At 36.0% G+C, this 115,343-nt stretch carries 107 protein-coding genes, 1 tRNA gene, 1 other RNA gene and 2 pseudogenes (2 of these 111 running past the window's edge); 25 read left to right on the forward strand and 86 right to left on the reverse strand.

Annotation, left to right across the window (positions count from 1 at the left end; translation table 11 throughout):
* Positions 1–677 carry the beginning of an ATP-dependent RecD-like DNA helicase gene (locus tag ACKVQX_RS09310; protein ID WP_409136240.1) on the reverse strand. Its footprint begins 2,020 nt before the window's first position, so 677 of the gene's 2,697 nt are visible here — the first part of the coding sequence; its start codon is at positions 675–677; its stop codon lies off the left edge, out of view.
* Between the two features lie 1,313 nt (positions 678–1,990).
* Positions 1,991–2,179, reverse strand: a pseudogene (locus ACKVQX_RS09315) (transposase); the annotation flags it as partial.
* Between the two features lie 121 nt (positions 2,180–2,300).
* On the opposite strand from ACKVQX_RS09315, the gene ACKVQX_RS09320 reads away from it, so the two are divergent.
* A complete protein-coding gene (locus ACKVQX_RS09320; RefSeq protein WP_409136241.1) occupies positions 2,301–3,410 on the forward strand; it encodes a DUF262 domain-containing protein in 1,110 nt (369 codons plus the stop codon).
* Positions 3,407–4,114, forward strand: a complete 708-nt coding sequence (locus tag ACKVQX_RS09325) for an MAE_28990/MAE_18760 family HEPN-like nuclease (RefSeq protein WP_409136242.1) — start codon at positions 3,407–3,409, stop codon at positions 4,112–4,114. Before ACKVQX_RS09320 ends, ACKVQX_RS09325 begins: the two co-directional genes overlap by 4 nt.
* Before the next feature lie 55 nt (positions 4,115–4,169).
* On the opposite strand, the gene ACKVQX_RS09330 is transcribed toward ACKVQX_RS09325, so the two are convergent.
* The 3 genes from ACKVQX_RS09330 to ACKVQX_RS09340 all read right to left on the reverse strand — a co-directional run bounded on the left by ACKVQX_RS09330 (position 4,170) and on the right by ACKVQX_RS09340 (position 9,691).
* Positions 4,170–7,214 carry an Eco57I restriction-modification methylase domain-containing protein gene (locus tag ACKVQX_RS09330; RefSeq protein WP_409136243.1) on the reverse strand — a complete coding sequence of 1,015 codons (3,045 nt, stop codon included), beginning with the start codon at positions 7,212–7,214 and terminating at the stop codon, positions 4,170–4,172.
* 120 nt (positions 7,215–7,334) lie between these two features.
* The gene (locus tag ACKVQX_RS09335; RefSeq protein WP_409136244.1) at positions 7,335–8,987 is read right to left on the reverse strand and encodes an Eco57I restriction-modification methylase domain-containing protein; all 1,653 of its coding nucleotides are present in this window, start codon (positions 8,985–8,987) and stop codon (positions 7,335–7,337) included.
* 149 nt (positions 8,988–9,136) lie between these two features.
* A complete protein-coding gene (locus ACKVQX_RS09340; protein WP_409136245.1) occupies positions 9,137–9,691 on the reverse strand; it encodes a recombinase family protein in 555 nt (184 codons plus the stop codon).
* Positions 9,692–9,845: 154 nt separating this feature from the next.
* Here ACKVQX_RS09340 and ACKVQX_RS09345 point away from each other — a divergent pair.
* From ACKVQX_RS09345 to istB, 4 genes are all read left to right on the forward strand, one after another.
* A protein-coding gene (locus ACKVQX_RS09345) for an IS3 family transposase (protein WP_409136246.1) occupies positions 9,846–11,203 on the forward strand; the annotation gives its coding sequence in 2 pieces (ribosomal slippage) (positions 9,846–10,323 and positions 10,323–11,203; 1,359 coding nt in all).
* A 393-nt stretch (positions 11,204–11,596) separates the two neighbouring features.
* A complete protein-coding gene (locus ACKVQX_RS09350; RefSeq protein WP_409136247.1) occupies positions 11,597–13,381 on the forward strand; it encodes a hypothetical protein in 1,785 nt (594 codons plus the stop codon).
* Positions 13,382–14,084: 703 nt separating this feature from the next.
* Complete coding sequence (gene istA, locus ACKVQX_RS09355) at positions 14,085–15,605, forward strand: IS21 family transposase (RefSeq protein ID WP_405027609.1); 1,521 nt, start codon at positions 14,085–14,087, stop codon at positions 15,603–15,605.
* A 1-nt stretch (position 15,606) separates the two neighbouring features.
* Positions 15,607–16,359, forward strand: a complete 753-nt coding sequence (gene istB / locus ACKVQX_RS09360; protein WP_074036667.1) for an IS21-like element helper ATPase IstB — start codon at positions 15,607–15,609, stop codon at positions 16,357–16,359.
* On the opposite strand, the gene ACKVQX_RS09365 is transcribed toward istB, so the two are convergent.
* The 6 genes from ACKVQX_RS09365 to ACKVQX_RS09390 all read right to left on the reverse strand — a co-directional run bounded on the left by ACKVQX_RS09365 (position 16,327) and on the right by ACKVQX_RS09390 (position 20,812).
* Positions 16,327–16,884, reverse strand: coding sequence for a hypothetical protein (locus ACKVQX_RS09365; RefSeq protein ID WP_409136273.1), 558 nt, complete (start codon positions 16,882–16,884; stop codon positions 16,327–16,329). The genes istB and ACKVQX_RS09365 overlap by 33 nt on opposite strands.
* Positions 16,885–16,949: 65 nt before the next feature.
* Positions 16,950–17,306 (reverse strand): hypothetical protein, encoded by a 357-nt coding sequence (locus ACKVQX_RS09370; protein ID WP_409136248.1) that lies wholly within the window; start codon positions 17,304–17,306, stop codon positions 16,950–16,952.
* The gene (locus tag ACKVQX_RS09375; protein ID WP_409136249.1) at positions 17,303–17,986 is read right to left on the reverse strand and encodes a hypothetical protein; all 684 of its coding nucleotides are present in this window, start codon (positions 17,984–17,986) and stop codon (positions 17,303–17,305) included. The genes ACKVQX_RS09370 and ACKVQX_RS09375 overlap by 4 nt, the downstream gene beginning before the upstream one ends.
* 526 nt (positions 17,987–18,512) lie before the next feature.
* A complete protein-coding gene (locus tag ACKVQX_RS09380) occupies positions 18,513–18,854 on the reverse strand; it encodes a hypothetical protein (RefSeq protein ID WP_409136250.1) in 342 nt (113 codons plus the stop codon).
* 295 nt (positions 18,855–19,149) lie between these two features.
* Positions 19,150–19,431, reverse strand: a complete 282-nt coding sequence (locus ACKVQX_RS09385; RefSeq protein ID WP_409136251.1) for a hypothetical protein — start codon at positions 19,429–19,431, stop codon at positions 19,150–19,152.
* A gap of 445 nt (positions 19,432–19,876) precedes the next feature.
* Complete coding sequence (locus ACKVQX_RS09390) at positions 19,877–20,812, reverse strand: DUF3987 domain-containing protein (RefSeq protein WP_409136252.1); 936 nt, start codon at positions 20,810–20,812, stop codon at positions 19,877–19,879.
* A 183-nt stretch (positions 20,813–20,995) separates the two neighbouring features.
* Here ACKVQX_RS09390 and ACKVQX_RS09395 point away from each other — a divergent pair, with 183 nt between their 5' ends.
* From ACKVQX_RS09395 to ACKVQX_RS09405, 3 genes and pseudogenes are all read left to right on the forward strand, one after another.
* Entirely contained in the window at positions 20,996–21,601 is a 606-nt protein-coding gene (locus ACKVQX_RS09395) for a helix-turn-helix domain-containing protein (RefSeq protein WP_409136253.1), read from the forward strand.
* A gap of 60 nt (positions 21,602–21,661) precedes the next feature.
* Positions 21,662–22,498, forward strand: a complete 837-nt coding sequence (locus tag ACKVQX_RS09400) for a site-specific integrase (protein ID WP_409136254.1) — start codon at positions 21,662–21,664, stop codon at positions 22,496–22,498.
* Positions 22,499–22,560: 62 nt separating this feature from the next.
* Positions 22,561–22,698 (forward strand): annotated as a pseudogene (locus tag ACKVQX_RS09405) (tyrosine-type recombinase/integrase); the annotation flags it as partial.
* A 225-nt stretch (positions 22,699–22,923) separates the two neighbouring features.
* Here the strand turns inward: ACKVQX_RS09405 and ssrA are convergent.
* From ssrA to ACKVQX_RS09470, 13 genes are all read right to left on the reverse strand, one after another.
* Positions 22,924–23,284, reverse strand: a transfer-messenger RNA (tmRNA) gene (ssrA, locus tag ACKVQX_RS09410).
* Positions 23,285–23,686: 402 nt separating this feature from the next.
* Entirely contained in the window at positions 23,687–24,154 is a 468-nt protein-coding gene (gene smpB / locus ACKVQX_RS09415) for an SsrA-binding protein SmpB (protein ID WP_068451263.1), read from the reverse strand.
* Positions 24,155–24,214: 60 nt separating this feature from the next.
* Positions 24,215–26,602: a ribonuclease R gene (gene rnr / locus ACKVQX_RS09420; protein WP_409136255.1), complete on the reverse strand. Its 2,388-nt coding sequence runs from the start codon at positions 26,600–26,602 to the stop codon at positions 24,215–24,217.
* Between the two features lie 36 nt (positions 26,603–26,638).
* Positions 26,639–27,385, reverse strand: coding sequence for an alpha/beta hydrolase (locus ACKVQX_RS09425; RefSeq protein ID WP_409136256.1), 747 nt, complete (start codon positions 27,383–27,385; stop codon positions 26,639–26,641).
* Positions 27,386–27,454: 69 nt separating this feature from the next.
* Positions 27,455–27,682: a preprotein translocase subunit SecG gene (gene secG, locus ACKVQX_RS09430; RefSeq protein WP_068451255.1), complete on the reverse strand. Its 228-nt coding sequence runs from the start codon at positions 27,680–27,682 to the stop codon at positions 27,455–27,457.
* Between the two features lie 133 nt (positions 27,683–27,815).
* Positions 27,816–28,751: a glutaminase A gene (gene glsA / locus ACKVQX_RS09435; protein WP_068451252.1), complete on the reverse strand. Its 936-nt coding sequence runs from the start codon at positions 28,749–28,751 to the stop codon at positions 27,816–27,818.
* Positions 28,752–29,112: 361 nt separating this feature from the next.
* Positions 29,113–30,408, reverse strand: coding sequence for a phosphopyruvate hydratase (gene eno / locus ACKVQX_RS09440; protein WP_409136257.1), 1,296 nt, complete (start codon positions 30,406–30,408; stop codon positions 29,113–29,115).
* 22 nt (positions 30,409–30,430) lie between these two features.
* Complete coding sequence (gene gpmI, locus ACKVQX_RS09445) at positions 30,431–31,957, reverse strand: 2,3-bisphosphoglycerate-independent phosphoglycerate mutase (RefSeq protein ID WP_285215380.1); 1,527 nt, start codon at positions 31,955–31,957, stop codon at positions 30,431–30,433.
* Positions 31,950–32,711 carry a triose-phosphate isomerase gene (gene tpiA, locus ACKVQX_RS09450; protein WP_068451244.1) on the reverse strand — a complete coding sequence of 254 codons (762 nt, stop codon included), beginning with the start codon at positions 32,709–32,711 and terminating at the stop codon, positions 31,950–31,952. Before tpiA ends, gpmI begins: the two co-directional genes overlap by 8 nt.
* Positions 32,712–32,789: 78 nt before the next feature.
* The gene (locus ACKVQX_RS09455) at positions 32,790–33,974 is read right to left on the reverse strand and encodes a phosphoglycerate kinase (protein WP_068451241.1); all 1,185 of its coding nucleotides are present in this window, start codon (positions 33,972–33,974) and stop codon (positions 32,790–32,792) included.
* 128 nt (positions 33,975–34,102) lie between these two features.
* Positions 34,103–35,107: a type I glyceraldehyde-3-phosphate dehydrogenase gene (gene gap, locus ACKVQX_RS09460; protein WP_338838187.1), complete on the reverse strand. Its 1,005-nt coding sequence runs from the start codon at positions 35,105–35,107 to the stop codon at positions 34,103–34,105.
* A gap of 26 nt (positions 35,108–35,133) precedes the next feature.
* Positions 35,134–36,165: a sugar-binding transcriptional regulator gene (locus ACKVQX_RS09465; protein ID WP_121177077.1), complete on the reverse strand. Its 1,032-nt coding sequence runs from the start codon at positions 36,163–36,165 to the stop codon at positions 35,134–35,136.
* Between the two features lie 599 nt (positions 36,166–36,764).
* A complete protein-coding gene (locus ACKVQX_RS09470) occupies positions 36,765–38,420 on the reverse strand; it encodes a DHA2 family efflux MFS transporter permease subunit (protein WP_087679978.1) in 1,656 nt (551 codons plus the stop codon).
* Between the two features lie 170 nt (positions 38,421–38,590).
* Here ACKVQX_RS09470 and ACKVQX_RS09475 point away from each other — a divergent pair, with 170 nt between their 5' ends.
* Complete coding sequence (locus ACKVQX_RS09475) at positions 38,591–39,493, forward strand: TetR/AcrR family transcriptional regulator (RefSeq protein ID WP_325922156.1); 903 nt, start codon at positions 38,591–38,593, stop codon at positions 39,491–39,493.
* 31 nt (positions 39,494–39,524) lie between these two features.
* Here ACKVQX_RS09475 and ACKVQX_RS09480 read toward each other — a convergent pair whose 3' ends face one another.
* Both ACKVQX_RS09480 and ACKVQX_RS09485 read right to left on the reverse strand, forming a co-directional pair.
* On the reverse strand, positions 39,525–40,904 hold the full coding sequence (locus ACKVQX_RS09480) for a polysaccharide pyruvyl transferase family protein (RefSeq protein ID WP_409136258.1): 1,380 nt from the start codon (positions 40,902–40,904) through the stop codon (positions 39,525–39,527).
* Positions 40,905–41,135: 231 nt separating this feature from the next.
* A tRNA-Arg gene (locus ACKVQX_RS09485) sits at positions 41,136–41,207 on the reverse strand.
* A gap of 157 nt (positions 41,208–41,364) precedes the next feature.
* Between ACKVQX_RS09485 and clpP the strand changes: the two genes are divergently transcribed.
* On the forward strand, positions 41,365–41,955 hold the full coding sequence (gene clpP, locus ACKVQX_RS09490; protein WP_068451225.1) for an ATP-dependent Clp endopeptidase proteolytic subunit ClpP: 591 nt from the start codon (positions 41,365–41,367) through the stop codon (positions 41,953–41,955).
* A gap of 55 nt (positions 41,956–42,010) precedes the next feature.
* Here the strand turns inward: clpP and ACKVQX_RS09495 are convergent, their stop codons facing one another.
* The 26 genes from ACKVQX_RS09495 to ACKVQX_RS09620 all read right to left on the reverse strand — a co-directional run bounded on the left by ACKVQX_RS09495 (position 42,011) and on the right by ACKVQX_RS09620 (position 64,741).
* Positions 42,011–42,331, reverse strand: coding sequence for a hypothetical protein (locus ACKVQX_RS09495; RefSeq protein ID WP_068451222.1), 321 nt, complete (start codon positions 42,329–42,331; stop codon positions 42,011–42,013).
* 210 nt (positions 42,332–42,541) lie between these two features.
* A complete protein-coding gene (locus ACKVQX_RS09500; RefSeq protein WP_325943584.1) occupies positions 42,542–43,033 on the reverse strand; it encodes an LPXTG cell wall anchor domain-containing protein in 492 nt (163 codons plus the stop codon).
* A gap of 181 nt (positions 43,034–43,214) precedes the next feature.
* Positions 43,215–43,472 (reverse strand): HPr family phosphocarrier protein, encoded by a 258-nt coding sequence (locus ACKVQX_RS09505; protein WP_068451217.1) that lies wholly within the window; start codon positions 43,470–43,472, stop codon positions 43,215–43,217.
* Positions 43,473–43,536: 64 nt separating this feature from the next.
* Positions 43,537–44,484 carry a DNA-binding protein WhiA gene (gene whiA, locus ACKVQX_RS09510; protein ID WP_068451215.1) on the reverse strand — a complete coding sequence of 316 codons (948 nt, stop codon included), beginning with the start codon at positions 44,482–44,484 and terminating at the stop codon, positions 43,537–43,539.
* Between the two features lie 20 nt (positions 44,485–44,504).
* Positions 44,505–45,464, reverse strand: coding sequence for a YvcK family protein (yvcK, locus tag ACKVQX_RS09515; protein ID WP_087679973.1), 960 nt, complete (start codon positions 45,462–45,464; stop codon positions 44,505–44,507).
* 4 nt (positions 45,465–45,468) lie between these two features.
* Positions 45,469–46,350 (reverse strand): RNase adapter RapZ, encoded by an 882-nt coding sequence (gene rapZ / locus ACKVQX_RS09520; RefSeq protein WP_087679972.1) that lies wholly within the window; start codon positions 46,348–46,350, stop codon positions 45,469–45,471.
* Between the two features lie 3 nt (positions 46,351–46,353).
* The gene (locus ACKVQX_RS09525) at positions 46,354–46,824 is read right to left on the reverse strand and encodes an 8-oxo-dGTP diphosphatase (RefSeq protein ID WP_068451207.1); all 471 of its coding nucleotides are present in this window, start codon (positions 46,822–46,824) and stop codon (positions 46,354–46,356) included.
* A gap of 296 nt (positions 46,825–47,120) precedes the next feature.
* Positions 47,121–48,062: a thioredoxin-disulfide reductase gene (gene trxB / locus ACKVQX_RS09530; RefSeq protein WP_068451204.1), complete on the reverse strand. Its 942-nt coding sequence runs from the start codon at positions 48,060–48,062 to the stop codon at positions 47,121–47,123.
* A gap of 78 nt (positions 48,063–48,140) precedes the next feature.
* Entirely contained in the window at positions 48,141–49,661 is a 1,521-nt protein-coding gene (locus ACKVQX_RS09535; protein WP_068451200.1) for a lipopolysaccharide assembly protein LapB, read from the reverse strand.
* Positions 49,662–49,842: 181 nt separating this feature from the next.
* Positions 49,843–50,457 (reverse strand): bifunctional phosphoribosyl-AMP cyclohydrolase/phosphoribosyl-ATP diphosphatase HisIE, encoded by a 615-nt coding sequence (gene hisIE, locus ACKVQX_RS09540; protein WP_068451197.1) that lies wholly within the window; start codon positions 50,455–50,457, stop codon positions 49,843–49,845.
* Positions 50,454–51,212, reverse strand: a complete 759-nt coding sequence (gene hisF, locus ACKVQX_RS09545; protein ID WP_409136259.1) for an imidazole glycerol phosphate synthase subunit HisF — start codon at positions 51,210–51,212, stop codon at positions 50,454–50,456. Before hisF ends, hisIE begins: the two co-directional genes overlap by 4 nt.
* A complete protein-coding gene (hisA, locus tag ACKVQX_RS09550; protein ID WP_409136260.1) occupies positions 51,212–51,949 on the reverse strand; it encodes a 1-(5-phosphoribosyl)-5-[(5-phosphoribosylamino)methylideneamino]imidazole-4-carboxamide isomerase in 738 nt (245 codons plus the stop codon). The genes hisF and hisA overlap by 1 nt, the downstream gene beginning before the upstream one ends.
* Positions 51,946–52,578 (reverse strand): imidazole glycerol phosphate synthase subunit HisH, encoded by a 633-nt coding sequence (gene hisH, locus ACKVQX_RS09555; protein ID WP_409136261.1) that lies wholly within the window; start codon positions 52,576–52,578, stop codon positions 51,946–51,948. Before hisH ends, hisA begins: the two co-directional genes overlap by 4 nt.
* On the reverse strand, positions 52,575–53,168 hold the full coding sequence (hisB, locus tag ACKVQX_RS09560; RefSeq protein ID WP_285215392.1) for an imidazoleglycerol-phosphate dehydratase HisB: 594 nt from the start codon (positions 53,166–53,168) through the stop codon (positions 52,575–52,577). The genes hisH and hisB overlap by 4 nt, the downstream gene beginning before the upstream one ends.
* 6 nt (positions 53,169–53,174) lie before the next feature.
* Positions 53,175–54,449: a histidinol dehydrogenase gene (gene hisD, locus ACKVQX_RS09565; RefSeq protein ID WP_068451183.1), complete on the reverse strand. Its 1,275-nt coding sequence runs from the start codon at positions 54,447–54,449 to the stop codon at positions 53,175–53,177.
* 10 nt (positions 54,450–54,459) lie between these two features.
* A complete protein-coding gene (gene hisG / locus ACKVQX_RS09570) occupies positions 54,460–55,086 on the reverse strand; it encodes an ATP phosphoribosyltransferase (protein WP_068451181.1) in 627 nt (208 codons plus the stop codon).
* Complete coding sequence (locus ACKVQX_RS09575; RefSeq protein WP_068451179.1) at positions 55,079–56,248, reverse strand: ATP phosphoribosyltransferase regulatory subunit; 1,170 nt, start codon at positions 56,246–56,248, stop codon at positions 55,079–55,081. Before ACKVQX_RS09575 ends, hisG begins: the two co-directional genes overlap by 8 nt.
* A gap of 182 nt (positions 56,249–56,430) precedes the next feature.
* Complete coding sequence (locus ACKVQX_RS09580; RefSeq protein WP_068451178.1) at positions 56,431–56,946, reverse strand: DapH/DapD/GlmU-related protein; 516 nt, start codon at positions 56,944–56,946, stop codon at positions 56,431–56,433.
* On the reverse strand, positions 56,924–57,589 hold the full coding sequence (gene ppaX / locus ACKVQX_RS09585) for a pyrophosphatase PpaX (protein ID WP_409136262.1): 666 nt from the start codon (positions 57,587–57,589) through the stop codon (positions 56,924–56,926). The genes ACKVQX_RS09580 and ppaX overlap by 23 nt, the downstream gene beginning before the upstream one ends.
* 60 nt (positions 57,590–57,649) lie before the next feature.
* Positions 57,650–58,459 carry a prolipoprotein diacylglyceryl transferase gene (gene lgt / locus ACKVQX_RS09590; protein WP_068451169.1) on the reverse strand — a complete coding sequence of 270 codons (810 nt, stop codon included), beginning with the start codon at positions 58,457–58,459 and terminating at the stop codon, positions 57,650–57,652.
* A gap of 25 nt (positions 58,460–58,484) precedes the next feature.
* Positions 58,485–59,408 carry an HPr(Ser) kinase/phosphatase gene (gene hprK / locus ACKVQX_RS09595; RefSeq protein ID WP_285215394.1) on the reverse strand — a complete coding sequence of 308 codons (924 nt, stop codon included), beginning with the start codon at positions 59,406–59,408 and terminating at the stop codon, positions 58,485–58,487.
* A 119-nt stretch (positions 59,409–59,527) separates the two neighbouring features.
* The gene (cccB, locus tag ACKVQX_RS09600; RefSeq protein ID WP_068451163.1) at positions 59,528–59,836 is read right to left on the reverse strand and encodes a cytochrome c551; all 309 of its coding nucleotides are present in this window, start codon (positions 59,834–59,836) and stop codon (positions 59,528–59,530) included.
* A gap of 97 nt (positions 59,837–59,933) precedes the next feature.
* The gene (locus tag ACKVQX_RS09605) at positions 59,934–61,172 is read right to left on the reverse strand and encodes an EAL and HDOD domain-containing protein (RefSeq protein ID WP_068451161.1); all 1,239 of its coding nucleotides are present in this window, start codon (positions 61,170–61,172) and stop codon (positions 59,934–59,936) included.
* Between the two features lie 271 nt (positions 61,173–61,443).
* Positions 61,444–61,917 carry an S-ribosylhomocysteine lyase gene (locus ACKVQX_RS09610; RefSeq protein WP_068451158.1) on the reverse strand — a complete coding sequence of 158 codons (474 nt, stop codon included), beginning with the start codon at positions 61,915–61,917 and terminating at the stop codon, positions 61,444–61,446.
* Positions 61,918–62,014: 97 nt separating this feature from the next.
* Entirely contained in the window at positions 62,015–62,662 is a 648-nt protein-coding gene (locus ACKVQX_RS09615; RefSeq protein ID WP_231726991.1) for a VTT domain-containing protein, read from the reverse strand.
* A gap of 120 nt (positions 62,663–62,782) precedes the next feature.
* Positions 62,783–64,741 carry a S9 family peptidase gene (locus tag ACKVQX_RS09620; protein WP_409136263.1) on the reverse strand — a complete coding sequence of 653 codons (1,959 nt, stop codon included), beginning with the start codon at positions 64,739–64,741 and terminating at the stop codon, positions 62,783–62,785.
* Between the two features lie 292 nt (positions 64,742–65,033).
* Between ACKVQX_RS09620 and ACKVQX_RS09625 the strand changes: the two genes are divergently transcribed.
* Positions 65,034–66,410 (forward strand): amino acid permease, encoded by a 1,377-nt coding sequence (locus ACKVQX_RS09625; RefSeq protein WP_409136264.1) that lies wholly within the window; start codon positions 65,034–65,036, stop codon positions 66,408–66,410.
* A gap of 46 nt (positions 66,411–66,456) precedes the next feature.
* On the opposite strand, the gene ACKVQX_RS09630 is transcribed toward ACKVQX_RS09625, so the two are convergent.
* From ACKVQX_RS09630 to ACKVQX_RS09660, 7 genes are all read right to left on the reverse strand, one after another.
* Positions 66,457–66,702, reverse strand: coding sequence for a hypothetical protein (locus tag ACKVQX_RS09630; protein ID WP_068451151.1), 246 nt, complete (start codon positions 66,700–66,702; stop codon positions 66,457–66,459).
* The gene (locus ACKVQX_RS09635) at positions 66,699–68,147 is read right to left on the reverse strand and encodes an AMP-binding protein (protein WP_068451149.1); all 1,449 of its coding nucleotides are present in this window, start codon (positions 68,145–68,147) and stop codon (positions 66,699–66,701) included. Before ACKVQX_RS09635 ends, ACKVQX_RS09630 begins: the two co-directional genes overlap by 4 nt.
* Positions 68,148–68,352: 205 nt before the next feature.
* Positions 68,353–70,293, reverse strand: a complete 1,941-nt coding sequence (locus ACKVQX_RS09640) for an FtsX-like permease family protein (protein WP_068451147.1) — start codon at positions 70,291–70,293, stop codon at positions 68,353–68,355.
* A complete protein-coding gene (locus ACKVQX_RS09645; protein WP_068451145.1) occupies positions 70,265–71,038 on the reverse strand; it encodes an ABC transporter ATP-binding protein in 774 nt (257 codons plus the stop codon). The genes ACKVQX_RS09640 and ACKVQX_RS09645 overlap by 29 nt, the downstream gene beginning before the upstream one ends.
* Before the next feature lie 14 nt (positions 71,039–71,052).
* Complete coding sequence (locus tag ACKVQX_RS09650) at positions 71,053–72,042, reverse strand: HAMP domain-containing sensor histidine kinase (RefSeq protein ID WP_068451143.1); 990 nt, start codon at positions 72,040–72,042, stop codon at positions 71,053–71,055.
* A gap of 1 nt (position 72,043) precedes the next feature.
* Positions 72,044–72,748 carry a response regulator transcription factor gene (locus ACKVQX_RS09655; RefSeq protein ID WP_068451140.1) on the reverse strand — a complete coding sequence of 235 codons (705 nt, stop codon included), beginning with the start codon at positions 72,746–72,748 and terminating at the stop codon, positions 72,044–72,046.
* A gap of 19 nt (positions 72,749–72,767) precedes the next feature.
* Positions 72,768–73,760, reverse strand: coding sequence for a lipoate--protein ligase (locus tag ACKVQX_RS09660; RefSeq protein WP_068451137.1), 993 nt, complete (start codon positions 73,758–73,760; stop codon positions 72,768–72,770).
* A gap of 142 nt (positions 73,761–73,902) precedes the next feature.
* On the opposite strand from ACKVQX_RS09660, the gene yhfH reads away from it, so the two are divergent.
* Positions 73,903–74,028, forward strand: a complete 126-nt coding sequence (gene yhfH, locus ACKVQX_RS09665; RefSeq protein ID WP_082701353.1) for a protein YhfH — start codon at positions 73,903–73,905, stop codon at positions 74,026–74,028.
* 224 nt (positions 74,029–74,252) lie between these two features.
* On the opposite strand, the gene ACKVQX_RS09670 is transcribed toward yhfH, so the two are convergent.
* From ACKVQX_RS09670 to hemE, 9 genes are all read right to left on the reverse strand, one after another.
* Entirely contained in the window at positions 74,253–76,733 is a 2,481-nt protein-coding gene (locus ACKVQX_RS09670; protein WP_325943601.1) for a YhgE/Pip domain-containing protein, read from the reverse strand.
* Positions 76,734–76,801: 68 nt separating this feature from the next.
* On the reverse strand, positions 76,802–77,371 hold the full coding sequence (locus tag ACKVQX_RS09675) for a TetR/AcrR family transcriptional regulator (protein WP_068451132.1): 570 nt from the start codon (positions 77,369–77,371) through the stop codon (positions 76,802–76,804).
* Between the two features lie 120 nt (positions 77,372–77,491).
* Entirely contained in the window at positions 77,492–77,878 is a 387-nt protein-coding gene (locus ACKVQX_RS09680; protein WP_068451129.1) for a FixH family protein, read from the reverse strand.
* Positions 77,875–79,272 (reverse strand): cell wall metabolism sensor histidine kinase WalK, encoded by a 1,398-nt coding sequence (locus ACKVQX_RS09685; RefSeq protein ID WP_087679956.1) that lies wholly within the window; start codon positions 79,270–79,272, stop codon positions 77,875–77,877. Before ACKVQX_RS09685 ends, ACKVQX_RS09680 begins: the two co-directional genes overlap by 4 nt.
* Positions 79,269–79,949, reverse strand: coding sequence for a response regulator transcription factor (locus ACKVQX_RS09690; RefSeq protein WP_068451123.1), 681 nt, complete (start codon positions 79,947–79,949; stop codon positions 79,269–79,271). The genes ACKVQX_RS09685 and ACKVQX_RS09690 overlap by 4 nt, the downstream gene beginning before the upstream one ends.
* Entirely contained in the window at positions 79,946–80,902 is a 957-nt protein-coding gene (locus tag ACKVQX_RS09695; protein WP_087679955.1) for a YncE family protein, read from the reverse strand. Before ACKVQX_RS09695 ends, ACKVQX_RS09690 begins: the two co-directional genes overlap by 4 nt.
* Before the next feature lie 168 nt (positions 80,903–81,070).
* Positions 81,071–82,492, reverse strand: coding sequence for a protoporphyrinogen oxidase (gene hemG / locus ACKVQX_RS09700; protein ID WP_409136265.1), 1,422 nt, complete (start codon positions 82,490–82,492; stop codon positions 81,071–81,073).
* Between the two features lie 19 nt (positions 82,493–82,511).
* Positions 82,512–83,447, reverse strand: coding sequence for a ferrochelatase (gene hemH / locus ACKVQX_RS09705; RefSeq protein WP_087679953.1), 936 nt, complete (start codon positions 83,445–83,447; stop codon positions 82,512–82,514).
* A 24-nt stretch (positions 83,448–83,471) separates the two neighbouring features.
* Positions 83,472–84,509: a uroporphyrinogen decarboxylase gene (gene hemE, locus ACKVQX_RS09710; RefSeq protein ID WP_068451115.1), complete on the reverse strand. Its 1,038-nt coding sequence runs from the start codon at positions 84,507–84,509 to the stop codon at positions 83,472–83,474.
* 296 nt (positions 84,510–84,805) lie between these two features.
* On the opposite strand from hemE, the gene ACKVQX_RS09715 reads away from it, so the two are divergent.
* Positions 84,806–85,342 carry an antibiotic biosynthesis monooxygenase gene (locus ACKVQX_RS09715; protein ID WP_409136266.1) on the forward strand — a complete coding sequence of 179 codons (537 nt, stop codon included), beginning with the start codon at positions 84,806–84,808 and terminating at the stop codon, positions 85,340–85,342.
* A gap of 17 nt (positions 85,343–85,359) precedes the next feature.
* On the forward strand, positions 85,360–86,535 hold the full coding sequence (locus ACKVQX_RS09720; RefSeq protein ID WP_409136267.1) for a M20 family metallopeptidase: 1,176 nt from the start codon (positions 85,360–85,362) through the stop codon (positions 86,533–86,535).
* Between the two features lie 51 nt (positions 86,536–86,586).
* Here ACKVQX_RS09720 and ACKVQX_RS09725 read toward each other — a convergent pair whose 3' ends face one another.
* The 3 genes from ACKVQX_RS09725 to ACKVQX_RS09735 form a co-directional block, all read right to left on the reverse strand.
* Positions 86,587–87,588 (reverse strand): LLM class flavin-dependent oxidoreductase, encoded by a 1,002-nt coding sequence (locus ACKVQX_RS09725; RefSeq protein WP_342302901.1) that lies wholly within the window; start codon positions 87,586–87,588, stop codon positions 86,587–86,589.
* 96 nt (positions 87,589–87,684) lie between these two features.
* Entirely contained in the window at positions 87,685–88,866 is a 1,182-nt protein-coding gene (locus ACKVQX_RS09730; protein ID WP_068451104.1) for an ABC transporter permease, read from the reverse strand.
* Positions 88,859–89,599 carry an ABC transporter ATP-binding protein gene (locus tag ACKVQX_RS09735; protein ID WP_409136268.1) on the reverse strand — a complete coding sequence of 247 codons (741 nt, stop codon included), beginning with the start codon at positions 89,597–89,599 and terminating at the stop codon, positions 88,859–88,861. Before ACKVQX_RS09735 ends, ACKVQX_RS09730 begins: the two co-directional genes overlap by 8 nt.
* Before the next feature lie 135 nt (positions 89,600–89,734).
* On the opposite strand from ACKVQX_RS09735, the gene ACKVQX_RS09740 reads away from it, so the two are divergent.
* From ACKVQX_RS09740 to ACKVQX_RS09770, 7 genes are all read left to right on the forward strand, one after another.
* Entirely contained in the window at positions 89,735–90,160 is a 426-nt protein-coding gene (locus ACKVQX_RS09740) for an HIT family protein (protein WP_068451098.1), read from the forward strand.
* A 113-nt stretch (positions 90,161–90,273) separates the two neighbouring features.
* Positions 90,274–90,801, forward strand: coding sequence for a tryptophan transporter (locus tag ACKVQX_RS09745; RefSeq protein WP_087679948.1), 528 nt, complete (start codon positions 90,274–90,276; stop codon positions 90,799–90,801).
* 159 nt (positions 90,802–90,960) lie between these two features.
* Complete coding sequence (locus tag ACKVQX_RS09750) at positions 90,961–91,356, forward strand: YtxH domain-containing protein (protein WP_087679947.1); 396 nt, start codon at positions 90,961–90,963, stop codon at positions 91,354–91,356.
* Between the two features lie 101 nt (positions 91,357–91,457).
* Positions 91,458–91,979 carry an HTH-type transcriptional regulator Hpr gene (locus ACKVQX_RS09755; protein ID WP_068451090.1) on the forward strand — a complete coding sequence of 174 codons (522 nt, stop codon included), beginning with the start codon at positions 91,458–91,460 and terminating at the stop codon, positions 91,977–91,979.
* A gap of 227 nt (positions 91,980–92,206) precedes the next feature.
* Positions 92,207–92,770 carry a DUF3267 domain-containing protein gene (locus ACKVQX_RS09760; protein WP_068451087.1) on the forward strand — a complete coding sequence of 188 codons (564 nt, stop codon included), beginning with the start codon at positions 92,207–92,209 and terminating at the stop codon, positions 92,768–92,770.
* A 48-nt stretch (positions 92,771–92,818) separates the two neighbouring features.
* Positions 92,819–93,001: a hypothetical protein gene (locus ACKVQX_RS09765; RefSeq protein ID WP_068451084.1), complete on the forward strand. Its 183-nt coding sequence runs from the start codon at positions 92,819–92,821 to the stop codon at positions 92,999–93,001.
* A 262-nt stretch (positions 93,002–93,263) separates the two neighbouring features.
* Positions 93,264–94,160, forward strand: coding sequence for a peptidylprolyl isomerase (locus ACKVQX_RS09770; protein WP_068451080.1), 897 nt, complete (start codon positions 93,264–93,266; stop codon positions 94,158–94,160).
* Positions 94,161–94,211: 51 nt separating this feature from the next.
* Here the strand turns inward: ACKVQX_RS09770 and yhaM are convergent, their stop codons facing one another.
* Positions 94,212–95,150 carry a 3'-5' exoribonuclease YhaM gene (gene yhaM, locus ACKVQX_RS09775; RefSeq protein WP_068451077.1) on the reverse strand — a complete coding sequence of 313 codons (939 nt, stop codon included), beginning with the start codon at positions 95,148–95,150 and terminating at the stop codon, positions 94,212–94,214.
* A gap of 236 nt (positions 95,151–95,386) precedes the next feature.
* Between yhaM and ACKVQX_RS09780 the strand changes: the two genes are divergently transcribed.
* Positions 95,387–95,569, forward strand: coding sequence for a YhzD family protein (locus tag ACKVQX_RS09780; RefSeq protein ID WP_068451074.1), 183 nt, complete (start codon positions 95,387–95,389; stop codon positions 95,567–95,569).
* A gap of 48 nt (positions 95,570–95,617) precedes the next feature.
* Here the strand turns inward: ACKVQX_RS09780 and ACKVQX_RS09785 are convergent, their stop codons facing one another.
* A complete protein-coding gene (locus ACKVQX_RS09785) occupies positions 95,618–96,394 on the reverse strand; it encodes an enoyl-CoA hydratase (RefSeq protein ID WP_325943609.1) in 777 nt (258 codons plus the stop codon).
* A gap of 699 nt (positions 96,395–97,093) precedes the next feature.
* Between ACKVQX_RS09785 and ACKVQX_RS09790 the strand changes: the two genes are divergently transcribed.
* Positions 97,094–98,272, forward strand: coding sequence for an alanine--glyoxylate aminotransferase family protein (locus ACKVQX_RS09790; protein WP_087679943.1), 1,179 nt, complete (start codon positions 97,094–97,096; stop codon positions 98,270–98,272).
* 2 nt (positions 98,273–98,274) lie between these two features.
* Positions 98,275–99,861: a phosphoglycerate dehydrogenase gene (gene serA, locus ACKVQX_RS09795; RefSeq protein WP_068451064.1), complete on the forward strand. Its 1,587-nt coding sequence runs from the start codon at positions 98,275–98,277 to the stop codon at positions 99,859–99,861.
* Between the two features lie 243 nt (positions 99,862–100,104).
* Here serA and ACKVQX_RS09800 read toward each other — a convergent pair whose 3' ends face one another.
* The 13 genes from ACKVQX_RS09800 to ACKVQX_RS09860 all read right to left on the reverse strand — a co-directional run.
* Entirely contained in the window at positions 100,105–100,896 is a 792-nt protein-coding gene (locus tag ACKVQX_RS09800; protein WP_409136269.1) for an HAD family hydrolase, read from the reverse strand.
* A 167-nt stretch (positions 100,897–101,063) separates the two neighbouring features.
* Positions 101,064–101,990: an ABC transporter ATP-binding protein gene (locus ACKVQX_RS09805; RefSeq protein WP_285215407.1), complete on the reverse strand. Its 927-nt coding sequence runs from the start codon at positions 101,988–101,990 to the stop codon at positions 101,064–101,066.
* Complete coding sequence (locus tag ACKVQX_RS09810) at positions 101,991–103,040, reverse strand: ABC transporter ATP-binding protein (RefSeq protein ID WP_068451055.1); 1,050 nt, start codon at positions 103,038–103,040, stop codon at positions 101,991–101,993. It lies immediately after the preceding gene.
* A gap of 13 nt (positions 103,041–103,053) precedes the next feature.
* Positions 103,054–103,971, reverse strand: coding sequence for an ABC transporter permease (locus tag ACKVQX_RS09815; RefSeq protein WP_368634331.1), 918 nt, complete (start codon positions 103,969–103,971; stop codon positions 103,054–103,056).
* The gene (locus tag ACKVQX_RS09820) at positions 103,968–104,900 is read right to left on the reverse strand and encodes an ABC transporter permease (RefSeq protein ID WP_068451049.1); all 933 of its coding nucleotides are present in this window, start codon (positions 104,898–104,900) and stop codon (positions 103,968–103,970) included. The genes ACKVQX_RS09815 and ACKVQX_RS09820 overlap by 4 nt, the downstream gene beginning before the upstream one ends.
* Positions 104,901–105,006: 106 nt before the next feature.
* A complete protein-coding gene (locus ACKVQX_RS09825) occupies positions 105,007–106,650 on the reverse strand; it encodes a peptide ABC transporter substrate-binding protein (RefSeq protein WP_068451048.1) in 1,644 nt (547 codons plus the stop codon).
* Between the two features lie 456 nt (positions 106,651–107,106).
* Positions 107,107–108,003, reverse strand: coding sequence for an ABC transporter ATP-binding protein (locus ACKVQX_RS09830; RefSeq protein ID WP_068451045.1), 897 nt, complete (start codon positions 108,001–108,003; stop codon positions 107,107–107,109).
* Positions 107,996–109,054, reverse strand: a complete 1,059-nt coding sequence (locus tag ACKVQX_RS09835; protein ID WP_068451042.1) for an ABC transporter ATP-binding protein — start codon at positions 109,052–109,054, stop codon at positions 107,996–107,998. The genes ACKVQX_RS09830 and ACKVQX_RS09835 overlap by 8 nt, the downstream gene beginning before the upstream one ends.
* A gap of 12 nt (positions 109,055–109,066) precedes the next feature.
* Positions 109,067–109,984, reverse strand: coding sequence for an ABC transporter permease (locus ACKVQX_RS09840; RefSeq protein WP_068451039.1), 918 nt, complete (start codon positions 109,982–109,984; stop codon positions 109,067–109,069).
* Complete coding sequence (locus ACKVQX_RS09845; RefSeq protein WP_068451036.1) at positions 109,981–110,913, reverse strand: ABC transporter permease; 933 nt, start codon at positions 110,911–110,913, stop codon at positions 109,981–109,983. Before ACKVQX_RS09845 ends, ACKVQX_RS09840 begins: the two co-directional genes overlap by 4 nt.
* A gap of 935 nt (positions 110,914–111,848) precedes the next feature.
* A complete protein-coding gene (locus tag ACKVQX_RS09850) occupies positions 111,849–112,682 on the reverse strand; it encodes a DUF2785 domain-containing protein (RefSeq protein WP_068451033.1) in 834 nt (277 codons plus the stop codon).
* A gap of 100 nt (positions 112,683–112,782) precedes the next feature.
* Complete coding sequence (locus tag ACKVQX_RS09855) at positions 112,783–113,877, reverse strand: glycerate kinase (RefSeq protein WP_368634330.1); 1,095 nt, start codon at positions 113,875–113,877, stop codon at positions 112,783–112,785.
* A 103-nt stretch (positions 113,878–113,980) separates the two neighbouring features.
* On the reverse strand, positions 113,981–115,343 hold the 3' portion of the coding sequence (locus ACKVQX_RS09860; protein ID WP_368634329.1) for a coproporphyrinogen III oxidase. 152 nt of this gene lie beyond the right edge of the window; 1,363 of the gene's 1,515 nt are visible here — the last part of the coding sequence; its start codon lies off the right edge, out of view — the gene reads right to left on this strand; the stop codon is at positions 113,981–113,983.

Consider the following 115,343-nt stretch of genomic DNA (forward strand, 5'->3'; position numbering starts at 1 on the left):
TCATTTCCAAATACATTAATCACTTCCGTTCTTATGGCTAACTTCGCGGCATAATTATGTAATATATCTAACTTTGTAAAAGCAATCATTCTATCAAACTTACTAGCATATTCAGTTGGAGGTGTAAATGTAACTTCGTAATAAATTTGATTATTTATGAAAAAAGGTTTTATCTTGCTAATATAATATCTATCATCAAAGTTAGTATACGTATCTTTTAAATTTATTTTCTCAACAATCTTTTCATGAAATTCTTTTAATTGTGAATCTACCTTTATTGGGAAATCTTCTATATTAATAAGAACCTCCATATTGTATTTATCATCTAAAAAATTTTTTATTTTCAAAAGGTACTCATAATATTTTAGTATTAAACGTTCCGAGCCTTCTTCACTTAAAATATAATGTGATGCACTTTTCTGTAATAACTCATGGAACTTATTTAAGAAGTTTACTTTACCATTTGACTTTATGTATTTAAGAGCTAATTGAATATCATCATACTTCATCTCAACATTCGCACCATTTGCACTTATTTTTAATGCAATTGACTCTACAAAAGTTCTAAGATGACCAAAAATATTTTGAGATATCCACCCTCTATTATCTAAATCATTATTTTTTATATTTTTGTAGATATGTTGATCTGCATTATAAATACTTTCATCTACTTTCATAATCCCCACCCTTTACATTTACCTAATTATTATCTTTCAACATTTGTTTAAGATTCCCTTTAATAACTTTCAATTTTTTTAATTGCCCCTTCCATTCAAAAGTTTTTTTATAGTTGTACGAATTATTAATATAAAGTGAAAATAAAAAACTAATACATTTTCAAAACTTAAGGGTTTTGAAAATGTTTGAAATCCAGTGATTTCGTATTATGGAGACGGTGGGAGTCGAACCATACTTTTATTTAAAAATTGAAATATCAATGTTTATAAGGTTTTTAGAACAAGTTTAAAAAATGAAAAATGCCATATTAAATGCCATATTGGAAAATCATCGTTGTCGGGGGAAAATTATATTCATTAAATTAATTTAATTTAATTCTACTTTTAAAAAACAGTCTGACTATTAAATTAGTCTGACTGTTACCTTTTTATCCATAGCGCAAAAATTTAAGTTATAGTAGATGAACCTTTATAAATTATACTTCCTATACATGCTGTTATAAGTCACATAACAACGATTTTCTCTCGTATGGCAAAAATTGTATATTTCAAACTTTCTTCCTTTTTTGTTACCACACCAATATTGTGCACCCTCTATCAGTTTCATAAAATCATATGGATGAATTTCGATAATTGAATTTATAACTACACAGGATTTAAATCGCTTTGGAGTATAAAATCGCTTTTCATTTGGTAATAAGAAATCAAATTGATGAAAATATTTCTTTTCATCAACCTTTTTATTATATACACTATTTAAATTTACCTTATAGATTCTATTAATACCACTATCTTTAGTTAAAACAAAAAAATAGGTACATCAATGAATGCTTTCAGTACTTCTTGGTCAAATGCATAAGGTAATCCTACTACTAACTTTTTTTGTTGTGATTTCAGCTGCAATTCTTGTAGATTTTTAAGATGGATGTTAATAAATACTGATCCTCCTTAATCTTAATAACTACAGATGGTTGTTCTTCATTGTGTGAATACATTTTTATCTTCCCTTTCATTTTTCATTAGAGAAGCTATTTTATTGTGCACTTTCTACATATATTAATTTTTTTCTGGCAGTATTAAGCCTTAATTTTTATGAACTTAAGTTTGCCTGAAGTTTGAAAATGCATTTTATAATATCTGCTCAACACTTGAAATTTCGCTGAAGATTCATCTGAAGAATAAGCATTTATTCCACAAAAATAGAAAAAAAGAAATATCAATTTATCTATTAATAACTCTTTTAATAACATTTATATAGTATAATATTTTGTGTAAATAGAAACCTTCTCTTTCTACAACCATCACACTATCTCCTAGAACATCGCTTTGATGTCCGAACGTGCCTTGTCAAAGCCAAGGTGACATCGTGTGAAGAAGCGTTCTTACGAGGCTTCGTTTGGAAACTGTTCCTTCCAATTAGTATATTTCTTGATTTGTTTATTAATTGATTTAATTAAATTCGTTGAATAAATACTGCGGTTAATAACTTTTGGGAATGTATGAACTTTTCCATGGGAAGACCGCTTTTCTGTAGATTAGTTGTGATGATTTTATTCTAACAAGAAAGGTCTTCTTTTTTTATTTACAAAAAATATATTTTAAGCTCTCTGAAAGGAGATAAATATGACATTACAAAATGAAATTGATCAAAAAGTTAAAGAGATACATACCGACGGCTACCCTATGTCCCTTGGTGAACTAATAAACATGTATAGAGATGGAGAATTGTATCTTCAACCAGATTTCCAACGATTTTTCCGATGGAATGACACACAAAAAACTCGATTTATTGAATCTATCTTACTAGGTATTCCAATCCCATCTATTTTTGTAGCACGAGGAGAAAGTGGAATTTGGGATGTTATTGATGGGCTTCAACGATTATCAACAATCTTAGAATTCGTAGGAATATTAAAAGGAAAAGATGGAGAAACTTTATCACCTTTGGCTCTACAAGGTACAAAATTTCTTCCTTCATTAAAGGGCAAAAAATGGGAAGATAAGTATGACTTAGAAAATTCCTTTACACCAGAACAACGAATAGACTTCAAACGTTCAAAGTTAGATGTTAAAATTATAAAAAAGGGTAGTGACGAGGAAGCTAAGTTTGAATTATTCCAACGTTTAAATACTGGAGGCTCTTCATTGACTAATCAAGAAATCCGAAATTGTTTAATGATTATGTCAAATAAAGATTTTTATGAATGGCTATTCTCTTTAAGTCAAAATTCAGATTTCCAAGATACTTTACCATTAACTGATAAACAGCTAATTGAACGTGAAGATATTGAAATTGCATTACGATTCTTTGTTTATAGACATTTAGATGTAAGTATTTTAAGTGGCTCAGAAGATATGGGTGAATTCTTAACTAATTCTATGTTAGACATCTTAAAGTCAGATGATTTTGATCTTGAAAATGAAGCAATGATTTTCAAAAAAACATTTAGCCTTCTTAATAATATTTTAGGAGAGAACAGTTTTAAGAAATTTGACGCTACTAAAAATAAATTCTTAGGGGCATTTCTAGTTTCTTCATTTGAAATGATTTCCATAGGTATCAGTAAAAATTTAGATTTTTATTTAGAAATGGATGAAGAAGAGTTAATTAAAAAGATTAAGGACCTCTATCAAAACCCAGTATATTTAGATACTACCAAAAGATCTGGAATTAGAGCTATAAATCGCCTAAAAATCTTATCAAGTTTAAGTGAGACAGAATTTTCTGTATGAATGAAGCATCAGTAAGAACAGAAACAGATGGTTCTTTAGAAAGATTACAAAAAAAACTAGATAAAGATTTCACTTGGCGAAAAAAAGAATTAACTATTGCAAAATCAAATATAGATGGTTCTTCTGGTGAAGAATTAGATTTCAATTTAAAAGTAGCAACAACAACTCTATATTCTCATTGGGAAGGATTTATTAAAAATTCTTCCTTATTGTACTTAAAATATCTGAATAAGAAAAAATATATATTAGCTCGATTAAAAAACAATTTTAAAATCCTTCACTACACTAAAAATATTTTAGATATTGAAGGTTCCAGAAAAAAAAGCAAATATATTGAACTATATGAAGCTTTCAGTAAAGAAAATGAAGATATATTTTGTGTAAATTTGAATTCTAATCATATAATTAACACATATGGAAATTTAAAATTTGAAAACCTTAAAGAAATTTTATTTAGCTTGAACATTGATGTTACTGATTTTCAAATGAAAGACAATTTAATTGATATAAATTTATTAAGTGTTCGTAATAAGATAGCACACGGTGAATATCATAGTTATGTAAATCATTCTACTACCTCTGAAAATAGTAACCGTGTTAAAGATGAGTTTTTCCAATTATATGATGATATTTTAAGTTTAATGGAATTATTCAAAGATAGAATAATTGAAGCAGCTTTAGAAGAGAGCTATTTAGCAGATTAAAAAATATCCATCAACTTATTCAGTTGATGGATATTTTTTATTATTTTTGTCGATTCTATTTAATTAAACTTTCCCAACCCTCTAAATCATATAATTTGGTAATAATAGATTGGATTTTATTTATTTTTTCTTCTTTTTCAGCAGATAATAATGTTTTTTCTTTTCGGGTCAATCTATTTGTGTTAAAGCGTTTGTTTATGCTATAGATTTCGCCACTCATAGATACTACATCATTATATTGGCTGACTTCATCTGGATCATTAAAATTAACCTTAATTATTGGTAATTTTTTCAATAATGCTGTACCTTTCGCATAAAAATTATTATCAAATTCACTAGCAGTCATTGATATATACCATTCCATTAAAGGGTGTGTTAAAACAGCTTGTAGAAATTCTAAATGATACTCACTGTTCTCTTTCATAGTAATTGCACAATACCCTGCAGTGCCACCAGAAGCAATTAGCATATCTTGCGTATCTAAATAATAAAACGGCTTGCTGGATAATACACCTACAATTAATTTTGGGTTATTAATAAATTTTGTTAAAGCTTGAATACGACCATAATGATACCATGTTTCACTATTAGCATGCCGTACATCCCTTTTCTTAGACGGATCCACTTGTTTAGGAACCAACATTTCATAATTGGCAACAAGATACTCCCATGTCCCAGGGAACTGATTTTTCATAATATCTCTTGGATAAATTTGTCCATCTTCATCATATGGGAAAATAATAAATTTATTTGTGTGTACCACATCATATGATCCCAGGTTTCTCTCATTTTTTTTAGTTGGCTTATAGTATGGTTTTACTATAGCTTTTTCAATTTGAAAAACTTCGTTAGGATGAATTTTTTCTTTTTTTATAGTGTAATGGGTTTCTGTATCCTTAATAATTTCCTCATTACTAAACCAATAAACAGGTGGCTTTTCTGCGCTTGTTTGAATACCGTTAAAGGTATATGCTAAATCTTCAAGTGGTTTAGAATTTACATGTAATTTATCAAGTAAGTTTTGTTCATTTTTATTAGCTGGTAATATCCATCTTTTCTTATCAATGTCATCTGCTGAAATTACAAATGAATTTTCTTTTGAATTTTCATAGTATCCATTGACCCACTCTTGTTTATCACGCACACGCTCATATTTAAAAAAGCTTTGATTATTTTTTACTAATTGAACAATTGAGCTATAAGTAGTTAAATTTTTAGATCTTTTACTACTTCCTCTGAATAATTGTAATGAACCAAAGTCAGTGTATTCTTTCAACAAATCATTCTCTGTAATAACTTCACGTAGTTTTTGACCAGCTTCAATCTTTGTAAATTTATTTGGAATAATGTAGACAATTGTTCCATGATTTTTCACCTTTTCAATAGCGCGCTCTAAAAAAATGAAGTACTTATCAAATTGTTTATACGCAGATCGATAATTCTTCTTATATATATCAATCTCTTCTTTCAACAATGAATTTTTCATATCTTCTGTTGTTACATACGGTGGATTTCCAATAATCACATCAAAGTTTGTTACATCATTGTTAAATTTCCAATTAAACGGCATGATATCATACTTTTTTTCAATAGATACTCCAGCTGGGAGCATTTCAGTATCAACTAAAGAGTTACCTGTTTTGATATTTCCATCTAATTTTGGAAGAACACCTAACTTATTATTTAATGAATGAACATCCTCATCATTAACTAATTTTAATAATAAACTAAACTTAGTCACTTCAACTGCATAATCATCAATATCGATACCAAAAATACAATTAGTCAAAATTTGTGATTTGATTTCTACTTTCAACTTTTGTTCATCATTAGAAGTTACTACCAAATTCTCTGGAGCATTTTCCAAAGACCATTCGTACACTTTATTAACTAGATAGTCAAAAGCTTCAATAAGAATAATTCCTGAACCACAAGAAATATCTGCAATTTTTAGCTCTAATAATTGAGCTAAACTTTTGTTTTCACAATATGATTTTAAAGCTTTATCTACCATCACTTTTACAATTTCTAAAGGAGTTGTAATTACATCTCTATTTAGCTCTTTTTCTTTTTTGACTAATGAAATATTTCCATCATCGATTTCTATCTTTTCAGTCAGGAATAACTCATATATATCCCCTAAAATGCTTGTCTCTAACACTGAAAAAGCATATGGACTAATTGGATAATACAAACTACTAATAATATTATTCAATGTCTCTTCGCTAATGAGTTCTAGTACTTCCATATCTTCAAATATACCTGAGTTATACTTAATATCTGCCTCTTGAAGAATTTTTATTATTTCTTCTTTAGCATCTTCTTCACTATCACTATCTAAACTATCTTTTAAATTCCGATAAATAGGTAAATTTTTATCCTCACATATTCTTAGGAAAATCATTTGGTTAATAAATTGCTGTACACTTTCATTTATGTATGCTTCATCCAATGTGACATCTTCATTATACATATCACAAGCAATGTCTAATCTCCACTTATTAATTAGCTCTAAGAAATGTTCATCAATTGGTTTTGCTGAAGCTTGATCTAATAAATGCTCAAAATTTTCTTCAATACTTCCATTACGTACATTTTCATAAGAAAGTAATTCGCATATTTCATTCCATTTTGAAACATATTCTGTATAATGATAGCTCTTTAAAAGCCCTACATTTGCATTATCAGTTGGACTTGGGTTGATTGTTGTATCGTAGATTAATAGATACTCGAAGTTAGTTAGAACAGAAACTAATGCTTTTTGAGACCATCCATAACTCCTAGTTTGGAAAGCAGGGTTTGGATTCTCTAAAATTTTCACTGAAACTTTTTTTGCTTCAACAAAAAATTTCAAGTTACCATTAATAGCAAATCTATAATCTGGTCTATCATTTTCAGAAGCATTAAATTCTGGAATTACATCACGAGCTGTTAGAGGTTTATTTTTTTTATTTATCATATCCCAACCCAACAATTCAAATAGTGGATCAATATAATCTGTACGTGTTGTATGTTCATTGTATTTATTCTTTACTTTACTTATTTCTGTATATTGACTATCAAATCTAGCTACTAATTGTTTTAGTTCGTATAAAATCATTGTTATCACCCTGTTCATTTTCATATATAACTACAATTAGTGTATTTCAATATACGAAGAATTGGTAGCATGATCCATTAAAAAAATCTTTTACTGCCCTAAAACAGTAAAAGATTCATTTTAGTTATTACCAGTAGTACCTCTTTGAATTCGTCTATCCTTCAATTTATGCCAAACACTTCTGCATGTCGTAACAACTTCTTCAGGAATATTTAATCTTTCTATTAATAATGCTCGATCTACTAAATCTAAAGCTTCTTCAATATTACGATTTTTACGAATTACATCGTTTACATGATTAAATAACATATTGATCACGTCCTCATCAATAATCAAATCATTAAAGTTTGGAATCGTTACATTTTCTAATTCTCTAGGAAGAATTTCTAAAACTCCTCCCCCATAGCTACGTGCTTCCAATTCTGTAAATGCAAAAGCTATACTGTTGTAATATGAAAGAATGGCCTTTTTACGATCTGTACCTAATAAGAAAGACACTCTATGCATTGTATCTGTACTTACTGCATTACATTTATTAAGGACAAATTTCGGGTATTGATAATTTCTTCTCAAGAAAAATGCATCTGGTTCCCAAATAGATGGTATTGCATACCATCTATTTCTAATTTGACATTTATATCCTGTATGTTCGTTATTTTGTTCACCATATTGAACGTAAGCTCTTTGCCCTTCTGTTAATGCTGCATCTTCCACAAGATTAAAATCTACAAGGAATGTTTTGGCTCCTTGTTCGACATTCCATTGCCAATCTTCTTCGTCAAATGTTACACCCGGAATATTAACACTTCTAGCAATCAAAGGCTTTGATATATTTGTTAAATCATATTGTCTTGCAGTTTCTCTATCCACACAAAAATATGAATTATTCCCTGTAGTTATTCCTACATCTACAGAAGCTATATCTATAAACTGGATACATTCGTCAGAATTTATCAGGTTATCAATAACAATATTTTCTTCTGTACTTAAAAAGTATTTTGTCCATTTTGTACTAGTAGTATTTATATTTTGAAAGGCTTTGTTATGATTGTATTCATCAAAATTTTGAATTAAGTCATTTACGTTCTTAAACTCTAAAATTTTCATTTGATGAACACCTTCAAAATCAGAACGTTTCTTCCCAAGTAGAACAACTACTTCTTGATCAACACCATCAAAAATCAACTCATTGAACGTCAATAATGTAATTTCATTAAGTTCATTCATTAAATAGCTTCTTAAACTTTCAGCATATTTAACTTGAAGTAATTCTGCTGGTATAACAAAGGCAATCTTTGAGTCTTCCGCCATTAAACTAATAGTTGCTACTGTAAAAGCTACCCATGCATTAATTAATTTATTCGATTTCATATTATTAGAAGTCAATAAATCACTTTGAATAGCACGTTGTTCTTCTGTTAAATATTGATATCTAATATACGGTGGATTCCCCAAAATAAGATCATATCTGTTCGATCGGTTTTTATTGTAAAACTCGTAAAAATCTGAATGTATGACTTCAAATCTATCATCTACAAGTAATCTTTCCCTAGCTACTTCTGATTCTTCTTCTGATATTTCAATTCCTGTACAATTGAAAATACCATCGTACCCTACTAAAGCTTCTAAAAAAACACCATCACCACAACTTGGTTCAAGTATATTTGTAATATTTTGATCCATGCCCCAGTCAATAATAAATTGAGCAAGGTTGTAAGGTGTATAATATCTTCCAGCTAATTTTTGCTCTGTAGCATCTTTACGTAATATCATTAATTTATCACCTCCGCTATCTTAACACATAAATTACAAAGTTATTAATACTATATTATATACTATAACATATAGGAACATACGTTTCCATCTGTATTTCTCCTTTGAGTGACAAAAGAAAATTCTATCTAATAAAAATAAAGTATTTACTATAGTGATTTTGACCTTTTAGCCCTAAGTAAAGTACTTCCAGATATTCCTGTCATCTCTGTTACTTCTTTATAAGAATGGGTTTCTAATTGTTGGAGAGCCAAATCAATTTGTTTTCTTGAGAACTTTTTTGGACGTCCTTCTCTAAATCCTGGTCGCTGTTTGGCTAGCTGTTTCCCCTCCTGGGTTCTCTCAACAATCATATCACGTTCAAATTCTGCAAAAGCACTAAAGATAGAAAAAATCAATCTACCAGTTGGCGTATTTTTGATTATCCCCATATTTAAAATATGTACCTTAATACCTCTATTAAATAAATCATGAATGACATCTAATGCATTCCTAGTATTACGTGCAAAACGGTCTACCTTTGTAACCACTAAAGTATCCCCTTCATTCAATTCAACTATAAGCTGATCAAAATTCGGACGACTATTCTTTGTCCCGGAAATTTTTTCAGTAATGATTTTATCGCAGCCCTCCTTTTTAAGCATATTTATTTGTGATTCTAAATCCTGATGAATTGTGCTCACTCTAGCATAGCCATACTTCAATCTTTCATCCCCCAAAGTCATTTTTATTACTTATTTATGATGGTAAGTTTTGATCGTATACTAATCCTTATTTTATCAGCAAATAAAAAGACCGTCAAAATGAACTGCACCCCAATTATTAGACAAATCTACTAATTGGAGGTACAGTTTTTATATGGCAAAATATTCATCAGAAGAAAAAATACAAGCCGCTTTAAGGTATATAAACGGCGCGGAAAGTTTATATACCATAGCGAGATCGATTGGTACAGATGATAAATCGATTCTTAATTGGGTGAGACAGTATGAGTATCATGGTGTTAAAGCCTTTGAAAAGCGATATACAAATTACTCTATACAGTTTAAACTAGACGTACTCAACTATATGATTGAACAGGGTACGTCCTTCCTTGAAACAGCGGCTATCTTTAAGATACCTACGCCTTCTACAGTTCGTAGTTGGAAAAGAAAGTTTGAAACACAAGGACTCGATGCCCTTCAATCAAAGAAAAAGGGGCGTCCATCCATGAAAAAAGAAGTGAAGAAACACCAAAAACAAGTAGGAATAGAATGTTCACCAGAGGCACTTCAAGCACGAATTAAACAGCTTGAAATGGAAAATGAGTATTTAAAAAAGTTGAATGCCTTAGTTAAAGCCAAAGAAAAATCACCAAAGAAGACAAAGTAAAAGTCATCTACGAATTAAGGTTTAAATACTCGGTGAAGGCACCTGTCGCATTCGCAGGCATTCCGCGTAGCACATACTATCGTTTAGTGAAGAAGATGCATCGTTCTGATCCCAATGCGAAACTAAAAGCCGAAATTCAATCCATTTACAACGAACATGAAGGGCGTTATGGATACCGCCGTATTCGTGATGAATTGGCGAATCGCGGACAAAAAGTGAACCATAAAAAAGTGCAACGGATTATGAAAGAACTCGGTTTAAAGTGCTTAGTACGAATGAAAAAATATAAATCATATAAAGGTACGGTTGGTAAAATCGCGCCTAACCTTTTAAATCGTCAATTTACAACAGAAGCCCCGAACGAAAAATGGGTAACGGATATTACAGAGTTTAAATTATGTGGCGAAAAGTTGTATGTATCACCTGTTTTAGACTTATTTAATGGCGAAATTATCACTTATACAATCGGCTCAAGACCAACATACTCATTGGTGTCAGAGATGTTAGAAAAGGCTTTAGAAAGATTACCAGAGGAACATCAATTATTAATGCATTCCGATCAAGGCTGGCACTATCAAATGAAGAAATATCGCCTAACACTTCAATCAAGAGGGATTACGCAAAGTATGTCGCGTAAAGGTAACTGTTACGACAACTCAGTGATGGAGAATTTCTTTGGGATTATGAAATCTGAATTTCTCTATTTGAAGGAATTTGAAAGTGTGGCACATTTTAAAAAAGAATTTGAAAAATATATAACGTATTACAACACGAAACGCATCAAGGCAAAATTAAAAGGCATGAGTCCGATACAATATCGAACGCATACCCAAACCGTTGCCTGATGAAATAACCGTGTCTAACTTTTAGGGGTCACTTCAAAACCTTTAAGTTTCGACGGTTTTATTCATCTAAAGGATACAGAAAGAGACTTCCTTTATCATTTCTTAAAAGCTATTAATTTTTAAATACTAATTTCCTATAGCTTTTGGTACCAATTATTTGCTATATGAGTACTAATACTAGCCACTTATATTTATCAACTTTTTATTTCACGATAAATTAAAAGAAGTACTAAATGAAAAAAAGATTGATCAATAGAGATTCTTATTCAGGAGATTCAAGTTTGATTTTTATAATTTTAAGCTACAGTTCTCCGTAAAATATTTTTTTCTATGCTATTCTGATTAAAATTACCTATAATGTACTTAGAAGTAGTTGAAAGGAGTTTGATAAGCATGGCCCAACTTGATGCTTTTATTAATGATTCTAATTTTATAAAAGAAATAAAAGATGCTTTTACTAATTTAAAAGACGATATTAACTTTGAAGATCATAATAGTAAAACAATAATTTCAAATTTACAAGATTTACATGTAGACAATAATCAATTTTTAAACACTCTAATAGAAAAATCAAAAAACTCAAGTGGTATTATCTATGGAGAAAGAGGGACAGGCAAAACCCATCTATTATTATTAGCAAATGATAACCTCAATAGTTCTATAAAAGAACATAAAACTCTATCAATTTATATTAATCTAAAAAATATCTCTTTTCCTGAAAATACCAATTCAGAACTTTTTAATCGTATTTTTAGTATTTACTTGTACGAACAAATACAATTTCAAATTCTTCGATTAATAAAAAATATTGAAGCTGACAATATTTTTGAAGAATTAAAATTACTTTTTAGAAAAAATGATCGGGAAACTATTACCGCTTTAACTGAAGCCTTAATTATGATAATTAACTTTAAAAATATTAGTCGTCTCGGTAATGAAAAAATTTCTGAAATTAGCACTGGTAGCTTATCGCTTGAAAATTATTATAAAGAAATTGATGAAATCTGTAGTAAAGTTAATGGTAGCATTAAAGAAAAAGGGCTTACTTTATCAAGCGAACTATTAAGTAAACAAATAGATGAGTCTTCAGAAAAGTTATCTAAAAACAATGATTATCTATCTTATCTAAATCTAGCTAGTGTCAAAGATAATTTGGTACATTTAATAAATAAACTTTCTTTAAATTCAGTAGTTTTTTATATAGATGAGTGGGAAAAAATATATAACAACCAAAACATACAAGAATATACAGCTAATTTCATAGATAAAATAAATGGCTCTCCTATTTACTTTTGGATAGCATTTGTACCTGGCAGGGGGAATTTACATCAACTAGTTAGAGGTGCAGATTTACCTCATTCTATAAATTTAGATACTTCATTAATTTATGAAGACTCTCTTCATGAAAGAAGTAGATGTATTAACTATTTTAAAAGTCTAGTAAATAAACGTCTGATTAAATTTTTAAATGCATACAACGTTGATTATAGTACCTTGTTTCGAAACGAAGATGTCTTTCAAGATTTAGTGATTGCTTCAATGGGAAATAGTAGAGATTTCGGATTGATGCTTAGTGATTGTATTGACAATTACTTTGCATATAGAACTGACGCATTAACCCAAGGTAGACCTTTTCAGTATATAAACAAAGATATGATAGAATCTGCTGTAAAATCTCGTGGCCAAACTAAAAGAAATAACATCTTATTTAATAATAAAGTAAATGTGATTTTAAAAGACATTGAAGATTTCTGTAGAGAAAAAAAGTCTAGTCACTTTGCAATAGAAATAACAAAGGAAAATATCGAACTTCTTAACACATCGGAATTTTCAGATTTATTTTATCAAAGATTAATTCACATAAGAAAAAAAGACGTATCTAATAAAGTAGAAGATAACGAAAAGCGAGTAAATATATACGCCATAGATTACTCCAGCACTTATTCTCTACATAAAAGTGAAAATCAATTCAATTTTTGGCTAGAATATGCACCAATTCATGATAAAGTCCGCCGATATATTTACTCTCCTCAAGAAATTTATGAAAAGATAAGTCTTTCTGAAGGAGAAAGCATTACCTGTAAAAGCTGTAAATGCATCGTAAATATTAATACTTTTCATAAGCTTTGGGAAAAGAATATGTGTCCTTACTGTACAGGAAATTTATATTCCAATTAATCGTAATTTTAATAATGAGTTTTTAAGAAACCTATATATTTTATTGCAAAAAGGAAGGGTTAATAACCTCTTCCTTTTTTGCTATATTCACACATTTAATGGAAATAAAAATTTTATTTTACAGAATTAATTACTTCATTTACTTTTGGTAACGTATAAAGTCAATTATACTTAACTACAATCTTTCCTCAACAATAAATGATTCATATTTTCCCTTTATATCATCCTAATCTATATGCTGAGATATAGCTGCCGAAATTGAATTATTGCTGAAATTTTTATCGCAAGGAAAGATTGTTTTTATTTGATTTAATGATTTTCCATTTTCTACTTCATATGGACCTATGTTAATCCAACAGGGTATTCTTAATATCTGTTCAAAAGTAACACCATGAATCTCATTTAAACAATCCAAGAATTTAACAATAGTTTCAAACGGTGCTCTACAATATTCTCTGGTAGAAATGTTAAGTTGTTTATTTGTAAAGTGTTTAAATATTTTTTCATTATCTATTGTTATTAACCATGAAAAGTGATTATATAAATATTCTAGCTGGTCTAATTTATGCAATGTATGTAACCGCTAAAATAAAATTAACAGTTTTTGCTCATTTCAATTGAACACTTTTTCACCAATTCAATAGTTTCCTGTAAACTGGAAATATCAGTTTAATAGGAGGCTGTACTAATGGAGGAGAAGCTTGTGTTACATATCGAAATTCATCAATTGCGTGATCGTGGATTAAGGATTGTGCAAATTGCAAAGCGACTAAGAATATCACGTAATACCGTGTATAAATATTTAGATATGTCATTTGAAGATGCAGTAAATGAGTTTAGTCAGACTGGCCGTAAGAAGAAGCTGGATGAATACAAAGATTGGATTGTAGGTTGGTTACTTGAGTTTCCAAGCTTAACAGGGGCACAAGTTTTAGATTGGCTACAAGAGAAATACCCTGAAATTGATGTTGGGGAAAGTACAGTTAGACGTTATGTAAATGAAATTCGCGAAATTTATCAAATTGATAAGGTAGATGAACCCCGTGAATACGAAGCGGTCATTGAGCTGCCACCAGGGAAGCAATTACAAGTAGATTGGGGACAAACTATTCAAAAAACATCAGGTGGTAAAGAAGTGAAATTATACTTCGTTGCCTTTGTGTTAGCGCACTCTCGACATAAATTCACTGTGTGGTTAGATCGTCCTTTTACGACAAGAGATACAATAGCCTGTCACGAAAAAGCTTTTCAGTTTTATGGCGGTATAACAGATGAAATTGTGTACGATCAAGACAATTTAATTGCGGTAAGTGAAAATGCAGGCGACCTCATTTTAACAAAGGAATTTCAACAGTATATAAAAGACCGGAAATTTAAAATCTATCTGTGCCGCAAAGCAGATCCCGAATCCAAAGGTAAAATAGAGAGTGTTGTAAAATACGTAAAATATAATTTCGCTAAAAATCGAATTTATACAACACTTGAGGACTGGAATGAGAGGTCTTTAAAATGGTTAGAACGTACCGGGAATTATAAAGTGCACAATACAACAAAAAAGAGACCTTTCGAAGTGTTTCTCCTGGAAAAGCAACACTTAAAAAAAGTCTCTACACCGCTTCCTATATTAGAAAGCAACCATACAGAAATTATAACAAGGAATGTCAACAAGGACAACACAGTCCGGTACACATCGAATCGATATTCCGTTCCACTAGGAACCTATACGAATTATCCAGTCGTACAAATAGTGCCCCAAGGGCAAAAATTAAAAATCTTAGCACCGCATACTGGCGAAATACTTGCGGAACATACCATCAGTTTAGAAAAAGGCAAGTTGATAAAAAATCTAAATCATGGACGTGATCGCTCTAAGTCGCTCGATGAGTTACAACGAAATGTGCTCACTTTATTTCCATATGATGGGGCCGAACAATATATTCAAGATGTTTGTCATACATACGGTCGATATCGTAGAGATCAATTATTGTTATTCCAAAAAATTGCGAAAGAGAATCCCGAATGGTTATCTGCAGCAATACATAAATGTATTCAAGAAAAGTTATACAGCGCAAATGAGTTCCGAGACGTTGTCGCCTATTTTAAGCGTACAAATATCGAACCTGAGCAGCCAATAACTACTGTAAAAGAATCAAAAGAATCGCTAGCAATAGCAGTTCAAACGAGAGATTTAAAAGAATACATTCAACGTATGGGAGGCAAATAATATGAGTAAAAGTGTGGCAGATATCCAACAGGCATTTAAGCAATTACGTTTAGCAGAAACCGCTGAGGGGCTCCCAGAGCTTCTCCGCCAAGCGGAACAAGTATCGTGGACATATTTAGAATTTATTGATGAACTAACAACATTAGAGCTTAGAAGACGAGAAGAAAAGAGTATCGAAAAGCGTTTATCGTGGGCACGTTTCCCATACCATAAGCCGTTGCATATGTTTCAGTTAGAGGAGCAAACAGCGATTACAGAGCGCCAAATGAAACAGCTGCAGGAGTTCCAATGGTTAGAGCAAAGTTACAATTTAATTCTTTTGGGACCACCTGGTGCAGGGAAAACATTATTGGCCGTAGGCTTAGGCATTGAAGCCATTCAAAAAGGCTTTCAAGTCTATTTCATAACAATGGGAGAATTAATTCAGTTATTGAAAACAGAAGAATTTACACATCGCTCACAAATCCAATTAAAACGTTTGAGAGCATCAGATTTAATTATTATTGATGATGTGATGTATATGGCTTTAGATCAACGGGAAGCCACTTTATTCTTTCAACTCGTACATCAGCTATACGAACAAAGTTCGCTAATATTGACATCAAATCGAAGTCCAGAAGAATGGACAGAGTTAGTGGATAACCAAGGGATGATGACTGCTATTTTAGACCGCCTGTTACACAGAGTCGAGGTCATTCATATGAACAATGAAAGTCATCGTTTAAAACATCAACAAAGAATCTTTACCGAATAAAAAGTGTTCATCCTTAATGAGCAAAAAATGTTCAATTTGGGTTGACGGTGACAATGTATTATTTATTTTAGTAGAACCTTGTATAATTCGAGGAAGAATAAGCATTAAACCAATTATATTTTTATACCCTTTTATTTCAAGTGTTTTTATTATTTCCAGTAATGCTCCTGTTCCAGTTCCTCCACCTAAACCAACTGTCACAAAAATAAAATCACTTTCCTTAAATTGTTCTTCTATAGCTCTTTCAATTTTGATTCTTTCTTTATCCAAAATATAATACCCAACTGCGGGATCAACTCCAGTCCCTTTTCCAGATCCTAAAAGTATTTTCCTTTGGCCCGAAACATTGTTATAACATATTGAATCTTCATCTCCCTTATTCATATTTACCAGAAGGCTATTATAAGGATATTCAGTATCTTTTGAGATGTAATCAGTACATTCTGCAGCAAGTCTAGATCCTCCCATTCCTATTCCAACAAAACCTAATTTTGCGATATTCGCTTTCTTAGTAATTATAAGTATTCATTCCTTTCATTATTGATCTTCAAATTACAGACTAAAATAATACAACGAATAATATTTCTTCTTTATTCAGTAAGATAAACTTCTGCCAAATCCATACGATTACTACCATGTCCTAAATACCCATGAATAGTATCCATAATTTCATTTGTTAGCTTATACAACTCTCTTTGTTGTAAAGAAACCAAATGATCTTTACGATAGCCTGCAGCTTTATTTTCTATCATCTGTGTCATCATGCGCCTACCTTTTAACTCAATGCCATACTTTTCAAATTCTAAATTAAGCAGATAGCGAGCATAGGTATGCCTTAATCCATGTGAACCCTCAACAAGTCCAGCACGATAATAGGCAGATTTTAAAGTATTATAATGAACTGGAACCAAATAATCGTTCTCAGATTTATTTTTTATAAGGTTCATAATTCTTTCTTCATAACCTGGACGACATGGTACTTTACGTGAACGCCCCCCTTAGTAACACCTTTGGCGGAGTTGATTGCTTTCGGGTCATCTGAAGCTATCCAGAATAGTTCATTTTCTTGTCTATGAATAAAAGCACAAATAGTTTTTGAAGCTTCTTTTAAACGTACCCCAAAAGCCATTTGTAGATCCGTACCAATCTTTGCACTAGTAGAAAGTCTTTCATAAATTTCAGCAGCCCTTTCATCTGAAATGGAGCGATTTATTGGTTTATCCCTATTATAAAAATGAAATATTCGTTCTTTAGGAATCCAAGCTCGATTACTGTAGCCTTTAGCATTGGAAATATGCTTCATACCCTTATCTAGTAATCTTAGATTTGTCTCTACGTTAATCAAATGCCTTATTGAGACTTCTTTTTGTTGCATATATTCTATATATTTACGATAATGAGCCTTTTTTAATTTAAATAGATCCTTAACCCCTTGGTCCAACAACCATTTACCAAAGTTCTGGCTAACACTTAAAACTTCTTTCAATTGTTTATAAGAGTGTATTTGAGAGACACCATACTTTTTAGCATCTCTCTTAGATGAACCTACTTTGTTTACTGAATTAATACATTGCTCAATTTGATATTTGAGTCGGTTCCCCCCTCGACTCTTAACTTGATAACCCACACGCTCACACCTTTCATTTGTCCAGAGAGAAAAAATTACAAACGCAGATTAATACTAATACATTCTCTGATGTGTATACGCCTCCTACAGTGATGAAATGTCATCAGTTATTTATTCAGTTGTACTATTTTCGCGTCATTCTCTCCTTTCGCTTTATTCCGAATTTTTTAGCAATCATCCTTTCCTGTTTTTATTTTTTCTGCCATATACATCATTCCTTTTCATTTGTATTCTCATATTTTTGCTACACACATCCCCTTTTACTTAATTTTTTATTAAGCCAAAAGGTAATTATTATTCCTAAAAAGGACATAAAAAATAGCCTTTATAGCTGATCGTAGTTATTTAAAGGGTACATATATCCCTTTAAAGTAGATCAGCCACAAAGGCTGTAATTAGTAAAATCAATCGCAAAACCAATAAACGGTCTGCAAATAAAATAACATAGAATAATATATCATGGAGAAGCAAGTTGTTCCTAGCTAATTTTAGTAAATATACAAAAGAAGAAGACTATACGATACCGTTACTCAAAATATTTTAAGATGATATTCCCTCTATTTTTGTTACGCTCTGCTAAATGCTCCTTAAATTCTACAGACATATTTTTATTCAAAAATAAATCATTTAGAATAACATTCAATATTTTTGCTACATCTTTTTGTCGCTCCAAATTTGCCGCACAAAGTACTTTAGATACACATTCTAAAGCTTCATCACGTTTATAAAAAGGTTTCACATCTTGCACAGTTTTTAATACATACAATGCCTGTTTTGCAGTTTCCTTTCTGTAAGTTGTAGACACCTGTAAGTATTTATTTTCTTTTTCAACCTCTATAAAGAATTCTTCCAACGTTACATTCCTCATTCAGATTCCACCTTTTTCCAGCCTTTTTGATAGCGTCTTTCTGCTCTAAACAATATCTAACGTGCTTTAGCGATGTAAAATATTACACCGGATAATGTTTCTGCTTTATCCAATGATTCCATTGTTTTGTCATAACTTACTCTTTCATTTAAACTTAAAAGGTCAATTATCTTCATCCAATACCTCCTCCCTTTCTTTTTTAATTTTTTAAAAAGCGTATTCGCTTCTCATACCGAATACGCTTTTTATTTGAATGGCTCTGGTTCCAAATTTTGCTCTTCTGACATTTTCACTGTTAAAAGATATTCTTTAGCCAAGTAAAAATTCGAACGAACTGAAATGGTTCAAACCAAGTAATTAAAAACAACACAACGAAGAAAGAAATGAGTGAAATGAATTTTAAAGTTCCTTCTTCCTGGTTAGCAATTGCTATAAAACTTAATACAATTCCTACTAAGAAGGAAATAAAGCTAAAAAGTACAATCAGTTCAGAAAAACCCTCTAGTACCCTATTTAATCCAAATAATAAAAGTCCTATAATCATTAAGCCTATTGACCATTTGCTAAATCGGTTCATATTTTCACCTCCAAATAGAAAGCGTCAATCCAGTAACCATCTCGAACTTTTTATTCCTGATTTAATATATCTTCACTTTTAGTACCTTTAAAAACATTCTTTATTAGGGGAATTAGGGATACTTAGTCCTTTACCAGCACCTAAAAAACAAGGCTATACGTATAATCAAATGGAGTTTTAGGGGTATTAGGGGATAATTAAGTGTTAATATACAATAAAAGTTAATCGCCCTTTTAATAAATAATTTACAATTAAGTTCCCTAATTACCCTATTTTATTTTACCCCTTTAAATTCGTATATTACTACAACAATTTGCAATCCCCTTAAATCTCCCTAGTTCCCCTAATTAGTCTCATAGCAAAGGATTAACAAGAATAACTTCTTTTCTTCCTTCTTTATCTACTTTTATATAGTTACGTTCTTCTAAATATTTAAGTACTATTTTTAATTGATCTGATTTTTAAATCTCTTTTTTACAACCTGCCACATTTCATGCATTTCAATTCTTCCTTGTCCCTTATATTTATCTAATTTTAACTTGTTTAAAAGATATTTAACATCATCTAAATTTTCATTTTCACCAATTATTCCAAATGCTTGTTCAGCATGTTCAATAAAGTAATTTCTTAAACTATCTGCTTTTATCAATGTATCTTTACTAATAGTTTTCTTGATATCATTTATATCTGAACTTGCATTTTCAGCGATATGTATCAAACCGGTAATTCTTAAAATTTGACCACATAATTTACCAAGCCACCCTTTAAAGTCCGGATTGACATCTTGATTTCTCAGCATTCTTTCAATTTCTGTTTGAATTTGAATCAAATATAATTGAGCTTCATCATCCAATGTAATAGGTATCGCTGGTCCAGTTTTTGAATTATTCTCACTTGTATTATTACTAGGTAATTTTAATTCTAATAACTGTCGGACATTCTTTTTATAGGCCATTTCTAAATCATTAGGAATTTCTCTAGTCTCTATTTTTCTACTTCCTATAAATGATTTAGGTAAGAAGAACAAAAATCTCTGAGTTAGCCCACGATTCGAAAAATTTGATGGCAATTCTTGAATAACAGATGGTTGGACATATAGCCCAATAGTTAGAGTAGGATTATTCATTGAAATACTTTTACCACTTGCTCTATCTATCGTTACATTATCTGAAGAAAATGATTTTAAGTAAATATCAATATTAATCTTATCTGAATACCGTCCTGCCATCATTTGAAAAACCTCAGCACCTTCTTTTAGAGACGTCCACTCTTTAGTTATTGGTTGTTTTTTCTCCTCAATCAATGCTTTTCTAGTAGCAGAGATAACCAACTCCTTTAATTGGCATTCTAATTCATCAAAGATATCTAGCTCTAATTTCATTCCTACACCACCTATAAATTTTGTATCAAATAAAGAATTATGCTATTCTATACCATGAAACTAAATTGAATATTCATGATACTATTTGACACTTTTATATTAAATGAAACTTTATGACACTGTAAATGTTTTTCTCGACACTATATGACACTAGAATACAAAATTATAATAAGGAGAGTTTTTATGGGTTTAACATTAGGTAAAAAGATAAAGGAGATTCGTTTAAGTTTAGGAATAAACATGGAGGAATTTGGTGAATTAGTAGATGGAGCAAATAAAAGTCTTGTTTCAAAATGGGAAAATGATAAAAGTATACCTGGAGTTGAGAGACTCCATATTATTGCCAGTTTAGGTAATACTACGTACAAAAATTTACTTGAAAGCTCGAATACAAACTTTATAATCGAAAAAACCCAAAATCTAAGCATAAAATTAGAATTATCATTAAAAGTTTTAGAAAAACTGAAAAAGGATTTAGAAATACTTGAGCAGAGTTCATCTGCGCAGGATAAATCATCTGAAGAATTCGCCAATATATCTCTAGAAATAGCTAGTATTCATGATAGTATATACAATGAAATTTTAAAGATTAAAGAAATTAGAAAAAGTCTTGCTGAGTTAAATGAAATAATTAAACAAGTAGAAATTTATGATGATTTATACCTTAAAAAGACATTCGATTTAGAAAATATTTTTTCTTTAGAAAATATAAGTATAAATAACAAAGTTTTATCACATGAAGAAAAAGAGCGAGCTTTACAAATTTTAAAACTTATTTTTATCATATAAAAAAATTTATCTCCTTTTACAACTCTTGCCCCCACAAGCGAATAAAAAGGAGGAATATTTATGGCAACGATTCAAAGTTATACGAAAAATAATAAAAAGCTTTATAAGTTTCAAATTTATATTGGTACAGACCCTCTTACTGGAAAAAGAATAAAGACTACCCGAAGCGGTTTTAAAACAAAAAAGGAAGCACAAGTAGCTTTATTACGTATACAGCTTGAAATAGAAAGAGGAGACTTTCGGAAGAAGTCTATTGATACCTATAACGACATTTATGAACTATGGATTGAACAATATAAAAACACTGTTCAAGAAAGTACGTTTGTAAAGACAACAGGTATTTTCAAAAATCACATCTTACCATCCATGAGTAACTACAAAGTAGATAAAATCAATGTTCAAGTTTGTCAAAAACACGTAAATGAATGGTTCAATAAATTAAAAAAGTTCCGCATGGTCAAGGCATACGCTTCAAAAGTTTTAGACTATGCAATTACTTTAGGCGTAATATCAAGTAATCCGATGAAACTCGTTACAATGCCTGTTAATATTGAACCATCTCCAGAAGAAGATGCTGAGGTTAATTTCTATACAAGAGAAGAATTAAAGGTATTCTTAGAATGTTTCGAAAAGGAAAGTAATTTCAAAGCTTATACCTTATTTAGATTATTAGCATATAGCGGAATGCGGAAAGGTGAAGCGCTTGCACTGACTTGGAATGATATTAATTTCAAAGATAACGAAATTCGAATCAATAAAGCCTTATCACATGGTGTAAATAATCGTCTTTATATCAAAACGACAAAAAGAAAAAGTTCCATTCGAACTATCAAAATGGATAAAAAGACAATGGATATATTAAACGAATGGAATAAAAACAAAAACAAGATTATTTAGTTTTAGGCTATAACACCTTAAAACCTAAACAACTTGTATTTAGTAATGAATATAACGAATTCTTGCAACCAACAAAGACAAGAAAGTGGATATTACATGTTCAAAAGAAATATAACCTAAAACAAATAAGTACACACAAATTGCGCCATACGCATTGTAGCCTGTTATTTGAAGCAGGTGCTAGCTTAAAGGAAGTTCAAGATCGATTGGGGCATTCGGACGTTAAAACAACAATGGATATCTACACACACGTAACGAAAAAAGCTAAAGATGAAGCAATTCAAAAGTTTACAAAATACATGGATTTTTAAATGCCATATTAAATGCCATTTGTTGAAATTAAATGCCACTCCAGGATATAAGCAAAAAGAAAAAGCCTTGATATACAAGGCTTTTCACACTTATTGAAATCATATGATTTCGTCTTATGGAGACGGCGGGAGTCGAACCCGCGTCCAGAAACTCCAGTACTTAAGCTTCTACGCGTGTAGTTTGTCTACTTGCAAGTTCACGTGACAGTATGCCGACAAACAGGCGTCGTGTACGCTAACCTTGAAATCTCTTCTGTTAGACTAAGGTGGCACCTAACAGCGTATCCCACTATAAGTGAGCCTAAACTACGCTACATGGGCGATAGGGTAGATAGGCAGTTTCAGCAGACTAGGCTGCGAAAGCTAAGTTGTTGTTTGTTTTGCCAGTTATTATATAACTTCCGTTGGTGACGAAGCCGAGACCTCCGACGCGCAACCTAAGCCGAGATATCCCTGTCGAATCCGTAACGTCCCCCTGATATAAATTCCAATCTACTACGCAATACTTTGTCAGCTGCCTTCTCTTGCTTCTATATCTCAGAACTTCTATACGATTTCTTCATAGTGCAGATACACCACAAGTTACTCATACGTCCGTTCTAATCTACTTCCACATGTCAGGATTTCCATATGATTTGCACTGGGCATTTCATCTATCCATTCCTACAGCTGGTATTGGGTGATTGTGAATTTTTCATCCAATGGGCAACATCGTCAGTAGAAAGCGTGTGCCTTCTCAGAGTGCAAATTGGATGATCAAGGTTCATTCGGGATACAGTTGCGAAGTGGCAACTGTAGAATCAGAACGAATCTGATACTGGCTTGATTACTTGAATATTATATGACAAAAATGGTCAAACTTCAAGGAAAATGCCTGTTAGTATTGATTTTTCGCTTTAATTGCTCGATCCATGTTTCGTTTTGCTTCTTTTGCTTTTAGGTCGTGGCGTTTATCGTATGTCTTTTTCCCTTTACCTGTACCGATTAATAGTTTAGCAAAACCGTCTTTTAAGTACATTTTCAATGGGACAATTGTGTAACCGTCACGTTTTACGTCTAAGTTTAGTTGGTCAATCTGTTTGCGGTGTAATAAGAGTTTACGTGTGCGTAATGGGTCATGATTGAAGATATTCCCTTGTTCAAATGGGCTAATGTGCATATTTGAAATGAATGCTTCACCGTTACGAATAAGCACGTAGGAATCTTTCAACTGTACTTTCCCCTTACGGATTGACTTAATCTCAGTACCCGTTAGGACAATGCCTGCTTCAATCGTTTCTTCAATCGCATAATCGTGATTTGCTTTTTTGTTTTGTGCAACGACTTTTCCTGCACCCTTTGCCATGTGTACCACCTCAAATGTGAGCTGCTCCTGACAAATGACTTGTCAGGAGGGTTGTGCTCGTTATTTTTTCTTTTTACGTCCTTTTTTCTTCTGTTGCTTGGCAATGCTCTCGTAGAACTTTTTGCCTTTATGCGCTTTTTTCGGTTCGCCTTCCGTACTGCGTTTGCGTTCTTGTTTACGGGTTTTACCGTTCACTTTTGGACCACTCGGTGTACGGCGAGATTTTGAACTACCACTATTTTTTTGTCCTTCAGACTTCTTCTTCGCACCGCGTCCACCTGCTGTAATGACACGTGTTGGTCTGCCTGATTTCGCACGTGGCGCTGGCATACCGACAACGATAAAGTCGACAGATGATTCTTCTAAGTTCACATCATGTACTTTAACTTTCACTTTGTCACCAATGCGGAAGATACGTCCTGTACGTTCGCCGATCATCGACATTGTACGCTCGTCAAAGTTGTAGTAGTCATCTGTTAGATTACTATTATGCACAAGTCCTTCAATCGTATTTTCAAGTTCGATGAACATACCGAAGTTCGTTACCGAGCTTACGATGCCTTCAAACTCTTCACCGATTTTATCTGACATGTACTGTGCTTTTTTAATCGATTCTGTATCACGTTCTGCATCTACTGCACGGCGTTCACGTTCTGACGTATGGTTTGCGATTTCTTCCATATGTGCGCCCCAATACGCAATCGTTTTACCTGATGTGTCTTTATTAATAACGTATGTGCGTAATAGACGATGCACAATTAAGTCAGGGTAACGACGAATTGGTGATGTGAAGTGCGTATAGAATTCTGTTGATAAACCAAAGTGTCCAAGTGATTCTGGGCTATACTTCGCTTGCTGCATCGAGCGTAACATCATTGTAGAGATTACGGGGTATTCAGGTTGTCCTTCTACCGACTCTAAAATCTGTTGTAAAGCTTTTGGATCCACTGTATCTCCCTTACCTTTTACAAGGATACCGAAGTTTGTAATAAACTCGAAGAAACGTTGTAACTTCTCAGGTTTTGGATCTTCGTGAATACGATAGATGAATGGTAATTTCATGTTGAATACATGTTCTGCCACTGTTTCATTTGCTGCTAACATGAAGTCTTCGATCAACTTCTCTGCCACTGTACGCTCACGAATAACTACATCAACTGGCCATCCTTTTTCATCTACGACAACTGCTGATTCTTTGAAGTCAAAATCTACTGCACCACGTTTTTCACGACGATTTCGTAAAATAGCCGATAATTCTTTCATATGTTCAAACATCGGTACTAACGATTCGTAGCGTTTAATTAGTGCTTCGTCTTTTTCTTCTAAAATTTTATACACATCTGTGTACGTCATACGTTCTGTTGTGTTAATGACACTCTCAAAAATTTCGTGATCCACGACAATCCCTTGTGCATTGATTGTCATTTCACATGACAATGTCAGACGGTCTACTTGTGGATTCAATGAACAAATACCGTTCGATAAACGGTGTGGAATCATTGGAATCACACGGTCAGTTAAATAGACACTTGTTGCGCGGTCATACGCTTCACGATCAAGTGGTGAACCATCTGTTACATAGTGACTAACGTCTGCGATGTGTACACCTAATTTATACGTGCCATCATCATTTTTCGTTACCGTTACAGCGTCATCTAAGTCTTTCGCTGTTTCACCGTCAATTGTCACAATCAGTTGGTCACGTAAATCACGACGACCTTCTAAATCTTGTGGTTGAACTGTATCTGGAATTGCTTTTGCGGCATCTAATACTTCTTGCGGGAAATCCACATCGATATTGTGCTTGTGAATAATCGATAAAATATCGACACCTGGGTCATTTTTATGCCCTAAAATCGCTGTTACAATCCCCGCTGCTGAATGACGACCATCTGGCCATTCTGTAATTTCAACGACGACTTTATGTCCGTCTACTGCACCGAGTGTATGGTTTTTCGCAATGAAAATATCTGTGCCAAATTTTTTATCATCTGGTACAACGAAGCCGAAACCACGATTCGCTTGGAATTCCCCAACGATTGTTGAGTTTCCACGCTCAATGATTTCTACAACTTCACCTTCACGACGATCTCCTGATTTTAATTTCGAGATGTTCACTAATACGGTATCTGTATTTAGCGCGCCATTTGTGGCAGTTGGTGGAATGAAAATATCATCCATACCTTCTTCTTCTGGTGCTACAAATCCGAATCCTTTCGCGTGTCCGATGAAGCGTCCACGTACTTGATTCATTTGAATTGGTAAACCATAGCGATCTTGTCCTGAGCGAACGATGCGTCCTTGTTCCTCTAGTTTTACAAATGCTTTGACCAATTCTTTAAAGTCCTCGGCATCTGTTAGCCCCAGCTGATCCTCGATTTCTGAAACCGTTGAAGGCTTATAGTCCTCTTGTTTCATCAGCGTGAGTATTTGTTGTTCAAAATTCATAAATCTTCCCTCCTTGTACAGCATGTTTGTATTCGATTATTCGGACCAATCTAATGTATTCAAGAAGTCCAAAATATCTTGCTGTAACTCTTTTCTTTCCTGATCTAATGTAATGACATGACCTGAATTCTCATACCATTTAATCGTTTTGTCATTGGATTCGACTGTGTCATAAATATATTGTGCAGAGTGAATATCGATGACCTCATCTTTACTTGCTTGCGCCACAAAGATTGGGGCATAAATCTCATCTACTTGTTCACGTACTTGAATGATTAATTGACGTAACTCTTGTAGTGACGGCATTCCCTGCTCTTTTAAATGCTGTTGTAATGCTTTTTGCTCATCTTCTGTATAAGCATGTGCTCGCCCAAAATCATAGGCATATTTTAACACACCTTCAAACATTTTTTCAGTTGTACGCATCGACATTGGAGCACACATCGTGACGATTCCCTTTAATGGAGCTGTATAACCCAATTTTAGCGAAAATACGCCACCAAGTGAAAGTCCTGCGACGGCAATTTCTTCATACCCCTGTTCTTGTAAAGATTGGTACGCATTCTGTACATCCGCCCACCAATCTGCAGGTCCTGTATGAATTAATTCTTCTGGAGATGTCCCGTGGCCTTTATAATGCGGAGCCATCGTTGTATAACCATTCTTTTGTAAAAAACGTCCAAGCATATGGACATCGGCTGAATTCCCTGTAAATCCATGTAACAGTAGAACTGCACGTGGACCTCCTTCAAAGAAAAACGGCTTTGGTAATGAAATCTTCATAGCACAAACCTCCAATATATAACAGAAAACGCCTAACCTCATGGTGGTTAGACGGTTATCATCTGTTCATTAAAATTTTGCGATAGCGATTGCTAAAACAAAGAAAATAACTGAAAGTACAATGGTGATACGGTGTAACACTAGGTCCATACCACGCGCTTTTTGTTTACCAAAAAGTTGCTCAGCACCACCTGAGATGGCTCCTGAAAGACCTGCACTTTTACTAGATTGTAATAAAACCACGATAATTAATGCGACTGATACAATTAATAATGCAACTAGAATTGCTGTATGCATACATTCCACCTCCTGAATCAAAAAACACGACAACATTGTTCAATTGACAATGTCCTGCTATTTCACACGAATACAATGATACTTCCATTTTAACATGAACTTCGCTTTGTACATAGCGATAAATGTAAATTATTTAGAATATACTTAAATCATATTCAATAGAAATACGTTTTAAAAATTCAATTCCCGCCACACTATTTCCGATTGGATCAATGGCTGGTCCGAATGTCGCAATCCCAATTTTTCCTTGTAAGCCTTGTAAGTCCTCATGTTCTGCTACACTTAAAATACCGCCTGACACACCACTTTTAGATGGTAAACCGACGAATGTAGCGAACTTTCCTGAAGCGTTATACATACCGCATGTCAGCATCAATGCTTTTGCCACTTTCGAAATCTCTTTTGAGAAGAAGCGTTCATTCGTAATCGGATCGACACCGTCATTCGACAAAATCAAGCCAATACGTGCCAAGCTCTCCACTGTTACTTCAATTGCACAATGTCGGAAGTAAACATCTAGCACACTCTCCACGTCGCCTTGTAAAATATGATTCGATTTTAAATAATACGCAATCGAACGGTTTCGGTCCGCTGTTTTAATTTCCGACTCATACACTTCTTGATTAATCTTTACCGGTTTGCCAATCATTTTCCCCATAAAGTCACATAGATGTTGAAACTTCTCTTCGCGATTTTGTCCTGGAAGTAATGAGGTTATGGTAATCGCACCTGCATTAATCATCGGGTTGAATGGTTTACCAAACTCCGTATTTTCTAAACGAATAATCGAATTGAATGAATCGCCTGTCGGTTCAACGTCTACATACTGTAAAACATAATCAAGCGTCATTTCTTCACATGCATAAATAAACGAGATTACTTTTGAAATACTTTGAAGGGTAAAAGATGTTGATGTGTCGCCTGCTAAAAATTGATTTCCATTTTCATCAATCAAGCACACAGCGAACTGGGAAGGGTCCTGCTCATCTAATGCAGGGATATAAGAAGCTGTTTCGCCTAACACAGCTAGATTTTGACTTTCTTGTACATAATATTCTAATGATGCCATTCAGGTCATCTCCTTTCATTCTACTTATTCATACCATTTTTTGCTCTGTGAAGCTAGCTTTTATTGATTTAAAGACTTAAATTTGTTCGTTTTAGGTGAAAATTTATTGGAAGAAGGGGGTAGAGGTTTGTATGAAAGGGACTGATTTAGTCGCGAAAGGGAATTTACCATTTTGAAAGGGACTATTCCATCCACGAAAGGGAATCCTGCACTTTGAAAGGGACTATTCCACTCACGAAAGGGAATCTACCACTTTGAAAGGGACTATTCTACCCACGAAAGGGAATCCATCACCCCACCCCCACCTTCTATCCAACTAAAAAAGGAGCGCGCAAATGCGCACTCCTCTTTTTAGTTTGAATTATTTATCTAAGTTGTAGAATGATTTTAGGCCTTGGTAAACAGCTGTTTTACCTAGTTCGTCTTCGATGCGTAGTAATTGGTTGTACTTCGCTACGCGGTCTGTACGAGATGGTGCACCTGTTTTGATTTGACCAGCATTTGTTGCAACTGCGATGTCAGCAATTGTTGTATCTTCTGATTCACCAGAACGGTGAGAGATGATTGCTGTGTAACCAGCGCGTTTTGCCATTTCGATCGCATCTAATGTTTCAGTTAATGTACCGATTTGGTTTACTTTGATTAGGATTGAGTTACCAACGCCTTCTTCGATACCACGTGCTAATTTTTTCGTATTTGTTACGAATAAATCGTCACCTACTAATTGCACGCGGTCGCCGATACGTTCTGTTAATAACTTGTGACCAGCCCAGTCGTTTTCGTCAAGACCATCTTCGATTGAGATGATTGGATATTTATTTGTTAATTCTTCGTACCAATCAACCATTTCTTCAGAAGTCTTCACAACGCCTTCACCGTCTAAGTGGTACTTACCATCTTCATCTGAATATAACTCAGAAGATGCTACGTCCATTGCTAATTGAATTTCTTCGCCTGGTTTGTAACCTGCGCGCTCAATTGCAGTGATGATTGTAGATAATGCTTCTTCGTTTGATGTTAAGTTTGGTGCGAAACCACCTTCGTCACCTACAGCTGTGTTATGACCAGATTCTTTTAATACTGCTTTTAATGAGTGGAAGATTTCAGTACCCATTTGTAATGCTTGTTTGAATGTTTTAGCACCAACTGGCATTACCATGAATTCTTGAATGTCTACGTTATTATCTGCGTGTTCGCCACCGTTTAAGATGTTCATCATTGGTACTGGTAGTTGTTTACCGTTTACACCACCAATGTATTTGTAAAGTGGTAGACCGTGTACTTCAGAAGCTGCACGTGCTACTGCTAAAGAAACACCTAGAATAGCGTTTGCACCTAAGTTTCCTTTGTTTTCTGTACCGTCTAATTCGATCATTTTGTGATCGATTTCCACTTGTTCAGTTACTGCATAGTTACCGATTAATGCTGGTGCGATGACATCATTTACATTTTGAACTGCTTTTGTTACACCTTTACCAAGGTAGCGACCTTTGTCACCGTCACGTAATTCAACTGCTTCGTATTCACCTGTTGAAGCACCTGATGGTACGATTGCGCGGCCGAATGCGCCTGATTCTGTTAATACTTCTACTTCTACTGTTGGGTTACCACGTGAGTCTAATACTTCGCGAGCGTATACATCTGTAATAATTGGCATGTTTAATAATCTCCCTACTGTTTTAAAATAATGGTGTTCCTGTCATTTCTTCTGGTTGTTTCACATCTAGTAATTTCAACATCGTTGGTGCTAAGTCACTCAACTTACCTGTTTCATTCAATGTGATTCCCTCTTTTGTGACAATCACTGGAACTGGGTTGGTTGTGTGTGCGGTCATTGGATTCCCTTCAAGTGTTACCACTTCATCTGAGTTTCCGTGGTCAGCTGTAATAATGGCAGCGCCACCTTTTGCAAGAATCGCATCAACGATTTCACCTAAACATTCATCCACTGCTTCAATCGCTTTAATTGTCGGTTCAAGCATTCCACTATGACCTACCATATCTGGATTCGCAAAGTTTAAAATGATGGCATCTGTATGATCGTTATTAATCTCAGCAAGCAATGCATCTTTCACTTCATAAGCACTCATCTCAGGTTGTAAGTCATATGTTGCAACTTTTGGTGAGTTAATTAAAATACGGTTTTCACGGTCGAATTTTTCCTCACGTCCACCGCTCATAAAGAACGTAACATGTGGATATTTTTCCGTTTCTGCAATACGTAATTGACGTAAGCCCGCATCTGCAATTACTTCACCAATTGTATTTTTTAAGTTCTCATCGTCAAATGCGATGTGACCGATAACAGTTTCACTATACTTCTTAAAACATACAAATTCAATATTTTTTGGATGTTTCTTACTTAATTCAAATCCTTCGAAGTGCGGATTCGTAAATGCTGTTGATAATTGAATCGCGCGGTCAGGACGGAAATTAAAGAAGATTACTGCATCGTTCGAGTCAAGTGTCGCAACAGGTTGACCGTCTTTTTCAACAACGAATGGTACAACGAATTCATCGTTTGTGCCTTGAGCATAAGATGCTTCAATGCCTTCTTTTGCTGATGTTGCAACAAGTCCTTCACCGTCTACAATCGCATCATAAGCTTTTTTCTCACGATCCCAACGCTTGTCGCGGTCCATCGCATAGTAACGACCGCTAATTGTTGCAAATTCACCCACGCCAATTTCGTCCATTTGACGCTCTGTTTCTTCCACATATGTTAGCGCTGTTTTTGGACCTACATCACGACCATCTAAGAAACCATGTACATAGACATCGTTCACACCTTGCTCTTTTGCTAATTTTAAAAGGGCGAATAGATGCTCATAGTGACTGTGTACGCCACCATCTGATAATAAGCCCATTAAGTGTAGCTTCGAGTTGTTCTCTTTTACGTGTTGAATTGCTTTTAATAAGGCAACATTCGTAAAGAAATCACCATCTTTAATCGCTTTTCCAATACGTGTTAAACTTTGATACACGACGCGTCCTGCACCAATATTTAAGTGTCCAACTTCCGAGTTCCCCATTTGACCGTCTGGTAAGCCAACAGCTTCACCCGAAGCAAGAATCTGTGTGTGTGGATATTTTTCATAGTAACGGTCAAAGTTCGGTTTATGTGCTTGTTTTACTGCGTTACCGAATTCTTCATCACGTAATCCAAAACCATCTAAGATAATGAGTGCTACTGGTCCTTTAGCCATTTGCGCCCGCCTCCAATAATTGTAGGTATGATGCTGGCTCTAAACTTGCGCCACCAACAAGAGCTCCGTCAATATGCTCCATTGATAATAATTCTGCAATATTACCTGGTTTTACACTACCACCGTACTGAATGCGTACTTGGTCTGCCACATCTGCACCGAATGCTTCTGAAATAGCTGAGCGAATTTCGCCACATGTTTCGTTTGCTTCTTCTGCTGTAGCTGTTTTACCTGTACCGATTGCCCAAATTGGTTCGTATGCAATCACAGATTGAATTACTTGCTCTTTTGATAGACCTTTTAAAGCTTCTGTTACTTGTGTTGAAACTTTTGAAACCGTTTGACCTGCTTCACGTTCTTCTAATGTTTCACCACAGCAAATGATTGGTGTTAAGCCATTTTCAAATGCAGCATGTGCTTTTTTATTAACCGCTTCATCAGTCTCATTGAAGTATTCACGACGTTCTGAATGTCCAAGTACAACATACTGAACATCTACATCTGCTAATTGTGATGGACTTACTTCACCTGTAAATGCTCCTTCTAATTCGAAGTGCATATTTTGAGCACCAATTTTCAAATCTGTGCCTTTTGTTGCTTCAACAAGTGTTGGTAAAAATAAGAATGGTGCACAAATGACCGCATCTACTTTTGAAGTAGCTGGAACTTGACCTTTTACTTCATCAACGAACTGTACAGCCTCAGATAACTTTTTAAACATCTTCCAGTTACCTGCAATAATCGGTTTACGCATAGACAAAATCCTCCTAAGATAGTGATGTTGTTGAAAAGACAGACAAGCTAAAATTCTCGCTATGTCTGTCAAATTTTTTTATCGGTCGTTTAACGCAACGACACCTGGTAATTCCTTACCCTCCATAAATTCAAGTGAAGCACCGCCACCTGTTGAAATATGATCCATTTTATCTGCTACATGGAATTTTTCAACTGCTGCTGCTGAGTCACCGCCACCGATAATTGTGTAACCAGCTGTTTCAGCCATTGCCTCAGCTACACCTTTTGTACCGTCTGCGAATTTTTCCATTTCGAATACACCCATTGGTCCATTCCAAATGATTAATTTTGAATTTTTAATTGTGTCTGCATATAACGCAACTGTTTTTGGTCCAATATCTAAGCCCATCCAGTCTGCTGGAATCGCATCAATGTCGACTACTTTAGAGTCAGCATCTTTTGAAAATTCAGAAGCGACTACCGCATCAACAGGCATTAAGAAATTAACGCCTTTATCTTTTGCTTTTTGCATAAATTCTTTTGCTAATTCAATCTTATCTTCTTCCACAAGTGAGTTACCAATTTCGTGACCTTGAGCCTTCACAAATGTATAAGCTAAGCCACCACCGATGATTAAATTATCTACTTTATCAAGTAAATGATCAATTACGCCGATTTTATCTTTTACTTTTGCGCCACCAATAATTGCTGTGAATGGACGTTCTGGATCTGATAATGCTTTACCTAATACATCTAATTCTTTTTGTAGTAAGAAACCTGATACAGCTGGTAAATATTCTGCAATTCCTGCTGTTGAAGCATGTGCACGGTGAGCCGCACCGAATGCATCATTCACATAAATTTCAGCTAATTCAGCAAATTGTTTTGCTAACTCTGCATCATTTTTCTCTTCACCTTTATGGAATCGTACGTTTTCAAGAAGTACTACATCGCCATCATTCATGTTGTGAACAGCTGTTTTTACTGTTTCACCAACTGATTCGTCTAGTTTGAGTACAGGCTTTCCTAGAAGTTCTGCAAGTCGATTACCTACTGCAGTTAAACGCATATCCTCAACTACTTCACCTTTTGGTCGTCCTAGGTGACTCGCTAAGATTACTTTTGCGCCTTCATCGACTAAATGCTTGATTGTTGGAAGTGCTGCTCGAATACGTGTGTCATCAGTAATTTTACCGTCTTCCATTGGCACATTAAAGTCAACACGGACAAATACGCGTTTCCCTTTCACTTCTACATCATTCATCGTTTTCTTCGGATTCATTTGAAGAAAGCCTCCTTAAAATTTTATATTCGTGTTTTTCATAAAAAAAGGAGAAGTTATTATTCACTTCTCCCCTTTTTCCAAAATACATTATATACAATCTACCACGTAATGGCTAATCTTTTTTATTACAAACCTTGTTTTGCGATATATTCCACTAGATCAACAACACGTGTAGAGTAACCAGCTTCGTTATCGTACCAAGCTAATACTTTTACAAGATTACCTTCTAAAGTCATTGTTGATAATGAATCAACTGTTGAAGAAGAAGTCACACCATTATAGTCGATTGATACAAGAGGTACATCTGAATAATCTAAAATACCGTGTAATTCATTTTCAGATGCTTCTTTTAGTACCGCATTCAATTCTTCTACTGTTGTTTCTTGATTTAATTCTGCTACTAAGTCGACAAGCGATACATTTGGTGTTGGTACGCGGATTGCCATACCATCTAATTTACCTTTTAAGTTCGGTAATACTTTCGCTACCGCACTTGCTGCACCTGTTGTTGTTGGAATCATTGATTGTCCAGCTGCACGTGCACGACGATAGTCAGAGTGTGGTAAGTCTAAGATTTTTTGGTCATTTGTGTATGAGTGAATTGTTGTCATCATACCACGTTTAACACCGAATTTTTCGTCTAATACTTTTGCTACAGGAGCTAAACAGTTTGTTGTACAAGAAGCATTCGACATAACAAAGTCTTTTTTAGGGTCATAATCAGTATGGTTTACACCCATAACAAATGTTGACATGTTTTTACCAGGTGCAGATACGATTACTCTCTTAGCCCCAGCTTCTAAATGTTTACCTGCTGAATCTTGATCACGGAAAAGCCCTGTTGATTCAACTACGATATCTACACCTAAAGCTTCCCAAGGTAAGTTCACAGGATCTTTTTCTGCATAAACGCGTACTTTTTTACCATCTACCACGATACAGTCATCTTCAGATGTAACTTTATTCGGAAGTGTACCATGTACTGAATCGTATTTTAATAAATGTGCAAGCATCGCTGCATCAGTTAAATCATTTACTGCCACTAATTCAATATCATCACGCTCTAAAGCTGTGCGGAAAACTAAGCGTCCAATACGTCCAAAACCGTTAATTGCTAATTTGATTGTCATAATCTGTTCCTCCTGTAAATACATTATTATTTTTGAATAATTTTAAACATTTGTTGTGCTGCTGCCATATCCGTAATAAAGATTGTCTGCTTCGCTGCATTTTTGAAATAAGATAAAATCGCTTTTGCTTTTTTTGTACCACCCGCTATTGCAAGTATAGTGGGACAATTTTTGACCTGCTCTAATTGCAAACCAACTGTCCTTATTCTCTGTACTGCTTTACCCTTTTCATCGAAATAATAACCAAAAGCTTCACCAACAGCACCCGATTTTTGAAGTGCTTGTCTCTCTGCTTCTGATGATTTCCGACGACCAGACATTTCATCTGCAGAACCAATTCCATGAATCACAATCGATGTTTTTTCGTAAAGTCCAAGCATCTCTTGCACCATCGGTTCTTCCTTCATCGCATTATAAGCAGCTTCACTTAAATGCTCCGGTAGATAAAGCGTGCGATAATCATTCCCCGAATTCATTGCAAAGTTCGAAGCGATTGTATTCGCCTGCATTTGTACTTCGACACCCATACCTCCACGTGCAGCAATGAAAGTTAAATCCTTTAAACGATTTGATTTTTGAACAGCGTTTGATACTGCAGCTACCGTACTTCCTCCCGTAACTGCCACAATATCTTGCGGTTTCGCATATTGCTCAAGTTGCGTAACCGCTTCGACACCCATCAACGTCTTAACAGATGGCTCTAAATCAAGGTTTCCATCAACAATAATTACTTTTTTGATGCCAAGTAATTTTTGAAGCTGTGTTTCGAGATCTGAAATCCCTGACCACTCATAAACAAGTGGCTTCAACTTCTCTAATACTTGTACCCCTAATTCCGTAATTGTCATACCTGAACGACTAACATCCATTAATGTTTGTTCTCTGAGTAAATCTGTTTCTTTTCGAACTTCTCGTTCTGGCAATGATAGACTCTCTGCTAAAGAACGACGTCCAATCGGCCCAAGCATCTGAACCATTTGCAAAATACGATAACGAATTTGCAGCGACTCGGCCATTTCAGGCAACATTTTTAATTGTGCCTCCGTGAGTGACAACATAGCTAACTCTCCTATCAGTAGGTCAAAATAAGTCCCATATACTTATTTTTCGTCCCACCTAATGTAAAAAAATATTTCTAAAGATATTATATCAATGTCAGACATCTTTTGCAACAATGGGCACTATTTTATCCCACTTCATATCCTGAACACTATTTAAATAGAAGAAACTCCGATTTTTTTTCGAGAGTTAGAATACATTTGAATCTAAAGCGAGTAGCCTATTTCGTCCTTTTATTTGGATGATTTGTCTCTTTCGATGGTGGTGATTCCCTTTCGCGCGACATTCAGTCCCTTTCAACAGCAGGGATTCCCTTTCGCGCGACATTCAGTCCCTTTCAAACACGGCGATTCCCTTTCGCGCGACATTCAGTCCCTTTCAAACACGGCGATTCCCTTTCGCGCGACATTCAGTCCCTTTCAAACACGGCGATTCCCTTTCGCGCAACTATTTGTCCCTTTCGACAGCGGGGATTCCCTTTCGTGCGACATTCAGTCCCTTTCAACAGCGATGATTCCCTTTCGCGCGATGATTTGTCCCTTTCGACAGCTGATTCAATCAAAAAAGGAATCGTCCGAATAGACGATTCCTCTACATTTTATGATTCTGTTATTTCTTTTTCTGCTTCTTTCATCGCTTTTTTCGATACCTTTTGTCCTGGTACTTGGACGCGTTTTAAGAAGAACGCTAGAATTAATGCCGCAATTGTAATGAACATTGCGATTAAGAATGAGAAGTTAATACCTTCAACCATTGCTTTATCCACAAGTGGTTTCGATAATGATTGCCCTAATTCTTTTGCATATTTTAAGATACTTGGATCTTCAGCTAGTTGCTTACCGTAAGCTGCTAATTCTGATTTAGACATTGGCGTACCTGCTTGAGCTGCTTCTGTTGCTTTTTGTGTTACTTGTTCTGAAATACGTTCTTTCACTTTTGCAGCTACTTGACCTTTTACTTCATCTTCAACACCTGAAGCTTCACTCTTTGTACGAGTTGTCATGATTGTAATCATAACTGCTGAACCAATCGCACCTGAAATTTGTTGTAGTGTGTTGTTCATTGCTGTACCGTGTGGATTTAATTGCATTGGTAATTGGTTTAAACCGTTTGTCATAATTGGCATCATAACCATCGACATACCAAACATACGCACTGTATAAGCAAGCATTAAATAAGTGTATGTTGTTTCTGTTGTTAATTGTGATAAGAAGTACGTTGAGATTGTCACGATTGTTAAACCGGTAATCGCTAAAATTTTCGGACCAAACTTATCGAATAACTTACCTGTAATTGGCGACATCAAGCCCATGATAACCGCACCAGGTAACATTAATAGGCCTGAATCAAGTGGTGTAAAGCCACGAATATTTTGTAAATAAATTGGTGTTAAAATCATACCTGAGAACATCGCCATTGCTACGACGATCGAAATGATTGAAGCTAATGCGAACATTGGGTATTTATAAACACCGAAGTTTAGCATTGGATCTTTCATTTTTAATTGCATGATGACAAAGATAATTAATGCGATTGCACCAATTGTGATTGTACCCCATACATCAACTGCTCCCCAGCCATCTTCGCCTGAAGCTGAACTGAAACCGTATAATAGACCACCAAAACCAATTGTTGATAATACAAGTGATGTATAACTTAATTTGACTTTGCGTGTATCCATAATATTACGGAACTTAAAGATTGCGATAATTAAAATCGTGATTGATAACGGTAAAATCATTTCGAATAATACATGCCATGTCCAAGTTTCAACAATCCAACCTGATAATGTTGGGCCGATTGCTGGCGCTGTAATCATAACAAGACCAAAAATCCCCATAACTGCACCACGTTTGGCAATTGGGAATGATACAAGCATGATATTCATTAATAGTGGACCTAATACGGCAGCACCTGCTGCTTGAACCATACGCGCTGTTAATAAGATACTAAATGTTGGTGCGTATGCTGCTAAAGCTGTACCGATTGTAAAAATTGATAATGCTGTAATAAATAACGTTCTGTTTTTAATACGTGTAATAAAGAATGCACTTGCTGGTACTAAAACCCCTGATACCAACATATAACCTGTTGTTAGCCACTGCACCGTTGAAGCATCTACATCGAAGTCCTTCATAATAGAAGGTAATGCTACATTCAATAATGTATTGTTAAGTAATGCTACAAAAGCACCGATGAACATTAATACAATCATTGCATATGGTGGCTTTTTCTGTAACTGTTCCATATCCATTTATTAATCCCTCTTCTGCTTTATATTTCGTGTATAAAAGTTTACTTTCACTATAATATACTCATAGTCCAATTTTGGCAACAAGAAAATTAAGTTTTTGCAAAAATCATTGCTATTAAAGCGTTTTACAGTTAGAATGACAGTATAATATAAAGATTAAAGGTGGACATATGAATAATCGAAAACGCCAAGTTATCTTGGCTTCCCTTAAACTATTTGCTAAAAAAGGCTTCCACAGTACATCGATTCAAGACATCTTAGATGAAGCACATATCTCAAAAGGCACATTTTATAATTACTTTTCGTCCAAAAAAGATTGCTTAGTGGCAATTTTAGAGATTGGACGTTCAGATGCAACACTTCGAAAGGCTGAATTATTAATTGGAAAGAACCTATCCGATAAAAGTGTACTCGCAGCCCAAATTTCGACCATCATGCAAGTGAATCGCGAACGCGACTTACTACCAATCTTTGAATCAATCCTGCATTCAGGCGACCAAGAACTAAAAAAAATCGTCAAAGAATACCATTTAAAAGAGATGGAATGGTTATCAAGAAGGTTAGTAGACGTATATGGTGAACGTATTGTACCGTATCGCTATGATGCCACGATTCTTTTGTTTGGGATGATTCATCAGATGCTTCATATTGGAAGCATGACAGCTGGTGAGGCAATTGATCCTGTTGTGACATCAAAGTATGCATTACGTCAACTAGACTTAATCGTGCCTTCACTAATCGAAAATAACGACTATTATTTGGGACCTGACTTACAAAATTATATTTTCGAGAATACGAAGTATGAAGTACCTACACGCGATGAGATTTTAGATCAGTTAAAAGGATTTAGAGGTTGTTTAGAATCCGATATACCCGAATCTTGCATTGAGTACACGGACTGTCTAATAGAAGAATTCTCGATGGAAAAACCGCGTTACTATATTATTGGAACGATTGCGTATCAATTTTACAATAGCTTCCGCGATTCAAAGCACGCACTTGAAACAATTGAAATCGCCAATGAGATTTGGAAAGTCACACGCGCAAATAAAGGCAGTATCCTTAAAAAATAAGAGGCTTGGGAGCAATTCCCAAACCTCTTTTTTATGAATTCTTTTTTGAAAATAAATTCGCTGTTTTTAGGGCAATCCGAACCGCCTTACGATTCAATGTACCTTCTAAATGTTTTGTACGTACTTGATGGCTTTTCACCTGACTTTTCAACTTTACAATACGTTCATTTTTTTGTTCTAATACATTACTCATGACCGTCTCAAAGCGCTCTCCCATCTCAGCTGCCGAGCAATGAATAAAGCTTTTTACTGGTGGAAGTAATTGAATTTCTTGTAGCTGTTTATCGAGTGGCGCTTCCACTAAATCAAGGTCTTGTTCATAAATATGTGGAATTCCATTATGGTTTAAGAAATGAATAAAACGATTAAAATTTTCTTCATGTACATGCTCACAACGGTGGAAGTCACTCTTTTCAATTAAGTCCATAATCTGTGTTTGCTCTGTTAATTCGTTCCCAGCCACATAATTTAAAGCATGGTAATCTGTTAACTCACGCATACGCCCATCTTTTGGAATAATTAAGCTCGGTGTCCCAGCAATTGTCGCTGTAATGTTCCCATGCAATCGAGCACCAAAACTAAAGTCAGCTTCACCTATAAAATCAATCCATGATTTAGCGTTCAAGAAATAACGCACACGATCTTGGACATACAGTTCATCTGTTGTCTTTCCTTGATAATGTGGCTTCGGCTTTTCAAGATTAGGACCGCCTAAATAAATCATTTTTAATTCTTTATACCACTGCGGAATAAAATAATGATGTTTGAATTCATTTTTACTTCGATCAATAAATTCTAGAACATGATTTGGAGAAAGTTTAGATGAGTTAATGGTAACAATGGAATTCTCATTAATTTCTGTATCGCGTATACGTAAATGACGCCCATTTGCATACATTGACGGACAACCAATAATGACATGGTCAATCCCCTCTTTAAATCCTAAATGTGTTAGGTAACGTGATGTGAATTCTCCACGTACACCAATCATAGCTGAACGATTTAATACCGCTTTAACGAAATCGACAACTGCTGGATCATATGGATTCTGTTTTGTGAAGTCTGGCTCGAAGTCAATGCGTACACCAACACCAATGACGTACACAGGTATTGTCAAACGATTAATTAATTTCGTGTAAGATTTTAATGTATTTTCAAAATCTGGTCGGAAGGCATCTGCTAATGGAATGAAATATGCATCATAATTCTCGTTAATATAAGGCGCATCTGCTGGATTTACACGATAGTAGTCAGGTACAAATTCAACATCTTCTGTCATCAATGTGCGATAAATGCTATATGCATAGATTAAGTTTCCTACATTTCCTCCAATTGAATTGTTGGCAATGATTTTAGCAGCATCAAACACATCTGTTGGTAACATACCGCTACGAATTAAATATTTTTTCATCAACCATTAAACTCCCTTCTATGTATCTACTTTAGTATCCTCTTATGTTATATTACCTTTTCCAAAGGTTACTTACCTCTTTTAACCCTTTTTATTCATTAAATGTAATTTAACTGTTATATTTTTCATAATATTGTCACTTGATTTTTGTTTATATATCACTTTAAAGGGAATTTGTACAAAAGAAAAAGCTGTATGTTGTCATGTTTATGACTTCATACAACTTGTATATGCCCCAGGAGGGAATCGAACCCCCAGCCTAAGAACCGGAATCTTATGTTTTATCCATTAAACTACTGAGGCGTATGACTATTATTATACAAATATAAAGTGCAATTGACAACTTGATTTAGACTTTGCAATATTTAACACAATATATTTGACCTTTTTTGACTATGCAATGTACAATAAGAGTACAGCTGATTCTAATCAGTAACTAGATTGAACGGAGGAGAATTAAATGAACTTAATTCCTACAGTAATCGAAACAACAAACCGCGGAGAGCGTGCATACGATATTTATTCTCGTCTTTTAAAAGACCGTATTATCATGCTTGGTAGCGCAATTGATGATAACGTTGCAAACGCAATCGTATCACAATTATTATTCTTAGAAGCAGAAGATCCAGAGAAGGATATCTTCTTATACATCAACTCACCAGGTGGTTCAGTAACAGCTGGTATGGCAATCTACGATACAATGCAATTCATCAAACCAGATGTACAAACAATCTGTATCGGTATGGCTGCTTCAATGGGTTCATTCCTATTAACAGCTGGTGCAAAAGGTAAGCGTTTCGCATTACCAAACGCTGAAATCATGATTCACCAACCATTAGGTGGCGCACAAGGTCAAGCGACTGAAATCGAAATCGCTGCTCGCCACATCTTAAAAACACGTGAAAAACTAAACAAAATTCTTGCAGAGCGTACAGGTCAACCTGTCGAAGTAATTGAAAAAGATACAGATCGTGATAACTTCATGTCTGCTGAAGAAGCATTAAACTACGGTTTAATCGATAAAATCATGACAAACAACGAAACAAAATAATGTATGCAAAAGAGGTGAAGGGTTTAAAACCCCTCACCTCTTTTTTGTTTATAAATTAAGCGTGTACAACATTACGTAATTCATTCAACTCATAAAAAGATACACCTGATTTTGAACCGACATTACCTGCTTTTAACGCTTTACCGAATAAAATTTTTGGTTGAACTGCTTGTCCATTTAATTGTGCGTTCGCTTTAAATACATCTACATCTTCTGTTGGTAATGGTTGTACATCTGTATAACCTAATTGACCCAGAATATTTTTTACTTGGAAATCGCGTGCAAGTTCAAAGTCGATTAACTCTGAAATTCCTAAGTCTACTATTTGTTCTGGTTGACCTTCTGTTTGTACATGTGCAACGATTGTAATTTCCATCATGAATGCCTCCTAAATTGCTTCATATATACTTATTTTAGCACTGACATTTTATTTATCAAGGTAAACAAAAAGCGGACTGTCGCTTATTTTGAAACAATTCAACATGAAATAGCACACACTTACGAAAAATAAGTTAAATAATGCACACTATTTTTCACCATATAAAAACAGGAATCGCCATCATGACGATTCCTGTCTATTTAAGCTCTACGCACTCTTTTTACGTCCACGCGCAAATACAACAAGACTTGCTCCAAGTAATGCAATACCCGCTAATGTGTATAATAAGAAGTCGCTTGAACCTGTTTGTGGTAGTTTACCATCTTTGCCAACTTCAGCTGTTACATGCTCACCTTTTGATACGAAATCGTATTCACCTGGTGGTAAGTCTGCGCTAATGTTACCGTCTTGATCAACTGTTACATCACTCGCCACTAAGTTACCATCTTTATCATATACATCATAATGGTCGCCTGGTTTAACACCTGGTTTTGACGGTTTAGAAGAATTTGTATTCTCCTCCGTATCGCCACCTGTGACTACTCCTGGTTTCGATGGTTTTTCTGGCGTTGTTGGTTTATTTGGTTTTCCTGGTTCTGTTGGTTCTTCTGTTTCACCATCTGTAACTGGCGCTTTAAAATCAATCGTTACATTACAACTTGTCATTGTTACAGTTTTTGTTTCTTTTCCAACTGTCACTTTGACTTGATACTCTTTTGTTGCATATTTCGGATCAATTTTCGCATTTCCCTTTGCATCTGTTGTTACGGTTTCAATTAATTTTGTAGAATCCGCGAAAGAATAGATACCGAATAATGCATAACATACATCTTTAAAATAAAAAAATACGAGATAACATCGCTGCTACCTCGTATTTTTACTAATCTTCTGATTCAATCATTGCACGTAAACCGGCGATTGCCTCTTGCTCGTCTTTCCCGTCTGCAAACAGTGTAATCTCTGTTCCATGTGCAACAGCTAAACTCATAATCCCCATGATACTCTTCGCATTTACTTTGCGCGTACCTTTTTGTAAGAATACATCCGCATGGTAGCGGTTTGCTTCTTGTACAAAAAGAGCGGCTTGTCTTGCTTGAAGACCAGATTTGAGTTTAACCTCCACCTGCTGCTCTACCATTACTTACTTCCTCCTTATGTTATGGCAATTGCCGTCAAATTTATCTTATTTCTTCTATTATACATCATTTTATGTTCAGCTTCTCACCAGCACGTAAAGAATCTGCAATTTCGTCAATTTTTCTTAGGCGATGATTAATTCCTGATTTAGAAACAGATGTTGTCATCATCTCACCAAGCTCTTTTAATGTCACATCTTGATACGCTACACGCAATCTAGCAATCTCTTGCAACTTCTCTGGTAGCTGCTCAATGCCAATTTGCTTGTCGATGTACTTAATATTTTCAACCTGACGAATCGCTGCACCAATCGTTTTATTCAAGTTCGCTGTTTCACAGTTCACTAAACGATTCACACTATTTCGCATGTCGCGTACAATACGCACATCTTCAAACTTCATCATCGCTTGATGCGCACCTACTAAATTTAAGAAATCAGAAATTTTTTCCGCCTCTTTTAAGTACGTCACGAACCCTTTTTTACGTTCAATCGTTTTTGCATTCAGATCAAAGTAATTCATCAAGTTCATTAAATCCGTACCATGTTCTTCATATAATGAATAGATTTCTAAATGATACGCTGACGTTTCTGGGTTATTCACCGAACCACCTGCTAGAAACGCACCACGTAAATACGCACGCTTCGATAAATCTGTCTTGATTAAATTTGGTGAGATATGATGGTTCATTAAAAAGTTACCTGATAGAATCTCTAAACTCTCAAGTAACTCTCTCGTACCTTCTCGTACACGACAAATGTACACATTATTCTTTTTTAAACGCATCTTTTTACGAACGAGTAGTTCAATTTTGTAGTCGTATAACTGCTTCATAATCGTATACATCCGTCTTGCAATCGCTGCGTTTTCAGTTTGTACATCTAAACTGAATTGACGATTGGTCAGTGATAATGAACCGTTCATACGAATCATTGCGGAAAGTTCCGCCTTTAAATTAATTTCATTCGACTCAATTTGCGTTAATTCTTTTTTCATTTCTGAAGCGAAAGACATCGTCGTCCCTCCTTTCTAAATTAATAGGACATTAACCACTCCGCTACATTCGTTGCTTCGTGACGAACGCTTCCTTTTTCACTTAAAGTAGCTATCGCACCTTTTTCAACACGAAGACCCATTCCCTCTAATAATCTGACGTCAAAGCGTACAGGCTCGGCATTTTCTTCTTCGTATGCTTTTTGTACTTCTTCCGGTACATCTGCATCATCATTAATTAAGATGGTTTCGATAAAGGATTCTCCTACATGTGTATGAATCGCGCGCACATGATCACTTGCTGTATAGCCCGATGTTTCGCCCCGCTGTGTCATGAGGTTACAAATATACACCTTTCTAGCAGATGAACGAAGTACTGCTTGTCGTATATCTTCTACTAATAGATTCGGAATAATACTCGTATATAAACTCCCTGGACCGATAACGATGACATCTGCTTGCTCAATCGCTTCTACCGCTTCTGGTAGCGCATGGACATGATGTGGCTTTGAAAATACGCGCTTAATCGGTTGACCATATGAAGGGATTTTTGACTCGCCCTCTATAATTTTTCCGTCCTCAAATTCAGCGAATAGCGTTAGACGCTGATTCGCTGCTGGAAGCACGCGACCATTGACATTTAGTACACGACTCATTTGTCGAATAGCATGCGAAAAGTCGCCAGTAATCTCTGTAAGTGCAGTTAACATTAAATTACCGAGTGAGTGACCATTTAGATGTTCTTTCCCTTGTCCTTTAAAACGATATTGAAACATTTCTTCAACGAGAGGCTCAACTTCTGAAAGTGCGGCAATGACATTTCGAATATCGCCTGGCGGTGGAATTTGATAATCATCGCGTAAGCGTCCCGAACTACCACCATCATCCGCTACCGTCACAATCGCTGTTAAATCCGGATCGAATTTTTTCAGTCCTCTTAATAATGTTGAAAGACCTGTTCCACCACCAATCACAACAATACGCTTTTTCTGTTTTTTCATCGCATTAGCCCTCTTTTTTCGCAAGATCACGATGGAAAACAACAGTTGAAGCAATCTTCGCTAATTCATGTCCAAAGTACTCAGCTAATGTAACAGAACGGTGTTGTCCACCTGTACAGCCGAATGCAATGACTAACTGTGACTTACCTTCGTCTTTATAGCGTGGAACCATAAATTCAAAAAGGTCTGTCAGTTTCTCAATTAATGCTTTTGCGTCCTGTTGCTTTAATACGTATGAGGAAACTTCATCATCTAGACCTGTTTTCGGACGTAAATCTTCAATATAGTAAGGGTTTGGTAAAAAACGCACATCAAAAACTAAATCGGCATCAATCGGCATACCATGTTTAAAACCAAAAGACATGACGTTAATCGAGAATGTATTTTTTGTTTCGCTTGAAAACTGCTCTAGTAATAAATTACGCAATTCTTTTGGCTTCATAATCGATGTATTATAAATCTGCTTTGCACGCCCTTTAATATCTGCCAGTAATTCACGCTCTTTTTTAATCCCATCAAGCGGTAATGATTTAGAAGCAAGGGGATGTGCACGTCTTGTTTCTTTATAACGTCGCACAAGAGTTTCGTTATCTGCATCTAAAAATAGAATGTACGGTTTAATTTCATCTTCACGTTCTATTTCATCTAGTGCATCCATTAAAGTAGAGAAGAAGTCACCACCACGTAAATCCATTACGACCACTGTGTGTGTAATTTCTTTATTCGAGTCTTGCATCAAACGAATAAACGTAGGAAGAAGTGCAGGTGGTAAATTATCGATACAATAATAGCCTAAATCTTCAAAAGAGCGTACAGCTACTGATTTACCTGCGCCCGACATACCTGTAATGATGATTAATTCTTTTGATTCATCTGTTTGTGGCATGATCTATTTCTCCTCTGTTGATTGCTGTATTTTTTCGGCTAGTAGTTCGAAATCTTTTGTGTATGTGAATGTACCGTACTGCATACCACTTTGTTCTACAGCGAACAATAAATTTGTACGGTCTCCTTCAGCCATTGGTAATGTTTTTAAATCTTCAATTGGATGCCACTCTAAAATACCTTCTCGTGTTTCGGTATAAGGTTCTCCAATTAAATCATTTGCTACAAAAGTATAAAGCATCCACTCGTCAACAAATTCACCGTCTTCTTGAATGACCATTGTATAAATTCCTTTTAAATGTGGTTTGACAGCACGCGTCCCTGTCTCTTCAAAAAACTCTCTAGCCGCTGCTTCGTAAATGGATTCACCACTTTCAATTTTCCCACCGGGTGCCACATACCATCCACGTCTAGGTTTTTTCAAAAGAAGTACTTCATCACCTTTACGCACAATTAAATTTGCAATTCGTTGCATACGCGCCACCTCATCTCTATTTTCATATTCTTAGTATTAAAAAATCCTATTTTCTATTATACACTGTTCCGGGTGTTTCTTACAAAATTTAAAAATTTACACCCTTTTTATTTACCACGAAAAAGAGGAAACGCTCGCCAGCGCTTCCTCTCATTCTGATTTCATCTACTTGAATAGAATCATCTTCACCAATAGTATTTCAAAAAGGGTTATTACACTTTATACTATACAGTTTGAATGTTTCATTCGGGTTACAGAATGATTAAGAACAAGTATCATCTGTATCTTATGGTTATTTATGCTAATGTTTCTTTTAATTCTTCAACATAATGTTGCACAGCTTGAGCTGCGATACTACCATCACCTGTAGCAGTTACGATTTGGCGTAATGTTTTATCACGTACGTCACCTGCTGCGTAGATTCCTGGAATTTTAGTTTCCATTTGTTCGTTCGTTGGAATGTAACCAGCTTCATTAGTAATACCTAATGATTCAAATGGTTTTGTTAGAGGGTTCATACCGATATAAATGAATACACCGTCTGCATCGACAGTTGATTCTGAACCATCAACTGTATTTACTAATGTAACACTACCTACTTTACCGTCTTTTTCATTGATTTCTTTTACAGTATTATTCCAAATAAAATCAATTTTTTCGTTCGCAAATGCGCGATCTTGTAAGATTTTTTGTGCGCGTAATTTATCGCGACGGTGAACAATTGTTACTTTTTCAGCAAAACGAGTTAAGTACATACCTTCCTCAACTGCTGAGTCTCCACCACCAACAACGATTAAGTTTTTGTTTTTAAAGAATGCACCGTCACATACAGCACAGTAACTTACACCACGACCGCCTAATTCATTCTCACCAGGTACACCCATTTTTTTGTATTCTGCACCTGTTGTAATAATGATTGCGCGTGTTTTATATTCTTTAGAACCTGCTTTAATTGTTTTATATTCTTTACCATCGATGACTTCTGAAACGTCACCGTATGCATATTCTGCACCGAATTTTTTTGCGTGTTCAAACATTTTAGTAGAAAGCTCTGGTCCTAAAATCGTATCGAAACCTGGGTAGTTTTCTACTTCTTCTGTATTCGCCATTTGACCACCTGGAATACCACGTTCAAGCATTAATGTAGCTAGGTTTGCGCGTGAAGCATAAACCGCTGCAGTCATACCTGCTGGACCTGCACCAATAATGACAACATCATAAATTTTTTCTTCTGACATGTTTAACTCCTCCTACTAAAAAACTTCTATATACCCTAGTATGGTATAGCATTTTCTATACCTACTCAAGTTATTTGCTCATGGACGAAACATCGGTAAAAACGGAATAAGTTCGTTCACATATTTCGTCAACGTTTGCGGTGAAATATGATATTCTTCCGCAATCAATTTCTTCGTTACTTTCGCACGCGATGATCGATACATATATTCAACTGCTGCGGCTAATGCAACTGTATTTTTAAATGCATAACCTTGATCTAGCGCATTTTCACAGATGATGAACCACATTTGGAATGGGAAGGTATCTTCAATTTGCATCGGCTCTACTCGTTGATACAAAATTTCAGCTACTTCGACCATTTGAAATAAAGGTTTTAAGACTGCTTCATCTTCTAAATCACGCCCTAACACAAAAGCGAGAAATACTTTTTCAATCGCTGTATATTCCTCTACCTTTATAATCGTCGGGTTCGCTAAAATTTCATGTTTATGAGGTGATTTTTCTAATAAAAATAAGCCAAATAAACGTTCCGAGCGTTCATCATGTTGTAATAAACTTTGAATATACTCCACATCACGAAGTAAATCATCTTCTTGTACAATTGCATGTACCCATGGTTCGAATCCTTCTTTTGATGGGTCAACTTCTAGTAACTGTGTCCACACTTTACGAGATAGTGCTTCATCTCCTGCAAAATAAGCAGAATGTGATAACCAGAAGTAGAAACTGCCATCACCTGAGAAGCCATTCTTATATAAACTTTTCAACCACTTATAAGCTAACTCATACTGACCAATCAGTGCAAGTGTCGCACCTAACTTGAAGCGATGTTCGAATTTATACGGATGTAATTTAATAAGTAAACTCTCTAAATAAACGAGTTCTTCATCTTCTTTTGCATAATATGCCATAACCGTTAAGTTACATAGCGCATGTAAATTCCCATAATTCCCATGTAATACTTCACGCAACAAGGCACGTGCCTGTTCTTCCTCTCCCTGATAAAAATAAGCGAGTGCTAAATTATTATAGGCAGACCAGAAGAATGGGTTTTCTGCGATAATCTGTTCAAAAATCTCAATCGCTTGTTCGTGATGTCCTTCTTCCATCAGTTGACGCGCGCGCTCTTGTTCATGTATATAGACGCGATTCACATTCGGTTCTTCTGACGGAATCTTCTCAAGTGTGGCATGCGCAAAATCTAAAATATCTTTTGCCTCTGCTGTAAATTCGCCGCCTTCATCAAAATCTAAATATAAATTAGCGTAATAAAGTGCATCTTCTAAAAAGCCTAGTCCTGCTGAAGTCTCTGCTAAAAAGATAACTGTCTCAGGATTTCTCGGCTCTAATCGATCTGCTTCTAATAGTAATTCGCGTGCCTTCTCAACATTTCCTTGCTCTAACTCAACAACAGCATACTGCAAATAAATCATCGCATCTGTTGGGCTCAGCTCAATCGCTCTTTGTAAATAGATCGCTGCCTTCCCTAAATCGCCACGTCCCATAACATCCTGTGCTTTTTGATAGTAGAAATCTCCCGATGGCAAGAAATATACGATATTCGGTTTTGGCTTTTGTTTGTCGTTAAATTCTTCCAAGAAATATTCCTCCGAAAAGAAAAGCTTGGGACGAAAGGTTCGCAACAAAAAGGAAAAACCGCGTCAATACGCGATTTTTCGTTTTTCATGCGTCATACACATAAGACCAACCTTAAGCCAATCCCAAGCTTTTGCATAATACCGTATATTATAACATAGTTAAAATAAAGTACACTGTGAATTAATGTTTTTCATGACGATTTTGTAAGACACCTAATACATCATATAAATCTAATTTTTGCTCTTGTAATAAGACGAGTAAGTGATACAACAAGTCGGCTGCTTCCCACTTCAATTCTTCTGCATCACGATTCTTCGCAGCGATGACAACCTCTGTTGCTTCTTCGCCCACTTTTTTACCTATTTTATCGACACCTTGTTCGAATAAATACGTTGTGTACGCATTCGCTGGCATTTCTTGTTCGCGCGTTTGAATGACATTCTTCAATGTTTCTAAAATATCGAGTGAACCAATCGCAAGTGACTTTTCAATCACATCTTCATGGAAGCAAGACGTTGCACCTGTATGACAAGCAGGTCCATTCGGTAATACTTCTACAACGAGCGCATCTTGGTCACAATCCGTACGCATCGCAACGACTTTTTGTGTATGTCCACTTGTCGCTCCTTTATGCCAAAGCTCTTGACGTGAACGCGAGTACAGCCAAGTCTCTTTTGTTTCGAGTGTTTTTTTATACGATTCTTCGTTCATATAGGCTAAAGTTAATACTTCTTTTGTACGTGCATGTTGAATGATGACCGGTACTAAACCATCTGCTCCAAATTGAATTTTCATCGAATCGACACTCCTTTATTTTTCAAATAACTTTTCACTTCTTCTACACTTGTCTCTTTATAGTGGAAGATGGAAGCAGCAAGTGCCGCATCGGCATCCGCATCTTCAAGCACTGTATAAAAATGTTCTGCATTCCCCGCACCGCCACTTGCGATAATCGGTACATTGACTTCTTTTCGAATGGCTTTCATCAGTTCTAAATCGAATCCTTTTTTCTCACCGTCTGAGTCCATCGATGTGATAAGTAATTCACCAGCCCCAAGTGCAACAGCTTGTTTTGCCCATGCAACTGCTTCAACATCAAGTCGGTTACGTCCGCCATGCGTGAATACCATCCACGTGTTGTCTTGTTCACTCCACTTCGCATCAATTGCTACAACGATACATTGCGAGCCAAAATAGCGCGCACCTTCTTCAATGATTTCTGGATTTTGTAATGCAGCTGAATTAAGAGATACTTTATCAGCTCCCGCTCGTAGCATACGCTTCATATCTTCTAGCGTTCGAATACCACCGCCTACTGTGAATGGAATAGATAATGTAGCGGCTGTTTGTCGCACGACATCTTCCATCGTCTCTCTTCCTTCATGTGTTGCAGATATATCTAAAAACACGAGCTCATCCGCACCCTGCTCATTATAAAAAGTCGCGAGTTCTACAGGGTCTCCAGCATCACGTAGCGATACAAATTGAACCCCCTTTACGACACGACCATCTTTCACATCGAGGCATGGAATAATTCGTTTCGTTAGCATTATTCTACCTCCTTCAGCGCTTCTTCTAATGTGAATTGTCCTGTGTATAAAGCTTTACCAATAATCACACCAGCAATCGTTGTTGATTTCGCAGCTTCTTTCACTGCTTGAATATCAGCTAAACTACTCATACCACCCGATACAATGATATTTGCACCTGTTGCACGCGCCAATGCTTCATTTGCTTCAATATTTGGCCCTTGAAGTGTTCCATCCGTTGCGATATCCGTAAAAATAAAGTGCTTTGCGCCTTTATTTGCAAAATATTGTCCAACTTCAATCGCTGTTTGATTCGATGTTTCAAGCCAGCCATGCGTTGCGACCATACCATCTTTTGCGTCCAATCCAATGACAATACGCTCTGCACCGTATTTTTCAATAAAGGAAGCAACAAGTTCAGGTTCACGAATCGCGAGACTTCCAATAATGACACGATCTACACCTTGATCTAAATAAAATGCCACATCTTCTTCTGTTCGGATACCGCCGCCAATTTGTACGCGCAGAGGTAATTCCTTTGCAACGCGGACAACATCTTTTGCATGTACACGTTCACCATCTTTTGCACCGTCTAAGTCGACCATATGTATGAATGTCGCACCTGCATCTGCAAAACTTTTAGCCATATCAAATGGTGAATCACCGTAAATCGTCTCCTGTGCGTAATCCCCTTTAAATAAACGGACACACTTTCCACCGCGCATATCAATCGCTGGGAAAATTTGAATTGCTGTCATGATTGCGTCTCCCCTTCTACTTGTTGTAACCAATTTTTTAATAGTGTCATACCACAAGTGCCTGATTTTTCAGGGTGAAATTGCATACCTGTTACATTGCCTTTTTGCACAATTCCAGGAACACGAATTCCTTCATATTCTGCATAGGCAACTAATTGTTCAGGTGCTAAATCTACACCGTAATACGAGTGAACAAAGTAAACATAACGATCTGCTAATTCTTCTGGTTCTTGCCAATTAGGTGTGAATGTAAATGTAAGGTTATTCCATCCCATATGCGGAACACGTACTTTTTCATCATCAAAGCGACGAATTGTTCCTTTAAAAATACCTAAACCTTTAAAGAAACCATTTTCTTCACTATCTTCAAATAGTAATTGCATACCTAAACAAATCCCGAGTAGCGGTTTTTGTTGTTCCACTATTTCATAAACAAAGTGATTCAATCCTGTCTTTTCTAAACAACCAATCGCATCTGCAAATGCACCGACACCAGGTAAAATGAACGCATCTGCTTGCTTTAGTTCTTGTATATTTGAAGAAACAATCACTTCATAGCCTAATCTTTTAACTGCTTGCTCCACACTAAACAAGTTCCCCATACCATAATCAATGATTCCTACTTTCATCCAAGTAACCCCTTTGTTGACGGTACGCCTTGTACACGTGGATCAATTTGAACAGCATCATCAATGGCACGCGCAAGTGCTTTGAAAATCGCTTCGATAATGTGGTGTGTATTATGACCATATGGCACAATAACATGCACATTCATACGAGCTTCTAGTGCAAACTTCCATAAAAATTCATGTACGAGTTCTGTATCGAATGTGCCGACTTTTTGAGCTGGTAAAGTGGCGCGAAATTCTAAATGTGGGCGGTCTGAACAATCCACATAGACTTGTGCTAGCGCATCATCCATTGGCACAAAAGCATGTCCATAACGTTTAATACCTTTTTTATCGCCAAGTGCTTGTCGAACCGCTTGCCCCAAAACAATGCCTAAATCTTCTGTTGTGTGGTGGTCATCAATTTCCACATCGCCATTCGCTTCAATTTTCCCGTCATATAAACCATGCTTCATGAATAAATCGAGCATATGGTCCATAAATGGTACACCTGTATTGACCGTTACCTGCCCCGTACCATCTAAGTCGAAATCAATGGCAATTTGTGTTTCATTCGTTTTACGTATAATACTCGCTGTACGTGTTCCCATCACTATTCACTCCTTCTCCCAACCTCTTGATTCAACTGCTCTCGCATGTCCTTCCAAGCCTTCTAAACGTGCAAGACGTGCAATTTTCGGTGCGTTTTGTTCCCATGTTTTTTCTGTATAATAAACAACACTCGTTTTCTTAATAAAATCATCGACATTTAATCCCGAAGCAAATCGCGCTGTACTATTTGTTGGTAGGACGTGATTTGTTCCTGCAAAATAGTCACCTACAGGCTCTGAACTGTAGCGCCCTAAAAAGATAGCACCTGCATGACGAATTTGTTCGCTTACTGCTTCTGCATTTTTCGTTACAATTTCTAAATGTTCGGGTGCTAACTGATTAATTGCTTCTACTGCTTCCGCCATCGAACTTGCTATATAAATACGGCCAAAGCGTTCAACCGATTGACGAGCGATTGATTCTCTTGGTAATGTCTGCAATTGTTTTTCCACTTGTGTTGCAACAGCTTGAGCGAGTTGTTCACTCGTTGTAATTAAAATGGCACATGCAAGGGCATCATGTTCTGCTTGAGATAGTAAATCGGCTGCTACTTCATCAGCATAGGCTGTTTCATCTGCTAAAATAGCGATTTCGCTGGGCCCCGCAATCATATCAATTGCGACATCACCGAACACTTCCCTTTTTGCAAGTGCTACAAAAATATTTCCTGGACCTGTAATTTTGTCGACGGGTTGAATCGTTTCTGTACCATATGCGAGTGCTGCAATTGCCTGTGCACCGCCCATTTTATAAATTTCTGTAATGCCTAAAATCGAAGCTGCTGCAAGTACTGCATCAGGTAATTTCCCCGTTGCATCACATGGTGTTGCAATGACTACGCGTTCTACACCCGCAACTTGTGCTGGAATCACATTCATCAATACAGAAGAAGGATAGGCTGCTGAACCACCTGGTACATATAGTCCAACCGATGTTAGCGGTAAAATACGCTGCGCTAAATATGAACCATCTTCTAATGGTAGTTTGAATCCATAACGACTTTGTTGTTCGTGATAACGACGAATATTGGTTGCTGCTTCGCGTAAGTCTTGTAAGATGATTTCATCCATCGCCTGAACAGCTGCATCGATTTCTTCCTGTGTAACACGTAGGTTTTCTAAACGAAAACCATCCCATTTTTCTGTATATGCTTTTACCGCTTCATCACCTTGCTGCTTTACATCTTTAATAACTGCACGAACTGTTTGCAGCTGCATCTCATTCCCTGTTTCGAGTTGACGCTTTAAAGAAATATCTGCTGTTAATGTTTGAATCTCCATCTACTCACCCCTATTTCACACATGCTTTTAGACGCTTTACTAAGTCTGTAATACGTTCATTCTTCATACGATAACTTGCAGGGTTTGCAACTAATCGTGATGATACATCCGTAATATATTCATATTCTACAAGTCCATTCTCTTTCAATGTTTGACCTGTTGAGACAATATCGACAATACGATCTGCTAAACCAATCATCGGTGCTAACTCAATCGAACCGTTCAATCCGATAATTTCTACTTGTTCGCCGCGCTCACGATAGTAGGCTGACGCAATATTCGGATATTTTGTCGCAATACGTGGCGCAATCTCATCTAGTACAGTGTTCGGTAAACCAGCTGACGCAATATGACATGTACTAATCTTTAAATCGAGTAATTCATGCACATGGCGTTGTTGTTCAAGTAATGTATCTTTCCCCGCGATTCCAATGTCTGCTACACCATGCTCAACATATGTTGGTACATCCATCGGTTTTGCTAAAATGAAGCGAATATTTTCAGAAGGTACTTCAAACATGAGTTTACGTGATAAATCAATTGTTTCAGGTAAGTCGAAATTCGCTTGAATTAATAGCTCATATGCTTCTTCAAAAATACGTCCTTTTGGCATCGCAATCGTTAATGGTTCATTCATAGCTTGTACCTCCTTGTCCAACACGTACTACTTTTGTAAATTGCTTTTCATATTGTGCTAGATTTTCGATTCCTTCTAAAGATTGCATCGTCGTACGGTAACCTTGTTCGCGCAATTGCTTCGTTTGTTCAAGTGCTTGTGCCAATTGTGTCGATACAAATAGAATAAGGACACTCTCTTTTTCATCTTCTATTTTCGGCATCGCTTCTAATAAATAATCAATTCGCAGTGCGAAACCTACTGCGCTCATATCTGCACCGAAATTTTCAAGCAACCCATTATAGCGTCCACCATTCCCAATTGGATAACCTGTATTCGCCGCAAATACTTCAAACATCATGCCTGTGTAATAATTCATATGGCTTGCGATTGTAAAATCAAATGCCACGTATTCTTGTACGCCAGCGATTTCCAAAATCGAAGCGAGTTGTTCCATATAAATAAGCGCTTCTTTTTCATAAAGATATTTTGAAATTTGTCGCATATTTGTTAAAGATGTCGCTTCTTCGATAAATGATTTTAAAGTGCTAGCCTGTTCAGTCGTTAATACAAAACGATCCACTGCTTCTTCAAAACCAACATAGTTACGATTCACGAGTAGTTGATGTAATTCAGTAAACTGTTCTTCTGTTTGAACATTTTTTCGAATGATCGCTTCTAAAATTCCCGCATGACCAATCGTAATTTTGAATGATTCAATACCTAAACGCTTCATTAAATCAATCGTCGTTAGAATGACTTCTGTATCTGCGTAAATTGAATCATCTCCAATTACTTCAATCCCCATCTGTTCAAACTCTGCTGGTTTTCCGCCTTCTAATTCTTGCGCGCGGAAGACATTTGAAAAATAAGCTAATCGCTGTGGTACTTTTTCTTTTAATAGTTTTGTTGAGGCAATACGTGCAATGGGTGTCGTCATATCTGGACGTAACACGAGTGTGTTCCCTTGTGAGTCGACTAATTTAAACAAGTTCGACTCTAAAATAGCTGAAAAACGACCAACTGTTTCGTAATATTCCAATGTTGGTGTCTTAATAAAGTCAAATCCTCTTAAAGAGAAAAATTCACGTCCGACTTGGCGTATCCATTCTTTCTTTTCAAAAATCCCTGGTAATGTGTCACGCATACCTAATGGCTTTTCGAATGGGCGAATCATAGACATACTTCCACTTCCTATCCGTTACTTTAGTTCACTAGAGTGCTAATGTGATGGTGTATAGTATTTTAACGCAATTCTAAATAACCGTCAAATTTCATGTATATAAAAAGACATGCTCACGTAAAATAATTCGTCTTTCAACTACTTTATTTCCTCGAACATGCCTTTTTTTCTTCTATTTCGTATTAAGATTTTTCAGATAATTTCTTTTCTCGTTGTTCCTTTGTATAAATAATTTGCATAGGGTTCCCACCAACCATCGCGCCTGCTGGTACATCTCGGTTCACAAGTGTCATTGCCGATACTACTGCATCATCGCCAATTGTAACACCTGGTAAAATGGTTGAATTGGCTCCAACCATGACACGACTCCCAATCTTCACATCACCTAATCGGTACTCATCAATTAAATATTCGTGCGCTAAAATCGTCGTGTTATAGCCAATAATCGTATCGTCGCCCACTGATATTCGTTCAGGAAACATCGTATCCGGAACAACTTTTAAAGCGAAAGCTGTTCGCTCACCGACTTTCATATGTAGTAGATGGCGATAGAGCCAATTTTTCATCGCTAGAAATGGTGTGATGCGTGCGATTTCAATGACGATAAAACATTTCGCCACTTTCCAAAAAGAAACCGTCTTGTAAATTTGCCATAAAGAAGAGGCTCCCTCTACTTTATAGCGTGTCGTTTTGCGCATAGGCTTCCACTCCTGTAATTTGATATAAATCACGCATATGGTAAAGCATATAAGTTGGGTGTAGTGCTTCTAAAAATGCTGCTCCCTTCAACGACCAAGCGACACCTGCTGTATGAACACCTGCATTTTGTCCGCCTTCAATATCGTGATAGTTGTCTCCAATCATAATAACTTCATGCTTTTGTAAACCAAGTTCTTGTAGAGCGAGTAAGACAGGTTCTGGATGTGGTTTAGTATGTTCGACCTCATCGTTACTAATAATTACATCGAATAGTTCTTCTACACCTAATACATGTAAACCAGTTAAAATAGCTTCACGTCTTTTTGTTGAGACAATGGCTAATTTTAAACCAGCTCTCTTCAATTGCTTTAGTACTTCGACTACACCGTCAAATTCTGAGACCAATTCGTCATGGTGCGTACGATTCCACGTAATATATTCTTTGATTAAAGTTTCAGCATTTTGTGGATCAATTGCTGTAAATGTTTCTTTTAAAGAAGGTCCGATAAATTGAGCCATATCTTCTTTTTTATATTTCCTAGGAAATTTTGGTGATAAGACATGATAAAAAGTTTCCATAATTAATTCGTTTGTATCTAATAATGTACCGTCAAAATCAAATAATAATCCTTTATAATGCATAGCTAACACTCCTTTTATATAAAACAACCCGGGCTACATGATGTAGTTCCGGGCGTTCTACTATTTATCTTTATAACGTACAACTGGATTCATCTTCTTACGACGATAAATCATCACAATTGCCGCAATAACTAATGCAATTAATGATACCATCTGCGCTGTACGAAGTGGGCCAATGTACAAACTATCTGTACGAAGTCCTTCTACGAAATAACGCCCGAATGAATACCACATCACATAGATTAAGAAAATTTCCCCACGTAATAGATTCACTTTTCTAAGTAGTAATAAAACAATCAATCCGACAATATTCCACATTGATTCGTAAAGGAATGTCGGGTGATGATAAAATCCTTGAACATTCATCTGTTCAATGATCCAATTTGGTAAATATAGGCTTTCTAAAAATGAACGCTCTACGACACTACCGTAAGCTTCTTGGTTCATGAAGTTGCCCCAGCGCCCGATAATTTGACCGATTAAAATCGATGGAGCTAGAATATCGGCTACTTTCCAGAAGTTGACGCCACGCTTTTTACAGAAGATTAATACAGTAATGGCACCACCAATCAGTGCACCATGAATGGCAATACCACCTTGCCATATTTGAACAATCTGTCCTGGATTCTCTTTATAGTAACTCCATTCAAATAATACATAATAAATTCGGGCACAGATGATTGCAATTGGAACCGTCCAAATTAATAAATCTGTTAAAAAGTCGTCTTTAAAACCTCTTTTGGTCATTTCACGCTGCGCAACTACATAGGCAATGATAATACCTGTTGCGATTAAAATCCCATACCATCGAACCGCTACAGGCCCTAAATTAAAGGCTACCGGATCAATTTGCATTAATAAAAAATCCATCTCTTTCTCCTTCCACGTACAGGACTTACCCCTGTCCTTGAATTACATCTTCTAGTCTCTTTGTAAATTCTTCCGCAGAATTAACACCAAGATTTTTTAGACGGTGATTCATTGCCGCTACTTCAATAATAACCGATAAGTTTCGTCCCGGCCTTACAGGAATTGTCAGCTTCGTTAAATCGGTATCTAAAATACGCATTGTATCTGTCTCGATTCCTAGTCTATCATATGTTTTTTCGGAATCCCAAACCTCAAGGTCGATGACAAGAGAAATTCTTTTATGGCGACGAACAGCTGAAGCACCGAACATTGTCATAATATCGATAATTCCAATACCACGAATTTCTAACATATGTGCAATAAGCGGCGGCGCATTCCCAATCAGTGTGTTCTCACTCTCTTGGTAAATTTCAACACAGTCATCTGCGACAAGGCGATGGCCTTTCTTTACAAGCTCTAGTGCTGTCTCACTTTTACCGACACCGCTATTTCCTGTAATGAGTACGCCTATTCCATAAATATCAACCAATACACCATGTACAGCTGTTGAAGGTGCTAAACGACTCTCTAAATACGTTGTCAGCTTACTTGAAAAACGTGTTGTTGATAGATTCGTTGTTAGTACTGGTACATGATTTTCTTCCGAAGCTATACGTAATTCTTCAGGTACTTCCATATTATGCGAAATAATAATAGCAGGAGTATCTTCTGCACATAACTTTTGCATGCGCTCAATTCTTTCCGCCTTTGGTAACATTAAAAAGAATGATAACTCTGTCTTGCCGAGTAACTGTACACGCTCTGCTGGATAGTGCGTGAAATAACCAGCCATCTCTAAACCCGGTCTCGAAATATCACTTGTTAAAATGTGACGACCAATTCCTTCTTCCCCACAAATGAGATTCAAATTAAATACTTCCATTATATCTCTCGTACATACTTGTTCCAACTTGTTCACGTCCTCTCAATCGTACGTTTATTTTATCATGTAGCGTGCGGAATTTCTTCCTTAAAACGATACAAAAAAACAGCTCGATTGTCATTTCTACAATCAAACTGCTTTTTAAATTACTTTTGAGTTGAAAGCCACTCTGCAACTGCTTTTGCTTCGTCGCCTTTGACAATACCACCAGGCATGCCACCTTGACCATTTTCAATAATGTCTAAAATCTCTTTTTCAGATTTCTTTGCACCGATATCTTTAATTGAAGGTGCATTCCCATTATTTAATTCATTCCCATGACAGCTAATACATTTCTGTTTTGCAATCTTTTCACCATCTACTTTTGTTGAATCACCTGATCCTGATTCACTTGAACCACAAGCACCTAAAAGTAATGCCGAACCAAGAATGGTTGCAAAAAATACTTTTTTCATGTCTTCCCCTCCAGTACAAGCTTCTTCATTCTAACTTATTATACAATAACAGGATTCATACATAGATTTCAATTATCACGAAAAAAGGAACTTTCTATTAAACTAATTGGAAGTTTGTTACCCATTGATTGGCTTTTTCCACAAATTCAAATAGTTCGTCTGTTTTTAGTTGAAGCTTATCTTCTAAACGTGTTACTTCTTCCCAATCTAAACGTTCTAGTGCAATTGCCATATCTAAAACAGGAGATAGGGCTGTTTCACTTCCTGAAATCGTTTCAACAATTTCATCTGACAAAGGTAACTGCGCCAAAATAATGTTCATTGGTTTTTCTAATAAAGCATCAATTAATGAGAACATACCCACTAAAAAATACTCTGAGTGATTACGATAACCAATTCTTTTCGCCATGAGCTCACATAATTTGGCACGACAAAGTGATGTCTTCATTAATTCTTCATACATATCCGCTTTAGGCTTTTTACTCCACTCACGATAAATTAAAATTTGCACCCATCTTTGCAAATCCGTTAATCCGAGTAGTAAAATTGCTTGTTTAATCGAACGGATTTTTCGTTTCGTTCGTTTAGAAGAATTATTAATGAGCTTTAATAATTTGAAAGAAAGCGCAACATCATGTTCAATATGATCAACTAGCCCATCAATATCTGGTTCTGCACTATTTAATAAAGCAATTACTTTATAATATTGCAGCATATTTGCTGGAATTTCATTACCTTTAATAATTTGAGGCTGTTTAAAATAGTACCCTTGAAACAACTTATACCCAATCGTTCTAGCTTCTAAATATTGTGCTCTCGTCTCTACTTTTTCTGCAAGCAATGTGATATGTGGATAATGTCTTAATACTTTCTCTTCAATTTCATGTCGTTCTACTTCTGTCGATAGCAGAAAATCCACTTTTATGTAATCAACATATTGAAAGAGCTGGTCATATAAACTCACATGATTTTGAAGAACAAAATCATCTAAAGCAATGCGAAACCCCCTATTATGAATCTCTTTGACACGCTCCACTAAATCAGCTGTGATTGGCACATCTTCTAATACTTCTACTACCACTTCTCGCGGTGATAAACTTTCAAAAATATCACTTTTTAATAATGTATCCGTAAAATTAATAAAGCATGGCTTACCACTCGCTAATTCATCAAAACCAATTGAAAAGAAGGAGTTTATAATGACCTCTACCGTTGCTAAATCGGAGTCTACAGCCATATATTCATTCTGTTCTTGGCCATTTCTATATAAGAGCTCATAAGCAAATAATTTTTCATTTTCATCGAAAATCGGTTGTCTACCGATAAAAATCTCCATTTTCCTACTCCCTCACTATTTCGTCCATTTTATTATAGCAATATTTATGACTTTAGTCTTTATCTTCTATATAAAATATATAATTTTTGTACCATACATACAGTTATTCTAACCTAATAAATAGAAAATATTTCACATTTAATTATTTTTATGATAATATCATTTGGATTATTTGGTAAATATTATAAATTTATTCTATCATAAAAAAAGGGAAATCGGCTATTTTAGCGATTTCCCTTTCATTTTTATTTTATTTTAATATAACAATTAGTTACTTAGTCTCATTAAAGATAATTGACCATTCTGTTTTCTTATCTAACATCTCTTTCGCTAACTGTTTTGCGCCTTCTAAACTATGGCTTGCTGCCCAGCCACACTGAACTTCGTTACATGCTGGGACTTCTGTTGCGTCTACAACATCTTGTAATGTATTTTCTAAAATTGTTAATACTTCATCATAGTCTGTATGATTAATCATCGATAAATAAAAACCTGTTTGACATCCCATCGGACTTAAATCTACTACGTAATCTGTATGATTACGAATATTTTCAGCCATTAAATGTTCAATTGAGTGAAGTGCAGGCATCTCCATATGCTCTTTATTCGGTTGTTTAAAGCGAATATCGTATTTATATACCTCATCTCCGTGCTGCCCTTTTTTAATTCCTGCTAGGCGAACAAATGGTGCCTGTACTTTTGTATGATCTAAATTAAAACTTTCTACATTCATTTTTTCTGTCATCATAAAAACCCCTTTTAAATTCATTATTAAGAATATTCTAACATATATTTATTTAAAAAAAGACCTTTGCTATTTTTTAAGCAAAAGTCTTTTTATTTTACGATGTAGTTGATTTTCTCGATTTGATAAAGCCAACGAATGCTGGAATAACCGAAAGGAAAATAATCACAATTAATACGGTAGAGAAATTCTCTTTTACAATTGGGATATTACCAAAGAAATAACCAAGTAATGTACAGCTTCCCACCCATAACGCCGCGCCTACGATGTTATACATTAAGAAGTAGCTATACTTCATTCGACTTGCACCTGCAACGAATGGAATAAATGTACGAATAAAGGGCATAAATCGTGCGATGACGATTGTTTTACCGCCGTGCTTATTAAAGAACGCCTCTGCTTTATTCATCTTTTCTTGATTAATCATTTTCCCCATAAGTGTACCTGGACGAATCGTTGTCCCTACTTTTTTACCGATTTCATAATTTAATGAATCACCAATTACAGCAGCAAAGAAGAACACAAGAAGCAATGTTGGTAAGCTTAATGAACCAATTGCGGCAAATGTTCCTGCGGCAAATAATAGCGAGTCCCCTGGTAAGAATGGAAAAATAACAAGACCTGTCTCAACAAAAACGATTGCGAATAAAATACCGTATGTCCAGTTGCCAAAGTCTCGAATGATTTCTACAAGATGTTGATCGATGTGTACAATAAAACTAATAATATATTCAATCATGCTAATCATCTTTTTTCATCCACAATCCTTTTCTATGATTTCTTTGTCTATCATACCTTTTTGTATATAAACTGTCATGTGAAATTGAACGTCACCATCATGGAAAAGTTGCTATTTTAAAGAAATTTACAATTTCTTAACAAACCAATTTTGAATGGCTTCTAATCGTTGTAAACGCAAATTCGGTAAACCAGTTCGTGATAAATCATGATTCGCCTGTTCAAAACGAATAAACTCTACCTCTTTCCCCATTGACTTCATTGTTGCATACAGCTGTTCTGCTTGTTCAATCGGACAACGATCATCTAATTCTCCATGTAGAATCATCAGTGGTGTTGTACTATTTTTGACATATTTTAATGGCGAATGCTCCCAAAGTTTGTCTACATCATGCATATCCCCTTCAATTTGCCATGGTGTGAAATAGTAACCGATATCGGATACGCCAAAGAAGCTCACCCAATTTGAAATAGAACGTTGCGTCAATGCAGCTTTAAATCGGTCTGTATGTCCAATAATCCAGTTCGTCATAAATCCACCATAACTACCACCTGTTACACCTAGACGACTTGAATCAACCCATGCGTATTCTGATGTTGCTAAATCCACTGCTGCCATTAAATCTCGGTAATCACCGCCACCATAGTCACCACGACAACCATTTACGAACTCTTGGCTATAACCATGACTACCACGAGGATTCATGTATAGGACACCATAACCTTCTGCAGCGAGTAACTGCATTTCATGCATGAATGTATTCGCATACATCATATGTGGACCACCATGAATCGCTAACATCAATGGATATTTCTGTCCTTCTTGGTATTGAGATGGTTTCATCAACCATCCCCATACAAGTTGTCCCTCATTCTCCACTTGAATAATTTCTGGCTTAACTAGATGATGTGTTTGTTCATAGTTTTCATTGAATTGTGTAAGTTGATGACGTTCGCCTGTTGTAACTTCATGTAAATAAAGGTTACTAACGGTTGTCGGTGACGAACAAGTAATCAATGCATATTGTCCATCCTTTGTGATGTCATACCCGTAAATATGTTCTTCTTCAGGTGTAGCAGGATAGATTGCCCCACTCAATGTTGCGTAGTACAGGCGTACATCGCCCATTGATGACATTTGGAAGTAGAGATCATTTCCTTCCGTCCAAACAACAGAAGGTGCTTGAACACTCTGTTGTACATCGCCAATTGCATAGTCTCCAACAGGTAAGTCCATCATCGCGGTTAATGACCAAGCGGATTGCTGTGTTACATCGTATACATACACTTCATTATGTGTGGCATTACGATAGGGTTCGTTTGGCGACACCTCAAAAGCAATGTAAGCTCCGTCATGTGAGTACGTTGCTCCACCTAACGAACCATCCATATCAAAGATTTTTTCCATTGTTTTTTCTTCTATTGAATATTGTAAGAGTTGCATCGAAAAATCGTCATCTTTTGCTGTAGACCAATTCGTTAATAATACTGTCTGACCATCAGGCGAAACATGCTGTACACTATAATTCGTTTCGTCTTTTATAAGCGGTGTTATTTCCCCAGTTGTCACATCCAACTTTGCAAAAGCAGCATATTGTTTCGTATTGAGTAAACCTACACCATTCAATTTATAGCGCATGCGATCGACATGATAGGCTTCTGGTTTTTTCTTCTCTTTCTTTTCTTCTAAAAAACCTTGCTCTATTTTTGCTGTAAAATAAATTGTCGCATTATCTATATGCCATTGATAGGAAGTAATGTGACGTAACTCCTTTACAACTGCTCGCGCTTCCCCGCCATCAATCGGTAAAATATATAAAGTTGCCTCTTTCTCCCTTGTTGAAATAAAGGAAACCATCTTGCTATTTGGAGACCATTGAACCGAAGAAATACGTTCTTTTCCAAAAGTAAGCTGTTGTATCTGTCGTGTTTGTAAATTTAATTGATACAAATAGTTATAGTACGTATTTTCTTTTTCGTCTATTACTGTTTTCAGAAAAACAGCCTGTAACTGATTTGGTGCGATAATAGGTGTCGCAACTGATACCAATTCAAATAAATCTTCTTTTTCTACATATTTTTTCATCTAATTCACACTCCTCTACTACCATTATAAACCTGTTATAGAAAATATCACAAATCTAATTAATACACAATATTTCTCGTTATACTTTAAAAGTAAATCAAAAATACATAAATTTTCTATCTTGCCTATTTCTTCATATCAGTGTACACTTTTTAAGTATTATAAGTGCTTGAAACCACTTGTATTTTCTGAATTTTTAAGAGATATAATCTATTTATATCATGTGAATTGGAAAACATTATGCTATCATGTTATGGAAACACAAAAAATGCACTAAGGGGAGTTGTTTTTTATGAGTAATAAGCAACCAGAACTCAAGCGAGGTCTCGAATCAAGACATATTGCATTGATGTCGCTCGGCGCTGCCATCGGAGTAGGTTTATTCCTCGGTTCAGCTGGCGCTATCAAAATTGCGGGTCCAGCAGTCTTACTGACATACGCAATGGGCGGTCTTGTTATTTTCTTTGTTATGCGTGCTTTAGGTGAAATTGCAGTTGAAATTCCTGTAGCAGGATCATTCAGTCGTTATGCACAACAGTTTTTAGGACCACTAGCTGGATTTATTACGGGGTGGAATTATTGGTTCTTATGGATTGTAACGTGTATGGCAGAAATTACAGCAGTCGGTATTTATATGACATTATGGTTCCCGGATTCACCAAAATGGGCTTGGGCACTTGCAGCACTTGTTGCGATGACATTAGTCAACTTAATTGCCGCAAAAGTATTTGGTGAATTCGAATTCTGGTTCGCCTTTATTAAAGTATTTGCGATTATCGCGATGATTGTAATTGGTTTAGCTGTTATTCTATTTGGGATTGGCAACGGTGGTGTTGCAACCGGTTTCTCTAATTTATGGTCACATGGTGGATTCATGCCAAATGGATTCTCAGGCGTAATCGGCGCATTACCAATTGTTATGTTCGCATATCTAGGGGTGGAGATGATTGGCGTAACAGCTGGTGAAGCAAATCATCCAAAAAAGACATTACCAAAAGCAATTAATACGGTATTATGGCGTGTGTTAATTTTCTACATAGGTGCATTAACCGTTATTCTATCAATCTATCCTTGGAGTGATATGGACGGTCAAAGTAGTCCATTCGTTATGATGTTTGACCAAGTAGGTATTCGCTATGCTGCTGGTATTATTAATTTTGTCGTATTAACAGCTGCTTTATCAAGCTGTAACAGTGGTATTTTCAGTACAGGTCGTATGTTATTCAACCTAGCTGGTCAAAAACAAGCACCGAAAATTTTCCACAATGTTGGAAAAACAGGTGTACCAACTGTCGCAATTCTATTCTCAGCTATTGTTTTATTAATCGGTGTTGTCTTAAACTACTTCGTAGATGAAAAAGTATTTATCTATTTAACAAGTGTGTCGACATTTGGTGCCATTTGGACATGGCTCATTATATTATTTGCGCAAATTAAATTCCGTAAAACACTGACGGGCGATCAAGTAAATAAGCTGTCATTTAAAAATATTTTTTATCCATTAGGTTCTTACTTTGCAATCGCTTTCTTATTCATGGTTGTTGTGCTTATGTATTTCAACGTGGATACACGTATTGCACTCATCGTAGGTCCTATCTGGATTGCCTTACTCATTTTCTTCTACTTTGTTGTTTACAAAAAGCAAAAGAATCAAGGCGATTCATTCTAAATTTCAATACGAAACAGGCTGAAGCATATATGCTCCAGCCTGTTTTTTATTTTGAATCCGTATTTTTTTGTTCAGTCTGTTCATTGTATTTTTGTTCTTGTTGCACTTTTTCACGCGTTTGTGAAATTGGATTACGCCCATCCATATCGGGTCTTGTACCTGAAGTCGCCTCATCAAATGGTGCATATATGTGATCTGCTTTATTGTGTCGGAATAAATATCTGAAAATCACATAAATCACAAGAATAACGAGTATTAGACTAATCGCTCCCCAAACAATTGTTGCAATCATCTCAGTTCCTCCTCTGCTAATTGTCTTTTCAATACCTTACCTGTAGAATTCTTTGGTAATTGCTCGACAATTCGTATTTCTGTAGGACACTTATACTCTACTAAATGCCCTTCACAATACATTTTCAAACGTTCTGGATGAATTTCTTCTTTCAACGTAATATATGCACATACCTTTTCACCGTATTCTACATCTTTTAATCCAACAACAGCTGCTTCTAATACCGCTTCGTGTTGATATAAAACTTCCTCAACTTCTCGTGGATAAACATTATATCCACCTACAATGATTAAATCTTTTTTACGGTCAACAATAAATACATAACCCTCTTCGTCCATATAGGCTAAATCACCTGTGTATAGCCAGCCATCTTTTAAGACATTAGCGGTTTCTTCAGACATTTTATAATAACCTTTCATCACATTCTTACCACGTACTGTTAATTCACCAATCTTCATACGCGGCACTTCAAGTCCTTGTTCATCTACAATGCGATTTTCTACATGAACGATACTCTGCCCGATTGAACCCACTTTTTGTTTACCTAAAGGATTAAAACATGTAACGGGAGACGCTTCGGATAAGCCATACCCTTCTGAAATACGAAGCTGGAATCGTTCTTCAAATTGTTCAATTACTGCCTTTGGTAAAGATGAACCGCCTGAAATAGCTAAACGAATTGAACCGAGTGGCTTTTCATAACTAGATTCTGTATGTAGTAAAAAATTATACATAGTAGGAACGCCCGCCATAACAGTGGCTCCTTGTTCATTTGCTGCTTCGAAAATTCGAACAGGGCTAAAATGTGATTGAAGAAGTAGTGTTGCACCTTGTAAAAGTGGTGCATTGACAGCTACGGTCAATGCAAAAACGTGAAATACAGGTAATACTGTAATCATACGATCATCATGATAAATACCTAGAAATTCTGCTACATCTCGAGCATTTTCAAATAGATTTTCATGCGTTAACATAGCTCCTTTGGGATGACCTGTCGTACCTGATGTATATAAAATAACAGCCACATCTGCCATAGAATGTATATGAATATCTTGTAAACAGTTGTTTATAGAGGATAATTCAACTATTTCCACAGAACATACTATTGCCTCTAATGCTTGATATTGTTGTGTGACCAGTACAGTCTTTGCATCACTTTGTTCTAGAATGTATTGAATTTCGTGTTTAGTGTAATTTGGATTAATTGGAATGGCTGTTGCCCCCATTGCCCAAATTGCATAGAGTGAAAAAATAAAGGTTGGCTCATTGCCTATCATAATCGCAATATGGTCCCTTGCTTTGTACCCTTTCTCCTTTAAATCTCGTTGAATTCCTTCGATTACACGACTCATTTCTTCGTATGTATAAGATTCACGTTCTGCTTGAATCGCTAATTTAGTTGGATTTTTTCGCACATTTTCAATAAAGCTGTTCAAAAGACTCATATCATCACACTCCTATTACGTTACATTGTATGTTAATTTTTTGCATTTCACAATGTTAAGAAAAAAACAGATTGGGACAAAACAGTTCATCTTCTTTTTTAGCGTTCGCAACAAAAAACTGGAACCGCACCATAGCGCGATTCCAGTTCTTCTTATGCTCATGTGGGGTCATGTTTTTACACTTATCCCCAAATTTATTTTTAAATTAAATATTTATTTTTAAATGCGCTAAATAACGCCAACGAATGAGATAAAAATAGAGCAATTGTAAGAGTGATACGCCAATCATCACTAAAATAATCTCCCTCATAATTGACAAATCTGCAATACCTCGCCAAAATACTTGTAAAGAGATGAAAGCAAATAAGCTATTCACCATCGCAATCGCCCATGGTAAAAAGAACTGTGGAATGAGTTGTCGATTAACGAGTTTACGAATTTCTTTTTTCGTTACACCCATTCGGTACAATGTTTCATATTGTTTTTTCTCTTGTTCTAGATTCGTATAAAGTTTGAAGTAAATAAAACTTCCCGCAGCTAGGAAAAAGACTGCTGCAGCTAATAAACCAATGAATAATAACAGTGCGAATGTCGAACGAATAAACGAATAATCTAAACCTGTATTTTCAAAATAAAAAGGTAATGATGCTTCAGTTCCCATCGCATAAGCAGTATTAATCATCATTTCTAGGTCATGCCCTACATATTTAGTATCTTGCCATTTTGGGACATTAAAAATATAAATATGACTTGAAGACTGTGTACCATTCATGCCTGTCATAGGTGCATAAATACGTTTAAAATCTTCATCACTGACAATAATTTGATTCGTCCCTAACTTATCTGCTGGGAATACAATTTTCGGATAGGCAGAATCAATATGTAGTTTCACATTTGATTCTTGTAGCGTTGTATAAACATTTTCTTTTGATAGCATTTTTAATGACTCTTCCGAATACGCTAAGAAAAGTGCCTGTCCTTTTTCTAGTGAGACAAGTGGATAACCTAACGAAACAGCTAAATTATTCAAATCTTTTTCGCTAATAATCTTAACAGGTGCATACGTTTTAGAAGAAGTCTGCCTTTTTACGACGACACGATCTAATCGATAACTTAATCCCTCTTCTTGTAGTTCATGTTGAAGGTTCGTAATATGACGATGTTCATACGGGTTGTCTGCTGAACTTGTATATACGAGACTGAGTGGATTCAATTGATGATATTTATGCGAAAATGTTGATAGTGAACTCAATGTGCCAATCGCTAAAAAAGCGAGCGTTGATACCATCGACGAAATGAAGAACATGCGTGCATTCTCTTTTAACATGGCTGCTACTTCTGAAACAGATAGTAAACGATATTTACGCCAGTAAACATGTTTATTTTTCCGAATGAGCTTTAAAAAGACTTGTACTGTATCTGTAAAGAATAAATACGTACCGAGTGTCACGATTGGTGGTAATAATCCTGCTAATGTCACTAAGTTACTCTTCGTCGCATTGGCAGCTAAAACGTACCCTACAACCAGTAATACCATACCAAAGATTGCACGCGCCCATGAGAATGTGACATCTTCTGGTTTTCGCTGTGTTCCTTTAATTAGTTGAATGACATGATCGTCTTTAATCGTAAAAATACTCACATAGGAGATGACGATAAATAGTGTCATAAACGTACCAATCGTAAGTGCAAAAGGCTTCCATGAAAAATAAAGTGCAAGCGATTTAATCTCTAAAATTTCACGTACAACCATGAAAAAGAACTTTGAAAAAACAAAGCCAAATAGAATACCTAAAATGACTGAAGTCATACCAATAATTAGAATTTCTAAAAGAACTAAACGATTCAACTGTTTTTTTTCCATTCCTAATTGCATTAAAATACCGAATTCTTTTGAACGCGCTTCTAAAAAGGCACGTACAGAATAGAATAAAAAGAACAGCATAAATAACACTAAAATAATTTCCGCAATAAACATCCCACGAAATGCAATCTCTGTTACAAATTCATTCTCAACACGCGGATGATACATGAGCATGGAATAAATGAAAAATACCATGACCGATGAAATACTTGCCATAAAAAAGGCCGCATATACACGGCTATTTCGAATGACATTACGGAAGGCGAACTGACGTAAAGTCACCAACATTCCCCCCTAGTAAGCTCAAGACATTCAAAATCCCTTGGAAGAATGTTTGTCGCTGATTGTCTTTATAAATTTCATTGAAAAACTCCCCGTCTTTAATGAACAGTACGCGGTCACAATAACTTGCTGCAATCGGGTCATGTGTTACCATAACAATTGTGGCGTTTTCTCGTTGATTAATGCGTCCTAATAACTCTAGTACATCCTTTGTTGATTTAGAATCTAAATTCCCTGTTGGTTCATCAGCTAAAATCAGCGTAGGACGGTGAATTAATGCACGACCAATGGCTGTCTTTTGCGCCTGACCACCTGAAATTTCGTTCGGTCTTTTTTCTAAAATTTTCGTTAAGTCCAGTTCTTGTGCTAATACATCAATACGACGCTGCATCTCCTCTACATTCATACCATCAAGCGTTAGAGGTAGCACCATATTTTCTTCGACATTGAGCATGGGAAGTAAGTTGAAATCTTGAAATATAAAGCCGAGTTCTTTTCTTCTAAAGTAAGCAAGCTCTGTTTTATTTAAGTCATGTGGGTTCACACCGTCTAATTCAATCACGCCAGAAGTCGGACGATCAATCGTGGAGATAAGATTGAGAAGTGTCGTCTTGCCACTACCAGATGGTCCCATAATCGCTAGAAACTCACCCTTCTCTACTTCAAAGCTAAATTGATTCAAAGCACGATGCGTCACTTTACCTTCGTATACTTTCGTCACATCTTCAATTTTCAATAAAGCCATTTTCATCCCTCATTCTAAGCGTATTTAAAACAAACGGTAATTGTTGTGCCTTCTCCGACCGTTGATTCAATCGTCAATTTATGTCCTAATTTTGTACAGATTTCCTGTGCTAAATAAAGCCCCATTCCTGTCGATTCTCCCGTTTTACGACCATTCTCTCCTGTAAAGAAAGCTTTCGTAACACGTTTTAAGTCCATCGCTGGAATACCAATTCCTTCATCCCGAATTTGAAGTGCAATTCCTTCTTCATGTTGAATCGCTGAAATATATACTTTTTTGCCATCTTCAAACGTATATTTCACCGCATTCGTTAAAAACTGTCCTATCATGAACTTGAGCCATTTTGGATCAGTTGGTACTTCAATATCATCTGATACATCAATACTTGGAAAGACATGATTCGAGATAAAAAGGCGTTTGTGTTGATTGACGACTTCTGTCACGATTTGTTTCAAATGTGTTTGCTCAATTTTTAAATCTTCTTCAAATGTATCCAATCGTGCATTCATTAATACCATTTCTAAACCATGTTTTAGGCGTTCCATCTCTTCACGTGTACTTTTTTTATCGAGTGGTTCATCTTCTTGCAACATCAATTCCATCACTGCAATTGGTGTTTTCATCTGGTGTACCCATTGATTCATAAACTGAAGATGACGATTTTGTTTTGCATATAATTCTTGCGCTTCTAGCTGATAAATACGATATAACTCATGCATGTACTCCTCGACTTGTACTTCTTCTGCTGTTTTCGCATTTTTTTGAAGCGCATCATCCATCGTCGTTGGTAAATGCACAATTTTTTTATAGAATGCTTGGCGCATCATATAACGTAAAGCTAAAAAAGTCAGCGTAAACACAATCGTTACGATGATGGAGTAAATAGCTGTACTCGTATTACGAAAGCCATCTAACCAATAAAGTAGCAGAATAAATGCTACAAGAAACAATTCGAACACGAAGAAAATAGCGTGGTCACGAATGAAAAGCTTAAGTGCTGCCATGCTACGCCTCCTCCTCATGCAATAAGAAACGATAACCTGCTCCTCGTACAGTTTCGATAGTTGACTGTACGTCATAATCCGCTAACTTTTTTCGAACGCGCGTCATATTTACATTTAGCGTATTTTCATCAACGAAAGCTTGGTCGTCCCATAATTCTTCTAATAAGCGTTCACGAGAGACAACTTTTGGTGCTTCACTCATAAGTAACTCTAAAATGACACATTCTTTTTTCTGCAAAGGAATCATCTCATCCTTCACTTGTAATTCCATACGTTCTAAAAATAATTGTAATTGCCCTTGTTGTACGGTTCTCTCCTCTTGTTTTGAAGCATATTCACCATACGTTCTTCTTAAATGACTTTTAATTTTTGCAAGTACGATTTCATAGTGAAATGGTTTCGTAATAAAATCATCGCCGCCATTTTCAAGTGCAAAAATTTGATCCATTTCGCCCGAACGAGCAGATATATAAATGATGGGTACTGTTGTGAATTGTCGTAATTGGCGACACCAATAGTAACCATCATAAGAAGGTAAGTTGATGTCTAACAAAACAAGATGAGGAGAGAAGGCCTTAAATTCCTCTACAATCTGGTCAAAGGCCTGTACAGTTTGGACTTCATAATGGTATTTTCGCAATGTATCCGCAAGCATAGAAGCAATTTTCAAATCATCTTCTACAATTAAAATACGATGCTTGTCCATTTTGTCCCCTCCTTCTCTATTAATACATTAATTGTACAAATTCTTCTTCTGTCACGCCACCAAAGTAAGTTGGTAAATCAAATGGTTGAAGTGCCTCTCGTATAGCGCTCGCTTCATATCGAACGCCTTTTAAAGCTTGTTCTAAATCTACCATATCACCAACACCGAAGAAATCGCCAAAGATTTGAATATCTTCAATCATACCTTTTTTCACTTCAATGTGTAAGTCGATAAAGCCCGATGCAAACTTCTTCGAACGCTGTGTATTGAATTTCGGTGACTTCCCGTAATTCCACTCCCACTTTTGATAGCGTTCTTCTGAAATTTTATGAATCGCTTTCCAATCTTCTTCTGTTAGTTCATAGTAACGAATTTGATCTTCTCCACCAAAAATAGCCTGTAAAATTTCTAAACGGAAATCTTCGATTGTAACCGTTTGGTCATCTAATAAATCAATAATATTCGTAACGCGTGAACGAACCGATTTAATACCTTTTGACTCCATTTTTTCTTTTTTAGGGCGTAAAGCGCGTACAACTTCTTCAATGTTTGCATTGAACATCAGTGTACCATGACTGAACATACGACCATTTGTTGAAAACATCGCATTCCCTGAGAATTTCTTTCCTTCTGCTAAAATATCATTTCGCCCTGATAATTCTGCTTTTACACCCATGTGATTTAGCGCGTCTACTACAGGTTGCGTGAACTTCTTAAAATTTTGGAAATTGTCTCCTTCATCTTTTGTTAAAAAGCTAAAGTTTAAATTACCTAAATCATGATATACAGCACCCCCACCTGAAAGACGACGAACGACGATAATATCATTTTCTTCGACATAGTCCGTATTGATTTCTTCGATTGTATTTTGGTTACGACCAATAATAATCGACGGTTGATTTATGTAAAACAGTAGTAAGCCCTCTTCTACATCTAAATTTGTCAGTGCATACTCCTCAATTGCTAAATTTATACGTGGGTCTGTAATCCCTTTATTATCAATGAATAACATAGATTCGTTAGCTCCTTTTTTAAGTTCTCACATCTATTTTACTTTATTTTTTATGTTTTGTATTGACTTTTCAATCTGTATTATAATACAATGTTAAATAACAAATCAGTAATATAACAGATTGCTTAGGAGGCGAATTCAAATGTTAGAAAACGTTGTAGAATTTTTCAAGAACCTGCCGGACAAACACTGTGCCAAATGTGGAGAGAAAATCGAAGAACAAAGTGAGTGCTACTCAAACACTTGCCATCATTGTGAATCACTGTAATCAATACTGTTATGTGCTGAGCTAGAAATTCCCCAAAATATTTCTAGTTCAATCATTACCGTTCATATTCTATACTGAACCATAGAATATGAACCTATATAAAGTCGCTTAATTTTATGGAGTAAATCCAAAAACGCTTAGAGATTCTGAACCAATCTCTAAGCGTTTTTTCATATGTAAAAAGCGCTTCTACCTTCTATATAAAGGCAGAAACGCTTTTATTTTTATGCTTGTGTTTCTTCAGTTGGTGTACCTGAATAGCGTTTTTTAAATAGTAATTGGAAGTAACCGAATGTTACAAGTAAACATACGACGATAATTGAACCTAGTACGGCGATGTTTTTCCAATAGAAGTCAAAGTCACCTGTTGAAATGGCTGCTTTGAACGCTTGGATTGTATAGGTCATCGGCATGAATTTATTCAATGCTTGTAGCGGTTCAGGAATTAATTCAAGTGGGAATGTACCAGCACTTGATGTTAATTGCATAACCATTAGAACAAGTACGATGTAACGACCGACATCATTGAATAGTGTTACAAACATTTGAATGATTGCCATGAACGTATAACTTGCGACTAGTGCAAGTAAGAACACAGCACCTAAGTTTTGAACTTCAATACCTAAGAATAACTTCACAAGACTTACAACAATGACAGATTGTAATAAACCAACTACAGCTAATACACTTGTCTTACTTAAGAACCAAGATGTTCCGTTCGTTGGACGAATAGCTGGGTGAACAATTGAGAAGATGACTGTTACAACAATACCACCTACAAGTAATCCCATTGAGATAAAGTATGGTGCAAAACCTGTACCATAGTTTTCAACATGGTTGATTGCTTTTTTATCCACTTCTACTGGGTTACTTACCATGTTGTATGTTTTATTTGTTGCATGGATATCTGCTACATCTGATGAAGCATCACCTAGTTTTGTTTGTAATGTTTTCGCGCCATTTTGAAGATCTTGTGTACCATCAGCTAGTTGACCTGAACCGTCTTCTAGTTTTAGTGTACCGCTCAATAATGACGTTGTTCCATTTGATAATTTACCTAGACCTGCTACTAAACTTGTCGAACCTGTTTGTAATTGTCCCATACCATCTGTTAATTTAAATGCTCCGTTTGATAGTTCACCTAAACCAGATACAAGACTATTAGAACCTGTTTGTAATTTTGATAGACCATTATTTAGAGATGAGATTCCTGTATTTAATGAACCTGCACCTTCGTCTAATTTTTTAGCACCTGCAACCGAGCTACCCCAATTCTGTTCAAGCTTCTCTGTACCAGCTGCTAGTTCCGTTGTACCTGGTTTTAATTTATTTTTCACTTGATCACTTGCTGTAGCTGCGCCTTCTGCTACTTGTGCTGCACCAGATTTCAACTTACTTAAATCGCCAGCTTCAGGCACTTGTACTTTTGATACTTCTGAATTTAATACTGCTGTATTTGAGCTTAAACTTGCTGCTCCGTCACTTGTAGCTTTTGCACCTGCGCTCACTTGTTTCGCTGTTGCAAGTAAAATAGCCTTCTGTTCTTCTGGGATTTCTAAAGCCGCAATTTGTTGTTCAAGTGCTGCTGTTCCATCTGCTACATTTTTTGTACCTGCTGCTACTTTTGCTGCACCATCATTAATACCGGATACACCATTTTGTAGTTTTGATACAGTTTGTGGTAAGGCTCCTAAACCATCCACAAGCGCTGTCACACCATCTGATACAGATTGTGAACCGTTCGCTAACGCACCTAAACCTTTTTGTAGAGAACCTACACCATCATTGACTGCTTGTGCACCGTTATTCAATGCTTGGATATTCGATGTGTTATTTTCTAAACCAGATACAAGCGTTGCTGTTCCATCTTTTAATTGCTGTGAACCACTTTGTAATTGTGTTGAACCATCTGAAGCCGAGCTAATTCCATTATTTAATTGGCTTGCTCCGTCTTTCGCTGATAATGCACCATCACCTAGCTGTGTTGCACCTTTTGCAGCAGAAGCAATTCCTGTACTTAACCGTCCGGCACCATCTTTTGCTGATAATGCCCCGTCGTTTAACTGACTTGCTCCATCTTCGGCACTAATAATCCCGTCTTTCAGTTCATTCGCACCATCTTTTAATTTTCCGGCACCATTTTTTAGTTTTTTAGCACCGTCTGAGCCTTCTTGGAATCCATCGCCCAATTTAGCAATGTTTTTAAAGAGTTGCTCAGCATATGTTTTTGATACTTCTTCATTTACCTCTGTACGAATCGTTTCAATTGCACTCTTACCGATTTGACTTCCTAAGAAGTTAATTCCTTCATTCGGTGTATATTTAATTTTTAGTTTTTCAGGTTTATCTTCTAATAAAGTACCTGCATTTTTACTAAAATCTTTTGGAATGCGAATCGTCATATAATATGTACGATCTTCCATTCCTTTTTCAGCCTCTTTTTCAGAAACTACTTTAAAGTTCAAATTTTTCTTATCGAGTAATTCATCTGTCAATTCGTCGCCTAATTTTAATTTCTTCCCATCAACTGTTGCACCGCGATCCTGATTCACAACTGCAACTGGTAGCCGATCTAAATGACCATATGGATCCCAAAAAGACCATAGGAACATACCAGCGTAAATGATTGGAACAAATAAAATTGCTACTAATGAAATGAGCATCATTTTATTTTTGAATATTTTCGTCCACTCTGCTTTAATCAATTCCGTTTTCCTCCTAAATACTTAATGACTAAAAACCTCATACAGTCATTCCATTGTTTAAAAAGACTCTATGGTGTTAAACCACCAAAGAGTGTATTTTTAAATAAATCTACAATTGTATGTTCATCAAGTTCTTCGTCATGTGTTTCTGGCCATTCTACAACAAAAGATAAATAAACTTTAAAAACTAAGTATGCAACATGCTCAGGATTACATGGTTTGATTTCTTTTTTATCAATGGCAATTTGAATCTTACTTGAAATATACGTTAAGATTTCGTTTTCGATTTTTTTTAGGACATTTTCTACTTGTGGTGTGCGAAGTGCATGACCTTCTTCTACAAGCTTCGCATAAAGTTTATGTACATCCCTAAATTGTAAGAGCTTCATTAAAATTTGATGTGTATTTTCTAAAAAACTAACATTTGGATTAATAATACGCTCTGCTTCGTTTTTCATTTCTTCAATCATACCCATCACAATCTCTTGAAACAGTACGTCTTTATTTTCGAAAAATGTATAGATAGTTCCCTTCCCAACATTCGCCATACGCGCCACTTGATCCATCGTTGTAGCTTTATAGCCGAATAATGTGAAAGACTTATTTGCCGCGACCAATATTTCATGTCGACGATCCATTTCCTCACACCCCTTATAATAAGTAAAAATGACCAGAAACCGATTTCGGTCATCTAGTCATTTATTTTATACCTACATAACGAATTTAGCAAGCACTAAATATATTCTTTTTCTTATCTTCTATTGTACTTCAATTTTTTGTTTTGGCATAATGTGCAGACCATGTGCTTCTGTATGTGCATAGACATAATATACGCCTTTTTTCTTTACTGTAGCCTGCGCAGTATAGTGACCTTCTCCTATATGTTTCGCATCAATCATACGACTATCTTTTCGCTCACCATCTCGCCAAATTTCAAATCGTACAAAACTTGCATCTTCCACAGGCTTTTTGTCTTGTGTCACTTCAACTTCTAACGGAATCTCTTTTTTCTTAAATTCATCTGGGTTGATAAATTGAACCTGTACTGCCGCAATCGTCTGGTCTGCTTCTACTGGATCTTCTTCTATTGAACAACCCGAAAGAAGAAGGAGAAAGAATGCAGCCAACATCATTCGAATTTTCATTCTTCCATCTCCTCCATTAATGGTAGGAATATGCGTATAGTCGTCCCTTCATTCAAAACACTCTCAATTTGAACACGTCCACCATGTGCTGTTACTAACTGTTGAACAATTGATAAACCGAGACCACTTCCTCCATCTGCACGACTTCTCGCCTTATTCACACGATAGAAACGTTCCATAATATGTGGTAAATCTTGTTCTGGAATACCAATTCCATGATCTTCAACTTCAATACACGCTTGATTCTCTACTTCATAACTTCGTACATAAATAGATGTTCCTTCATTTGAATAGCGAATCGCATTTTCAAGTAAATTAATCAAGATTTGTTTCATGCGCAGTTCATCTGCATTCACAATCACATGATCGTCTAGATTCGTATGAATCGTAATATCAGCTTGTTTCGCACGTCCCTCAAGCATATGCACTACTTCTCGAATCGTTTCAGATAATGGTAGTGGATACAGCTGCAATGTTTCCTTTTGTTCAGTCGTACGTGATAACTGTAGTAGTTCATTCGTCAACTTTTCCATACGTCCTGCTTCTCGAACAATTAATGCTAGTTGGTCGTTACGCTCTTGTTCAGATGTATTACTTGTAAGTAATGTCTCACCATACCCTTTAATATAGCTAATCGGTGTACGCAATTCGTGTGACACATTCTCTAAAAATTGGCGCTGTCTCTGATCTTCTTCTTCAATTGCTTGTGCCATCTCATTGAAAGTTTGTGCTAATTGTCCAATTTCATCTTTTGATGTACTCATGACACGCGTTTGATAATGCCCCTGCGCCATTTCTTTTGCTGCATATTGAAGCGATTGTAGTGGCTTCATAATAACACGTATTCCTTTGAATATAATGAAGCTAATCAAAATTAAAAAGACAATTGCGGAACAAATTAAAAAAACAACTTCTTTTGAAGCAAGTTCTGTAATTTTTTCCAGTGGGAAATAGAGATATAAAATCCCTTCTAGCCTTTTTTCATCTACAAGCGGAATCACAACAGAAATCACTTGACGATCAAATCGCTTTTCATATCCTTGCTTCGTAATGATATTCCCTTTTAACAATTCATGTCGTTCGTCTGGTCCAATTAACGTATCATAATCAATATCAAATGGGACACAGGCACTCAATTCACGTGGATTTCGTACAGCAAATACATTGACATTCGCATATGTATTATAACGGTCTACATTGTCGATTAATTCGTCTGTTACTTTACCACCTGTATACATCTTTGAAAGCTTTTCACCGATTTCGATCATGGAGTTTTCTGCATCTTTTACATACAATCTTTCGTATAAAAAATTAGTTAAACCATACATAAATAGAACCGTCACTGCTACTGTGGCTAATACAAACACCCAAATCTTCGTGGAGATTTTTTTCATCGTTGTTCCTCAAAGCGATAGCCAATACCCCAAACTGTTTGAATCAGACGACTATATTCTTTTCCAAGCTTTAAGCGCAATGTTTTAATATGTGTATCGACTGTTCGTGTACCACCATCATAATCAAGCGACCAAATTTTCTCGAGTAATTGTTCGCGTGTATAAACAATATTCGGTTGTTTCATAAATAAATGTAGTAAATCGAATTCTTTTAGTGTAAGTGGAATTTCTCTACCTTCCACTGTCACACGTCTCGCAATTTCATCTAGGCAAATATTACCGCGCTGAATAATTTGTGTATGTGTTACATCTTGTTGTGGTTGGTAGCGACGTAAAACTGCTTGAATACGTGCGATTAACTCGGAAGCAGTGAAGGGCTTTACCATATAATCATCTCCACCTAATCGTAGTCCACGCACTTTATCGGCATTTGCATCTTTCGCTGTTAAAAAGATAATTGGGATATCTGAGTTCTTACGTATTTTCTGACACACTTCAAAACCATCTTCATCTGGCATCATGACATCTAATAAGATGAGGTCAATGGGTTGACGGTCTAAAATATCATATGCCTCTTGTCCGCCACTGGCTTGGTAGGTTTGAATATGTTCTTGGTGAAGCATAATCGAAATCAGATGACGCATTTCCTTTTCATCATCTACAATTAATACGTTCATTTGACATTCTCCCTTACTAAAAGTTGAAATGGTGCTTGCCCTACTTTTGTTTTTTTCACGATATGATGGTCTTTCACCCAATAAAGTGTTTGATCGTCATACCCTGCAACGACAATTTGATTTTGAAAAGCTTCGACTGCAAATGGATTTGAGCCAATCTCTTGTTCCCAACTAATTTGTTGTTGCTCATTCAGTTCATAGAGCATACTTTCACCATGACTGAGTACAAATTCACGTTCATCTAACTTTGCAAAAGCGATTGGCATAATTGGTAAATCCATCTTTCCAACAACTTTTGAAGTCTTTGGATTGATTTTTAATACATGTGTATTTGGTTTTTCACCTGCTCCATGTCCACCTAACCAGAGTTCACCATCAACAAAGTCTAATCCATGTGACGACTTTGGAATTGGTATTTTCTTTTCTAATTTTTTCGTCGTTGTATTGAATACAGAAATAAACGTATCTTTAAAATTCACCACGTATAAATGACCGTCTTCCACTAACATCGCCATTGGATACTTCCCTGTTTTCATTGTCTGAATACGTTCACCCTTTTGATTATAGGCAGTTACTTCGTTTAAGCCACTATTCGCTATATAAAAAGTTTTGTTTGCATCATCATAGTAAGCATTCGTAGCACCTTTTGATACATCAATTTTCTTTTGAATCTCACCCGTATCAAGATTCACTAAATCAGCTTGTTCTAATTGATTACCATATAAAAGAATTGCATGTTCACCAACCAATGTAGCTCCAGTATATGCTTCTTTTAAATCCCATGTTTCGATTTTTTCACCATTAGGCCGAATAAAATCAATAGATGGTTCACCAATATTTACTGAAGCGATAAAGGGTTCATCTTTTGAAATTCCTTTGTAATCTGTTCGATTGCAGGCTGTTAGTACAGCAAGCAACAATAATAATAATGACAGTATACCTACTTTTTTCATAACAACCCTCCTGTCCCTTATTTTATATGGAATATGTGAAAAAACAATGAAATGTACTTCATATTTTCAATCGTTCGCATAAGGTTCACATTCCGTAAATTTACTAAATAAAAAAACAAGAGCTTTCAGCAAACACTCTGCTGTCCTCTCCTGTTTTTTAAGACTCTTTTATTCGATTACAAAGGATGGCAAATCTTTTAACTCTTGCATAATTTGCTCCGCACTCTCAATTGCTTGACGAACACATTTTGGAATACTAATGCCATCATAGGTATTCCCAATCAAACGAATTGTTGGGTAAGCTTCATATAAAGATTCTTTCGATTTTCGCACGCGCTCTAAATGTCCAATCGTATATTGTGGCATAGCATTTTTATAGCGCGTCACAATCACTTTTTCAGGCGCGCCTGTAATCCCCACTAAACGATGTAAATCTTGCAACACGACTTTTTCAATTCCTTTATCGGATAACTCCACAATGGCTTCATCACCTACACGTCCAATGTAAGCTTTGATTAATACCTTACCATCTGGTGCCGTACCTTGCCATTTACGATTCATAAATGTAGCCGCAGTAATAGATACATCATTATTACGTGATACAACAAAATCCGTTCCTGTAAAATGATGAGCAATTTGAGTTTCATCAAAAGCTAAAGAAACAGTAGCTACTGTGTTCAATGGGATACCATCTAGTTCTTGTAAAAGCTGTTTTTCATGAAATAACGACTGCGCAATTGTATGAGATGTTGCGATAATTACCGCATCTGCTTTAATTGAACTTTGGTTATTTAATGATAGTAAGAGTTGATGATTGCTTTTTTGAATATTCGTTACACGAACACTCTTTTTTAGTTTCACTTCAGTTAATTCATGAACCAATGCATCAACAAATGTCTCAAGTCCTCCTACGAACGAAAAACTTTGTTCTGCATCTGTTAAATAGTCCGAAGAACGAGTGTAAGACTTCATACTTTGAATCAAGCCACTTGAAGTTTTACTGTGTGTAGAGAGAAAGGGTAATACCGCCTGTAAACTTAGTTCGTCGATATCTCCATTATAAATCCCCGACAACAAAGGTTCGGTCAAGTTTTCTAATACTTCGCCACCTAATCGCTGCCTTACCCACTGTCCAAGTGATTGATCTTCTGTCATTTTTCCCTGTGGACGTAAAAAGTCGAATGTAGCTCGTGCTTTACCACTCCAAGACACCAAGTCCGATATCAAAAAGGGTGTAATTTCTGTTGGAATACCGAATTGCACACCTTTTGGAACTGCATGCAATTCTTCATTCACCGCCACAAACTTCCGCTCTTCTTTACTCCGAACAAGCTGTTTTTCAACTTTTAATTTTTTCGCTAATGTAGCGACCGTTCCTTTGTGATCTGTAAAAGAATCCGGTCCTTTTTCAATTTGATAGCCATCTTCTACGATGGTCTGAATCTTCCCACCAAATCGATGCGATGCTTCAATCAATACAATCTCAGTTGGTAATTGTGCTGACTTTGCTTGCTCTTGTAAATAATAAGCAGCGGTTAATCCCGATATTCCTCCACCGATGATTGCAACCCTGCGCTTGTCATTCGTCACATCAATCATCACTTTCTTTTTAAGCTTCAGCTAATCTTCTTGTTACAACATCAGCTAATCCATCAATGAATAGTGGATCTGCATTTGGCATTTTTGGACGACGGTAATTTGCGCCTAACTCATCACATACCACTTTACATTCGTAGTCATTATCGTATAGAACTTCTAAATGTTCTGCTACAAAACCTACTGGCGTATACACGAATGAACGATATCCTTTTTCGTTATAAAGGTCGCGTGTTAAATCTTGTACGTCTGGCTCTAACCATGGCTCTGGTGTTTGACCAGCTGACTGCCAACCAAACTCTACATTTTTCACACCCGTACGCTCTTGTAAAATATCTTTTGTATCAAACATTTGGTCACGGTATGGGTCACCCATTTCGATAATACGTTGTGGTAATGAGTGTGCGCATACGATTAAGCACGCTGTTTCACGTTCTTCTTCTGTCATATCAGCGAAAGCTTCATTAATTTTTTCAGTCCAGTATTGTAAGAATTTTTCTTCTTTATACCAGCTGTCCACTGTATAGAACTTCATTGAACTACCTAACTCTTTCGCTTTATCCATAGCACGTGTGTGATATGCTTTTGTTGAGAATGATGAGAAGTGAGGTGCTAGTACGATTGATACCACTTCTTCTACACCGTCCTTCACCATATCTTCTACTGCATCTTCTACGAATGGTGCGATATGTTTTAAGCCAAGATATAGTTTATATTCCACTTCGTCTTGCATCTCGTTTAAACGATTTACAAGTGCTTCACTTTGTTCAAGTGTCGTTTTTGCAAGTGGTGAAATACCACCAATCGCTTGATAACGTTCACGTAAATCTTCAATTTGTTCATCGCTTGGACGACGACCGCGACGAATATGTGTGTAGTAAGGGATTAAATCTTCATCTTTTTCTGGTGTACCATACGCCATTACTAATAAACCAACTTTTCTTTTCATCTCAATCACCTCATAAAATTATTATTATTTCTTTGATGCGCTATATTCATGAATAAATGCTGTTAAACGTTTTAGAACATCTGGATTTACTGAAGGGAATACACCATGTCCTAAGTTAAAGATATGACCTGGCATTTCTAATCCTTGATCGATAATATCTTTTGTACGAGCTTCTAATACAGACCAGTCCGCTAATAATAATGTTGGATCTAAGTTACCTTGAAGTGGTTTTGTAATCCCCATTTGACGGGCTTGTTTAATTGGTAAGCGCCAATCTAAACCAACTACATCAACAGGTAGCTCATTCCAATCCATTACTAAATGACTTGCACCTACACCGAATAAGATTGAAGGAACACCTTCATCTTTTAATTCTGTGAAAATACGTGTCATGATCGGTTTAATAAAAATTTGATAGTCTTCATGATTTAAAGCACCTACCCACGAGTCAAAAATTTGGAAGGCTTTTGCACCCGCTTGAATTTGCGCCTTTAAATCTATAATAATCATATCTGCTAATTTATCCATTAATTTAAACCAAGCTTGTGGTTCAGACACCATAAAGGCTTTTGTTTTCGCATAGTTTTTCGATGGGCCACCTTCAATCATATAGCTTGCTAATGTGAATGGTGCACCTGCAAAACCGATTAATGGTACATTCAATTGTTCTGTCGTCAGTAGCTTAATTGTATCCAATACAAAAGGCACATGTTCTTGGGGATTGAATTCACGTAGTGTATCGACGTCTTTTGCAGAACGAATTGGATTTGAAATAACAGGACCGATTCCTGCTTCAATCTTCACATCTATCCCCATGCCTGGTAGTGGTGTCACAATATCTTTATACAAAATTGCTGCATCTACACCATAATTTTGCACTGGTAAATGTGTGACGTATGCACATAACTCTGGTTGATGTGTAATTTCCTCAAGAGAGTATTTTTCTTTAATTTTACGGTACTCTGGCTGTGAACGTCCTGCCTGTCTCATATACCATACCGGTGTATGTTCTGTCTGTTCGCCTCTTGCTGCGCGTAAAAGTGTATCATTAAATTTCGTCAATTGATTAGCCTGCCCTTCCTTCAGTTCATCTTTTTACTTTTGATTCACTTCATGTAAATCGTCTGTTCTATATTGATATCCATTTTCACTATAGACTTTTCATATATTAAAGTATAGTTTCAAAACCTTTTTGTCAAAAAAACTTTTTCAATTCTTGTCTTTTTTTTGACAACGCTATCATAACGTGAAAATAATTTGGAAAAACGACTAGACATTTTCAAATGTTGTGAATCTTTTATGTTAAACGGATATACTAATAAAGAGAATCAAATAAAATGATAAAGGTGGCGTTCAGTATGTATGTTTATTTAGCAACCGGTACAGCCGATTTTATGGAGCATTTACAAGCAAAATATAAAAAAGAAAATATGACGGTACTATATGGTGGACAACAATCTGTCTTAATGCATGTGACGGAAGGTAAAACAAAATTTGCAACACCGCAGTCATTTGAAGTTGTTGAAGCAGTTGGTGAATTTGAACCAGGTGGCTTCTATGCCATTACGTATGTCGATATTTTTGAAGATAGCCAATTATCTTTTGAAAATCGTCTGAAAAGTAAATCATTCCACTTTATTAACGAACCTGGATTTATCGCGTATAAATTATTAAAGCCGATTAAGTCAACTGTATTTGCGATTATCCAACAATGGACAGGTCCAAACTCATATCAAGTTTGGCGCGATTCAGCAGACTATGCAGTGGATTTTGACTTTATGGGGAATCATGAAACAGACCGTAGACCAACAACACTCGCTGTTGCACCGTACACAAAACTCTATGGAACAGCACCTGTTGAAGAAGTAGAAGAAGACAGTGATGATCGTTTTTAAGAGAGAAGGTATTGTAGATGAAAGAAGTCATTTGGAATGAATTAGAAGAACAATTTACATCGATGCAAGAAATTCGACGTTATTTACACATGCATCCTGAAGTATCGTATAAAGAACATGAAACGGTTGAATATATTTGTAACTTTTATGATGAATTTGATATTCCTTACGAAAGAAATATTGGCGGGAATGGTATTGTTGCCCGCATTGAAGGTGGATTACCTGGCAAAACAGTGGCTCTACGTGCTGACTTCGATGCCTTACCGATTCAAGAAGAAACAGGTGTTGCTTATCAATCAACTGTTCCAAATGTAAGCCATGCTTGCGGACATGATGGACATACAGCGACACTTCTTGTGCTTGCAAAAACATTATTTCAACATCGCGAACAACTAGCTGGAAACTATGTAATGATTCATCAACATGCTGAAGAAGTAACACCAGGCGGCGCAAAAGCAATGGTTGAAGCCGGTTGTTTAGATGGTGTTGATGCTGTTTTCGGCACACATCTATGGTCACAATTCGAAGCTGGCATCATTCAAACACGACCTGGTGCTATGATGGCTGGAGCAGACTCTTTCACACTTACACTACATGGAGTTGGTGGACATGGCGCAATGCCGCATACAACCATTGATACAGTAACGCTCGGAGCGCAAATTGTGACGGCACTTCAACAAGTGGCTTCTCGTCGTATTAATCCAACAAGCCCCGTTGTACTCACAGTTGGTTCATTCCACGCTGGTGATGCTTTTAATATTATTGCAGGGAGTGCTGAACTAAAAGGAACGGTTCGTACGTTCGATGTAGAAGTACGCGAACAAGTAATTGTTGAGATGGAGCGCATCATCAAAGGACTTTGTGAAGCTGCAGGTGCAACCTTCACATTCGACTACACGCGTGGTCACCCTCCTGTTATTAATGATGTTCTCATGGCGCAACATGTACTGGAAACAGCGCAACATGTACCCAATGTAAAAGCCGCTCAAATCATGGATGCAAACATGGTTGGTGAGGACTTTTCTTACTATTTAAATGCACGACCAGGGGCATTCTTCTTCACAGGTGCAAAGCCTGTAAATGGCCCAGCTTATGCACATCATCATTCTAAATTTAATTTTGAAGAATACGCGATGGTAGCTGCCGCTCAAACATTAGCTGCTGTAGCCATTGATTTTAATACGAATGCTTAATATAAAAAGAGGCATCACACGTCTATTTTCGTGTAATTGCCTCTTTTATGTTTAATTTTCTTGTAGCTCTTTTAATGCTTGCATGATGATCTCATATGAATGGACGCGTTCTGCTGGTTCATAAATATGTGATGTCACCATAATTTCATCTACTTGTGTAATTTGCAAGAAACTTTGTAGTTGATTCTTCACTTTTTCTGGGCCGCCTTTGAATGTATAGCGAAGTGCTTCTAATACGGCATAGCGCTCATTCATCGTCCAAATCTCTTTCATCGAATCAACAGCAGGCATTAGTTTTTTCGGTGAGCCTTTTACAATTCCTAAAAAATATTGATACAAGCTCGTTACCATGCGCTCAGCTTCTTCATTCGTATCTGCTGCCATACCATTCACACATGCAATGGTGTACGGCTTGTCTAAATACTCGGATGGCTTAAACTGCGTGCGGTAAAGTTGTAGTGCTTGTTCTAAGTAATTCGGTGCAAAGTGACTAGCAAATGCATATGGTAGTCCCATTTGCGCTGCGAGTTCTGCACTGAATAAACTTGAACCTAAAATATAGATGGGTACATTCGAGTTCTCACCTGGGAAGGCGTGTACACGCGCTCCTTCATTTGCACCTAAGTATGTTTGCAATTGCTCTACATCTTCTGGGAAGTTATTCGGTGCGCCGTATGGACTTCTGCCAAGTGCCTCTGCAGTTGTTGGATCTGTTCCCGGCGCTCTACCTACACCTAAATCAATTCGTCCTGGATACATTGCATCTAATGTACCGAACTGTTCCGCTACGATAAGCGGCTTATGGTTTGGTAGCATAATACCACCTGAACCTACTCGCATTGTTTTTGTATGTTCTGCAATTTTACCAATCAATAATACAGTAGCTGAACTCGCAATGCTTGCGCTATTATGATGTTCTGCAAACCAGTAACGCTCATAACCTAATTCTTCTACTTTTTGAGCGAGGTGTACGCTGTTCTGAATGGCTTCTCCTGCTGTAAATCCTTCTCCTACAGCAACTAAATCTAATACAGATAATTTGACGTTTTTCATCTCTTACCCCTCTCTTTCCTAAACTAGCCTAACAAATTCAAAGAAAAAAATGAAGTTTCCTTACTCGGACTTCTCCAAATAAAGAAACTTCACGTATTATTTTGATAAGCGTAATGTAATTTCTCCTACTACGAGAACGACGATACCTTGTAAGTAGAAGTACGGTGTACCAATGCCAGCAAGCGTTACAATTACTGCTTGTGCAATTAATGTATAGCGCGTTACTTTTTGTGCGGCTTTTTGACGTGCATCAGCTGGTAATGGATAGAGCATACTCATGGAGAAATCGACTGGCTTTCCTAGTGCTTGTTTTAATTGAATCGCTGTAGCAAAAGCAAGAGCTGCTGCGACAATCCCTACAATAATCGGCATATTCACAAATGCTGCTACTAACGCTGTAATCACAGTAAGACGGAACCAAAGGAAGAAATAATCATCCGTTCTTATAAAGCTTCTAACTAAATAATATTCGAATGTTGTTTTTTTCGTTTTCGGTACACCATTCACAAGGAAGTCCAGATAACGTCTTCTTTTAATATTTCCTTTTACAGCAGGTACATCCGTAAAGTAATTCGCAAAGCGGTAAATACGCATCATGCGATTTTCTTCTAATTTTACAAAGTGTTCGTAAGGGAAGGGTTCTTCTAATGTTTTTTTCTTACACATGACAGGATAAAGTGCCAAAATGATGATCATAATAATCGCATATAAACTATCATGATTTAATAAGAAGTATAAGAATACACCTGAAAGAATACCTCGTACAATGCGGTCTAGCCAAACATAACGACCTTTTGTCGCCCAGCGGAACATGAATTCCACATGTACATTCCACCATTTTAGTAAAACAGTGAAAGCTAATCCGATTGCAATCCCAGAAACCTCAATTTCGCCCACTTGTCGCATCATCGGCCACATCACAAGATAGACGACGAGTGCGACACCTAATTGACTGAAGACGGTGTAGTTTAAGACACGATTGAAGTACATTGGCATCTTCGTCTCAAGTGGTAATAAATATACTTCGTCTGGCTTCTTAATAAGCGTTACAGGTTTACTTATCGTGAGAACAATACCCATCACTGTTGCGACGAATAGAATCGTTGGAAAATCGTGCGGGGCAACTTTTAACCATTCACTGTACTGATAACCACCAGCACCAAGTAAAAATACAATCACGAGCGCCATATGACCTGTGAAGATATAGCGCATATATTTTTGTAGCTCTGTTATATAGTAATTAAACCGTTTACGCCAAACATCCTGTAAATTATTCATGTTCTTTTTCCTTTGTCATCGCGATGTATAAGTCATCTAACGTCGCATCTGGCATGTTGAAGGATTGGCGTAAGTCATCCATCGTACCAAATGCACGTATATATCCGTTGTGAAGCAGTAGAATTTTATCACAATGTTTTTCAGCAGTAGCTAATACATGCGTTGACATTAAAATGGCTGCACCTTCTTTTTTCTTCTCATCCATTTGTTCAAGTAATAGTGAAATCGCAAGTGGATCAAGCCCTAAAAATGGTTCATCAATAATATACAGAGATGGTTCTACTAAGAAAGCACACATAATCATAACTTTTTGACGCATCCCTTTTGAAAAGTGAGATGGGAACCAATTCAATCGTTTTTCCATACGGAATTCACTAAGTAACGGGGCAACACGCTCACGCATCGTTTCTAAATCGATTCCGTACGCCATCGCTGTTAATTCTAAATGCTCTTTTAATGTTAGTTCATCATATAAAACAGGTGTCTCAGGAATGTATGAAAAAGAAGTTCGGTATACATCCATATTCTCTTTCATCGTTTTTCCATTAATTTTAATTGTTCCTTTTTGTGGTTGCATCATTCCAATGATATGTTTGATTGCTGTACTTTTCCCAGCACCGTTCAGACCGACTAAGCCGACTAGCTCACCTGCTTCTAGTTTGAAGTTTAAATCGTGTATAACGGGTTTTCGTGTATAACCGCCTGTTACAGCAGATACTTCTAATATTGACATCTTCATCACTCCATTCTCAGACACAATTGCCTGAAACATCCTATTTGAATATACTTAGTTTATCAAAAATTCAATTATATCGCAGTTGTCATATGATAGAATAGAAAGAAATATATGAAAGGTGTGTGAAATAGAATGGCTGATTGCGTATTTTGTAAAATTATTGACGGTTCTATTCCAAGTAAAAAAGTGTATGAGGATGATTACGTATATGCCTTTATGGACATTACGCCTTTATCAAAAGGTCATACATTATTAATTCCAAAAGAGCATGTTGCGAATGTATTCGAATTATCTCCTGAAACAGCATCGCATCTATTCTCTGTTGCACCTGTAATTGCGAATGCGATTAAAGATGCATTCCAACCTGCAGGTATGAACTTATTAAACAACAATGGTGAAGCTGCGGAACAAAGTGTATTCCACTTCCATCTTCACTTCATCCCTCGTTACGATGAAAAAGACGGATATAAGCCAATTTGGAAAACAAAAGAAGACGAGTTTACTTCTGATATTATTACACAAGTAGCAGATGAAATTGCTGCACAATTAAATAAGTAAGCGCACTTGATTTTACACGGTTGACACGATAGAATTACGCTAAGTTTCGCTAACGCTCACGAGGAGACGTTAGGAGACGAAAAAATTTTAGAAGAGCTTAGGAGAGATGAGAAATGAAAACAAAAAACTTAGTATTAATGGCATTACTTGTTGCGGTAGGTGCTGCACTGTATTTAGTCATCCCAGGATTCAACGGAGGAATGAAACCAGACTTCATGTTAACGATGATGTTTATCGGTATTTTCCTATTCCCGAATTCTCGTGACGTATTCTTATTAGCTGTCACAACAGGTATTTTATCTGGTCTATTTTCTACATTCCCTGGTGGGTTTGTGCCGAACGTGATTGATAAGTTTGTAACTGCGTACGTAGTATTATTCCTTGTGAAACTATTAAAAGGACAAGCAAAGAATTTTGTCGCATCAGCTATATTAGTTGGCGTAGGAACAATCATTTCAGGCAGTGTATTTTTAGGATCAGCGATTTTAGTGATTGGTGCAAACATTCCATTTATTGCACTATTCTCAACTGTTGTACTACCAGCAATTGCGATTAATATCATTGCGTTTGTTGTAATTTATCCTATTATTACAACACTCGTAAAACGCTCTAAGTTTGATACTTCATTGTCACATGCATAAGTAAGACGAAAGTCGGTTGCTACTAAAAGTTAGGCGCTACTCATTAGAAATTGATGAAAAGACGATGACTTTTGAGGGCAACCGCTTTTATTTTTCTTGAATCATGTTTTAATATAATAAAAAAAGGAAATATTATCATTAGGAAGGAGCTTTTCACATATGAATGTAAAAACATTTGTGCTTGGCATCGGCGCTGGGCTTGTAGCAGGTGCTGCCGTAACATTATTCACAACTCCAAAATCAGGTAAGGAATTAAAGGGTTCTTTAACGCAGTATAAAAATAACTCCTCAGACATTAAGAACGAATTACAGCAACGAATTGCAACGATTAAGCAATCGGTTAATTCGATTAAATATGAAGTTCAAAACACGCTACCTGATGCAGTTTCAGGTATTAAAGAAGCTGTTAGTACATTCCAAGAAACTTCAGCTCCGTCGCAAGAAAACTTGAAGAAACACATTGAAGATTTAAAAAAATCAGCCGATGAATTAAACGCTGAGATGGAAGAGCTTCAAAAAATTACACTGAAGAAAAAAAAGGGCTCAACAAACTAAGAGCATGAAGATTTTAAAAATTCATTTATTTCATTCTTTTCTCGTTGTATATTTTTGGGAAATAATGATATAATGAAAAAAAATGCGAAAGTGGTGGTAGCATGTCTGAAGATTTATATTCGGTGAAAGAAGCCATGATTTATTCACAACGAATTGCCCATTTATCTAAAGCACTTTGGAAGGCTGTTGAAAAAGATTGGCAAGCCTGGATTAAACCGTATGACTTAAACATCAATGAGCATCACGTCCTTTGTATTGCATCTAATTTAGAAGGCGCGTCTATTTCAGATATCGCTAAATTTGGTGTTATGCATGTATCAACAGCATTTAACTTCTCAAAAAACCTTGAAGAACGAGGATTACTTTCTTTCTCTAAACGTGATGATGATAAGCGAAATACATACGTTGAGATTACAGAAAAAGGTCAGGCACTATTGCAAGATCTAAATGACAACTACGACAAAACAAATCACACTGTAGTCGACGGTTCGCTTCCGTTAAAAGAAATGTATGGTAAATTCCCACAGTATCTTGAGTTAATGGCTGTCATCCGTAACATTTATGGTGACGACTTCATGGATATTTTTGAAAAGTCATTTGAGAACATGGAAAAACAGTTATAACACAATCAAAAATCCTCTTCAATTTCTTTATTGGAGAGGATTTATTGATACCATCACATTGTAAGCGTTCTCTTAAATTCATACTAAAAAAAGTGCTTGCTTTTGTCATTAAAAAGACTTATGTTATGTATCGACGATTTTTATTCCCTATTTTGGGAACGTCGTTGAACACAGGAAGGACTACTACTTGGAAGCCCTTCAGTTATGAATGAATGGAGATGCTTACAGTGCATTGTTGGAAAACTATTAATGTGCAAAAACAATACGGACATGATCGTATTTTTCTATTTTCGATGATTTTCGTTTTTATTGTTTTTTCGTTTTTCTATATTTCAATTAATGTCTTTCGTCACGGTCCTATGTCTGATCAACGATTTTCATGGTTTTTACTCGTTTTATTATTGACATACCCTTTGCATAAATTATTACATTTTATGCCGATTGCACGTTATCGCAATCGACTACGCTTTTCAGTCGAGAGAAAATTCGGGATTATTCCCCTTTTAAATATGAGAATTCATGAACCAATTATGAAATCACGCTATTTGATTTCACTTATAATGCCTTTTATTATTATTAACTCGATCTTTATTATAGGTGCTATCACATTACCAAGTTTCCGCCACTACTTTACGATTCTACTCGCTTATCATAGTGGACTTTGTCTTATTGACTTGTTATATGCGAAACATTTATTAAAGACACCTAAAAAAGCATTGGTCGAAGAAACAGATAAAGGTTTTGAAATATTAGTTCCTTATACAAATACGCGAACAAACTTGTCAGCATAACAGTTCATTTGATATGCTTGAAGTGTATGATAGGAAGGGGGAACGGTCTTGATTATAATTGTCATTTTATTTGCGGTTTTTTACTTATTCCAGATTAATCGCATGACATATGCTCTATGCGCCAGAAAAGAAATTCCAGAAGAAAAACAACCAAAGGTATACAGAACAATCAATATCTTAATCACGATTTTATTAGTTTCTTTATATTTAAAGACCTACTATTCAATTTAAGCCTCACTTCTATCTTAAAACGTATATTTTATACTTAGATTATAAACAGGAGCAGCGAACGTCGCTGGTTCTGTTTTTATTTGCATATTTTTAGGGTAAAAAGCAGATAAATATTCTTTTTAAAAACAATATAGTAAAATATGTATTTTTTTCATATCGTTGTATAGGCAACCTTTTTATTTTTTAATCGTTCTATGGTATAGTTACAAAAGCAATGGTTTATTAGGCTTAAAGAGATATTAGGTTGGGAGAGAATTTAATAATGAAAAAGACAGTATTAACATTAACACTTGCGGCTTCAGTACTAGGTTTGGCTGCTTGTGGTAATTCAGGTGACGAGAAGGTAGTCACTTCTAAAGTTGGCGATGTAACACAAGAACAACTTTATAAAGAACTAAAAGAAACTGCGGGCGATCAAGCACTTCAATTAATCATGATTGAAAAAGTACTTGAAAACAAATACAAAGTATCTGACAAAGAAGTAGACGCACGTTACAAAGAACAAAAAGAACAAATCGAAGCACAAGGCCAAGATTTAAAAACTTACTTAGCGTCTCAAGGTATGACAGAAGATACATTCAAACGCTATCTTAAACTGAACCTTCTACAAGAGAAAGCACAAACAGACGGCATCAAAATCTCTGATAAAGAAGCGAAAGAATACTATGACCGCACAAAGAAAGAATTAAAAGCGAGCCATATCTTAGTAGCTGATGAAAAAGAAGCGAAGAAAATCGAAGCTGAATTGAAAAAAGATCCAAAGAAATTTGCTGAACTTGCAAAGAAAAATTCAACAGACCAAGGTACAGCATCTAAAGGCGGCGAACTTGGTTGGTTCGGTCCAGATCAAATGGTACAAGAATTCACTGATGCTGCTTATGTAATGAAAAAAGGTGAAATTTCTGAGCCAGTAAAATCAAGCTACGGTTACCACATCATTAAATTAGAAGATACACGTGTGAAAGAAGTAAGTAAATCATTTGATGATGAAAAAGATGCAATCAAACAAACACTTGCTCTTAAGAAAGCAAAAGCTGAAGATCCAAACTCTACAAAACTACAAGAAAAAATTGCTAAGTTAATGAAAGATGCTGATATTAAAATCAAAGATAAAGATTTAAAAGACGCTCTATCTTCATTCTTAGGTTCTTCTAAATAAATAAAGAAAAAGCATGATGGAGAATTATGATTCTCCTCATGCTTTTTTTGTTTATTCAATTGTTGGTTTGTAGAAAGCACGATTATCAAGAGCAAACAGACGCTCTGTAAATTCCCCTGCTTCTGTTTTTGATAATGCGCGTTTTAACATATTCATCTTCGCATCAATATTATCAATGTAGTGTAAAATCTCCGCTTCTTGAATCATTGGCTTTTTAGGGCTACCCCACTCTTCTTTACCATGATGCGATAACACCATATGTTGAAGTAGCATGACTTCCTCACCTTCAATCCCAAGTTCCTCTGCAATCACTTCAATTTCAGACACCATAATTGTAATATGTCCCAGTAAATTCCCCTTCACTGTATAAACAGTTGAAACAGGTCCTGATAGCTCTACTACTTTACCGATATCATGTAAAATAATCCCTGCATATAATAAATCTCGATTAATTGTTGGGTATAAATCTGCAATTGCCTTTCCTAGACGTAACATTGACGTTACGTGATCAATTAACCCCGATGCATAGTCGTGATGATTCTTTGTCGCAGCTGGATATGTCATAAACGCAATCTCATGCTTTTTCACTAATTGTCTTGTAATACGGTTAATCGCTGGATTGTGAATATCGAATAAATAAGATTGTAACTCCTCATACAATTGTTCTTTTGGTGTATCAGAAGATTGAACAAGGTCCGACACCTGAATTGGTTCGCCTTCTTTTACAGGTCGTATTTGTTTAATACGTAACTGTAACTTTCCTCTGTAATCTTGAATTTCTCCACTAATATGCACAATGCCACCTGCTGGATACATTTGAACTTGTTCATCACCTGCATCCCATAATTTCGATTCAATACTGCCACTCTTATCTTGCAAAATAAGGGTCATAAATGGTTTTCCCATTGTTGTAACACCCTTCGTTGCTTGTTTGATTAATAAATATTGGTTGACGGCTTCGCCAACACGTAATGTTGCAATTCCTTCCATCTCTTAATCAATCTCCTTTCCTCTGAAGTATTTAAAAAAACGCTTCAATATGATACTTACATAACATTTATTGTACCACTTTGGTAAAAAAGAAAGTATTTTAAATCCATTCGATTTCAGCATAGTGCATACTTTTTTTATCTATTCCCTGAAAAGCGTAGTTATCCCTAGAAAGTTTTTCGTATTTCATATTATAATGAATAAGTATTCATTATTTTATAAAGGGGTGCTTTATAATGAAATTTCGCTTTACTGCTTTTCAACCAACTGGGGAAGTCATTTTAGATGAAGATTGGGAATTCGAAAACGATCATGAAGCTAAAACAGCAGGTGCTGAAAAAATCGCCTCACTTGAATTAAGTGAAGCTACACATCGCTTAGTCAATTCAAAAGGAAAACTCATTCTTTTCCATTCGTAAAAATAAAGAATAGGAAACCACGAATATGTGTGGTATTCCTATTCTTTTCTATTCCCCGTTAAAGTTTGGTTTACGCTTCTCTACAAATGCGCGAATACCTTCCATATGATCTTTTGTATCTCGCATTTTCTTCTGACCTTCTGTCTCTTTTAACAAAATCGATTCGAGCTCTGGTAAGCGACGTTCGTTTAGAATCTTTTTCGTCTCAATCATCGCTTTTAGTGGCGCATGTGAAAAACGTTGCACCATAGATTGTACAAATTCATCCACAGCACCCTCTGCTACAATTTCATCCACAAGACCAATTTTCTGTGCTTTTGTACCGCTCATAACTTCTCCTGCCCAAATAGCTTGCTTTGCTTTCACATTTCCCAAACGCTCCTGCATGAAGAAATGCCCACCACCATCTGGAATTAACCCAATACCAATGAAGTTCATCGCAATTTTAGCTGTTTCTTCAGCGATGACATAATCTGCTGCGAGCGTCGTACTCAATCCAAGCCCTGCTGCTGCCCCGTGGACTTGAGCAATGACAATCTTCGGTAATGTATATAATAAACGCGTATAACGCGCTACAAGCGTCATAGCTTCTTCCAAATCTAAATCACCTTGAATCATTCCTTTAATATCTCCACCTGATGAAAAGGCCTTTCCCTGTCCCTTTAAAATAACGACTTGAATTTCATGTTGATGATGAAGCTCCTCAAAACAATCACCTAATTCTTTCATCATTTCTAAATTAATTGCATTCATCGACGTTGGTCGATTCAATGTAATCGTTGCAACACGCCCTACCTGTTCAAAAAGAATTGTTTTTTCTGTCATATGGACACCCCTTATATTATGAATGGTCATTCATAATTAATATTCGTGAAAAATCTGAAAAGTCCTTCATTTCTTTTTGTTACGAACATTTATACGAATAAAAAAAACGTATTTTAACACTTTACTACACTAATGGATAAGAACTTTTAATGTTTACGGAAACCCCTAAACCTTACACCTTCAATATTGTAAGCGTTTTACTTTTACTCTCTGATACAATTTCAAAGCTTTCATTGTCCTCTCTGAAAGAACGAACATTTAAATGATTAATAATCAAAAATGTTCGTTTTAATTCTTTTTAAAGGTCTTAAAAAAGGTTATTTTTAATAATTTTCAAAATTACCGTTGACATTCCTTAACATTAGCTTTAATATAGATTTAAATTCAAATCACGCACAAATATGATGACGAAGACATGCTTATGATTTTTGAAAATCCCACAGCGAGCTGATGGTCGGTGCAAATCAGCGATTTCATACATAAGTTCCACTTCTGAATAGGTATTCTGAACATCCAAAAGTAGGTTTACCCGGCACATGCACGTTACGCATATAGATAAGACTGTCCTCTTTGTATGGACAGTAAATTAGGGTGGTACCGCGTTACTAAATGTATACATTTAGCCTTTCGTCCCTTGCAATTTTTTTGCAGGGATGGAAGGCTTTTTATTTTTTCAAAAACGAAAGGGGAAATTTCATTATGTTAACAGATTATCAATTATTACGTATTCCAGGACCAACACCAATCCCACCGAGTGTAGAAAGAGCGATGACAAAACCGATGATCGGGCACCGTGGTAACGAAACTAGTCAGATGATTCAAAATATTAAGCCAAAACTGAAAAAAGTATTCGGAACAGAGCAAGATGTCATGATGTTAACAGGTAGTGGCACTTCTTGTTTAGAAGCTGCAATCGTCAATGTTGTACATCCAGGTGACAAGGTACTTGTCGTTGCAACTGGTGTATTCGGAAACCGTTTCACAAAAATTTGTGAAGCATACCAAATCGATGTAGAGGAGTTCCACGTTGAATGGGGTACAGCACTTGACCCAGAGGCTGTAAAAGCACATGTTCAAGCAAACCCAGAAATTAAAGCCGTATTCTCTACTTACTGTGAAACATCTACAGGTGTCTTAAATCCTGTTGGTCGTTTAGCACAAGCGGTACATGAAGTATCTGAAGCACTTGTCATCATTGATGGTGTATCTTGTATGGCGGGTGTTGAAACGAAGATGGATGAATGGGGATTAGATATTGTTGTAACAGGTGCTCAAAAAGCATTAATGTTACCAGCTGGTCTTGGCTTTGTAGCTGCAAGCGAACGCGCTTGGAAAGTGATCGAATCAAATCCAAAACGCGGTTTCTACTTAGACTTAACAAAATACCGCGATAACTTAGCAAAAGATACGACACCATTTACACCTGCTCTATCTCTACTATTCGGCTTAGAGCAAGTTCTTGAAAATTTAGAAACAGAAGGTCTTGAAAATGTATATGCACGTCACCGCTTAATGCGCGATATGACACGTGCTGCTTTCAAAGCACTAGATGTTCCACTATTCACAAAAGATGAAGATGGTTCTCCAACTGTAACATCTTTAAAACCAATTGACTTCGATGCAGAAGCATTCCGTAAAGAAATCAAAGGAAGCTTCAATCTAACAGTTGCTGGTGGACAAGCTGACTTAAAGGGTAAAATCTTCCGCGTTGGTCACATGGGTTACTGCGCACCAACGGACGTACTTCAATATTTAGCTGCAATGGAAATTGCATTAGTAAAAGTAGGCAAGAAAATTCAATTAGGTGCTGGTGTAGCTGCTGCACAGCAGGTATATCTTGAACAAACACAACAACGTGAATTAGAAGGAGCGAAATAATCATGGCAATTAATATTTTAATTAGCGATCCACTAAGCGAAGATGGGATTTACCCTCTTCGCCAAGAACAAGAATTAGATTTAAATATCGTTAGTAATACAGGTTTAGCACCTGAAGAACTAAAAGCAATCATCAAAGACTTCGACGTACTACTTGTTCGTTCTCAAACGAAAGTAACGCGCGAAATTATTGAAGCTGCTGACAATTTAAAATTAATTGGTCGTGCTGGTGTTGGTGTTGATAATATCGACTTAGAAGCTGCAACAGAAAAGGGGATTATCGTTGTCAACGCTCCAGACGGTAATACAAACTCTGCTGCTGAACATACAACAGCAATGATTATGGCACTAGCTCGTCATATTCCACATGCTTACCAATCTTTAATGGAAGGTCGCTGGGATCGTAAAAAATTCGTTGGTGTTGAATTAAAGAATAAAACACTTGGTGTTGTCGGTTTTGGTCGTATTGGTCAAGAAGTGGCTCATCGCGCAAAAGGTAATCGTATGAACGTCATCGCTTATGACCCATTCTTAACAGCTGAAAAGGCAGAAAAAGCGGGTGTTGATTACGGTTCTGTAGAAGATGTCGCAAAAGTGGCTGACTTCATCACAGTCCACACACCATTACTTGATTCTACACGTCATATGATTAACGAAAATATTTTTAATATTATGAAAGATGGCGTACGTATCATCAACTGTGCACGCGGTGGAATCATTGATGAAGAAGCTCTTTATGCAGCAATCGAGTCTGGTAAAGTAGCTGGCGCAGCACTTGACGTAATGGAAGAAGAACCTTTCGTAGGAAACAAATTATTAGACTTGCCACAAGTCATTGCAACACCTCACTTAGGTGCTTCTACAATTGAAGCACAAGAGTCAGTTGCAGTAGATGTAAGTAACGATATTTTAAGTTACTTCAAACATGGTACAGTTTTAAATCCTGTGAACATGCCATCTGTTCCTAAAGATATGGTCGCAAAAGTAGAACCATTCTTCGAACTAGGCGATAAAATTGGTAAATTAGTTTCTCATTTAACAGACGAACCAATTAACGAAGTCAATATCTATTACTCTGGTGATTTAGCAAACTTCGATGTTCGTCCATTAACGAATAATACAGTAAAAGGAATTTTAACGCGTAACTTAGGTAATCACGTAAATAACGTAAACGCACGTTACCTAGCGGATCGTAATGATATTAAAATTAACGAGCATAAATCAACACGTGCAAAAGCATTCTTAAACTCAATTACAGTTGAGTTAGTAACAAACAATACAACACATAAAGTAAAGGGTACGCTACTTGCTGGACTTGGCGCACGTATTGTACAAATTGATGACTATAATGTAGATATTAATCCAGAAGGACATATCTTATTCATTAAACATACAGATAAACCAGGTGCAATCGGTTTAGTTGGTACACTACTTGCAGATCAAAATATTAATATCGCAACGATGCAAGTTGGACGTGCAATTGAAGGTGGGGATGCCATCATGGTACTTTCAGTTGACCACGTAGTTGAATATGTTGACTTCTTAAAACAACAAAAAAATATTTTCGAAGTAAAAGCAATTACACTATAAATCATTTTCACAAAGGTAATGAGAGGAGACGCAATAACGCGCCTCCTCTTTTTTTGCCATCATAAAGAGGATTACACATAAGCGTAATCCCCATCTTTTATTGTTTCATTTTATATAGACATACTGCAATTGTAAGTAACAACGACACAAAGACAATACGTTTCTTTTTACGACTTCGATTCATATTTCTTCCAATTCCTCCTCATGTCATTATAGAACGTGACACAAAAAAGAAAGTTTCTATTAAGCTTCAATAATTGCTTTTAATTCGCGCAAGTTCTGAATTTCATATGTAGGAATAACCGTATCAGAAGGTGCTTTATGTTCGCGATTAATCCATACATTCTTCATACCGATACGTGATGAACCTAAAATATCAGTCATTAAATTATCGCCAACCATAATTCCTTCTTTTGCTGAAATATCGGCTTTTTCTAATACATATTCAAAAATAGAAGCATCTGGCTTTCCTTTACCAAAATCACCTGAAATAATAATATGATCAAAATATGGAACTAACTCAGGTGTGATTTCTAATTTTGTATTTTGTAGACTTGGCGCACCATTTGTTAATAATACTAATTGGTATTTGCCTTTTAATTGCTCTAATACTTCAAACGTTTCCTCATATACAAAAGGACTTCTTTTACGCGCTTCAATAAAATATTCACCTAACATCTCACCAAGCTGCTCATCTTCAATACCATATGCTTTTAATCCTTGTGTCCAAGCATCTTTACGATATTGGGGTACAATTGTTTTCATCTTTTGGAATGAAGGTGTTGGATCGTCGAATGTCCCCCACATGCCTTCGAAAGGATTAATACCAATCATTTGTGTGTAATCGTAGACTTCATAACTTGTGTATAATTTTCTCGCTGCCGCACGAACAGCCGCCTCTAACTCCTGAACATTCACTTCTCCATCCACATGTTTTGCTGCTTCTTCACATGTTAAACGAAAAGCTTCCGCTATACTTTTTTGGTCCCATAATAGCGTATCATCTAAATCAAAAATAACTGTTGTAATCGTCATATTAACGCCCCTATATCATTCATTTTTCTCTCTTTATTGTACTATATTTTACAATACAAACGACATGAATTCAGAAAATTACAATAGATTTTTATGAATAAAATTAAAAAAACGAACGAAAAACGTAACATTCAAACTAATGAATAACGTTTTCGTTCGTTTAGGCATTAATAATCAATAATATGTCCTTTTTCTGTTTCGGTTTTCCACACTTGGATTTGTTCGTCCGTTCCAAATACGTAGTGACCTGGGTAAACTTCATGCGTCGTTTGAGCAGCACTTATCCCTTCTTGTATATAAGGAATTCTTATTCTTTTTGCTTCGGATATTGGATCTGGTAATGGGATTGCTGACAGTAAAGATTTTGTATAGGGATGGATCGGATGATTGTAAATGGCATCGGCATCGCCAAGTTCAACAATCTTTCCATGATGCATGACAGCGATTCGATCGCTAATATATTTCACCATTGATAAATCATGTGCAATAAATAAAAAGGTTAAATTGCGTTCTTTTTGTAATTTTTTTAAGAGGTTCACGACTTGTGCTTGAATCGATACATCAAGTGCTGAGATGGGTTCATCTGCGATAATAAAGCTCGGATCTAAACTGAGTGCGCGTGCGATCCCAATACGCTGGCGCTGACCACCTGAGAATTCATGTGCATAACGCCCTGCATGCTCACGATTCAAACCTACTGCTTCGAGTAATTGACCAATAACTTCTTTACGCTTCTTTTTATCTTTATGCATACCATGAATATCAAAACCTTCTGCGATAATCTCGCCGGCTGTCATACGTGGATTGAGTGATGCATACGGATCTTGGAAAATCATTTGCATCTCTTTATTAAACGCCATCTGTGATTGTCGATTTTTTCGCCCATGTACATTCTCATCGCGAAATCGTACTTCGCCACCTGTAATATCATATAGACGAATAATCGAGCGCCCTGTTGTCGATTTTCCAGAACCCGATTCACCAACTAATCCTAGCGTCTCTCCTTCATACACTTCAAAACTAATATCATCGACTGCTTTAACTGTGCCGAAATATTGTTTTAAATTGCGTACCTCTAGAATTTTATTCGCCATCTACTGTTCTCCCTTCTGCAAGTATCCATCAATTCGTTTTTGTACTTCTTCTGGAATCGGAACATTCGGTGCATCAGGATGAAGAAGCCATGTTTTCGCAAAATGAGTTGGCGTTACTTCAAACATTGGCGAATCTTTTTCATAATCAATTGCCATCGCAAACTCATTACGTGCTGCAAAGGCATCACCTTTTGGTGGATTAATCAAATCTGGTGGTGAACCTGGAATCGTACGTAATAACTCATCTGATTTATTATCTAAATCAGGCATTGAACCGAGTAATCCCCATGTATATGGATGACGTGGGTTATAGAAGATTTCATTCGCTGTACCATACTCAACAATTTGCCCTGCATACATCACTGCCACATAATCTGCCACATTCGCCACAACACCTAAATCATGTGTAATGAAGATAATGGACGTATTACTATTACGCTGAATTTCTTTCATCAATTCAATAATTTGTGCTTGAATCGTTACATCAAGCGCTGTTGTTGGCTCATCTGCAATCAAAAGTTTTGGATCTGCTGCAAGTGCAATCGCAATTACAACACGTTGACGCATACCGCCTGAAAATTCATGAGGATATTGAGAAAAACGCTTTTCAGGATATGGAATTCCTACTTCATCAAGTAATTCAATCGCGCGCTTTTTAGCACCCTCTTTTGAGAAGTTCTTTTTATGTTTTAAAATCACTTCCATGATCTGTTTTCCAACTTTCATCGTTGGATTTAAAGCAGTCATAGGGTCCTGGAAAATCATCGCCATTTCATTGCCGCGTATTTTCGTCATCTCTTTTTCAGTTAACTTGACTAAGTCACGACCATCAAAGAGGATTTCTCCTTCTGCATAAATACCTGGAGGTTGCGGAATGAGCTTCATTAAAGCATTACTCGTTACAGACTTCCCAGAACCTGACTCACCTACAATTGCTAACGTTTTACCTTTTGCAATTGTAAAGTTCACACCACGTACAGCTTGTACTGTACCTGCATTCGTCTTAAAGTTAATCTTCAAATTTTTGACTTCTAAAATGATTTCATCCATATAAAACACTCCCTTATTTACGTAGTTTTGGATCGAGTGCATCACGCAGTCCATCACCAATGGCATTAAAAGCAAAAATCGTTAGTGAAATAAAAATTGCTGGGAAAATCAGTCTCCAAGGCGCTGTATCAATCGCATTATTACCATCTGATGCCATCGTTCCCCAACTTGCTTGTGGTTGTGGTACACCTAGACCGATATAGCTTAAAAATGACTCTGTAAAAATAGCATTTGGGATTGTTAATGTCATTGTTACGATAATCGCACCGAGAGCATTTGGAATAAGATGTCGCATAATGAGATGTCCTATACTTGCGCCAAGTGTTCTCGCCGCGAGTACATACTCCTGATTTTTAATGGAGAGTACTTCTCCACGCACAATTCGCGCCATATTCACCCAACCTGTAATGGAGAGAGCGATAATCATTGGTAACAAACCCGGTTGTAGTACAACAAGTAAGATAATGACAACTAATAAATACGGAACAGCTGTTAAAACGTCTGCAATACGCATCATAATATCATCTACTCGACCACCTACAAGTCCTGAAATTGCACCCCAAGCGACACCGATAATTAAGTCAATGACTGCAGCGGCTAAACCAATAAATAATGAAATACGTGCTCCGTACCAAATACGTGTAAATACGTCACGTCCTAAATCATCTGTTCCAAACCAGTTTTTTGAGCTTGGTGGTTCATTAAACTTCCCTAAAATTTGGTCATATTTATAAGGAGATAGCATGGGTGCAAAAATCGCCATGAGTGCAATCAAGATAATTATAATTACCCCAATTACAGCCAATTTATTATGAGAAAAGCGAATCCATACTTCTTTCCAAAAGGAAATGGATTTATCAGCTAATTGTTCATTTTTACGTTCGTCGACACCGACGATTTTAAATTTTTCTGGTGGGATTAGTTGCGTCATGATTTTTTCGCTCCTTTCAACTTGATACGAGGATCAATGAATCCGTATAAAATATCAACGATGAGAACACCTAGGAGTAAAATAATCGAATAGAAAACAGTTGTACCCATGATGACTGTATAATCACGGTTTGTAATTGAGGTAACGAAATATTTACCGAGTCCAGGAATTGCAAAAATCTGTTCCACGATAAAACTGCCTGTAATAACTCCGGCAAAAAGAGGTCCTAAATATGTGACAACTGGGAGAAGTGCATTACGGAGGGTATGTTTGAAGACGGTTGTCCACTTTCCAATACCTTTGGCGCGAGCCATTTTAACATACTCAGAACTGTTTTGTTCTAACATGCTGGAACGTGTTAATTTTGCGATGAAGCCCATATGGGTAATCGCAATGGAGAGGGCGGGTAATATACTGTACGCAAAGCCATTCCATCCGCTGATAGGTAGCCAGCCTGCTTTGAGTCCAATAAAATATTGTAAAAGTCCTGCAAGAATAAATGACGGGACGGATATACCGAGTACAGCAATGGTCGTACCTAAATAGTCTGGGAATTTATTGTGATAGAGGGCGGTGACGACACCGATTAATACGCCTAAACCAACTGCAAGTAGCATGGCTTCAACGCCGAGTGTGAGTGATACTGGGAAACTTTCTGCAATCATATCATTTGTGGAGCGGTCTTTGTATTTCATGGATTGACCAAAATCAAATTGTGCAGTGGAGATGAGGTAATCTTTGTATTGAATGTACCAGGGGTTATTGAGTCCATATTCTTCATTCATTGCTTTTTCAATTTCAGGTGGCAAACTTTTTTCGCTTGCGAAGGGACTACCAGGCGCGATACGCATTAGGAAGAATGTGATTGTTACAATAACAAATAGTGCAACAAGAATATAAGCAAACCTTTTCAAAATATATTGAAGCATCTTTCTACCTCCTTCTATTTTTGAATAAAACAAGAGGCTACGCTTAATCGAATCCTCGACTAAGAGTAGCCCTCTTGTGTGAAGCCTAATAAGTGAGGTTCACTTATTATTTTTCAATTTTAACATCTTTTAAGCTGATTTCACCAAGGCGGTTAGGCGCCATGTCTTTAACGTAATCTTTTTCAACCCAAAGGTTTGTGTAATAGTAGATTGGTGCTACTGGGAATTCAGTCATAAGAATTTTCTCAGCTTTTTTCATAAGCTCTTCGCGTTTCGCTTCGTCAGTTTCTTTCGTAGCTTGCGTCATTAGAGATTTGTATTCTTTGTTTTCCCAACCAGTGTCGTTGTTACCGTTCTTAGCAGTGTCATAACGCTCTAAGAATGTGTAAGGATCGTTGTAATCAGCAATCCAACCTAGACGACCTACATCATAATCTAATGAAGAAATCTTATCTAGATATACTTGCCACTCAGCATTATCAATTTTAACGTTGATACCTAAGTTTTTAGTCCATCCTTCTTGAATGTACTGTGCGATTGCAGCATGTGCTTCAGAAGTGTTGATTGAGATACCGATTGTGATATCTTTTGCATCTTTAATACCTAATTCTTTCATACCTTCAGCAAGAGCTTTTTTAGCGCCTTCTACATCGTTATCTTTGATGTAACCGCGATCTGTTTCAAAGCCTTTGATTGCTTTTGGAACCATACCTAAAGCTGGTGTTTGCTCACCTTTTACAACGTTATCGATTAAACCTTGACGGTCAATTGATAATGTTAAAGCTTTACGGATGTTTTCGTTCTTAGTGAATTTACCTTTTGTATTGAATTTATACTCGTAAATAGCAGCATAGTCTTCAATTTTAAGTGATTTATCTTTTTTGTAACCATCGATTGCATCAAGTGGAACTGTTTGGAATGGAGAACCTAGGAAATCAATGTCACCGCTCTTGAACATACGGTTAGCAGTTGCTTCTGATTCAACCATTTTAATATCTACAGTACTTAGAGATACGTTTTCTTTATCCCAGTACGTGTCGTTCTTTTTAAGAGTAATTGAGTCTGAATGTTTCCAATCAGATAAAGTGAATGGTCCGTTTGATACGTAACCTTTACCGCCTTCAGCTGACCATTTTGCATTTTTCTTAGCTTCTTTTTCATTTACTGGCATTGCAGTGTAGAATGCAGTAATTTCAGTGAAGTAAGGAGTTGGATTTTCTAACTTAACTACTAATGTTTTATCATCTTTTACAGTGATACCAACATCAGAATCTTTACCTTTACCTTCGTTGAATGCTTGAGCACCTTTGATTGGGTATAGGATTGACGCATACTCAGAAGCGTTCTTTGGATCTAATGCATACATCCAAGCGTATTTGAAATCGCCTGCTGTTACAGTGTCACCATTTGACCATTTTGAATCACGTAATGTGAATGTGTAAGTTAATTTGTCATCGCTTACATCAATTTTCTCAGCAGCTGCTGGTTGCACATTACCGTCTTTATCAACGCGAGTTAAACCTTCGAATACTGAACGTAAAATTGCGCCTGATGTACTGTCTGTTGCTTTTTGTGGATTTAAGCTTGGTGGTTCAGATGGAATAACTAAGTTTAGTTGTTCATTTGAATCCTTACCGTTGTCTGAGTCTTTGCCGCCGCTTTCATCTTTGTCTTTACCGCCAAAGCCGCAAGCTGCAAGGACTAGCATTACTGCTGATAATAATACAAGCAGTAGTGACTTTTTCTTCATAAATGAAGCCCCCTTTATTGAAATTATTCTTCCAAGTAGAAAAATAGCTACCTTGTATAGCTATTAATATAATATCAAAATGTATAGAAAATTAAAAACATTATCTTTTAATTTTTCAAAAAAATTAAAATAATTGTAAGTTTCTATTTTTTCTAACATCTATGACCGAGTTAAAAACAAAAAAACACCATTATTTTGAATGCGCTTTTATCCTCAAAAGTAATAAAGTACTTCATCACATTAGATAATTGATTCAATGAAACGAAAATAAAATCCATTATATACCATTTTTAAGTTATCTATTAACTAGTTAATTAAAAAAGTATGTTGGTAATTTATTTTCACATTCTAATGTTTCGCACAACAAAACTTCTCATTTATATTGTAATAATGAGAATATATAGTGAAGAAGTCACTTTTTTTTAAAAGCGACTTCTTACTATTATATTGTTATATTTATGGACGCCATCTCTTTAATTGCTCTTCTGTTCCATAAACAAAATGACCTGGGAATACTTCATGTGTTTTTCCACCTTCGCCTACTTCCTCATGTTCATAAGGAATTCGTACACGTGTCGCTTCTGTTTTTGGATCTGGCAATGGAATAGCTGATAATAATGACTTTGTATATGGATGTACAGGATGATAGTAAATATCTTCTGCTGTACCTAGTTCAACAATTTTACCACGGCGCATTACAGCGATACGATCACTGATGTATTTCACCATTGATAGATCATGCGCGATAAATAAATATGTTAAATCACGCTCTTTTTGTAATTGCTTTAATAAGTTTACCACCTGTGCTTGAATTGAAACGTCTAATGCAGAAATTGGTTCATCTGCAATAATAAAGCTAGGGTCTAAGCTTAATGCGCGTGCAATACCGATACGTTGACGTTGACCGCCTGAGAATTCATGTGCATAACGCCCCGCATGTTCGCGATTTAAACCTACTGCCTCTAGTAATTCTCCAATAACTTCTTTACGCTTCTTTTTATCTTTGTGCATGCCATGGATATCAAAACCCTCTGCGATAATCTCGCCTGCTGTCATACGTGGATTTAATGATGCATAAGGATCTTGGAAAATCATTTGCATTTCTTTATTGAATTGTTGTAATTCTTTTTTCGATTTTTTACCATGAATATTTTGACCTTTGAAGATAATTTCTCCACCTGTAATGTCATATAGACGGATAATCGAACGACCTGTTGTTGATTTTCCACAACCTGATTCACCTACAAGACCAAGTGTTTCACCTTTATAAACATCGAAACTAATTCCATCGACTGCTCTAATCGAACCAAAATGTTGTTGTAAATTTTTAACCTCTAAAATTTTCTCAGACATATTGCTCGACCTCCTCACCTAAATAACCTTTAATGCGTTTTGCAACAGCTTCAGGTAATTCTACTTTTGGCGCATCTGGATGTAGTAACCATGTTTTCGCGAAGTGTGTTGGTGATACTTGGAACATTGGTGGCTCTTCTTCATAATCAATTTGCATCGCAAACTCATTTCGTGCTGCAAATGCATCACCTTTTGGTGGATTTGTTAAGTCTGGTGGTGAGCCTGGAATCGTACGTAATAACTCATCTGCATTATTATCTAAATCAGGCATCGAACCAAGTAATCCCCATGTATAAGGATGTTTAGGATTATAGAAAATTTCATTCACTGTACCATATTCTACAATTTGTCCAGCGTACATAACTGCTACACGATCAGCTACATTCGCTACAACACCTAAATCATGCGTGATGAAGATGATTGATGTATTACGCTCTTTTTGAATTTTCTTCATTAATTCAATAATTTGCGCTTGAATTGTTACGTCTAGTGCTGTTGTTGGTTCATCTGCAATAAGTAGTTTTGGTTCTGCTGCTAATGCAATGGCGATTACCACACGCTGACGCATGCCACCAGAAAATTCATGTGGATATTGCGAGAAGCGCTGTTCTGGATAAGGAATCCCGACTTCATCTAATAATTCAATCGCACGTTTTTTTGCTTCTGCACGCGACGTATTTTTATTATGTTTCAGAATAACTTCTGTAATCTGCTTTCCAACTTTCATCGTTGGGTTTAGTGCTGTCATTGGATCTTGGAAAATCATTGCAATGTCATTTCCGCGAATTTTTGACATTTGTTTTTCAGTCAGTGGAATTAAATCACGACCTTCAAACAAAATTTGACCATCTGCATAGATGCCTGGTGGTTGTGGAATCAGTTTCATCAATGCATTACTCGTTACAGATTTCCCTGAACCTGACTCACCTACAATGGCAAGTGTCTCACCTTGTTTCAAATCGAAGTTTACACCACGTACGGCATGTACAAGACCTGCATACGTTTTGAAATTTATTTTTAAATTTTTAACTTCTAAAATGGTTTCAGCCATTTTCCACACCTCCTATTTACGTAGTTTTGGATCGAGTGCATCACGCAAACCGTCACCGACTGCATTGAATGCAAAGATTGTTAATGAAATGAAAATTGCTGGGAAGATTAAACGCCAAGGTGCTGTATCAATCGCATTGTTCCCGTCTGATGCCATTGTTCCCCAACTTGCTTGTGGTTGTGGTACACCTAAACCGATATAACTCAAGAATGACTCTGTGAAGATGGCATTTGGAATTGTTAATGTCATCGTTACGATAATCGCACCAAGTGCATTTGGTACTAAGTGACGCATAATTAAATGTCCTGTACTTGCGCCAAGTGTGCGGGCAGCAAGAACATACTCTTGATTTTTAATAGATAATACTTCACCACGTACGATACGCGCCATGTTTACCCAACCTGTAATCGACAGTGCGATAATCATTGGTAGTAAACCTGGTTGTAAAACAACAAGTAAGATAATAACAACTAATAGATAAGGTACTGCTGTTAGTACATCTGCAATACGCATCATAATATCATCGACTTTACCGCCTACAAGACCAGCGATTGAGCCCCATGCAACACCGATAATTAAATCGATTACTGCTGCTGCCAGACCGATAAATAATGAAATACGTGCTCCGTACCAAATACGTGTAAATACATCACGACCTAAGTCATCTGTACCAAACCAGTTTTTTGCGCTAGGCGCTTCATTAAAGCGACCAAGAATTTCATCATATTTATAAGGTGATAACATCGGTGCAAAAATAGCCATTAAAGCAATAATTGCAATGACAATCATCCCTACTACTGCAAGCTTATTATGAGAGAAGCGAATCCATACTTCTTTCCAGAACGATACCGACTTATCGGCTAAGCGTTCACTTTTCTTTTCATCTACACCGACAATTTTGAATTTTTCTTTTGGAATTGGTTGTGTCATGATTTTTTCGCTCCTTTCAGCTTGATACGTGGATCGATGAATCCGTATAAAATATCAACAATTAATACACCTAGTAATAAGATGATTGAATAGAATACTGTCGTACCCATAATAACTGTGTAGTCACGGTTTGTAATCGATGTTACGAAATACTTACCTAATCCTGGAATCGCAAAGATTTGTTCCACGATGAAACTACCAGTGATAACCCCTGCAAATAGTGGTCCTAAGTACGTAACAACAGGTAATAATGCATTACGAAGTGTATGCTTGAATACTGTTGTCCATTTACCAAGTCCTTTTGCACGCGCCATTTTCACATATTCAGAATGATTTTGTTCTAACATACTAGAACGTGTTAATTTTGCGATGAAGCCCATATGCGTAATGGCAATTGAGAGGGCTGGTAATATACTATATGCAAAGCCATTCCAACCACTAATCGGTAACCAACCTGCTTTTAAACCGACAAAATATTGTAAAAGACCTGCCAAGATAAAGGATGGGACGGATATACCGAGTACGGCAATTGTCGTACCGAGGTAATCTGGGAATTTATTATGATAGAGTGCTGTGACAACACCGATTAAGACACCAAGTCCTACTGCAAGTAACATCGCTTCTACTCCAAGTGTTAAAGATACTGGGAAACTTTCCGCGATCATATCGTTTGTTGAACGATCCTTATACTTCATTGATTGACCGAAGTCGAATTGTGCTGTTGAAATTAAATAATCTTTATATTGGATATACCACGGATTGTCTAAGCCGTATTCAGCATTCATTGCTTTTTCAATCTCAGGTGGTAAACTCTTCTCACTCGCAAACGGGCTACCCGGTGCGATACGCATTAAGAAGAATGTAATTGTTACAATTACGAATAATGCCACTAAAATATATCCAAGACGTTTTAAAATATACTTTAACATGTTATAGCCTCCCCTTATTTCTTAATTAAAAGATGGGCTGTTCAGAAGTTAACACTCCTAAGCAGCCCCAGTATGGTGTTCATCTGTCACCACACGCACTGACCTTACATTATGTCACTCACTTACAGACATAGCCCCTATTCCATGTCCCCATAAAACCTTTGCGTTATTACCATGATCAGCAGTTGTTATACACAATGAACAATGTATTCGCATCATTGCCACTCGATTCACCCCATGCGACCAACTTGATAATCAAAATTATTATCTTTGATTATTCACGTATGTTTACTACCCTCTTTTTTCTATACTTCTGTTAAAAATGTACTACGTTCATCTACGTTTCGTTTATGTAAAAAATATCCGTCTCTATAGATATGTAGAAGTTGCATAACTAACTTGTATAAAGTAAGTGAATAAAAAGAATAGAACCATTCGCAAATAGCATGTTATTACTATAGCAAAACAATTTTAAGAAAAAAAGAAGTTGAAAGAATATTTTCAACTTGCACACAATTATATCTTTTCTAAATTAACATACTTATTTATCCAATTCTAATTTCTCTTGTATTTTTATTAGAAAAAAGAGTTCAAAATCGTCAAATAAATAATAAATATACCATAAAATAATTATTTATAAATATTTAATTATTCAGACTAATGTTGTATGGATAAAAAATAGTTCGTACACTAATTCGTTAAAGTATTGATTTTTTAGTGTAATTTGTGTCTTTTTATCTATTTTTAAACTATAAGAATATTTTAAAAATTCGTATTTTCTTAAATAATTGATTTCTCACACAATTTTTAAGAAAAATGCTTTTTTTAGCACATTTTATTCTTTTTATACGTTTTTTTAGTTTTTTCAATATAGTAAGCCTTCAAAATATCCTAAAAATAAAAAAAGACTATATACTTTTAATATAAAGTCTTTTTTAAAAAGTAAAAGATATTTTAGATAAGCACTTTTTCACTTCAGCAAGCAAAAGTGGTTGGTTTTCACATAAATCGAGGCGAATATATAAACTCCGTAAAAGAGACTTGCAATTTTTATACAAATTCCAATAGTTCATATGTGTCATCTTTTCTTTTTGTCCTTCTAAAAATGCAGGTACTCTTTCTAAAAAATCAATGATTTTTTGCTCTGAAAAGCCTTTTTCTAACAGTAATTGAATAAAGTCTACTGTTATTTCTTCTTCATCATACTGATAGATTATCTGTGCTGTAAAAATTTTATTCATGACTGTTTGAAAAATCTGCGTATATTCTGCTGGATCTAGACGTGTATTTTGAACAATTGCATACAATGCTTCTAGACTAAAACGAACACTATTCACCCATCCCATATCCTCCGTATAAAAACGATAATCTTGTTCAAGATTAGTGTAGAGAATCACTTCTCTTTTAAGCAAATCAAATGTGTCGTGCGATAAAAAAACATCTTTTACATCTCTCTCTACTAATTCTTTAATAACATACATCGAAAATGCACGAGTCATTTTATAACGTGTGACAGTATCCCCGATTTCTTTATATAAATGTTCTTCATCAACACATTTTTTGGCTAATGCTTCTAAGGCCGATTCTGTTAGATGATATTGAACCATCTCTGACAAGAGGGGTTCTATTAACTTCTCTTTCAATTCAATATCGGTTGTTTGTATATGATCAAACATCTCTCGAACAACGTTGTTAACATCTATTTCATTCCATTCAATATCTTGTTGTTGAATTTGGATTAAGTAAGATTTCAAACTTTCTTCTGTCATGCGCGATCCCTCCCACTTTTTCGTAGGATTCAAACTACGATTTGAGTCATAACACTTTATACCTTAATAAATATTGGATTAAACACCACGTTATGACATTCTATTGAAAAGAAATTTGCTGTAAACACTTTTGAAGTGATTTTTGCGGTCTATTTAAAGCTTCTTCCATTGTTATTTCTTTCGTGATAATTTCATGTATTTCGTCAAAGTAAATAGCGAGCATATCTTTATTTTCAACTTTCCCAGAAATCAACATCGTCTTTTTATTTTTTAGCTTTGTTTGATATGCAATTTGAAAAGGCGCTTTACCTTCCAATGTTTGACGATCTGTTTTTCCCTCTCCTGTAATGACCCAATCTGCCTGTTGAAGATGTTGCTCGAATTGCTGTTCTTTCAATACAAGCTCTGCACCTGATACCATTGTTGTATTGAAGAAAGCTAATAACGCTGCCCCAATACCTCCTGCTGCACCTGCTCCTTGTTCATTCATGACACTTTTTTTAGTTTTACTTTCATATAAGCGACCCACATGATTCATATACGTATCATATTCTTCGAAATCTTCTTTTGATAATCCTTTTTGCTCCGAAAAAACATGCGTTGCTCCTTGTTCACCACATAAAGGGTTGGTTACATCGGAAGCAATCGTTACATGAAGCTCTGTGGGTATATGCATCTGGTGCGTATCAACTGTATCAATGTCATGTAGCTTAGGAATTTCCAACTTTTCACCTTGCGCGTTATAAAACTTTGCACCTAGTGCGGCAAGCATACCTGTTCCTCCATCATTTGTTGCACTCCCACCAATACCAATCACAATTTCGCTTAACCCCTTTTCAATTGCTAAATGAATCAGTTGTCCAACACCATATGTCGTTGTGATTTTAGGATTTAATTGCTCGACTGAAAGTAGCATTAAACCTGCACACTGCGCCATCTCAATAATCATTTTTCCATCTTTTATGCCGTACATAACTTCTATTGGCTCGGCTATTGGATTCAGTACAGTATGGTGAAATCGTTCTTCCTCTGAAGTCATCGCCTCTAAAAAGCCCTCTCCTCCATCTGACATAATCATCCTTTTTACTTCATGTTGTGGATTTTGTTTTATAATCTCTTGTTCAATTAAGTTGGCGACTTCTTGTGAACTTAACGTCCCTTTAAATGAATCGGGTACAACTAAATAATGACTCATATCCATCCCCCTTTTTTGTAATATCTCCATCGTATCGAAAAAAGATTAAAAAAAGCAAAAATTAAAAAGAAGCCATAACATTTGTTATCACTTCTTTTCGATTCTATTTACTTTTTACGCCATACATATCATTTAAAAGTTCAATCTTCTTATTAATTGAATCTTCATACGTCATAATATAGGCAGCTGGCTCTTTTGGATTATGGTACTGTTCAATCTTACCTGTATCAGCATGAACAAACTTGCTTGAAGCCCCGCAACCGAGACCAATGATGGTTTGAACCTCTTCCATAATGGCTATATTGTATATACTTTCCTCTCCAGGCTTAGAATAGCCGATATTTTCTAAGTTGCCGACGATATTTTTTTGTCTATACAAATAGTACGGTACATAATTATTTTCAGCTGTCCATTCTTTTGCACGATTCATCATCTTCTCAGCTGTTTGACGATCCGCTACTTTGTAACGATCACGATTATGTGTCATTTCGGAAGCACGTTTGAATGAGAGTGTATGAACAGTCAATGATTCTGGCTGCATTTTTGCTGTTTCTTCAATAGAATGTTCGAACTCCTCCATTCCCTCATTTGGTAATCCAATAATTAAATCCATATTGATATTATTCATTCCCTCTTTACGAGCTAACCAAAATTTATCAATCGTTTCTTGTACAGTATGATGGCGACCAATCGCTTTTAATGTTTCATCTGTATAAGATTGTGGATTTACACTAATACGGTCAATTCCCCATTTACGCAGTACTGCTAACTTCTCTTCGGTAATCGTATCTGGTCTTCCTGCTTCAACAGTTACTTCACGAATTGTTTCAGGATTTGGGAATGAACGATACATCGTCTCATATAGCGCATCCATTTCTTCTGCTTCAATCGAAGTCGGTGTCCCGCCGCCCCAATAGACTGATGTAATCTTCATATTATTTTCAGTCAGCCACTGCCCCATTCGTTCAATCTCAATATGCAAACCATCTAAAAAGGTAGCTACGCGACCTTTTTTACGGTTACTTTGAATTGCATAAGCAGGGAATGTACAATAGGCGCATTTTGTTGGACAAAATGGAATACCAATATAGATACTCACCTCATTACCAATTGTATCTAAATCAGGGATTGTCACTAGTTGTCTTTCTACAATTTTTTCCATCAAATCTACTTTTTCATTTGATAATCTAAATTCTGTCACTAGTTTGTTTCTTATTTCCTCTTTAGATAGACCATTTCTCCTAAAGTTGTGATACAATTTGGTCGGACGCACCCCTGTAAGGATACCCCACTTCTGATAAATATTTGTCATTTTTTCAAGGTTTTCTAATAAAACGTGCGAAACCGCTCGCTTCAAGCGGATATTAACACCACGTTTATCTGCATCCTCTTCATATGTTTGGGTAAATTCACTTACAAACTGTTTATCGTCAACTACTAATGTTGATGTTGCAGAAACTGTGAAG

Origin of the sequence: Kurthia sp. ISK08 (genome assembly GCF_046159805.1) — a bacterium.
Taxonomy (GTDB): Bacteria; Bacillota; Bacilli; order Bacillales_A; family Planococcaceae; genus Kurthia; species Kurthia gibsonii.

What these genes read in the sequence shown, in the direction of transcription:
- ACKVQX_RS09320 (WP_409136241.1), top strand. Translation starts at nt 2,301, where the DNA reads ATGACATTACAAAATGAAATTGATCAAAAAGTTAAAGAGATACATACC.
- ACKVQX_RS09325 (WP_409136242.1), top strand. Translation starts at nt 3,407, where the DNA reads ATGAATGAAGCATCAGTAAGAACAGAAACAGATGGTTCTTTAGAAAGA.
- ACKVQX_RS09330 (WP_409136243.1), bottom strand. Translation starts at nt 7,214, where the DNA reads ATGATTTTATACGAACTAAAACAATTAGTAGCTAGATTTGATAGTCAA.
- ACKVQX_RS09335 (WP_409136244.1), bottom strand. Translation starts at nt 8,987, where the DNA reads ATGATATTACGTAAAGATGCTACAGAGCAAAAATTAGCTGGAAGATAT.
- ACKVQX_RS09350 (WP_409136247.1), top strand. Translation starts at nt 11,597, where the DNA reads ATGGCCCAACTTGATGCTTTTATTAATGATTCTAATTTTATAAAAGAA.
- istB (WP_074036667.1), top strand. Translation starts at nt 15,607, where the DNA reads ATGAGTAAAAGTGTGGCAGATATCCAACAGGCATTTAAGCAATTACGT.
- ACKVQX_RS09370 (WP_409136248.1), bottom strand. Translation starts at nt 17,306, where the DNA reads ATGAACCTTATAAAAAATAAATCTGAGAACGATTATTTGGTTCCAGTT.
- ACKVQX_RS09380 (WP_409136250.1), bottom strand. Translation starts at nt 18,854, where the DNA reads ATGAGGAATGTAACGTTGGAAGAATTCTTTATAGAGGTTGAAAAAGAA.
- ACKVQX_RS09385 (WP_409136251.1), bottom strand. Translation starts at nt 19,431, where the DNA reads ATGAACCGATTTAGCAAATGGTCAATAGGCTTAATGATTATAGGACTT.
- ACKVQX_RS09390 (WP_409136252.1), bottom strand. Translation starts at nt 20,812, where the DNA reads ATGAAATTAGAGCTAGATATCTTTGATGAATTAGAATGCCAATTAAAG.
- ACKVQX_RS09395 (WP_409136253.1), top strand. Translation starts at nt 20,996, where the DNA reads ATGGGTTTAACATTAGGTAAAAAGATAAAGGAGATTCGTTTAAGTTTA.
- ACKVQX_RS09400 (WP_409136254.1), top strand. Translation starts at nt 21,662, where the DNA reads ATGGCAACGATTCAAAGTTATACGAAAAATAATAAAAAGCTTTATAAG.
- smpB (WP_068451263.1), bottom strand. Translation starts at nt 24,154, where the DNA reads ATGGCAAAGGGTGCAGGAAAAGTCGTTGCACAAAACAAAAAAGCAAAT.
- rnr (WP_409136255.1), bottom strand. Translation starts at nt 26,602, where the DNA reads ATGAATTTTGAACAACAAATACTCACGCTGATGAAACAAGAGGACTAT.
- ACKVQX_RS09425 (WP_409136256.1), bottom strand. Translation starts at nt 27,385, where the DNA reads ATGAAGATTTCATTACCAAAGCCGTTTTTCTTTGAAGGAGGTCCACGT.
- secG (WP_068451255.1), bottom strand. Translation starts at nt 27,682, where the DNA reads ATGCATACAGCAATTCTAGTTGCATTATTAATTGTATCAGTCGCATTA.
- glsA (WP_068451252.1), bottom strand. Translation starts at nt 28,751, where the DNA reads ATGGCATCATTAGAATATTATGTACAAGAAAGTCAAAATCTAGCTGTG.
- eno (WP_409136257.1), bottom strand. Translation starts at nt 30,408, where the DNA reads ATGCCAATTATTACAGATGTATACGCTCGCGAAGTATTAGACTCACGT.
- gpmI (WP_285215380.1), bottom strand. Translation starts at nt 31,957, where the DNA reads ATGGCTAAAGGACCAGTAGCACTCATTATCTTAGATGGTTTTGGATTA.
- tpiA (WP_068451244.1), bottom strand. Translation starts at nt 32,711, where the DNA reads ATGCGTAAACCGATTATTGCAGGTAACTGGAAGATGTTTAAAAAGTTA.
- ACKVQX_RS09455 (WP_068451241.1), bottom strand. Translation starts at nt 33,974, where the DNA reads ATGAATCCGAAGAAAACGATGAATGATGTAGAAGTGAAAGGGAAACGC.
- gap (WP_338838187.1), bottom strand. Translation starts at nt 35,107, where the DNA reads ATGACAATCAAATTAGCAATTAACGGTTTTGGACGTATTGGACGCTTA.
- ACKVQX_RS09465 (WP_121177077.1), bottom strand. Translation starts at nt 36,165, where the DNA reads ATGTTGTCACTCACGGAGGCACAATTAAAAATGTTGCCTGAAATGGCC.
- ACKVQX_RS09470 (WP_087679978.1), bottom strand. Translation starts at nt 38,420, where the DNA reads ATGGATATGGAACAGTTACAGAAAAAGCCACCATATGCAATGATTGTA.
- ACKVQX_RS09475 (WP_325922156.1), top strand. Translation starts at nt 38,591, where the DNA reads ATGAATAATCGAAAACGCCAAGTTATCTTGGCTTCCCTTAAACTATTT.
- ACKVQX_RS09480 (WP_409136258.1), bottom strand. Translation starts at nt 40,904, where the DNA reads ATGAAAAAATATTTAATTCGTAGCGGTATGTTACCAACAGATGTGTTT.
- clpP (WP_068451225.1), top strand. Translation starts at nt 41,365, where the DNA reads ATGAACTTAATTCCTACAGTAATCGAAACAACAAACCGCGGAGAGCGT.
- ACKVQX_RS09495 (WP_068451222.1), bottom strand. Translation starts at nt 42,331, where the DNA reads ATGGAAATTACAATCGTTGCACATGTACAAACAGAAGGTCAACCAGAA.
- ACKVQX_RS09505 (WP_068451217.1), bottom strand. Translation starts at nt 43,472, where the DNA reads ATGGTAGAGCAGCAGGTGGAGGTTAAACTCAAATCTGGTCTTCAAGCA.
- whiA (WP_068451215.1), bottom strand. Translation starts at nt 44,484, where the DNA reads ATGTCTTTCGCTTCAGAAATGAAAAAAGAATTAACGCAAATTGAGTCG.
- yvcK (WP_087679973.1), bottom strand. Translation starts at nt 45,464, where the DNA reads ATGAAAAAACAGAAAAAGCGTATTGTTGTGATTGGTGGTGGAACAGGT.
- rapZ (WP_087679972.1), bottom strand. Translation starts at nt 46,350, where the DNA reads ATGCCACAAACAGATGAATCAAAAGAATTAATCATCATTACAGGTATG.
- ACKVQX_RS09525 (WP_068451207.1), bottom strand. Translation starts at nt 46,824, where the DNA reads ATGCAACGAATTGCAAATTTAATTGTGCGTAAAGGTGATGAAGTACTT.
- trxB (WP_068451204.1), bottom strand. Translation starts at nt 48,062, where the DNA reads ATGTCAGAAGAAAAAATTTATGATGTTGTCATTATTGGTGCAGGTCCA.
- hisIE (WP_068451197.1), bottom strand. Translation starts at nt 50,457, where the DNA reads ATGAAAATTCAATTTGGAGCAGATGGTTTAGTACCGGTCATCATTCAA.
- hisF (WP_409136259.1), bottom strand. Translation starts at nt 51,212, where the DNA reads ATGCTAACGAAACGAATTATTCCATGCCTCGATGTGAAAGATGGTCGT.
- hisA (WP_409136260.1), bottom strand. Translation starts at nt 51,949, where the DNA reads ATGACAGCAATTCAAATTTTCCCAGCGATTGATATGCGCGGTGGAAAG.
- hisH (WP_409136261.1), bottom strand. Translation starts at nt 52,578, where the DNA reads ATGAAAGTAGGAATCATTGATTATGGTATGGGGAACTTGTTTAGTGTG.
- hisB (WP_285215392.1), bottom strand. Translation starts at nt 53,168, where the DNA reads ATGGGAACACGTACAGCGAGTATTATACGTAAAACGAATGAAACACAA.
- hisD (WP_068451183.1), bottom strand. Translation starts at nt 54,449, where the DNA reads ATGGAGATTCAAACATTAACAGCAGATATTTCTTTAAAGCGTCAACTC.
- hisG (WP_068451181.1), bottom strand. Translation starts at nt 55,086, where the DNA reads ATGAATGAACCATTAACGATTGCGATGCCAAAAGGACGTATTTTTGAA.
- ACKVQX_RS09575 (WP_068451179.1), bottom strand. Translation starts at nt 56,248, where the DNA reads ATGTCTATGATTCGCCCATTCGAAAAGCCATTAGGTATGCGTGACACA.
- ACKVQX_RS09580 (WP_068451178.1), bottom strand. Translation starts at nt 56,946, where the DNA reads ATGCGCAAAACGACACGCTATAAAGTAGAGGGAGCCTCTTCTTTATGG.
- ppaX (WP_409136262.1), bottom strand. Translation starts at nt 57,589, where the DNA reads ATGCATTATAAAGGATTATTATTTGATTTTGACGGTACATTATTAGAT.
- lgt (WP_068451169.1), bottom strand. Translation starts at nt 58,459, where the DNA reads ATGGATTTTTTATTAATGCAAATTGATCCGGTAGCCTTTAATTTAGGG.
- cccB (WP_068451163.1), bottom strand. Translation starts at nt 59,836, where the DNA reads ATGAAAAAAGTATTTTTTGCAACCATTCTTGGTTCGGCATTACTTTTA.
- ACKVQX_RS09605 (WP_068451161.1), bottom strand. Translation starts at nt 61,172, where the DNA reads ATGGAGATTTTTATCGGTAGACAACCGATTTTCGATGAAAATGAAAAA.
- ACKVQX_RS09610 (WP_068451158.1), bottom strand. Translation starts at nt 61,917, where the DNA reads ATGACAGAAAAAATGAATGTAGAAAGTTTTAATTTAGATCATACAAAA.
- ACKVQX_RS09620 (WP_409136263.1), bottom strand. Translation starts at nt 64,741, where the DNA reads ATGAAAAAATATGTAGAAAAAGAAGATTTATTTGAATTGGTATCAGTT.
- ACKVQX_RS09625 (WP_409136264.1), top strand. Translation starts at nt 65,034, where the DNA reads ATGAGTAATAAGCAACCAGAACTCAAGCGAGGTCTCGAATCAAGACAT.
- ACKVQX_RS09630 (WP_068451151.1), bottom strand. Translation starts at nt 66,702, where the DNA reads ATGATTGCAACAATTGTTTGGGGAGCGATTAGTCTAATACTCGTTATT.
- ACKVQX_RS09635 (WP_068451149.1), bottom strand. Translation starts at nt 68,147, where the DNA reads ATGAGTCTTTTGAACAGCTTTATTGAAAATGTGCGAAAAAATCCAACT.
- ACKVQX_RS09645 (WP_068451145.1), bottom strand. Translation starts at nt 71,038, where the DNA reads ATGGCTTTATTGAAAATTGAAGATGTGACGAAAGTATACGAAGGTAAA.
- ACKVQX_RS09650 (WP_068451143.1), bottom strand. Translation starts at nt 72,042, where the DNA reads ATGGCAGCACTTAAGCTTTTCATTCGTGACCACGCTATTTTCTTCGTG.
- ACKVQX_RS09655 (WP_068451140.1), bottom strand. Translation starts at nt 72,748, where the DNA reads ATGGACAAGCATCGTATTTTAATTGTAGAAGATGATTTGAAAATTGCT.
- ACKVQX_RS09660 (WP_068451137.1), bottom strand. Translation starts at nt 73,760, where the DNA reads ATGTTATTCATTGATAATAAAGGGATTACAGACCCACGTATAAATTTA.
- yhfH (WP_082701353.1), top strand. Translation starts at nt 73,903, where the DNA reads ATGTTAGAAAACGTTGTAGAATTTTTCAAGAACCTGCCGGACAAACAC.
- ACKVQX_RS09675 (WP_068451132.1), bottom strand. Translation starts at nt 77,371, where the DNA reads ATGGATCGTCGACATGAAATATTGGTCGCGGCAAATAAGTCTTTCACA.
- ACKVQX_RS09680 (WP_068451129.1), bottom strand. Translation starts at nt 77,878, where the DNA reads ATGAAAATTCGAATGATGTTGGCTGCATTCTTTCTCCTTCTTCTTTCG.
- ACKVQX_RS09685 (WP_087679956.1), bottom strand. Translation starts at nt 79,272, where the DNA reads ATGAAAAAAATCTCCACGAAGATTTGGGTGTTTGTATTAGCCACAGTA.
- ACKVQX_RS09690 (WP_068451123.1), bottom strand. Translation starts at nt 79,949, where the DNA reads ATGAACGTATTAATTGTAGATGATGAAAAGGAAATGCGTCATCTGATT.
- ACKVQX_RS09695 (WP_087679955.1), bottom strand. Translation starts at nt 80,902, where the DNA reads ATGAAAAAAGTAGGTATACTGTCATTATTATTATTGTTGCTTGCTGTA.
- hemH (WP_087679953.1), bottom strand. Translation starts at nt 83,447, where the DNA reads ATGAAAAGAAAAGTTGGTTTATTAGTAATGGCGTATGGTACACCAGAA.
- ACKVQX_RS09715 (WP_409136266.1), top strand. Translation starts at nt 84,806, where the DNA reads ATGTATGTTTATTTAGCAACCGGTACAGCCGATTTTATGGAGCATTTA.
- ACKVQX_RS09720 (WP_409136267.1), top strand. Translation starts at nt 85,360, where the DNA reads ATGAAAGAAGTCATTTGGAATGAATTAGAAGAACAATTTACATCGATG.
- ACKVQX_RS09725 (WP_342302901.1), bottom strand. Translation starts at nt 87,588, where the DNA reads ATGAAAAACGTCAAATTATCTGTATTAGATTTAGTTGCTGTAGGAGAA.
- ACKVQX_RS09730 (WP_068451104.1), bottom strand. Translation starts at nt 88,866, where the DNA reads ATGAATAATTTACAGGATGTTTGGCGTAAACGGTTTAATTACTATATA.
- ACKVQX_RS09735 (WP_409136268.1), bottom strand. Translation starts at nt 89,599, where the DNA reads ATGTCAATATTAGAAGTATCTGCTGTAACAGGCGGTTATACACGAAAA.
- ACKVQX_RS09740 (WP_068451098.1), top strand. Translation starts at nt 89,735, where the DNA reads ATGGCTGATTGCGTATTTTGTAAAATTATTGACGGTTCTATTCCAAGT.
- ACKVQX_RS09745 (WP_087679948.1), top strand. Translation starts at nt 90,274, where the DNA reads ATGAAAACAAAAAACTTAGTATTAATGGCATTACTTGTTGCGGTAGGT.
- ACKVQX_RS09750 (WP_087679947.1), top strand. Translation starts at nt 90,961, where the DNA reads ATGAATGTAAAAACATTTGTGCTTGGCATCGGCGCTGGGCTTGTAGCA.
- ACKVQX_RS09755 (WP_068451090.1), top strand. Translation starts at nt 91,458, where the DNA reads ATGTCTGAAGATTTATATTCGGTGAAAGAAGCCATGATTTATTCACAA.
- ACKVQX_RS09770 (WP_068451080.1), top strand. Translation starts at nt 93,264, where the DNA reads ATGAAAAAGACAGTATTAACATTAACACTTGCGGCTTCAGTACTAGGT.
- yhaM (WP_068451077.1), bottom strand. Translation starts at nt 95,150, where the DNA reads ATGGAAGGAATTGCAACATTACGTGTTGGCGAAGCCGTCAACCAATAT.
- ACKVQX_RS09780 (WP_068451074.1), top strand. Translation starts at nt 95,387, where the DNA reads ATGAAATTTCGCTTTACTGCTTTTCAACCAACTGGGGAAGTCATTTTA.
- ACKVQX_RS09785 (WP_325943609.1), bottom strand. Translation starts at nt 96,394, where the DNA reads ATGACAGAAAAAACAATTCTTTTTGAACAGGTAGGGCGTGTTGCAACG.
- ACKVQX_RS09790 (WP_087679943.1), top strand. Translation starts at nt 97,094, where the DNA reads ATGTTAACAGATTATCAATTATTACGTATTCCAGGACCAACACCAATC.
- serA (WP_068451064.1), top strand. Translation starts at nt 98,275, where the DNA reads ATGGCAATTAATATTTTAATTAGCGATCCACTAAGCGAAGATGGGATT.
- ACKVQX_RS09800 (WP_409136269.1), bottom strand. Translation starts at nt 100,896, where the DNA reads ATGACGATTACAACAGTTATTTTTGATTTAGATGATACGCTATTATGG.
- ACKVQX_RS09805 (WP_285215407.1), bottom strand. Translation starts at nt 101,990, where the DNA reads ATGGCGAATAAAATTCTAGAGGTACGCAATTTAAAACAATATTTCGGC.
- ACKVQX_RS09810 (WP_068451055.1), bottom strand. Translation starts at nt 103,040, where the DNA reads ATGGATGAAATCATTTTAGAAGTCAAAAATTTGAAGATTAACTTTAAG.
- ACKVQX_RS09815 (WP_368634331.1), bottom strand. Translation starts at nt 103,971, where the DNA reads ATGACGCAACTAATCCCACCAGAAAAATTTAAAATCGTCGGTGTCGAC.
- ACKVQX_RS09820 (WP_068451049.1), bottom strand. Translation starts at nt 104,900, where the DNA reads ATGCTTCAATATATTTTGAAAAGGTTTGCTTATATTCTTGTTGCACTA.
- ACKVQX_RS09825 (WP_068451048.1), bottom strand. Translation starts at nt 106,650, where the DNA reads ATGAAGAAAAAGTCACTACTGCTTGTATTATTATCAGCAGTAATGCTA.
- ACKVQX_RS09830 (WP_068451045.1), bottom strand. Translation starts at nt 108,003, where the DNA reads ATGTCTGAGAAAATTTTAGAGGTTAAAAATTTACAACAACATTTTGGT.
- ACKVQX_RS09835 (WP_068451042.1), bottom strand. Translation starts at nt 109,054, where the DNA reads ATGGCTGAAACCATTTTAGAAGTTAAAAATTTAAAAATAAATTTCAAA.
- ACKVQX_RS09840 (WP_068451039.1), bottom strand. Translation starts at nt 109,984, where the DNA reads ATGACACAACCAATTCCAAAAGAAAAATTCAAAATTGTCGGTGTAGAT.
- ACKVQX_RS09845 (WP_068451036.1), bottom strand. Translation starts at nt 110,913, where the DNA reads ATGTTAAAGTATATTTTAAAACGTCTTGGATATATTTTAGTGGCATTA.
- ACKVQX_RS09850 (WP_068451033.1), bottom strand. Translation starts at nt 112,682, where the DNA reads ATGACAGAAGAAAGTTTGAAATCTTACTTAATCCAAATTCAACAACAA.
- ACKVQX_RS09855 (WP_368634330.1), bottom strand. Translation starts at nt 113,877, where the DNA reads ATGAGTCATTATTTAGTTGTACCCGATTCATTTAAAGGGACGTTAAGT.